Raw genomic sequence first — 110,091 nt, 5'->3', positions numbered from 1 at the left:
GCGGCGCCGTTGGGCGTCTGATGCGAAAAGGACCGGGCGACAATCGTCGTCCGGTCCTTTTGCCTTAGCTCGCTATTATTACCAGCGGCCGTCGCCGACGCCTACGCCGACGCTGACGCCGGGAGCGCGAATACCGACGCCGGCGCGCGGCCCGTCATCCCAGTCGCGACGATACGTCCGCCGCTCATGGTAGCCATCACGCGGCATGGAATTGTAGGAATCGCGCACGATCACGCGCGCGCCGCCGCGGGTGCGATAGCAGCGGCCGGCGTCGTCGCAGACAAGCCGAACCTGCTGGACGAGATCCGGATTGGTGTACTCGCTGCTCGTGTAGATATCGGATGCCTTCGCACCCGACGCGGCTGCCAAAGCGCCGACGCCTGCCAAAAGCGCAATCGTAAATGTCTTCATTCTGTCCTCCACCGCAACTGCCCTATGGGACGACAAGAAGGGGAGGCGGTGATTGTTCCCGGCTGGTTTGCAGGTTTTTCCCGAAGCCCGCTCTTTGCCGCGGCTCCTAAATCGGCTCGTAGGTCTCGGTCCCGCAGATGTCGTCGGCTTCCGCGCGCCGGCGGTCGACCACCTTTCCTCCTGATATCGTCACGATGTAGGTCTGGGCGCCGAGCGAAGTGCCGGTCGCGGAGGTGAGCTCGGCGCGGACGCAGGCGGTCCAGCCCGGTCCGCGCGCCTCCCGGTGGGGCATGGCGACGTGCACGGCGCGTGGATAGGAGGTGGTGAGGAAGACGACATCGATCTGCTCGCGCACCACGCGCTTGACGTCGGGGGCGGCTTCGGGCGGTGGCTGCTCGGTTTCCTTCATCCGCATGAATTCCGGCACCGGCGCGCGGCTGTCGGCAAAGCCGCAGGCACCGAGTGCGAGCGCGCCGGCGAGCAGCGTCGCATGAGCAATGATCCGCAACATCCGTGAAGGTTCCCTGCGGCCGAACAGATAGGCAGGAAAGCGATCCGGCGAAGTCCCCGGCAATCAAGTTTTGCTGAAGTGCTGGAGCTCGCGGCATTTCATATTCCGGAATTGCAGGCTAAGTTTGTACCCCAGACGAGGGGGATTGCACCGATGAGGATTTTGGTCATAGCGGCTGCGGTCATGGCGCTGGCGATTGCTTCGGCGCAGGCGCAGGGCCGGCGGTCCCCCAATGACGCAGGCAAACCGGCTGACAACAAGCCCAAGGTCGACGAGAAAGCCTACAAGGCCGCGCTCGAGCGCATTCCCGAGCCCAAGGACAAGTACGATCCGTGGGGCGGGGCGCGTCCGAGCGAACCCGCCAAGAAGCCGAAATAGAGCGAGGCGAGCTTTGCGGACCGGCCTGCGAGTTCCGATCGGGGTCGTTGCGCTGCTGTTGATCGCCGTGCGACCAAGCGCGGCCTGGGAAAGTTGGGGCGGCGATGCAGGCGGCTCGCGCTTCTCGCCGCTGCAACAGATCACGCCCGACAATGTCGGCAATCTGGTTCGGGCCTTCGAATTCCGCACCGGCGATCTCGCGGTGCGCGCGCCGGAGGTGATGCGGCGAACCAAATTCCAGGCAACGCCGCTGTTCGTCGAGGACAGCCTGATCTTCTGCTCGCCGTTCAACGAGGTCATTGCGCTCGATCCCGGCACGGGCGCGCAGAAATGGCGTTACGATCCGAAGATCGCGACCAATCAGCGTCCCGCCAATCGCTACGTCTGCCGCGGCGTCACCCGCTGGACCGACGATGAGGCGCCCGCGGATGCCGCCTGTCGCTCGCGCATCTTTATGGGCACCAACGACGTTCGCCTGATCGCGCTCGATGCGAAGACGGGACTTCCCTGTGCCGGCTTCGGCAATGGCGGCGAGGTGAAGCTCGATATCGGCATTGCCCTGGAATGGCCCGGGGAATTCCAGATCACCTCGCCGCCGGCCGTCGGCCGGGGTGTCGTCGTGGTCGGCTCCGCGATCTCCGACAACCGCCGCGTCGATGCGCCGAGCGGCGTGGTACGTGCGTTCGATGCGCGCACCGGCCGGGCGCGCTGGAGCTTCGAGCCGCTCAAGCGTGACGGCATCGAAGCCGGGCACGCCAATGTCTGGGCGCCGATGTCGGTCGACGCGGCGCGCGGCCTGGTGTTCCTGCCGACGTCCTCGCCGTCGCCGGATTTCTGGGGCGGCAAGCGGCCGGGCAACAACGAGCATGCCAATTCGGTGGTCGCATTGCGCCTCGAGACCGGCGAGCTCGCATGGGCATTCCAGACCGTGCATCACGACGTCTGGGATTACGATCTGGCGGCGCAGCCGACGCTTGCGCGCCTCGATGCGGGTGACGGCCAGCGCGACGTCGTGATCCAGCCGACCAAGCAGGGTTTTGTCTTCGTGCTCGACCGCGAGACCGGCAAGCCGGTCTGGCCGGTGGAAGAACGCGCGGTGCCGCAGGGCGGCGCGGAAGGGGAGGCGTTGTCGCCGACGCAGCCGTTTCCGACGCATGTGCCGGCGCTGATCTCACAGACGATCTCGACCGACGACGCGCTCTCGCTGCTGCCGGCACTGCGCCGCTCGTCCTGCGAGCGCCAGTTCGCGGAGGCGCGCAACGACGGTCTGTTCACGCCGCCTTCCGTGCAGGGCACGCTGGAGTTTCCCTTCACCGGCGGCGGGGTGAACTGGGGCAGCGCGGCCTTCGATCCGGTCCGGCAGATTCTCTACGCCAACACCGGGCGCGCCGTTCACCTCATCAGGCTGATCCCGCGCGCGGAGGCCGCCGGATTCAGTCCGCCGCCCGGGCATGATTTCGGCCAGCAGCGCGGCGCGCCGTTTGCGATGTCGCGCGCGGTGATGATGTCGCCGCTCGGTCTGCTCTGCAACAAGCCGCCCTGGGGCGAGATGGTCGCGGTCGATCTGAAGGCCGGCAAGATCCTCTGGCGTTCGACGGTCGGCACCACTGAAGACCTGGCGCCGCTCGGTGCGCCGCTGCCCTGGGGCACGCCTCTCGTCAACGGGCTCGCGGTCACGGCGGGCGGCCTCGTCTTTACCGGCGCGATGGATGCTTATTTGCGTGCCTTCGATGCGCGAAGCGGCAAGGAGCTGTGGCAGGGGCGGCTGCCGGTGCCCGGCGTCGCCAATCCCATGACCTATTTGTGGAAGGGCGAGCAATATGTCGCGATCGGCGCCGGCGGCCACTCCGAAGCCGGCACCTCGATCGGCGACAGCGTGGTCGCGTTCCGCCTGGCGCGGCCAGGCGAGGCGCCGACATTGTGGTCGCGCACCATCGATCGTCCCGGTGGACGATTCTTCGCGGCATCAGCGACCATCGGAATCGCGATCGTTGCGCTCGTGATCGCAGGCCTGCGCTGGCGTCGCCGTCGTCGTATCACGCAATCATAATGGCGTTGTGGATGCGATGCGAACGTTCGTTCACATCGCGCGCGCTATTGGACGAAGGCGAGGCCGATACGCTTGTCACTGCGCCAAATTGTACGACAATTCCGGACGAAATCGTCGCGCGTGATCGATAGCGTGATCGATTGCGGCAATGTGACGGGGGTGTCGAGGTCGATCGCCACGCCGCCCGCCGACATGTTTCGCACGGTGCAGGGAATGCCGCTGTTTTCAAAGGTGATCGTTCCACCCTTGAAAACCCGGTGACGCTGCGCTGCTCGCTTCTCGATCATCCGCTTCGGTCCTTCATGATGATCGTGAAATAGTGCATAGAAATTACGTTGAACTAAACTCAATACTGGCGCTACTTGCACGGCGCTTCAGACTTCGTTTACGACGTCGGCGCGGAGAATTCCTCCGCCGACTTTACCCACACGCTCTTCTTTTATGGCGCTGCGCGCCGATGGAGATATTGATGAAGACCACGCTTTCGATTCTGCTCGCCGCCGCGTTCTCGCTGTCGTCGATGCCCGCCCACGCCGTCAAGTGGGACCTCTCGACCATGAGCTGCAAGCAGTTCCTCGAGAGCGGCGAAGACAACATCCAGGTCGTGCTGACCTGGATGGACGGCTGGTACAAGGGCGACGAGGACAACGCGATCATCGACACCGACGTGTTCATCGAGAACGCCAAGAAGTTCGGTGCCTATTGCGGAAAGAACCCGACCGCCAGCATCGTCACCGCGGCCGACGAAGTGCTGGGCAAGTAATGAAGCGTGCGGACCGAAGCGCGGATGCAATCGCGCTTCGGTCTTTGCCGCGGTGCGCTTTGCGCTCACGCGGCTCGTCTTTGAAATGCTGCTCAGCCCGGCAACATTGCGAACGCGCTCGATACCATCGCGACCGGCTTGTTGTCGGCGGCCGAGAGCAGCGTGACGCGGCCAAAGCTCATGGTGCGCCCGAGCCGTACGACGCGGGCGTCAGCAATCACGTCCGATGAGGACACTGCGCGCATGAAATGCGTGGTCTGGTCGACCGTGGTCATGGGGCGGTAGCCGCGATTGGCCGCCAGGATCGCGATCACCATCGCGGTGTCGGCGAGCGCCATCAGGGCCTGGCCGCAGACAATGCCGCCATTCCGGCACAACCGCTCCGAAAACGGCATGCGCAGCAGTGCGCCCGGCTGCCAGTCCGGCGCATCCGCCGGCTGCGCGTGCTCGAGGCGCTCGACGGTGAGGTCGAGATCCTGGACCCAGGGGGCAAAAACCTCGGCGAGGATGCGTCTGGCGTCGGGGAGGCCGAATTCGGCGTCTGGCTGCATTTGCATTGCTGTCGCGTTCTCCTGCATTGCCGGATGTTTCGAGCATTGTGCGCATCGGCGCGGCAAAGTCACCCGGTCTGGCGCCGGGCCGGTCGGCTTGAAAATGCCTGACTTGGCCCGATATGATGCCTTGCTTGGGTGTGGGTGGATGATATTGCGTCGGTGTGTCCTCGTCTTTGGTATGGCAGCGCTCGGCCTCGCGCTGAGCGGGTGCACCAAGTGTGGTCCGATCTGGGACGACTGGCTGCATGCGCCGAAATCGTGCAGATCGGACCGGCTCTAGCGGGCCTCGACAGGCCTCTGCGGCCGCGACTGGGATGGCGAGGTGCGGACGATTCGCGCCTCATGGATGATCAAGGAGTGGATGATGAAGCTTTTCCGTTTGGCCGCGGTGCTGGTCGTGCTGGCCGGACCGACCTACGCGCAAATGCCGCAGCTCAATTTGCTGCAGGACGGTCCGAGCAAGACTCCCGAGGAGAAGGCCGCGGAAGCCGAGCGTGAAAAGGCCTACAAGGAAACGCTGAAGAAGATTCCGGACACCAAGGCGTCCAACGATCCCTGGGGCGGCATGCGCGCCGATCCGCCGAAGCAGCCGGCGGCGCCGAAGGCCTCGGCCGCCACCAGCGCGCCGAAGAAGACCAAAAGCGGGACGGCCGCCAACTGACCGAACTCCGTTCGGGAGGCGGCAATGGCGCTTCTCGGATGGGACTCCTCTTCGTCAGGCCCAGGCCCTACATTGTGCTGAGCGTAGCGCGTAGAGGAGGGCAGGACATGGCCGACCGTCCGCGGGATCTCGCCGAGCGGATGGCGCGCCGGCGCAACATCGCCGGCAAGCCGGGCCAGACGGTCCGCGACGGCTATCTGCGCGAGACCTTCACGCTGCCGCGCGCGGCGGCGCGGGAAAGGGCGCAGGCTTTCTTCGCCCGCTACCCCAAGGCCGGCTACATGAGTGCGGTAGAGACTTGGCGCGAGTTGCCCGGCGGCGACATCGAATTCACCATGCGGCGGCTGCCCAGCGCGGACTGATCTCGATACCTGCTAGTCGAGGGTTTCGGCAACGATGCGAATCCGGAACACGGGCTCCTTGGCCTCGTCCAGCAGCTCCATGTGCCATTCGGAATTTTCCTGGAGCTTGCGGGCAATGCCGGCGGTCATGTCGGCGCAGACATTGGTCATCTCTTTCCAGGCCGAATTGCGATCGGCAAACTCCGTCGCCTGGTCCGCGCAGCCCGAGTAACTTCCATTCCGGATTCGAAAGAAATACAGCGGCATGGCTGGCACCGATGGCACGCGTGATGGCCTCGCCTCGGGCCATGAACGCGCGCAGTGCAATCCCAAACCACCGTCAGATCAATTCCGGGCGGCTACGGATGATGTTCCACCGCAGCTCCCAGCCGTGGCGCTGCCGGTGCACAAGGCGCCATCCGACGCCGACCGTCATCCGCCCGCTTCAGGCTGTCCGGCCGCTCGCTTCAGCTCCCGGTCGATCCGCAGCTGCACGCGCCGGATCGCCAACAGATCGATCTTCGTCTCGGTCTTGCCGGACTTGACCTGCTCGCCAATGCGGAACTGCCACTGCCAGATTCCAGGAATCGCCGTCTTGGCGACGGTGAACTCGATGCCCCTGTGATTCATGGTGACCTCCCCACGATTCACTTCCATGACTGCAAACATGTTGGGCGTCACAATATTCCGGACACAAGCAAATTTTGGCGGTAAGCCCCGGATAGTTCGGGGATATCTCGAAAGCGCGCGGACGCCGAAACAAGCGAAGCCTCGTCCGAAACACGCCGCACTGCCTGAAGGTGCCGGATTACGGAACGCTCCGTGGTTCTCCGACCATGAACAGAGTTCCTGGCCTGCACCCGGCTGCATGGGGGCGCCGATCGAACAGGCCGCAGGGCCGCGCCGGGGATGACCGATTCCCTGCAAGCGCGGCATGTGCCTTGCTTGGCCTGATCACGGCAACCAGCAACATGGGCCCGTCATGCTCGGCATTCCCCGCCGCTACAGTCATTTCATCTTCGGCATCATCCAGTCCGGACTGACCTCGCTGGTCGCGTCGGGGATTGCGAGCCTGCCCGCAGGCGATGCGATGGGCTTCGTCGGGCACTGGATGGTTTCGTGGCTGATGGCATGGGCCGCGATGCTGCCGATCGTGCTGCTGGCGGCGCCCGCGATCCGCGCCTTCTCGCTGCTCCTGACGCGGGAGGAGAGGGAGCCGCGAACCGCCCGGCAGGCGTGAAAAAGCCCCGCCCGACGAGAGCCAGGCGGGGCCGAGAGTTATTGGAGGCTGAGGTGCTGGGCTGCAACACCATAGCAGCATCACCCTAGCCGGCCCCGCTTACGGCAGCCTGACAGGCGGCAGATTTCCGGGCCCTCCGCCGAGGCCGCAGACTGGCCCCGCACCCGTCCCAATTTCGTCATCGGCCCGCACGACTGCGGACACACCCGTCGGCAAGATTCCACGCCGTTCGGCGCCGCCATGGGGGAAACGTGGCACGCCAGGGGTGGCATCATGGATAACGTAGAGCGGTCATTCGCCGCCGCGACAGCGGCTGGCTTCGTCGTGCTGGTGATCGGCCTCGTGCTGCTGGCGCTGCTTTAGGTGGCGCGGGGGCGGCCAGCCGTGCCCTGCGATGATGGGGCGCGGAGCATGCCGCATTGTCAAAACTAAAAAACTGAAAAACAACCCCATGCACAGTAGGCGGCATGGAAATTTCGTTGTTGTCTCAGTGTCTTAATCGTGGTGCTGAAGTGCCGCTAAAGCAACTCTGGCAAGCGCTAGAGCGTTTTCGAGCGAAGCGGACACCGGTTCGCGTGAAGGAAACGCGTCAAAACGAGAATCTGGAGCTTCGGTTCTGATTCAATCAAACCGAAAATGCTCTAGTGGATCTTGATGTCGTTCAGGGGAAGCTGGAGCTCGGCGGCGCGCTCTTCGCGGTCCTTCTTGCGGAACTCGTTTTCCTGGCGCTCGAACTTCATCATCTCCCGATGCGCCGCCTCCAGCAGGGGATTGCGCCTGGTCGTATCGCGGTGCGTGTTTTCCGTCATGATCGAGTCCCCGGAGTTGCGGTCTCATCCTGGAGAAGGCCCAGCACCGCGAAAAGGTTCGGTGCCGCAGGATTACGGAATTCTGACGGCGGCCGGGCCATGCGTCTTTGATGCGCGTCAGCTTCGGTCGGGAAACGACGTTGCCGCAGCCTTGCTATTTCGGCGGTTGCAGTCCGGGGGATTTGGCCCAGTCTTGCAGGTGATTGGCGACGTCGGCCTGGCGGGCCTTCTTGAGCAGGGCATCCCGCTCGGGCCCGGGCGGAAGCTTCGAAGCCTGTTGCTGGACCTGCTTCACCCATGCGGAAAGCCGGTCTTGAAGGGTCAGCTGCTGCTTGTAACGTCGCCGCTTGAACATGGCATGCTCCTTTCCGTGCGAGGAAGGCCGGAGCGCAATCGGCGTTCTCATCACCGATAGTCGCCACGCTTCGGGCGGTGATGGCTCATTTGGGACAATCGACGGATCGGTGTCTGTGCACTTGTGCGCACAACAGGAACCGGTCAGCCGCGGACAGTCCATCAACGGAGGCAGGCGCCTCAAAAGGGATGATCATTCACACGCCGGCGCATCTGGTGACAGAATTGGCGAGTCGATTCCGGAGCTTGGCGCCCCGTAGGAATCCGGTCGCACGGGACACCGCCGGGATCCTGGATCCGAGCTCATCCTGGCCGCCGCCACACGCGTCTGAATGAAAGAGGCCGCCGGCTGGCGCGGCCTCAATTCATCTTGCGACGGAGCTTCCTGAGGAGTTCGCGCTGGTCCTCGATGCATGCTCGCGCAAATTCGGTCGGCGCGTGAATCTGTCCTAAGTAGGACACTCATTTCGGGAAATCAGGACACTAGGTTCCGGTAAAGGAACACCGTGTTATTCCGGATTCCTCAACCTTGTGGATAGAGTCAGGATTGCTCTTGCCGGGGCTGCTATTTCATTCCGAATAAATTTTCCGGCAAGGGGTCGCGCGAATGCGACCCTTTCTTGATTCCACATTCGCGGAGGGGAATTAGGACACTCGGCGCTTAGGTGCCAACCAACGATCCCACCGATGACGGGCATGGAGCCGGATGGGCGGGGCGGCTGGAAAGTGAAGGGGCAATGAAAGAGGCCGCCCACTGAGGCGGCCTTTGTGGAGGTTTGCCTTTCCCGTCGCGACAGTTGCGATATGGAACGGCCCTCGACGCCGGCACCGTGTAGGCGCGCCATTCGGCATAAGTAAAACCATACTTCTTCATGCAAGCCAGAGAGCTTGCGGCGTATTATTCGGCGGCTCGGCGTTGGCGACAGAGCACGAGGCCGCCCAAGCGGCTACTGCGCCGCGGTCGTAACGGTGGAACCCGGATCGCCAAGCTTGGACCACTGCGATTTTCAAACCAGGCGACTGAGGTCGGAAACAGGCCAGCACCAGAATTCCGGGTACAGGCCGAAATAGGCCACTCGATTTCCAAACTGAGCCACCAAACGAGGACGCCACCAAGCTAATAATGCTCAGTGGCGCTACGCTGGAACTGGAAATTGCAATCCTCCAGTGGAGATTGGTCAGGGCGAGGCTGGATTAGGTTCAGGGGCCACACAGGATTTCAAGGCAGGCCAGTCACTCCGCGATCGACTTGCCGGGTGACTGGTGCCGGATCGGCCTATTGATTGCTAACGCCCCCGGAGCTTGGCAGCGAAGAGCCCGTGAGAGGCAGATCTGCAAGAGGCCGCCCACAGACGCGGCCCTTATCGTAGGTTAGGGCGACAGCTAGGAAATTTGGCGATGTTCTGGCAGTTGTGAGAATCGCAATGATCAGCAGCCAGCGCCGCGCCCGCGAAGAGGCGAGAGAAGCCTTGGACAAGACTAGGCGGAAAACGGAGCTACTTAGGTCCGTTGTCGATCAGACGCGGGAGCATATCAACGCAAGTCGTCGGCTTCTTGCGCAGGCGCCACCTCAAATTCGGCCACTCCCGAAATAGCCTTTACTGTTTGCTCACCTCGGAGCTCGCAGACCCGGTGATGAAAGCCACTGGTCGACCTGTATGGCTGTTTCAGTCTGGCGCGCTTTCCGGATCATGGCATCCCGAAGGGGGCCGTGGGGAAGCTTGTGCGCCTCGTCTTTCAGTCGGTTGGCCTCGAGTACAAGCCGATCAACTAGCGAAAGCTCAGGCCGGTGGGATTTGGTGCGCGTCATGATGCTCTCCGTGTAGGAGGCGGGAGCGCGATACTCTCAGTCACCGATAGATGCCGATGGTGGGGCGGTGATGGAACCACAGTACGCGCTATGCCTGCAGCAAGCGAGGAATTCCGCTATGCAAAACAGGCCACTCACAAACAGGCCAGCGTTTGAATCCGTAAAAGAACATATTGCGAACATAGAACAGATAGGGTACATTGCCTCTATCGACGAGCCGCCTCGCCAATCGTTTGTCCCTCTAGCGAATCCTCGCCATAAGGAGCACGACCCAATGTCCACCACTGCCCTGCGTATCGTCGAAGGATCTTCCATGGACAAGAGTAAAGCTCTGGCCGCCGCGCTCTCCCAGATCGAGCGTCAGTTCGGCAAGGGTTCGGTGATGAGGCTCGGCAAGAACGACCGCTCGATGGACGTCGAGGCGGTCTCTTCCGGGTCCCTCGGGCTCGACATCGCGCTCGGCATCGGCGGCCTGCCCAAGGGGCGCGTCGTGGAAATCTACGGGCCGGAATCCTCGGGCAAGACCACGCTGGCGCTGCATACGGTGGCCGAAGCGCAGAAAAAGGGCGGCATCTGCGCCTTCATCGACGCCGAGCATGCGCTCGACCCGGTCTATGCACGCAAGCTGGGCGTCAACATCGACGAGCTCCTGATCTCGCAGCCCGATACCGGCGAGCAGGCGCTGGAGATTTGCGACACGCTGGTGCGGTCGGGGGCGGTCGATGTTCTGGTGGTCGATTCGGTCGCGGCCCTGGTGCCGAAGGCCGAGCTCGAGGGCGAGATGGGCGATGCGCTGCCGGGCCTTCAAGCGCGGTTGATGAGCCAGGCGCTGCGCAAGCTGACGGCCTCGATCAACAAGTCCAACACCATGGTGATCTTCATCAATCAGATCCGCATGAAGATCGGTGTGATGTACGGCTCGCCGGAAACCACCACCGGCGGCAACGCGCTGAAGTTCTACGCCTCGGTCCGCCTCGACATCCGCCGCATCGGCGCGATCAAGGAGCGCGACGAAGTGGTCGGCAACACCACCCGCGTCAAGGTGGTGAAGAACAAGCTGGCGCCGCCCTTCAAGCAGGTCGAGTTCGACATCATGTACGGCGAGGGCGTCTCCAAGATGGGCGAGATCCTCGACCTCGGCGTCAAGGCCGGCATCGTCGAGAAATCAGGCGCATGGTTCTCCTATGACAGCCAGCGCCTCGGCCAGGGCCGCGAGAACTCGAAAGCGTTCCTGAAGGCCAATCCCGACATCACCGCCAAGATCGAGACCTCGATCCGCCAGAACTCCGGCCTGATCGCCGAGCAGATTCTCGCCGGCACGCCGGAGCGCGACGCCGACGGCGAGGAGCCGGCGGAGGAGTAAGTTCTAAATCGTAGAGTTTTTCGCGAGGAGCGGGCGCTGAGGACGTTGAGTTGCCGACGTCGTCGGCGCCCGTTTCGTTTTTGTGATACAAGATATATCCGGATCAGTTGGTGAGACTGGGATCGCCGTGAGTTGGAATCAATCCGAGGTCATTGCTGCTCGCCAAATCATTATTGGGACGGCGAAAGGAATACTTTCCGGAAGCGTGTCTCCGGTGGAAGGTGCCAGGGCAATTGCGAGGAGCAGCTTCAAGGCCCGCCTTGAAGACGATCCCGATATTTTGCCTTTTGTCGGAATTGCCTCGGAGACCGAATCCTTGCCGCTGGGACGCGAAAGAGCGCACTGGCAGGCGCAGGCGCTAGCTGATCTCCAGGGCAAGATCGATAAATCCCAAGCCTGGGCACTCACGGTCGCGAGTACCCATTGCCAGAGCCTTGTGACCCGGTCGGGATGCCTGATGCGTTGGCCTGACGGCTAGATTGTAGGATGGGTAGAGCGCAGCGAAATCCGCCGCTTTTCTGTCGCCGGAAGGGAACGCAGTGATGGGTTTCGCTGCGCTCTACCCATCCTACGTCGCGTCCTACTCCGCGGCTTCCGCGTAATCGCTCACCGGCGGGCAGGAGCACACCAAATTGCGGTCGCCGTAGACGTTGTCGACGCGGCCGACCGGGCTCCAGTATTTGTCGGTGCGCGAGCTGCCGGCGGGGAAGCAGCCTTCGGCGCGGGTGTAGGCCCGCTTCCAATCATCGTCCGCGATGTCGTGCACCGTATGCGGGGCGTGGCGCAGCGGTGACGCTTCGATCTTGAAGCGGCCGGCCTCGACCTCGGCGATCTCCTTGCGGATCGCGACCATGGCGTCGCAGAAGCGATCAAGCTCGGCCTTCGATTCCGATTCGGTCGGTTCGATCATCAGCGTGCCCGGCACCGGGAAGCTCATGGTCGGCGCGTGGAAGCCGTAGTCGATCAGGCGCTTGGCGATGTCGTCGACGGTGACGCCGGACGTGGGCTTCAGCGGCCGGGGATCGACGATGCACTCATGGGCGACGCGGCCCTTCTCGTTCTTGTAGAGCACCGGGAAGTGCGGATCGAGGCGTGCTGCGATGTAGTTGGCGTTGAGGATCGCGATCTCCGTGGCGCGCTTCAGGCCTTCGCCGCCCATCATCAGGATATAGATGTAGGAGATGGTCAGGATCGATGCCGAGCCGAACGGGGCGGCCGAGACCGGGCCGACCGGTGCGTCAGCCTTTGTCGCGGGATGACCGGGCAGGAACGGCGCCAGATGTGCCTTGACGCCGATCGGGCCCATGCCGGGGCCGCCGCCGCCATGCGGGATGCAGAAGGTCTTGTGCAGATTGAGATGGCTGACATCGGCGCCGTAATCGCCGGGCCTGCTCAGGCCGACTTGCGCATTGAGGTTGGCGCCGTCCAGATACACCTGGCCGCCATGGCCGTGCACGATGTCGCAGATCTCGCGGATGTGCTCCTCGAACACGCCGTGGGTCGAGGGATAGGTGATCATGACCGCGGCGAGGTCGTTGGAATGCTTCTCGGCCTTGGCGCGGAGATCATTGACGTCGACGTCGCCGTTCTTCTCGCAGGCGACCACCACCACGTCCATGCCGACCATCGCGGCCGAGGCCGGGTTGGTGCCGTGGGCGGAGGAGGGGATCAGGCAGATCTTGCGGTGCGTCTCGCCGCGCGCGGCATGGTAGCCGCGGATGGCCAAAAGCCCGGCATATTCGCCCTGCGCGCCCGAATTCGGCTGCAGCGAGATCGCGTCATAGCCGGTGATGTCGCACAGCCATTTTTCCAGCCGCGCGAACAGCGCGTGATAGCCGGCCGCCTGCTCGCGCGGGACGAACGGATGCAGCGTCGCAAACTCCGGCCAGGTCAGCGGCATCATCTCGGTGGTCGCGTTCAGCTTCATGGTGCACGAGCCGAGCGGAATCATCGCGCGGTCGAGCGCGAGGTCGCGGTCGCTGAGCTTGCGCATGTAGCGCAGCATCTCGGTCTCCGAGCGATGCGCGTGGAACACGGGATGGCTCAGGAACGCGGTGGTGCGCTTCAAATCGTCCGGCAGCGCCTCGCGCGTCTCCGCGTCGACCTCGGCGTAAGCAAGCGTGCCGCCGAAGGCACGCCAGACTGCTTCGACCGTCGCTGACGTCGTGGTCTCGTCGAGCGCGATGCGCAGATTCGTCACGCCCACACCGAGATTGATCTTCTCAGCTGCTGCGCGGGCGACGATCTCGGCGCGCTTGGCGCCTGCATCGACGCTGATTGTGTCGAAGAAGTTCTCGCTATCAAGCGCAAAGCCGAGCTTGCGCAGGCCGCTCGCCAGCACGGCGGCGCGGCGATGCACATTGCGCGCGATCTGCGTCAGGCCTTCGGGGCCGTGATAGACAGCGTACATCGAGGCGATCACGGCGAGCAGCACCTGCGCGGTGCAGATGTTCGACGTCGCCTTCTCGCGGCGGATGTGCTGCTCGCGGGTCTGCAGCGCGAGCCGGTAGGCAGGCGCACCGCGCGAGTCCACAGACAGGCCAACGATGCGGCCGGGCAGCGAGCGCTTCAGCGCATCGCGCACCGCCATATAGGCCGCGTGCGGTCCGCCATAACCCATCGGCACGCCAAAACGCTGCGCCGAGCCGATCGCAATGTCGGCGCCGAGCTCGCCGGGCGAGGCGAGCAGCGTCAGGGCCAGCAGGTCGGCCGCGACGATCGCGAGCGCGCCCTTGGCCTTAAGTGTCGCGATCGCGGGCCGGAGGTCGCGCACCGCGCCGGAAGAACCGGGATATTGCAGCAGCGCGCCGAGCACGTCGGCCTTGTCGAGATCGGTGAGGGGATCGCCGACGATCAGGGTCCAGCCGAGCGGCTCGGCGCGGGTGCGCATCACGGCCAGCGTCTGCGGATGCACGTCCTTGTCGACGAAGAAGGCTTGCGCCTTGACCTGCGAGTGCCGCTCGGCGAGCGCCATCGCTTCCGCTGCGGCGGTGGCCTCGTCGAGCAGCGAGGCGTTGGCGACGTCGAGCCCGGTGAGGTCGCAGATCATGGTCTGGAAGTTGAGCAGTGCCTCCAGCCGGCCCTGGCTGATCTCGGGCTGATAGGGCGTGTAGGCCGTGTACCAGGCCGGGTTCTCCAGGATGTTGCGCTGGATCACCGCGGGCAGGATCGTGCCGGAATAGCCTTGGCCGATCAGCGAGGTGAAGACCTGATTCTGCGCAGCGAGTTCGGCCATATGCGCGATCGCCTCGGTCTCGCTCAAGGGCTTGCCGAGATCGAGCGGGGTGGCCTGCCGGATCGAGGCCGGCAGCGTCTCCGCCATCAGGGTGTCGACGCTTTTCGCGCCGACGGTTTCGAGCATGGCGGTGACGTCGCGCGCCGACGGGCCGATATGGCGGCGAACGAAACTGGCGGCGGTGTCGCCGTTGGTCTTGCGGTGCGCGGTCATCGCTTGCTCCATCGTCCTTAAGCCGTATGCGTCTTGTACGCGGCTTCATCCATGAGGCCGCCGAGCTCGCTCCTGTCGGCCATCTTGATCTTGAAGAACCAGGCCTTGCCTTGCGCGTCCGAGTTCACCAGCGCCGGCTCGGCCACGAGCTCGGCATTGGTTTCGAGCACTTCGCCGGTTACAGGCGCGTAGACGTCGGAGGCGGCCTTGACCGATTCGACGACGGCGGCGGCTTCCGCCTTCTTCAGGGTGCGGCCGACCTTGGGCAATTCGACGAACACGACGTCGCCGAGCTGCGACTGCGCGTAGTCGGTGATCCCGACGGTGGCGACGTCACCGTCGATAGCGAGCCATTCATGGTCGGAGGTGTACAGCGTGGTGGTCATTGTCGATCCTCAGCGTTTGTAGGTGTTCTTGACGAAAGGCATGGCCGCGACCTGCACGGCCAAGCGCTGGCCGCGCACTTCGGCGAACAGGTTTGTGCCGAGCGCGCTTTGGCTCGTGGGCACATAACCCATCGCGACCGGCGCATTCAGGCTCGGGCCGAAACCGCCCGAGGTGACTTGTCCGATCGGCTCGCCGCCCGCGCCGTCGGCGAACAGCAGCGCGCCCTCGCGGACCGGCGCGCGTCCCTGGGCGAGCAGGCCGACACGGCGGCGGGCCGCGCCGTGATCGAAATGAGCGAGGATTTTTTCGGCACCGGGAAAGCCGCCGGCGCGCGCGCCGCCGCTGCGGCGGGACTTCTGCACCGACCATTCCAGCGCGGCCTCGACCGGCGTGGTCGCGGTGTCGATGTCGTGGCCGTAGAGGCAGAGCCCAGCCTCCAGCCGCAGGCTGTCACGGGCGCCCAGGCCGATCGGCAGCACGTCCGGATTGTCCAGCAGCGTTTTGGCGAGACGCTCGGCATCGGCCGCCGGAACCGAGATTTCAAAACCGTCCTCGCCGGTATAGCCGGAGCGCGAGACGAAGCAGTCGATGCCGGCAACCTTGCGCGGGCCGGAATCCATGAACTTCATGGCGGGCGCCTCTGCACACAATTTCGCCAGCGCGGCCTCGGCCTTCGGCCCCTGTAGCGCGATCAGCGCGCGATCTGCGAGCGGCTCGATGACGCAGTCGCTGGAGAGATTCGCGCGCAGATGGGCCTCGTCCGCTTCCTTGCAAGCGGCGTTGACGACCAGAAAGAGGTGATCGCCGAAATTGGCGACCATGAGATCGTCGAGAATTCCGCCGTCTTCATTGGTGAACTGGGCGTAGCGCTGCCGCCCCGGCGCGATCGCGACGATATCCTGCGGCACCAGCCGTTCCAGCGCGCGGGCGGCGTCCTCGACCCTGCCGGATTTCGGCCGGAGCGCGATCTGGCCCATATGGGAGACGTCGAACAGGCCGGCGGAGGCCCGGGTATGGAGGTGCTCCTTCAGCACGCCCGCGGGGTACTGCACGGGCATGTCATAGCCCGCGAACGGCACCATCTTGCCGCCCAGGGAGACATGAAGCCCATGAAGGGGCGTACGTTTCAAGGAATCTTGGTCGTCGCGCGCTAGCATCACAGGGGCCCTCGGCGGTTCCCCCGGGAGGATTCCCTGAGGACACCAGTCGAAGCCCCATCTGTCGCTGTGCCTGAGAGTATTATCCCGTCGGCGGGAGCCATCCGGGCAAACCTTCCTTAAAAGGTATTTGCCCGTCGGCGCCTCTTTCCAGATGCTGTCAAAGCCACGCGGTCCTTTTGCCTGAGAGTTTCCGGGGCGGTTGCTCCTTCGGCGCCGGCTGCCTAAAGCCGGTCTCTCCCGACGTGGCCGTACGATACAGATGGGTAAAGACCACAGCGGGGCCAAGCCTGTCAACGCGTCCGCGCGTCCTATCCAACGGGATTGAGCGCCTGCGGCAACCCTCTGATCTCCTTGCACAGTTTCTGGACAGCGCAGCTGGCCTTGTCTAAAAGCGCTTTGGCCCGCAGATATCAGCCTCAACGTTACGGTTTGGATGGCGAGAAGCGGGTCCAGGCACACCCGATTGGATGAACATGAGCGGCGTCAACGAGATCAGGTCGACCTTTCTGAACTTCTTTGCCGAGAACGGCCACGAGATCGTGTCGTCCTCGCCATTGGTGCCGCGCAACGACCCGACATTGATGTTCACCAATGCCGGCATGGTGCAGTTCAAGAACGTCTTCACCGGCGTCGAGAAGCGGCCCTATCAGCGCGCCACCACGTCGCAGAAATGCGTTCGCGCCGGCGGCAAGCACAACGACCTCGACAATGTCGGCTACACCGCGCGCCATCTCACCTTCTTCGAGATGCTCGGCAACTTCTCGTTCGGCGACTATTTCAAGGAGCGCGCGATCGAGCTGGCCTGGAAGCTGATCACCAAGGAATACGGGCTGAAGAAGGACAAGCTGCTCGTCACCGTCTATCACACCGACGACGAGGCGGCCGGCCTCTGGAAGAAGATCGCCGGCTTCTCCGAGGATCGCATCATCCGCATCCCGACCTCGGACAATTTCTGGGCGATGGGCGACACCGGTCCGTGCGGCCCGTGCTCGGAGATCTTCATCGACCGCGGCGATCACATCTGGGGCGGCCCGCCAGGCTCAACGGAAGAGGACGGCGACCGCTTTCTCGAATTCTGGAATCTCGTGTTCATGCAATACGAGCAGGTGACGAAGGAGGAGCGCGTGGATCTGCCGCGTCCCTCGATCGACACCGGCATGGGGCTGGAGCGCATGGCCAGCATCATGCAGGGCGTCGACAGCGTGTTCGAGACCGATCTGTTCCGTCATTTGATCGACGCGACATCGTCGGCGCTAGGCCACGGGCCGAACGAGCAGACCGTCGCCTCGTTCCGCGTCATCGCCGACCATCTGCGTTCCTCGGCCTTCCTGGTCGCGGACGGCGTGCTGCCCTCGAACGAGGGCCGCGGTTACGTGCTGCGCCGGATCATGCGCCGAGCGATGCGCCATGCGCAGCTGCTGGGTGCGAAGGAGCCGCTGATGCATCGCCTGGTCTGGGCGCTGGTGCGCGAGATGGGCCAGGCCTATCCCGATTTGATGCGCGCGGAAAACTTGATCGAGGAAACGCTGCGGCTGGAAGAGACCCGCTTCCGCAAGACGCTGACCCGCGGCCTTGCCATCCTCGACGAGAAGAGCGCGTCCTTGAAGAAGGGCGACATGTTCGACGGCGACGTCGCCTTCACGCTTTACGACACCTATGGTTTTCCGTTGGACCTGACGCAGGACGCGCTGAAGTCGCGCGGCATCAGCGTCGACCAGGCCTCGTTCACCGACGCGATGGAGCGCCAGAAGGCCAAGGCGCGCGAGTCCTGGAAGGGCTCGGGCGAAGCCGCCTCTGAAGCGATCTGGTTTCCGCTGCGCGAAAAGCTGGGCGCGACCGAATTCCTGGGCTACGAGACCGAGAGCGCCGAAGGCGTGGTGACCGCGCTGGTGAAGGACGGCAAGGAAGCCACGAGCCTCAAGGCCGGCGAGACCGGCGCGATCGTGCTGAACCAGACGCCGTTCTACGCGGAATCGGGCGGCCAGGTCGGAGACACAGGCGTGCTCACGGGCGAGGGCGGCATCAAGTTCCGCGTCACCGACACGCAGAAGAAGCTCGGCGATTTCTTCGTTCACGTTGGCAAGGTCGAGAGCGGCGAGCTGAAGCTCGGCACAGCGCTCCAGCTCGAGGTCGATCATTCCAGGCGCTTCTCGATCCGCGCGCATCACTCGGCAACGCATCTCATCCACGAGGCGCTGCGCCAGGTGCTCGGCGACCACATCGCCCAGCGCGGCTCGATGGTCGCGCCGGACCGCCTGCGTTTCGACTTCGTGCATCCGAAGCCGATCACGGCGGCGGAGCTGGCCCGCGTCGAGGACATCGCCAACGACGTGGTGCTTGAGAATGACGAGGTCACGACGCGCGTGATGGGCGTTGACGAGGCCCGCGAAGCCGGGGCGCGCGCGCTGTTCGGCGAGAAATATGGCGACGAGGTTCGCGTCGTCTCGATGGGCAGGACCGCGCGCGAGCGCGGCACCAACGCGCTCGGCTGGTCGGTCGAGCTCTGCGGCGGCACGCATGTCAAGCGCACCGGCGATATCGGCCTGATCACGCTCACCGGCGAGAGCGCGGTTGCTTCGGGCGTGCGCCGCATCGAGGCGCTGACCGGCAATTACGCGCGCAGGCACGCCAACGAGACCATGGCGCTGGCCAAGACCGCGGCGAACGAGCTGCGCACCTCGATCGACGACGTCCCCGCGCGCATCACCGCGCTGATGGACGAGCGCAAGAAGCTCGAACGCGAGCTCTCCGACGCCCGCAAGAAGCTGGCGATGGGCGGCGGTGCGTCCGCCGGCAGCAATGGTGCAGCCGCGGCCGTGCGTGAGGTCGGCGACGTCAAGCTGATGGCGCGCGCGGTCGAGGGCATCGAGATGAAGGATCTCAAGAGCCTCGCCGACGACGGCAAGAAGCAGATCGGCTCCGGCGTCGTCGCGATCGTCGGCGTCACCGAGGACGGCAAGGCCGGCGTGGTGGTCGGCGTCACCGCCGACCTCACCGCGCGCTTCAACGCCGTGAACCTGGTCAAGATCGCTTCCGAAGCGCTCGGCGGCAAGGGCGGCGGCGGCCGGCCCGACATGGCGCAGGCCGGCGGCCCCGATGGAGCCAAGGCAACCGAGGCGCTGGCGGCGATCGAAAAAGCGATGGCAGGCGCGTAAATCGCCATGCGCCCCGTTCCGCGAGGACGTGGCTTGCGCGATCCCAATGTGAGGGATCGCCTCTATGAATTGCTGGAGCACGATCCGCTGGCCTATTCGGCCGGGTCGCGCTTCATCCAGATCATCATCGGCGTCATCGTGCTCAATGTGGCCGCGATGGTCCTCGCCTCGGTGCCGGAGCTGGACGCGCAGTTCGGCACGCTGTTCGCAGCCATCACCACCCTGTCCGTGATCGTGTTCGCGCTGGAATATCTGGCGCGGCTGTGGACCGTGGCGGGCCACACCCAGCGCAAAGGCTCCGCGCTGTCCGACCGGCTCTGCTACGTCTTTTCGACGCTCGGCATCATCGACCTCATGGCGTTCCTGCCCGCGTCCATCGTGCTCGCCACCGGCCGGCACACGACGCTGGCGGCCCTCGGCGTGTTGCCGTTCTTCAAGCTGATCCGGTACTCGCCGGCGATGCGCTCGCTGCTCGCCGCTGTCCATGCCGAGCGGCGGGCGCTGATCGGCTGCATCGTCATTTTGATCGGCGCGGTCTTGACCTTCGCCTCGCTGCTCTACGCCATCGAGCGCGACGTGCAGCCGGACAAGCTCGGCACCATCCCGCAGGCGATGTGGTGGGCGATCGTGACGCTCGGCACCGTCGGCTATGGCGACGTGGTCCCGGTGACGGCGCTCGGCAAGCTGGTCTCCACTTTCGCCATCATCAGCGGCTTTGCCATGATCGCGCTGCCGGTCGCGATCATCTCCACCGCCTTTGCCGAGGAGGTGAAGCGGCGCGACTTCGTCGTCACCTGGGGCATGCTGGCGCGGGTGCCGCTGTTCTCGCATCTGTCGGCCGCCGAGATCGCCGACATCATGCGCCTCTTGCGCGCGCGCACCATCGAGCAGGGAGAGATATTGGTCCGCCGCGGCGATGCGGCCTCGTCGATGTATTTCATCACCGCCGGCGAGGTCGAGATCGCGCTGCCGAGCCAGCACGTGCGGCTCACCGACGGCACCTTCTTCGGCGAGATCGCGCTGCTGCACAAAACAAAACGCAGCGGCACGGTGACGGCGACGCGCAAGACGCGCCTGCTGGTGCTCGACGCCCAGGATTTTCACGCGCTGATCGAACGCATGCCGACGCTGGCCGACCACGTCCACACCACTGCCAAGGCGCGGCTCGCCGATACCGGCGACCTCGCGCTGGCGGAGCTGGCTCAGGCCAAGCAGGAAGAGGGCCCGGGGTAGCCGTCACGTTCCGTCGAGGAAGGGCGCGACAACCTCGCGCGTCTCCTTGCTGGGCACGACGGGCACGATCTCGAACGTCATGCCGTTGCCCTGGCAGTTCAACACCCATTCCTGCAGCAGGCGAGCGTCGTCGCATTCCATCAGTTGGAAGCAGCGGTCGAAATTCGGCTCGATCCAGCTGCCGAGATATTTCAGGCCTTCCGGAAACTTGACGCCCTCGTCGCGCACGCGCCGGTAGACCGGAATTGGGTCGCGGTCCCTGAAGCGTTCGATCACCATGAAGAGCATCGGTCTCAGCCTTTCTTCAGGAAAACATACTCGGCCGAGTAGGGCGCGCTTCTGAACTCGCCGGCCTTGTCGCAAGAACCGTCGAGCTTGCCGCCATGGGTGTTGATGCGCTGGACCGTGGTAACAGGCGTGAGGGTGCCGCTGCCGCGGCGGGCGGTGACCTCCAGCTTCAGCCAGGGGATATCGGCGGCCGTCGTACCCGGTGCGTTGCCGATCACCTTGCCGACCACGGCGCTGCTGTCGGCGAGCTCCCAGTTCGGGCCGGCATAATGCCGGCCGATCGTGTTGCCCTCGGACAGCAGCGTCGCGATCGGCTCGCGGAAGGCCCAGGCGAGCTTGCCGTCGCTACCGGCCTTGCATTCGTAGACCTGCGCGCCTTCGGCGTGGACGCTGAGCACGACGCTCTCGCCCGGTGCGGCGATGGCGTCGGGAAGCGGCTCTGCAGCCCCGGCCGGCCCGATCAGGGCCGCGAGCAGCATTGTGGGGCCGGCAAGCTTGATGAACATGGTGGCATCTCCGGGCAAGGTCCCAAAAAGAAACGGGCCGCGCTGTTGCGCGGCCCGTGATGATGTCTGGCCCAGTCGGGCGAAATTGCGGTCGGCTCAGCCCGCCAGCTCCTTGGTCAGGTTCTCGGCGACCTTGTCGAGGAAGCCGGTGGTCGAGAGCCAGCGCTGGTCGGCGCCGACCAAGAGCGCGAGATCCTTGGTCATGTAGCCGGCCTCGACGGTGTCGACGCAGACCTTCTCCAGCGTGTTGGCGAACTTGGCGAGCTCGGCATTGTTGTCGAGCTTGGCGCGGTGCGACAGGCCACGGGTCCAGGCGAAGATCGAGGCGATCGAGTTGGTCGAGGTCTCCTTGCCCTTCTGGTGCTCGCGATAATGTCGGGTCACCGTGCCGTGGGCGGCTTCGGCCTCGACGGTCTTGCCGTCGGGGGTGAGCAGCACCGAGGTCATCAGGCCGAGCGAGCCGTAGCCCTGCGCGACCGTGTCGGACTGCACGTCGCCGTCGTAGTTCTTGCAGGCCCAGACGTAGCCGCCCGACCATTTCAGCGCCGAGGCCACCATGTCGTCGATCAGGCGGTGCTCGTAGGTCAGGCCCTTGGCCTCGAATTCCTTCTTGAACTCGCGGTCGTAGATGTCCTGGAAGATGTCCTTGAAGCGGCCGTCATAGACCTTCAGAATCGTGTTCTTGGTCGAGAGGTAGACCGGGTAGTTGCGCAGCAGGCCGTAGTTCAGCGAGGCGCGGGCGAAGTCGATGATGGAGTCGTCGAGATTGTACATCTCCATGGCGACGCCGGCGCCGGGGGCCTTGAACACTTCCTTCTCGATCACGGTGCCGTCCTCGCCGACGAACTTCATCGACAGCGTGCCCTTGCCCGGGAACTTGAAGTCGGTGGCGCGGTACTGGTCGCCATAGGCGTGGCGGCCGATGATGATCGGCTTGGTCCAGCCGGGAACCAGGCGCGGCACGTTCTTGCAGATGATCGGCTCGCGGAAGATCACGCCGCCCAGGATGTTACGGATGGTGCCGTTCGGCGACTTCCACATCTGCTTGAGGTTGAACTCCTTCACCCGGGCCTCATCCGGGGTGATGGTGGCGCATTTGACGCCGACGCCGACCTTCTTGATCGCCTCGGCGGCGTCGATGGTGACCTGATCGTTGGTGTGGTCGCGGTACTCCATTCCCAGGTCGAAATACATCAGCTCGACATCCAGGAACGGGGTGATCAGCTTGTCCTTGATGTACTGCCAGATAATCCGGGTCATCTCGTCGCCATCGAGTTCGACGACGGGATTGGATACCTTGATTTTTGCCATGATCGGGGAAGCCTCTTGGGAACGGCGCTTTCAGCGCGCCACGGGAATATCCGCCGCCTCATAGCACCCAGACGCGGCGGGCGAAAGCCAAGGGATTATGCACTTTTAGCCGATCCAGCCCCCACAGACGGGGGGCGGGGAGGGCCCCGCAGGCCGGAGCGGGCCCGAGGCTTCGGCAGAGATTCAAAAGTCGATTCCAACCCGTTATTTCCCTTGAGAATTTCGTCAGGACAGGCAAACGACAGGCGGACGGGCAGCCGGTCCGGCGACCGGCTTGAATCAATTCCTGAGGCGGCCTTGCCAAGGCCCTGAGAGACAGCGTGAAAGCGAAACGAGATGTCGGGGACTGACAAGAGCAAGGCGGGTTTGTCCCTCGACGGTCCCATCGTGATCCTGGTCGAGCCGCAGCTGGGCGAAAACATCGGCATGGCCGCGCGCGCCATGGGCAATTTTGCGCTTGGCGCCTTGCGCATCGTCAACCCCAGGGACGGCTGGCCCAACATCGCCGCTCAGCGCGCCGCGGCCGGCGCCGATCACATCCTGGAAAAGGTCCAGTTGTTTGGGACGGTCGAAGACGCCGTCGCCGACCTCGACCTGCTGTTCGCCACCACCGCGCGCCCCCACGACCAGGCCAAGCCCGTGGTCGGGCCGGAAGCGGCGGCCGGCGAGATCGCGGGTCACGTCGCGGCCGGTGGCAAGGCCGGCATCCTGTTCGGCCGCGAGCGCTGGGGACTGACCAACGAGGAGGTCGGCCTCTCCAACCGCATCATCACCTTCCCGGTCAATCCGGGTTTCGCCTCGCTCAACCTCGCCCAGGCCGTGCTGCTGGTCGGCTATGAATGGTTCAAGCGGGCGACCTCAGGCGAGCTGCCGCACGCCATGCCGGAGCGGTCCGAGCGCGCCTCGCAGCACCAGATGCAGGCCTTCTTCGACAACCTCATCCGCGAACTCGACAAGGTGGAATTCCTGCGCCCGGCCGAGAAGCGCGACACCATGCTGGTCAACCTGCGCAACATCTTCACCAGGATGGAGCCGACCAAGCAGGACATGCACACCCTGCACGGGGTGATCATGGCGATCGCGGAGGGACGCAAGGGCCCGGCCAAGGGCGGTGTGCTCGACGGCGAGCAGGCCACGCGCCTGCGCGCGCTGCTCGCCGAGCATGGCAGTGGAACGCCCGACAGCGGCTCGACCGTCCGTGGTCTGGCCCGCTTGCTCCGCCGCAACCCGACCGACGCCGAGCGCCTGCTCTGGCAGGCCCTGACCCGCGACCGCCGCTTCGCCGGCGGGTTCAAGCGCCAGACCCCGGTGGGGCGCCATATCCCGGACTTCGTCTCCTTCCCGCACCGGATCGCGATCGAGCTGGTCAACCCGGGCGAGGGCGAGGCAATCGCGGCAGATCGTGCGGGCCGGCGGACGTGGCTGGAGGCGCGGGATTATCGCGTGCTGGAGATCCGGGCGGCGGATGTCGAGCGCGATCTGGAGGCGGAGCTGGTGCGGCTGCAGGGGATGATCGAGCAGGGCGCATGACCCTGGCCAATCAGCGCCGGGTCAGCGCTGAAAGACAACCTTTCCGCCGACCAGGGTCAGGTCCGCCTTGATGTCCTTGATCTGCTCCTCCGGCACGGCGGTGTAGTCGGCGGAGAGCACCACGATGTCCGCAAGCTTTCCGGGCTCAATGGTCCCTTTGCGCGCTTCATCGAAGGTGTAGCGCGAGGCCGCGCTGCTGTAGAGTCGCAGGGCCTGCTCGCGGGTGATGGCTTCCGTCGCGCCGTAGACCTTTCCGGCGGGGTCCTTCCTGGTCACCATGATGTACATGTTGAGGAAGGGGTTGATCGGGTTGACGGGAAAATCCGTCCCGGCGCCGAGGCTGTCGAGCCCCATTTTTTCGATCAGCGTCCTGGTCGGCACGGCGCGGTCCGCGATCGCTTTCCCGAGAAAACGTTCGACGGTCGCTGCCTTGTCCCACATGAAAACGTTCTGGAAATCGATGCGGACGCCCAGCCTTTGCGCACGTTCCATCTGCTCTGGCCGGATCAGGCTGGCGTGAATGAGGACGAAGCGACGGTCGCGGATCGATTTTTCCTTATCCACTGCCTCGAACGCATCGAGCACCTGGTCGATACCGAGGTCGCCCACGACATGAACACCGACCCGCCAGTCATATCGGTTGCAGATGGAGATGAGTTGCTTCAACCGCTCGGGTGTCTGTTGCGTGGTGCCATGGTAATTGTCATGTGAATCCGGATACACCTCGCGCATGAGCGCTGTCTTCAACGTCATGCCGCCGTCGTAGAAGATCTTGATGCCGGCGAATTTGAGCCAATCGTCGCCAAAACCCGAAGAGGCTCCGTTGCCCGACATGATCGCTTCCCATGCCGTCAGATCGGCCGGGGGCTCAGGTCGGAACATCACGCCGGTGCGCAAGGTGGCTTTGCCGGATGCGACAAGCTTCTGCAGCGTCCGAATATCGCGCGGCTCTGTCGCGCCTTCGATCGCACTGGTGATGCCGAAGCTGTTCAGCACGCCTTCGGCGATGGTGAATTGCCGCATCTCGTCGTCTTCGGTCCAGGGCGGCACCGCCTTCTCGACCCGATCGATCGCTGTTTCCACGAGCAGGCCGGTCAACTCGCCGGCCGCATCGCGCTCGAACTTTCCACCACTCGGATCCTCGGTGGTCTTGTCGACCCCGACCCGCTGCAGTGCCATGGTGTTCGCCATCGAAAAGTGCCCGACGGTTCGAAGATAGACCGGGTTGTTCGGCGCAACGCTATCGATCTCCTGCCGCGTCAGATAGCGCTTCTCGGCCAGTTGCGACGGCGGATGCCACCCGCCACCTATGATCCACTCGCCCGGCTTCGTCTTGGCAGCGAATGACTTGATGGCCTCGAGCGCTTCAGCGACGGTCTTGGCGCGGCCCATGATGACGACGTAGTCGCCCAGACCAGCGGCCTTGAAGTGAGCATGCGTATCGATCAACCCGGGAATGACGGTCTTGCCGGACACGTCGAGCACGCGGGTCCGGTCGCCGGCAAGTGACCTGATCGAAGCGCTGGTCCCCGTTGCGATGATCTTGCCATCTGCGACGGCCACGGCCTCCGTGACCGTCGATCGGTCATCCAGCGTCAGAACCTTTCCGTTGAGGATCACCAGGTCGGGCGTGTTGAACTCCCGTTGCTGGGCGTCGGCGGATGAGACGCCAGAGATCCAAATGACCGTGGCAACGATTGCAAATGCCGCAAACTCGCGAACCATCGCGTCCCCCTGGCGCTTTTGTTGACCAACATTTGCGAGCGTATCGATGATCAACCGCGGGTTCAACGCCGCTCGACGGCTTGAGGCTCCACATAGTGGGCAAAGCGGGGTGTGCTCGCGGCAAGGTCGCCTCGAGACGCGATCATCACCGCCCGGCTTCTTACGACGCTCTGCACGCCAGCTCGGGGCGAGCAGACACATCGAGGATCGATCGCGGCTCAGGCGGCGACGCTGGTCGCGTTCGCAGGCCGCCTGCCACTGTGCTGAAGCCGGCGCAGCGCCGTCAGGCCGATATCGAGCCCGGCGAGGCAGCAGCGTGACTTGCCGTCGGATTTTGCTTCGTAAAGGGCCCTATCCGCGACCACGAGCAATTCGTCGACCTGGGAGCCGTGATCGGGCGCCAATGCGATGCCGACGCTCGCACCGATGGTGACAGGGGTCTCGCCATCGATCTGATAGGGGGCTGCGATCTCGTCGACGATGCGTTGTCCCATCGCCAGCGCCTGATCGGCCGTGACGCCATCGACCAGCGCGACGAATTCGTCACCGCCCATTCGCGCGATCGCCGCGCCTTCGGGCACCGCCTTGCGCAGCCGCTCGGCGACTACCTTGAGCACCTGATCGCCGGCTGCATGTCCGAACGTGTCGTTGATCGGCTTGAACGCGTCGAGGTCGGAGAAGAACAGGGCAAAGGAGCGGTTCTTGCGAATGGATTGCGCGAGCTTCGCCTCGAGGCCGTCGACAAATCCGGCGCGATTCAGCAGCCCCGTGAGCGCGTCATGGTGCGCGCGGCGGCTGTTCTCGCGCTCGGCCTGCATGGTGGTGATCAGCATCCTGTTGAGCCTGAAGGCCGCGCCGGTCATGGCCGCGAGATACATCGGGATCTGGTAGATCATGATGTAGAGCACCGGCTCGCCAAGAAGGGCGATGTAAAGGACGAGGGGGCCGAGACTGATCAGGATCATGAGCCCGGCAAATCGCGGCGCACCGAAATTGCGGAAGCAGATGCCGCCGATCATCGCCGCCGTGGACATGCAAGCAAGCATCGCCACGAGCCAGTCGCCGCTCGCGATGCTCGCCATTGCGCCGAGGCCGAGGCTCAGGCTCCAGGCCATCGAGAACAGGAGATGAAGATCGGTCGGGGTCGGCCGGTGCAGCCGGATCGCGCGATGTGCTGCGAGCAGGATCGCGAGGCGCGCCAGGCAAATCAGGAGTTCAAGCACGAACCAGGCGATGAGCGGCGCCGTCTGCTGTCGATAGGCGATGATGGCCGCGATCGCGACCGAATTGATGGCGCCGCCGGCAAAGATCGGGACCGCACCGAAGAGTTGGGCGATGAGGGCTGCACGGATGTCGGCCGGCACGTCGGGGCCGACGTCCGTCAACCACTGCATCACGCGCCAGCGTGGCAAGCTGTATCGTCCAGCGTCGGACCGCATCCCAAAGCATCCCCTTGTCCTGCGGATGATAAGGCGCGGGTGGTCCTAAAGCCGTGTTTACAGGGTTCCCTGATCGCAAGCCGTGCTTGATGGAAGGTAAATTAAGGCAGTTTGCCTGACCGCCGGACCGAATGCCCGGCGGTCGAAGGTGGTGAAGCGTACCACCTCTTGATCTCGTGTTCACGACACGAGGTCTACCGAGGGCCGTTCGCGCTCCGATCGATCATCTTGCGGCGGGTCTCTCCAAGACGTGGCTGTAGTGCGGTCTTGCGGTAGGGCAAAGGCGCGTAAGGCCGCGCCCACCTGCGGGATCGAGCTTGTATCACCCCCGTCCGAGCTGCACCTCGCGCTCCACCGCGATCCATGTCGTCCTCGCCACAGCGAGCAGCTTCCCGGCTTCGTCGTGGAGCGCGGCCTCGGCCATGCGCTTGCGGCCGTCACGGCCGGTGGGCCAGGCGGTGACGATGCAGGGCACGCCGGGACCGGGACGGGCTTCGATGCGGGCTGCCATCCGTCCGAGCAGGAGCGGGGTCTTCTCGAAGCTGGCGCTCTGCTGATCGTAATTGCAGGCAAAGCCGGTGGGGCAATCGAGCGCGGACCAGAGGAATTCTGGTGCGATGAGGCCATCCTCGGCGGCGAGATTCGGATCGGGTACCCAACTCGCGGCGAGAACGGGTGTCTGCGCAGGACGGCCGAGTGGGCCGGCGAAGATGCGCAGGCCGTCGCCTTTCGTCCTTGCGGGACCGCAGACGAAACAGTGTGGCAGCGGATGCTCGTGCGGCCTGGACAGTGCGAGCAATTCGGCTGCGCGTGCCTCCGGCAGGGTGGCTGTCTCGACCTGCGCAAGCTCGACGCTCGCGGTGCGTCCTGTGGCGACGGCCTTGCCGCCATCGCGAAGCTCCCATGTGCCGTCGTCCGTCGCGACCGCAGCGAGTGGCGTGTCCAGGGGCGGCGGCGCACGCAGTGTCACCTCCGCAGCCCCGGGGACGTGCCGGGCCAGCCGGCCGCAGACATAGCCGCCGTTGCCGGAATTCGGAGGGCCGCAATAGCGCTTGTCGATGATGATCTGAGCCATGGCGCACTCTACCTGATCCTGAGCACAATTCGCCCCTGAACCGTCCGGTTGGCCACGGCGCGCATGGCCTCAGCGACCTCCTCCAAAGGGAGGATGCGATCGATATGCGGGCGGATTTGTCCGTCGGCGAGCCATTGCATCAGCGCGTCGTTCATGCGTGCGCCCTCGTGCGGGAATTTCTCCGCCCAGGCGCCCGCAAAGACGCCGACGATGGAGAAGTTCTTCAGCAGCGGCAGGTTCATCGGGATGGACGGAATCTCGCCGCCGGTGAAGCCGATCGGCATCAGCCGCCCGCCCCATTTCATCAGCCGGGCCATCTGCTCGAAGATCGCGCCGCCGACATTGTCGAAGCCGACATCGATGCCGTTTCCCGACGTGATCGACTTGATCCGGTCTCGCAAATCCTCGCTGCGGTAGTTGATGACCGCGCTGGCGCCATAGCCGCGGACCAAGGCCGCCTTGTCGTCGGAGCCGACGCCGGCAACGACGCGCAGGCCGAGATGGCGGCCGAGGTCGACGGCGGCAAGTCCAACGCCGCCGGCAGCGCCGGTGACGAACAACGTTTCGCCGCGCACGGCTCGCGCCCGCTCGACCAGCGCATAATAGGCCGTACCGTAATTGTGCAGGATGGTTGCCGCCGCTTCGAATGTTACGCCGTCAGGCAGGCGCACGGTTTTCGATTCCTTCGCAATCATTCGTTCGGCGTAGCCGCCGGTCCAGCTGCTGCAGGCCACGCGGTCGCCGGGCGCGAACCTTGTCACGTCGCCGCCGACCGCCACGACGGTTCCGGATGCTTCCGTGCCGGGCACGAACGGCGTCTGCGGCCGCATCTGGTAGAGGCCCGAGACCATCAACTGGTCCATGAAACTCACGGACGCCGCGTGGACGTCGATGAGGATCTCGTCGCCGGCCGGCTTGGGCACGTCGATCTCACCGAGGCTGAGATCGCCAGGTCCGGTGAACGAATGACACAGAACCGCTTTCATGGTGGCGCTCCAACGGGATTATATTTGGCGAGTTCTCTCAGCGGTGTCGCATATCCGGCGACGATCTTGACGAGATCAGCCTGCCGCGCAGCGCCGGTCTTGTCGAACAGACGGCGGAGATGCGTCTTGACCGTCGATCCGGCAATGCCGAGCGCCGCGGCGACTTCAGGAATGCCGCCGAGCTCGACGAGGGCGAGCAACACGCGTAACTCGGCCGGCGTCAATCTGAATGCCTTGCTGATCACCTCCGCGCGGGACAGGATCGGCAGGGCCGTCTTGCGCACGAACAGCGCTGCCGCCGCTCGACGGTTTGCGCCGGAGTTTCGGCGCGTGCCTGCGGGCAGCGGCAGGGCATCGGCGACGTAACGTTGGCCATCCCTCCCGGTCATCGGCACGGCGGTCGCGCCGGCGGCCGGACTCCGGTCGGCTTGTCCCGCAGCCGCGAAGGCGCATTGCAAAGTCAGGTTGGCGGGCAGATCACTGACGAGGAGACGCCCGCGGACCTCATGCAGGATGTCCCCGGCGTCGATGAGGGCGCGGCCTGCGATATTGGCGTGAATGAGATGGGCGTCCGCCTCGACCAGATACATCCCGGCATGGAGCCCGTCGAAGGCATCGGCAAACATGGCAGCATCGGCAGACATTTGGGGACGGGAGGACACCCTCGACAACACCGCGCTCATCGGGGCGCTCCGATGCTCCGGGCGGCATCACGGTCCCTCGTCCGAGTCCGCGCGAAGAGGCGCGGCAACAGCATAGGAACGCGGCGGCGATACTGCCGATAGGTCTCGCCGAATTCCGCGATCAGATCCCGCTCTTCGAACTGCAACGCGGCCAGGATATAGGCGGTGTTCGCGAGCGCGAACAGCAGATGGCCGGCGGTCATCTCGGGCGTGGCCCAGAATGCCAGGAGGAAGCCCAGCATGATCGGATGCCGCACGATCTTGTAGAGCAGCGGCGCCTTGAAGGATGGTCCCTGCGGCTCGGTCCCGCGCAACGCCGCGAGGGCCTGGCGCAGGCCGAACAGGTCGAAATGATCGATCATGTGGGTCGAGGCGAATGCGATCAGCCAGCCGAGCCAATGGATGCCAGTCAGCAACCACGCCACGATTCCGGCGGTCTGCCAAATCGGTGCCGGGATCGGACGCCACTGCCAGAACAGCAGGAGGAGAATGAGGCTGGAGAGCAGCACGTAGGTGCTGCGCTCGCAGGCCACGGGAAGAACCTTGGTCCACCAGCGTTTGAAAGCCGGACGCGCCATGACGCTGTGCTGGATGGCAAACAGGCTCATCAGCAGCAGGTTGACGACGATGGCTTCGGTCAAATTCGAGGGGTTGCCGACGTCGAAGGGCAGATCGATTGACTTGGGTACGACATAATTGCCGACGAAACCGAGTGCATAGAGGAAGGACACCGTGAATACGGCATAGCTCACGATTGCGTAGAGCAGGATTGCGAGGCGCGAGAACATGGTTTTTCCTATTGTGCCTGATCGGGCGGTGCCGCATGCAGAGCTCGAGGCGGTCGCCGGCGAGCGGGTTCGATCTGGGCCGATGGCTACCGCGGCGCCGTCCCCTGTGCGTCCCCCGGGGACGCCCCGGAGGGAGAGAGGATTTCCGTGACTGCCTTTTCGCTGGAGACATTCGGGTTCCCGGAGGTCCATGCCGACGGCCGTCCGATCAAGTTGAACCTGCGCAAGGGTCTTGCGCTGCTCGTCTATCTCGCGGAGGCCAAGGCTGCGGTCGCGCGCGAAATCATCGCCACGCTACTCTGGCCCGAGACCGATCGGGAGACGGGCCTTGCACGGTTGCGGCGGCTGCTTCATCGCGTCGAACTCGCGCTCGGCCAGCCGGTGTTCGAGACCGACCGCACCAGCGTGCGCTGGTCTCCGGCGGTCGTGCTGAAGGTCGATGCGCATTTATTCGAGAGTGCCTGCGACCGCGGCGACTTCGACGAAGCCTGCGCGGTTTATCGCGGCGACTTCCTGGCGGGTTTTGCTCTCGACGATGGCCCTGTATTCGACGATTGGGCGTTCTTTCGCCGCGAGGCGCTGAGGGGCCGGCTGATGCACGCGCTGGAGCGTCTGGTGCAGGACAGGAATGCCGCCGGCGACCATTTTGCTGCGGCAGCGCATGCGGGACGCCTGGCTGAACTCGATCCCCTCAGCGAGGTCTATGGCCGGCATCTGATCCGCAGCCTTTTGCTGGCAGGCGAGCGCAGCGCGGCGGAGCGTCATCATGTGGCCCTGACACAGCGGCTGCGGGACGAGCTCGGGGTTGCGCTGGAAGCCGAGACCGAGGCGCTCATGAGTCCCGCCGCGGCGCCGCAGGACGTTCCGCCGACGCGCTATGTGAAGGGCTCCGGCGTGCATCTGGCCTATCAGACCTACGGAAGTGGTCCGCTCGATATCCTGGTGATGCCCGGCTTCGTGTCGCATGTCGAGCGCGCCTGGGAAAGCCCTGCGAGCCGGACGTTCCTGGCGTCGTTGATGAAGCTTGGACGGCTGATCGTTTTCGATCGCCGCGGGATCGGACTGTCCGACCGGGTCGGATCGGCACCGGGCATCGACGTCACCGCCGAGGATATCGGCACCGTGCTGCGGGCGGTGGATTCGCGCCGTGTCGTGCTGTTCGGCGCCTCCGAATGCGGGCCGGCCTGCATCAAGTTTGCGGTCGACGAACCGCGCCGCGTCGCCGGGCTCATCCTGTTCGGCGCATTGGCCAAGGGCTGCTGGTCGCAGGATTATCCGCATGCCCTGCGGGCCAGCCAGTACGATGCCTGGAGCAAGCAACTCATCGCACAATGGGGTGGGCCGGTCGGGATCGAGACCTTTGCGCCGAGTCTGGCGGGTGATCCCCATGCGCGCGCCTGGTGGGCCGGGCTATTGCGTGCGGCCTCCAGTCCCGGCGGTATCTCGGCCGTGCTCGAAGCCTTTCGCGATGCCGACGTGCGAGAGCTGCTGCCCCGGGTCGCCGTGCCGACGCTGGTGCTGCACCGGCGCGGCGACCAGGCGGTGCGGATCGCGGCCGGCCGCGACATCGCGAGCCGGATCAGCGGTGCGGAGTTCGTCGAGCTCGACGGCAACGATCATTGGTTCTTCGCGGGCGATCAGCGACCGGTGCGCGAGGCGATCAGGCGGTTTACCGACGCGTTGCCGCGGGAGGAAAAGGCGGGGCGGTAACCAGATTTTGTAGGGTGGGCAAAACGAAGCGTGCCCACCGTCTTCGAGCGATCAGGATCAGAAGTGGTGGGCACGTCGCTACGCGCCTTTTTCCCACCCTACGAAACTTACACCGCCTCCAGCTGATCCGCCGCGCGCTTCTTTTTTGCCTTGGATTGGCCGAGCAGGGGGCCGGCCGTCAGCGCCGCCGTATCTGCCACGCCGGGATCACGCGAGATCATCGCGGCGACGATCGCGCCGTCGATCAGGAGGCCTAGCTGATGCGCGAGCACCGCAGGTTCGCTCGAGCCGAGCTCGCCGGCGAGCTTCTCGATGTGGCCGAGCACGATCTTCTTGTGCTTCAGCGCGATGTTGCGGAACTGCTTGGCGTCCTTGTCGTGCTCGCCGACCGCGTTGATGAAGGGGCAGCCGTAGAAGCGTTCTTCCGCAAACCAGCTCTTCAGGGCCGGGAAGATGCGCGTGAGCTTCGCCTGCGCATCGCCGCCGCCGTCTTCCATGGCGGCGATGAACCATTCGCGCCACTGCTTGCCTTCGCTCTCCAGCACCGCGTTGACGAGATTGGTCTTGGAGCCGAACAGCTTGTACAGCGTGGTTTTCGCGGTGCCGGCCTCCTCGATGATCGCATCGATGCCGGTGGCGTTGATTCCGTTCTTGCAAAACAGATGCGATGCGGCGCTGAGCAGGCGGCCGCGCGCGGATTCGTCGTCGCCGGCGCCTGAATGCGGCGCATTCCTCTTCGACGACATCTTGTTGAGTGAGGGCTTGTTCGGTGAAGGCTTGGCCATGACTGCAACTTAATCGCAGCCGCGCGGTATCATCAAGCCGCATCTGCTCCGCGCTAAAAAGATTCGCATCGGCGGTCTCATCTGCATCGCCTTTGAGCAGAGCTCGGCTGATCAATCCGCAGGCAGCCATCGCTAAGCGGCTCCAATGCCTCGCATTTCGCTTTCAGTCTGCTCTGGCACGCTCCATGCAAGGAAACAGACCGTTCGGTATCCTGCCGTTTTCCACTTCTGCCAGGGAGAAGATGATGACTGCCGTCGTTCAAAAGACTGTGCTGACGGGGTGCCTAGCGCCCATCGACAAGAATGGCCTCGAGCAACTGATCGCGAGCGGCAAGGCCAATCCGAAGGTCGTCAAGACCTTGAAATGCAAGACGGTCGCGGAGGGGAAATTCCGCCACGCCAACTACATCCGTAATCTGCCGCCCTATATCGTCGACGAGCCGCCGGGTCTGCTGGGCGACGACACCGCGCCCAATCCGTCGGAAGCCTCGCTCGCCGCGCTCGGCTCATGCCTTGCCGTCGGCCTGCATGCCAACGCCGTGCATCGCGGCTGGATCGTCAACAAGCTCGAGCTCGAGCTCGAGGGTGACCTCAACATCACCGCGGTCTGGGGCACCGGCGATACCTCGGACAAGCCGGTCGGCTTCACTGACGTGCGCGTCAAGGTCGACATGGAATGCGAGGGTATCTCGCAGGACGAGATCAACGCGCTGGTCGCCCACGTGAAGCAATGGTCGCCGGTCGCCAACACCTTCACGCGCCCGGTCAATCTCGAGGTCGGCATCTAGCTGACAGCAACCAGGACAAGGTGCGGGAGACGATCATGGGTTCACTGGCTTTATCGCGGGCCGAGGTTTTGGATCAGCCCGCACCGTCCATTGCAGGGGAGGTAGCGCGGATCGCGCGCGAAGATCTGGCGCCGCTTGCCGCCGGCATCGATGATGGCTCGGTCTATCCGGCCGAGGTGCTGCGCAAGCTCGGCGCGGTCGGCGCGTGGGGCAGTCACGTGCCGCACGAAGGTGCCGCCGATCTGCGCTGCGCGATCGAGGCGATGGCCGCGATCGGCGAGGTCTGCGGCGCCACGGCCTTCATGGCCTGGTGCCAGAACACGCTGGTCTGGTACGCGGCGAATTCCACCAATGTAGCGCTCGCCAAGCGTTTCGGCGATGGCCTCTCGACCGGCCGGGTGCTCGGCGGTACCGGGCTTTCCAACCCGATGAAGAGCTTTTTCGGCATCGAGAAACTGAAGCTGAAAGGCAGGAAGGTCGAGGGCGGTTATATCGTGCGCGGCGCGTTGCCGTGGGTCTCCAATCTCGGCCCCGATCATTATTTCGGCACCATCTTCGAGCGCGAGGATGATCAGGGCATCGCAAGTGGCGAGCCCGGCACTGTCATGTTCCTGGCCGACTGCTCGGACCCTGCGATCACGCTGACGCCGTGCAAGCCGTTCATGGCGATGGACGGCACCGGAACCTATGGCGTGCAGTTTCGCGACGTCTTCGTGCCGGATGAGCTGATCCTGGCCGATCCCGCCGGCCCCTTCGTCAAGAAGATCCGCGCGGGCTTCATCCTGCTGCAGGCCGGCATGGCGCTTGGTCTCATCAAGGACTGCATCAACATCATGGACGAGGTGGATAACTCGCTCGGCCATATCAACCGCTACCTGCCGCAACAGCCGGTGCACTTCCGCGATCTCGCGGCCGAGCTCGAGGCCGAGACCATGGCGCTGGCGCGCGATCCCTACAACGAGGAGGAAACCTACTGGCGCAAGGTGATTGCGCTGCGGCTTCGCGCCGGCGAAGCCAGCGTCGCGGCGGCGCATGCGGCGATGCTGCATTGTGGCGCGCGCGGCTATCTCAAGGGCCACCGCGCGCAGCGGCGCCTGCGCGAGGCCTATTTCGTCGCGATCGTCACGCCGGCCACCAAGCAGCTGCGCAAGATGCTCGCCGATTGCTGAGCTTCACGAGTCCACCCCCAGAAGACCACTTAACCTCAACGGAGAGGCTGCCAATGACGGACGTTCTGATCTCTGCCAGCGAACTTGCCGATCTCTTGAAGAGCGAACCGTGTGTCGTGATCGACACCCGTAATCCCGACGCCTATGGCGCCGGGCACCTGCCGGGCGCCGTGAACGTGCACGAGATCTTCACGTTTCTTGCGACCTCGACGCCGGAAGGCATGAGCGAGCTGAAGACCAAATTCGCCGACGCCTTTGGCGCTGCCGGTCTCTCCGGCAAGGAGACGGCGGTGATCTACGAGCAGTCGATGAATTCCGGCTTCGGCCAGTCCTGCCGCGGCTACTACCTCCTCACCATGCTCGGCTATCCCAAGATCAAGGTGCTGCATGGCGGCTTCGATGCCTGGTCGGCCGCGGGCTTCCCGGTGACGAAGGACGTTCCGACGCCGGTGAAGGCCTCGTTCGCGATCGTGCCGGAAGCCGGCGACATCCTGATCGACGCGAAGACCATGCTCGCCGCCGTCGGAAAGCCCGGCGTCGCCATCCTCGACGTGCGCGATGTCGACGAATGGATCGGCGACAGCTCGTCGCCCTACGGCAAGGATTTCTGCCCGCGCAAGGGCCGCATCCCCGGCGCGGTGTGGCTGGAATGGTACCGCATGATGAAGCCGACCGCGGAAGGGCCCCGGTTCAAGTCCAAGGACGAGATCCTGGCCGAATGCGCCACCGTCGGCATCTCGCCGTCGACGACGGTCTATCTCTACTGCTTCAAGGGCGCGCGGGCCTCGAACACCTTCCTGGCGCTGAAGAATGCCGGCGTGAAGGACGTGCGGATGTATTTCGGCTCCTGGAACGAATGGTCGCGTGATCCTTCGCTGCCGATCGAGCAGGGGTTGCCGGTGGCTGCCCAGGTAACAGGCAAGGCGGCATAGAACCTGCATGTTTCCAATGGCCCGGCTGCGCAAGCCATAGCCGGGCCACGATGGAATTTTGACCTGACGCGGCGGACAACGGCGTCCGCCGTACGGTGTGACAAAGGGGCGCAGCAGCATGTCCACGTTCGACGATCCGTTTGATGCCGACCGCAATCTCGGGGCGGGCTGCGTTTGCGGCCAGCACCGTTCGGCTCGCGAGCACGAGCAGGCGGCGCTGCGTTGCGAGCCGGTCGAGAGCGAGGAGAAACGATACGAGGGCGTGGTTGCGTCTGCCGTGATGCGCGCGATGTTTCCGCAGGACGTGGCGCGGCGGGCGTTTCTGAAGTCGGTCGGGGCGTCCACCGCGCTGGCCGCGCTGTCGCAGTTCTTTCCGCTCCAGACCGCGACCGAGGTGTTCGCGCAGGCCGGCACGCCCGAGAAAAAGGACCTCAAGGTCGGCTTCATTCCGATCACCTGCGCCACGCCCATCATCATGGCGGCGCCGCTGGGCTTCTATTCCAAGCACGGTCTCAACGTCGACGTGGTCAAGACCGCGGGCTGGGCCGTGGTTCGCGACAAGACCATCAACAAGGAATACGACGCCGCGCACATGCTGGCACCGATGCCGCTGGCGATCTCGCTCGGCCTGGGCTCGAACCCGATTCCGTTCGCGGTGCCGGCGATCGAGAACATCAACGGGCAGGGCATCACGCTTGCGATGAAGCACAAGGACAAGCGGAATCCGAAAGACTGGAAGGGGATGAAATTCGCGATCCCCTTCGACTATTCCATGCACAATTATTTGCTGCGTTATTATCTCGCCGAGCATGGCCTCGACCCCGATACCGACGTGCAGCTGCGCTCGGTGCCGCCGCCGGAGATGGTCGCGAATTTGCGCGCCGACAACATCGACGGCTTCCTCGCGCCCGACAACATCTGCCAGCGCGCGATCTACGACGGCGTGGGCTTCATGCATCTGTTGTCGAAGGAGATCTGGGACGGTCATCCCTGCTGCAGCTTCGCCGCCAGCCGCGAGTTCATCACGAGCGCGCCGAACAGCTTTGCGGCGCTGACCCGCGCCATCGTCGATGCCACTGCCTATGCGTCGAAGGCGGAGAACCGCAAGCAGATCGCCGAAGCCATCGCGCCGGCCAATTACATCAATGCGCCCGTCACGGTGCTGGAGCAGGTCTTGACCGGCACGTATGCCGATGGCCTCGGCGGCGTGAAGACCGACGCCAAGCGCGTCGATTTCGATCCGTTCCCCTGGCAGTCCTTCGCGGTGTGGATGCTGACGCAGATGAAGCGGTGGGGACAGATCAAGGGCGACGTCGACTACAAGGCGGTCGCCGAACAGGTGTATCTGGCGACCGACACCAAGAAGCTGATGACCGAGATGGGACTTTCGCCGCCGGCGAGCGCGTACAAGTCATTCTCGGTGATGGGCAAGAATTTCGATCCGGCCAAGCCTGAGGATTATGTGGCGAGCTTCAAGATCAGGAAGGCGTCGTAATGACGAGTTCTCTCGTGTCCCGGACGCGATGCAGCACGCAGTGGTGCATCGCAGAGCCGGGACCCAGTTGTGCCGCATGGGTCCCGGTTCTGCGTCGCATCGCTTCGCGCTGCGCCGCGCCCGGGACACGACACCGGGGATATGCTCGATGACATCCTCCCTCCGTCTCCGTGCCGGCCTCGTCTCCATCGTGCTGCTCGCCGCGCTCCTTGGCGTCTGGCATCTGGCCACGCGCTCGACCGGCGCCACGACGACGATGAGCCCCGAATACGCCAAGCTGATGGGCCTGACGGCGACGCAGGGCAAATCGGCGATGCCCGGGCCGCTCGACGTCGGCGCCAAGCTCTGGGAGCATTTGAGAAGGCCGTTCTACGACAACGGGCCGAACGACAAGGGGCTCGGCATCCAGCTCGGCTATTCGATCGCGCGAGTCGGGCTCGGCTATCTGCTGGCAGTGCTTGTCGCCATCCCGCTCGGCTTCATGATCGGCATGTCGCCGCTGCTCAGCAAGGCGCTGGATCCCTTCATCCAGGTGCTGAAGCCGATCTCGCCGCTGGCCTGGATGCCGCTCGCGCTCTACACCATCAAGGATTCCTCGATCTCGGCGATCTTCGTCATCTTCATCTGCTCGATCTGGCCGATGCTGCTCAACACCGTGTTCGGCGTCGCCAGCGTGCGCAAGGAATGGATCAACGTCGCGCGCACGCTCGAGGTCGGCACCGTCAGGCGCGCCTTCACCGTAATCCTCCCCGCGGCGGCGCCGACGATCCTGACCGGCATGCGCATCTCCATCGGTATCGCCTGGCTCGTGATCGTCGCCGCCGAGATGCTCGTCGGCGGCACCGGCATCGGCTATTTCGTCTGGAATGAGTGGAATAACCTCTCGATCACCAACGTCATCATTGCGATCCTGCTGATCGGGGTCGTCGGCATGCTGCTCGACCAGATACTGGCGCGCTTCACGCGCATGGTCACGTTTCCGGAGTAGGGGCATGACCGACAAATTCATCTCCATCGAAGCCATCGCAAAGCGCTATCCGGGCGCTAGCGGCGCCACGACCACCATCTTCGAGAACCTGTGGCTCTCGATGGCGCGCGGCGAGTTCGCCTGCGTGATCGGGCATTCCGGCTGCGGCAAGACCACTGTGCTCAACATCCTCGCCGGCCTCGATGCGCCGAGCGAGGGCGCCGTCATCGTCGACGGTCAGGCGATTTCGGGCACCAGCCTCGACCGTGCCGTCATCTTCCAGAGCCACGCGCTGCTGCCCTGGCGCACCGTGCTCGGCAACGTCGCCTATGCCGTGAGCTCGAAATGGCGCAGCTGGGACCGCGCCAAGGTGAAGGCGCATGCGCAGACCTTCATCGATCTGGTCGGTCTCTCCGGTTCCGAGCACAAACGGCCGTCAGAGCTGTCCGGCGGCATGAAGCAGCGTGTCGGCATCGCGCGAGCCTTGTCGATCACGCCGAAGATCATGCTGATGGACGAGCCGTTCTCGGCGCTCGACGCGCTTACCCGCGGCACGCTCCAGGACGAGGTACGGCGCATCTGCCTCGAGACCGGCCAGACCGCCTTCATGATCACGCATGACGTGGATGAAGCGATTTACCTTGCCGACAAGATCTTCCTGATGACCAATGGGCCCGGCGCCGTGCTGGCGGAGGTTGTCGAGAACCCGCTGCCGAGGGATCGCGGCCGCACCGATTTGCACCGCCATCCGCTTTATTACGCGCTGCGCAACCACATCATCGATTTCCTGGTGATGCGCAGCAAGACCTTCACGACCGAAAAGACCGATCACGATCCGCGCAACGTGCCGCTGGTGCAGATCGGCAAGCCAGGGCTCACGATCGCGGCTGGCAGCGATGAGCCACGGCAAACGTGGATGCCCGGGACAAATCCCGGATTAAGTGCCTGACCAAGGAGACCCCAACATGAAACGCGAAGACCTCACCGAAAAGCTGCTCGACATCAAGCGCGAGAAGGGATGGAGCTGGAAGTATATCTGCGAGAAGATCGGCGGCTATTCGGAGGTGCTGATAACAGGCGCCATCCTCGGTCAGATGAAATTGACGAAGCCGCAGGCCGCCAATGCGGGCGAGCTGTTCGGCCTGTCGAAGTCCGAAGTTGCCATGCTCAACGAGACACCGATGCGCGGCATGCCGATGCCGCCGACCGATCCCCTGATCTATCGCTTCTACGAACTGGTGATGGTGAATGGTCCGGCCTGGAAGGCCTTGATCGAGGAGGAGTACGGCGACGGCATCATGTCGGCGATCGATTTCGACATGGTGATGGAGCGCCTGCCCAATCCCAAGGGCGACCGCGTCAAGTTCACCATGAGCGGCAAATTCCTGCCGTACAAATATTACGGCGCCAGCGGCAACGTGCCGGAATACGGCTTCAAGGAGGAGTGAACGAGGCGAGTGGCGATCGCGAGTAGCGAATGGGGACGCCCATTCGCGATTCGCCACTCTCTATTCGCTCAAGTCACTTGCCCGCCTTCACCTCGGCGGCCGCGACCGCGAGCAGTTCGCTCATCTTGGCGCGAATCGCCTGCTCGGTGACGGCGACGTTCTTGGCGGTGAAATCGGCCGTGATCTTGCGCAGGACGTCGGCATCGCCGGCCTCCTCGAAATCGCTAGCGACCACTTCCTTGGCGTAGGCGGTGGCGGCGTCACCTGACATGCCCAGCTTTTCGGCCGCCCACAGCCCGAGCAGCCGGTTGCGGCGGGCCTCCGCCTTGAATTTCTGCTCCTCGTCGAGGGCGAACTTCTTCTCAAAACCTTCCTGGCGCTTGTCGAACTGGCTCATACCTTGTTCCAAATCCCCTGCTGAATGGCGCGGGAGCCTTCCGTTGCGGCGACCCGACTGCATGCCTACATAGATAGCACGAATCGGCAAAACAACGGGCCGTTAAGCCGCAGGCAAGATGGTATAAGTTGATGCCGGACGGCCGGATCGATTGTGCTCGGTCAGCCAATCGGATAGGTTGCCGGAAGGCTTGGTTCCCGTTCTGTTTCCAAGGGTCATAGACGGGCTCCCAGCCGTTCACGGCAGCTCCGCTGTGGGTCGTAATCCTGGTAACCGGAGCACACCAAATACATGGATTTCAACAAAACACGGTACATCCCCATGAGCCGTCGGCGTCGCATTTATGAAGGCAAGGCAAAGGTTCTGTATGAAGGCCCGGAGCCCGGTACCCTGATCCAGCACTTCAAGGACGACGCGACCGCGTTCAATGCGAAAAAGCATCAGGTGATCGAGGGCAAGGGTGTCCTCAACAACCGGATCTCGGAGTACCTGTTTCAGCACCTCAACGATATCGGGGTGCCGACCCATTTCATCCGCCGACTCAACATGCGCGAGCAGTTGATTCGCGAGGTCGAGATCGTGCCGCTGGAAGTGGTGGTGCGGAACGTCGCCGCCGGCTCGCTGTCGCAGCGCCTCGGCATCGAGGAGGGCACCCAGCTACCCCGTTCGATCATCGAGTTCTATTACAAGAACGACCAGCTCAACGACCCCATGGTGTCGGAAGAACACATCACGGCCTTCGGCTGGGCGACGCCCCAGGAGATCGACGACATCATGGCGCTCGCCATCCGTGTCAACGACTTCCTCACCGGCCTCTTCCTCGGCATCGGCATCCGCCTCGTCGATTTCAAGATGGAGTGCGGCCGCCTGTTCGAGAACGAGATGATGCGCATCATCGTCGCCGACGAGATCTCGCCGGATAGCTGCCGTCTGTGGGACATCAAGTCGAACGAGAAGCTCGACAAGGACCGTTTCCGCAGGGACCTCGGCGGGCTCCTGGAGGCCTATACCGAAGTCGCCAAGCGCCTCGGCATCCTCATGGAGAACGAGCGTCCGCAGGGTTCCGGCCCGGTGCTGGTGAAGAGCTAGAAGGGGATTTGGACGTGAAGGCACGTGTCACCGTTACCTTGAAGACGGGCATCCTCGATCCGCAAGGAAAGGCCATCGAAGGCGCGCTGAAGTCGCTCGGCGTCGACGGCGTCGCCAGCGTCCGCCAGGGCAAGGTGTTCGACATCGAGCTTGCCGGCGCGGACAAGGCCAAGGCGGAGGCGGCGTTGAAGGACGCCGCCGACAAGCTGCTGGCGAACACCGTGATCGAGAACTATCGGGTCGAGCTGATCGGGTGAACGGGATGGCTCACAGCCAGCCGACGCTGCGAAAACGCCAGTACAGCGCGGTGCACGCCGTCAGCATCACGCCGAGCAGCATGTAATAGCCGTAGTCCCATTCCAGCTCCGGCATGTGCTTGAAATTCATGCCGTAGATGCCGGCCAGTGCGGTCGGGATCGCGATGATCGCAAGCCACGAGGCGAGCTTCTTGGACACCGCCGTCTCCTGCGCCTGACCGACCAGCAGGCTGGCCTCGAAGGCGAAGGCCAGCACCTCGCGCATGGAATCGATGCGCTCCTGGATGTTGCGGACGTGGTCGGTAACGTCGCGGAACAGTGGCTGCATGGCCTGCCGGACCATCGACAGTTCGTCATGCTCCAGCCGGCGGCAGACCTCCACCAGCGGCCCGATCGCGTTGCGCAGCCGCAGCAGGTCGCGGCGCAGCATGTAGAGCCGCTCGATCTGCGTCTTGCTGATCGGCTTGGACAGCACGTCGTCCTCGATGCCCTCCACCTCGTCGTGAATGCTCTCGAGGACGGGCGAGTAATTGTCGACGATGAAATCGAGGATCGCATAGAGGATGTAATCCTCGCCGCGGGCGAGGGCCCGCGGGCAGCTTTCGCAGCGTTCGCGCACGGGCGTGTAGGACGTCGAGGCGCCGTGGCGCACCGAGACCAGATAACCTTCGCCGACGAAGATGTGGGTCTCGCCGAAGACGATGCGGCCCTCGACCAGCTGCGCCGTCCGCGCCACGATGAACAGGGCTTCGCCATATTGCTCGATCTTGGGTCGCTGATGGGCGTGGTTGGCGTCCTCGATCGCGAGTTCGTGCAGGTCGAATTGCTTCTGCACCGCGCCGAGCAGCGCCATGTCGGGCTCGTGCAGGCCGATCCAGACCACGTGGCCGGGCTTCGCCCGCCAGCTCGAGGCCTCGCTGATGGCAATATTGGCGATACGGCGGCCATCGACATAGGCGCCAGCGGCGACGACGCCCTCGGTGGACACCGGCTCGGAGGGGGATGTGGGGAGCGACGGGACGTTCATGGCTTCAATCCCGGGCAAGTTCGTCGGGCAAAAGTGCCTCGGCTATGGCCTGTGTACAAGGCCGTCCGGCGAGGCTAGCACTGGTAAAATCCCCGTCAAATAGCTATGTCTCCTTGCGAATTGGCCCTTTGGCCAGCCCGATTCCCGTCACCGTCGGAACCTCTGCCATGAAAGCCGCCATCCTCGTCTTTCCCGGAATCAACCGCGAGCGCGACATGGCGCGTGCGCTGAGGCTGATCTCCGGGAGCGAGCCGGCGATGGTCTGGCACGCCGAGACGGCGCTGCCTGCTGGGACCGATCTCGTGGTGGTACCGGGCGGCTTCTCCTACGGCGACTATTTGCGCTGCGGCGCCATCGCGGCACGCGCGCCGGTGATGGACGCGGTGCGCGACTACGCGTCCAAGGGCGGCCTCGTGCTCGGCGTCTGCAACGGTTTTCAGATCCTCTGCGAGTCCGGCCTCTTGCCCGGCGTCCTGATGCGCAATGCACGGCTGAAGTTCATCTGCCACGACGTGCATCTGCGCGTCGAGCGCTCCGACACGCCGTTCACCCGCGGCTACAATGCCGGCCAGGTGATCCGGGTGCCGGTCGCCCATGGCGAGGGAAATTACGAGGCGGATGAAGAGACCATCAAGCGGCTCGAAGGCGAGGGGCGGGTGCTTTATCGCTATTGCTCCGCCGACGGCGTGGTGGATGAAGCGCACAACATCAACGGCGCAGCGCATTCGATCGCCGGCATCGTCAACGACGGAGGCAACGTGCTCGGCATGATGCCGCATCCGGAAAACCATGTCGAAGACATCATGGGTTGCACCGACGGCCGCGGCCTGTTCGCGGGCCTAGTCCAGCATCTGGAAAAGGCCGCGTGATCTCGTTCGTGCTGAGGCGGCCATAGGGCGCGCTCGCGGCTCTGTCACTCGCGACGGTCGTCAAGTAGTTGCCGTCTTGCGCTAGCGCAGCTTCAGCCGCTCCGCCGGCACTGTCATTGCAGCAACACCCGCCATCACGAGGAGCAGGCCGAGCGTCAGGTTCGACGGCACGCTCTCGCCGAGCAGCAGCACGGAGAGGCCGACGCCGATCGGGATGCGCAGATAGCCTTGCGCGTTGGTGGTCAGCGTACCGAGGCGGCCGAGGCAGACGTAGAACAGCATCAGGCCTAGCGCGCTGGAGACGATGCCCATGACGATGGTGGCGACGACGGCCTCCGGCGTCGGCTGCAGCGTCCAGGGCTGGTCGATGATCAGCGAGGGCGGCAGCAGGACGAGGCCGCCGAAAAGCAAGGAGCCGGCCGCCACCACCATCGGGTCGTATTCGGAGAGGCGAAGGCCGAAGATGGTCGCGCAGGCAAAGGAGATGGTCGCGAGCAGGATCGCGATCTCCGCCACGATCTCGCTACTGAGGCCGCGTAGCGCGTCGAGGCCGACGATGACGACGGTCCCGGCAAGGCCGAGGATCGCGCCAGCCAGCTTCAACAGTGTTGCCGGCTCGTGCCGGGTGATCAACGACGTGATCAGGAAGGCGAAGATCGGCGTGGTTGAGGCTAGCACGACGGTGTTCGACGCCGGCACGTATTGCTGCGACCAGGTGATGATCAGGAACGGAAAGGTCGAGTTGATCAGCTGCTGGGTGGCGAACAGCTTCCAGGCCTTCGCGTCGGTCGGGACCTTAATGCCGCGCATCCACAGGATCGCGAACAGGAAGGCGGCCGCGATCAGCGAGCGCGCCGAGATGAAGGTGACGGGCGGGATGGTGGGAAGCGCGAGCTTGGCCAGCGGATAGGTCGAGCTCCAGCAGCAGGCGAGCGCGAGCAGCAGCGCATAGTCGCGCCAGTTGCGTGCGCCGGTGGCGGCCATGGACGGCAGCGGCGTTGCTGCGGCCGCCGTCGCGCGACGCGCCTCCGATGTGCTCTGCGGCACCTTGTTCCTGCTCCCCGGCGCGATAGCGCTTGCCCGGAAGTCTGGGCGAGGGCAGGCGAAAAGGGAAGCCGCCGAGCTATGCGTTTGGCTGAGGGAGCGCCTTCCGCTTCATCCGCTTGATCGTGCCGGAAAAGGTCAGCAACACCCGCGGCCCGGACATCATCTTGCCGCGCAGGAAGATGAGCGAGCCGCCGGCGCGGGTGACCTCGCCGGTGCACTCGATCAACTCCCCCTCGCGTGCCGCGTCGAGGAATTCGCAGGCGAAATTGGTCGTCACCGCCCGGCTGTCCAGGACGTGGGTGGCGATCGCAAACAGGGAGTAGTCGGCAAAGGCCATGTAGCAGCCGCCATGGACGTTCCCGGAGCCATTGAGGTGCTTTTTCTCGACCCGGAAGGCGCTGCGGACGTTGCCGTCTGCCTCGATGAGGTGCCAGAAGGGGCCGACATGGGCTTCAAAACTGTCGCGAATCCAGGTCCGCCAGCCGACGAATTCGCCCTCGGTGGCGATGTGGAGGTCCGGGCGGCGGGGCGGGGGCGTTTTGGTCAATTCGTGCAAGGAAATGGGCCTTCAATTGCGGGTCTTGAGCCCTTAAATCCGATCCGTCGGCGCCGTGCAATTCCTGTTCCCGCCGCCCCCGCCTGCAAAACGTGGGACAGCGGGAAAATGCGCCATAAAGGGCTTTTCGCGAGCCCCGGATGTTCCTAAGAACGGCCCAGCCGCCGCCGAAAGCCTGGAATCCATGAAGAACGAACCCAAGATCACCCCCGAACTGGTTGCCGCCCACGGACTCAAGCCCGACGAATACGAGCGCATCCTGAAGCTGATCGGGCGGGAGCCGACCTTCACCGAGCTCGGCATCTTCTCGGCGATGTGGAACGAGCACTGCTCGTACAAGTCGTCACGCATCCATCTCAAGGGCCTGCCGACCAAGGCACCATGGGTGATCCAGGGCCCCGGCGAGAATGCCGGCGTGATCGACATCGGCGACGGCCAAGCCGTGGTCTTCAAGATGGAGAGCCACAACCACCCGAGCTACATCGAGCCCTATCAGGGCGCGACCACCGGCGTCGGCGGTATCCTGCGCGACGTCTTCACCATGGGCGCGCGCCCGATCGCCTGCCTCAATGCGCTCAGCTTCGGTGCGCCCGAGCATGCCAGGACCCGGCATCTCGTCTCCGGCGTCGTCGCCGGCGTCGGCGGCTACGGCAATTCCTTCGGCGTGCCGACGGTCGGCGGCCAGGTGCGTTTCCACACCCGCTATGACGGCAATATCCTCGTCAACGCCATGGCTGTCGGCCTCGCGGATACCGACAAGATCTTCTATGCAGCCGCCTCCGGCGTAAACATGCCGATCGTCTATTTGGGCTCCAAGACCGGCCGCGACGGCATCCACGGCGCCTCGATGGCCTCGGCAGAGTTCGACGACAAGTCCGAGGAGAAGCGCCCGACCGTGCAGGTCGGCGATCCCTTCGCCGAGAAGCTGCTGCTGGAAGCCTGCCTCGAGATCATGGAGAAGGGCTGCGTCATCGCGATCCAGGACATGGGCGCGGCGGGGCTGACCTGCTCGGCGGTCGAGATGGGCGCCAAGGGCGATCTCGGCGTCGATCTCGATCTCGACGCGGTGCCCACCCGCGAGACCGGCATGAGCGCCTACGAGATGATGCTCTCGGAAAGCCAGGAGCGCATGCTCATGGTGCTCAAGCCCGAGAAGGAAAAGGAAGCCGAAGCGATCTTCAGGAAGTGGGGGCTCGACTTCGCGGTGGTCGGCTACACCACGCCGAGCAAGCGCTTCGTGGTCAAGCATGGCGGTGACGTCATGGCCGATCTGCCGATCAAGGAGCTCGGCGACGAGGCGCCGCTGTACGATCGTCCGCACGTGCCCTCCGCCGCGTTGCCGGTCGTGCATGCGCGCGACGTGCCGGCGCCGATGGGCGTAGGTAGCGCGCTGGAGAAGCTGATCGGCACGCCCGACATGTGCAGCAAGCGCTGGGTCTGGGAGCAGTACGACCACGTCATCCTCGGCAACACCATGCAGCGTCCCGGCGGCGATGCCGCCGTGGTGCGCGTCGAGGACGGGCCAAAGGGCCTGGCGCTGACCGTCGACGTCACGCCGCGCTATTGCGAGGCCGATCCCTATCAGGGCGGCATGCAGGCGGTGGCAGAAGCCTGGCGCAACATCACCGCGGTCGGCGGCAAGCCGCTCGCGATCACCGACAACCTCAATTTCGGCAATCCTGAGCGGCCCGAGATCATGGGCCAGTTCGTCGGCTGCCTGAAGGGCATCTCGGAAGCCTGCCGCACGCTCGACTTCCCGGTCGTCTCCGGCAACGTCTCGCTCTACAACGAGACCAACGGCCGCGCGATCCTCCCGACGCCCTCGATCGGCGGCGTCGGCCTGCTCGACGATTTCACCAAGTCTGCATCGCTGGCCTTCAAGGCCGAGGGCGAGGCAATCCTCCTGGTCGGCGACACCCACGGCTGGCTCGGTCAGTCCGTTTACTTGCGCGACATCTGCGGTCGCGAGGAGGGCGCGCCGCCGCCGGTCGATCTCGCCGCCGAGAAGCGCAACGGCGATTGCGTGCGCGGCATGATCCATGCGGGCACCGCGACCGCCGTGCACGACCTCTCCGACGGCGGCCTGCTGATCGCGCTGGCCGAGATGGCGATGGCGAGCGGCATTGGCGCCAAGCTGCTTGCGGCCCCCGCCGCGCTGGTCTCGCAGGCCTATTGGTTCGGCGAGGACCAGGCGCGCTATCTCGTCACCGTGCCGGAAACCGAAGCCGGCCGCGTGCTCGCCAAGATGCGCGGCTGCGAGGTGCCCTGCGTGCGGATCGGCACCACCGGCGGCGATGCCATCACCATCGCGGGCGAAGCGCCTGTCACGATCGACGCGCTGCGGACGTCGCACGAGCGCTGGCTGCCGGACTATATGGGCGGCAAGGCGGCCTGAGCCGCCGCACACTCAGAGCCGTAGCCCGGATGAGCGCAGCGACATCCGGGTCTTTGCTGTCACTGTTTCCCGGATATCGCTGCGCTCATCCGGGCTACGGGTGCCCAGCCTCACAACACGTGCGACGCGCCCGGAATTTTCCGCAATACCGCCGTCAGTCCCCAGCTCAGGATCACCGTGAGCACGAAGCCGATTGCGGCCTTCACGATCGCCGGCAGCTCGTAGTCGTACAGCGCGTACTGGATCCACAGTGCGATCGGATAGTGCACCAGGAAGATGCCGTAGGCATCAGCCTGCATGCGGTCGAGCAGGGTCGGCCCCGGCGCCTTCGAATGCAGGAAGAAGGCGAGGATCGCGAGCAGGATCGAGGCCGAGAACAGCACCAGGAACGTGCCGTAAAACACATGGTACCAGTGCGGCAGGTGATCGGGATTGCCGAGGATTTCGCGCTTGATGTAGATCATGCCCCACATCAGGCAGTAGGGGATCAGCGTGACGATCACCCATAGCCAGCGCTGCTTCGGCAACTGACCGTCGGCGCTGAGGATGCCGCGATCGAAGTTCGCCGAACCGACGCTGGCGCCGATGAAGAAGTAGCTGAAATAGAGCAGGATGCGGCTCGCCTGCACTGAGAACGGTCCGAACTCGAACCATTTGTTGGTCCCGAAATAGAGCAGCGCCGGCAGATAGACGATGCCGCTGACGGCGACGAGCATCAGCCAGAACACGGCGGGCTGCTCGAACCCGCGCAGCGAAACGCGGTTGCCGGGATCGACCAGGTGCGCCGAGATCCGGTAGAGCAGGCTCGCGGTCAGGTCGAAGGCGAGCAGCACCCAGACGAACCAGATCGGGCCGCTCGGCCACGGGCCCGCCGTGACAGTCTTCCACCAGAAGGCAGCGAAGGTCAGCTCGGGCTCGGCCCGCAGCGCGATCGCGTAATAGGCAAGCGGGATCACGGTCAAGGCCGCGATCGCGAACGGCAGCCCAAGCCGCAGCAGGCGGTCGCGCAAAAAGACCGACGGCGCCTTGCGCGCGATGCCGGGCCAGGTGAACAGTCCCGACAGGAAGAAGAACATCGCCATGAAGAAGCTGTCGGTCGCGAGCACGATCATGTCGAAGCCGGCGAAGGAGGCCGGATCGGTGTGACCGAAATGCGTGTAGGGGATCACTGCATGATGCAGCAGCACCACCAGCGTCAGGAAGGTGCGGGCGCGATCGAGCGAGAAGTTGCGCGCCTTGCTCCTGGGCGCAGCCTGCGCGTCTGCGCCGATCGTCGCTGAATGTGACCTCGTGATCATGGCGGCCCCGGTCGCGCTTCTTTCCCGGTCCGACTGTGCCGCCGGGAACCCGATTCAGCAAGTCTCGTTTGAGGTGAGCCGCTCGTAGGAACCAGTTCCGCTCACCGAAGTTAGCGTTCCCGAAATGGGCGTGGGCCGCAGGCGTGCGGCAAGATTTTCGGAGCTGGCGATGACGATCCTGAAATGGGCGCTGATCTTCCTACTGGTCTCGATCGTGGCCGGCGTGCTCGGCTTCACCGGCATTTCGGCCGCCTCCGCCGATATCGCCCGCTTCCTGTTCTACGTCTTCGTCGTAATCTTCCTGGTGCTGCTGATACTGGGGTTGACGATCTTCAGGGCGTAGCCGGCTGCATCAGATGGCCGGGACACGAGGCCCGGCCATGACGGAATGACCTGTGTCGGTCTCTACCCCACTTCCTCGATCTTCACCTTGTCCGGATAGAAGGCGAGATGGCCGGAAATCTCGGTCATCGCGGGGAACGGCGTCTCGTAGGTCCAGATCGCGTTGTCCAACGTCTTGCCGTCGGCCTTGACGCTGTAATAGCTGGCGTCGCCCTTGTAGGGGCAATGGGTGGTGCGCTCGGAGCGCTCCAGCAGGGCCATGTTGGCATCCTCACGCGGCACATACTGCACCGCCGGGTATTTGGCCTCCTTCAAGGTCAGTGCCTTGCTGGTCTCGGCGATCACGACGTCGCCCGCGGTTACGCGGACGCGCCGGGGATTTTGGGTGATGGTGATGGGGTGGTCGGGCCCTGGAATCTTCATGATCTCACGCCTTTTCTATCGATCTGCCGCGCGCGGCACTTTGTCGTGCCTTTATCCTGATGGGATCAGGGATATAGTGCCTGAAGGCGTGACGTAGAAGGCCGTTCACGCTAAGTTTCGCCATGCCGGAAAGTTTGGCTTTGCAGATTCGACCCCGGCAAGCGATTCGATGCCGAGACAGGAGCTAGACCCTAATGCCCATGGACGCCCACGATATCGAGGCGATGATCAAGGCAGCGATCCCCGATGCCGAGGTGACCATCCGTGACCTCGCCGGCGATGGCGACCATTATGCCGCGACCGTGATCTCGGAATCCTTCCGCGGCAAGTCACGCGTCCAGCAGCACCAGATCGTCTATCAATCCCTACGCGGCCAGATGGGCGGTGTGCTGCACGCGCTGGCGCTGCAAACTGGCGTTCCGGGCGCCTGACCTGATCGCGCGACGGGAGGCGACAATGGCTGCGGACAATTCTCGCGGCGCGATGTTTCGCGTCATCGTGCCGAACCAGCACAGCCGTGTCACCAATGTCGAGCTGTTCTTCGACCTCGTCTTCGTCTTCGCCGTCACGCAGGTGTCGCACACGCTGCTGCACCATTTCACGCCGCTCGGCGCGGTGCACGTCACGGTGCTGTTTCTCGCGGTATGGTGGGTGTGGGTCTACACCGCCTGGGTCACCAACTGGCTCAATCCGGAACTGACGCCGGTCCGCGTCATGCTCTTCCTGATGATGCTCGGCGGTCTGGTGCTGTCGACAACGATCCCGACCGCCTTCGAAGGGCGGGGCCTGTGGTTCGCGATCGCCTACGCCGCGATGCAAATCGGGCGCACCGCCTTCTGGCTGTTCGCAACGCCGCGGCATAGGACAGCGGTCCGCCACAACGCGATCCGCATTCTGACCTGGCTCTCGATCTCCGCGGTGTTGTGGATCGCTGGCGGCCTGTCCGAAGGTGAGACGCGGCTATGGCTGTGGATTGCGGCAGTCACCTGGGAGTACGTCTCGCCGGCGGCGCGCTTCTGGGTTCCCAAGCTCGGTTTCTCGTCGGTCGAGGCCTGGGCCGTCGAAGGCGGCCACATGGCCGAGCGCTGCGCCCTCTTCGTCATCATCGCGCTCGGCGAAGCCGTCGTGGTCAACGGCGCGACCTTTGCCGAGCTGGAGTGGACCGCGGACAACATCCTGGCCTTCGTCTCGGCGTTAACCGGCGCCATCGCGATGTGGTGGATCTATTTCCACAAGGGCGCCGAGGCCGGCGCCGAGCGCATCTCGAAGTCCGCCGAATCCGGCCGGCTGGCGCGGCTTGCCTACACCTATCTGCACATGCCGATCATCGCCGGCATCATCCTGACCGCGGTATCGGACGAGCTGGTGCTGAAGCATCCGACCGGCCATTCCGACATGCGCACCATCGTCAGCACGATCGGCGGACCGCTGGTGTTTTTGGTCGGCACAATCCTGTTCAAGCACGCGATCCGCGGCTTCCTCCAGCTCTCGCACGGCATCGGCATCATCCTGCTTCTGGTGCTGTGGTGGTTCGCGTCGGAGCTCTCGCCGCTCTGGCTGTCGGTCGCGACGACGGTGATCATGATCGTGGTGGCGGTGTGGGAGTCGGTGTCGCTGGGGGCGGAGGTCGTGGAGGAATGAGCGCATCGTGCGGCGTCTGGTCATCTTCGGTGCTGCAATCGCCGCGGTCCTGATCATTGAGGAAGCCACGAAGGGTTGGATGCTTGGCCGAAGGCCGGCAGCCTGCCAAACCATCGGCGGGAAGCCCGCGATCGGACGATGCGTCACGCCCTTGTGCTACTGGCAGGGCGATTGCGGGCAATGGGCGAACCCGACGCAGTGGCTCGATCGCATCAAGCCAGGTGACCCGATCTCGAAGGTGTTTTTTTGGCTGGGTGATCCACTGAAGCGCGACGGTGAATCTTTTTCCTGGTCGTGTGGCAAGCCGCACTCCGACAGTTTTCGCGTCATCATCCGGGATGAGCGGCTGGTGGCTGTGGAGGCCTGCAAGCCTGATTGAGGCCAGCCCAATCGCGAGCGTACGGCGTGTGAGCGCGTTTACTCCGCCACCTCCAGCGCGTGCACCGAGAACATCCTGGCCGCATCCGTCCAGCTCTCGCGCACCCGCCATCCGGCGCCGCGTGCCAGCGCCGCAAAACGCTCCAGGCTGTATTTGTAGCTGTTCTCGGTGTGGATGCTTTCGCCGGCGCGGAACGAGAAGCTGGTGCCGAGCAGGCGCACGGTCTGGCTCCTCTTGCTGATCAGGTGCATCTCGATCCGGTGCCGCTCGCGATTGTAGATCGCGCGATGGGTGAAGGCGGAGAGGTCGAAATTGCCGCCGAGCTCGCGGTTGATCCGGACGAGAACATTGAGGTTGAAGCGGGCGGTAACGCCGGCCGCATCGTTGTAGGCATCGAACAGCACGCGCTCGTCCTTCTCGAGGTCGGCGCCGATGATCATCTGCGCGCCCCGGCCCAGGATCTCGCGCGCGCTCTTCAGGAAGGCTTGGGCTTCATGCGGCTCGAAATTGCCGATGGTCGAGCCCGGGAAGAAGCCGACCTTGGGCATCGATGCGACCTGCTTGGGCAGCTCGAACGGCGTGGTGAAGTCGGCCGCGACCGGATAGATGCCGAGCGACGGGAAATCGCGCTTCAGGCCGTTCGCCTGCGCCTTGAGGAAGTCACCGGATATGTCGACGGGGACATAGGCCGCAAACCTGCAATGGTTCAGCAGCAGGCGAACCTTCGTGGTCGCGCCCGCGCCGAATTCGACCAGCGCGGCATGCTCCGGAATGATCTTCGCGATCTCGCTGCCACGATCCTTCAGGATCGAGAGCTCGGTGCGCGTCGGATAATATTCCGGCAGCTTCGTGATCGCCTCGAACAGTTCCGATCCGGTCGCGTCGTAGAAATACTTCGGCGACAGTTTTTTCGGCTGCTGCGAGAGGTCCTCGATCGCCTCGCGGGCGAAAGCGGTGGTCTGCTCGTCGGGAAGATGGGCTTCGGCCAAAGCGCTGGCGTGCACATTCATGATACTCTCCTGAACGCGCTGTCCGGCGCGCATTTGTCGTCGGAAATGTTAGTCGTAATCGGCGAGCCGGAGTCCGGTGAACTGCCAGCGGTGGTGCGGATAGAAGAAGTTGCGATAAGTGATACGGCCGTGGCCATCCGGAGTTGCAAGCGAGGAGCCGCGCAGCACCAGCTGGTTGACCATGAACTTGCCGTTGTACTCGCCGAGCGCGCCTTCGACGGCGCGGTAGCCGGGATAGGGGGCGTAGGAGCTGCGGGTCCACTGCCAGACGATGCCGAAGGCGTCGTTGAGCTGGCCGGCGCGGGCCGCGACCTCCCACTCCATCTCGGTCGGCAGATGCTTGCCGGCCCAGCGCGCGAAAGCGTCCGCCTCGTAATAGCTGATATGGCAGACCGGCGCGGTGGGATCGACCGGCTTCACGCCGGCCAGCGTCATCACGTGCCACTGGCCATCGATCTCGCGCCAATGCCCCGGGGCCTGCCAGTCTTCCTTGCTGGCGGCGGCAAAGCCGTCCATCAGCCACAGCGTTGCTTTCGCGTAGCCGTCGTCGCGCATGAAGGCGAGCCATTCGGCATTGGTGACGAGATTGCGCGCGAGCTTGACCGGGCCGACGAGGGCGCGATGCGCCGGCTTCTCATTGTCGAAATGAAAGCTGTCGTCGACATGGCCGACGGTGTGGATGCCCTCGTTCAGCGTCAGCCAGTCATCGCCGCTGCGCGTCGCGGTCGGGAAGCGCCAGTCCGGGTCATAGGCCGGATAGATCGGGTTCTGCGCGAAGGCGTGCAGGATGTCCGTGTACATCAATTCCTGATGCTGCTGCTCGTGGTTCAGCCCGACCTCGACCAGCGGCGCGATCGCGCGGAGCTCGTCCGCGCGGGCCTCGCGGAAGAATTTGACGACGGCCGCATCGACATAGTTGCGATAGGCGCCGACTTCGTTTGCACTGGGACGGGTGATATCCCCGCGATGATTGCGGGCGTGACGCGGGCCGGCGCTGACGTAATAGGAATTGAACAGGAACGCGAAATCAGGGTGGAAGGGCCGGTGGCCAGCCGCGTGCTCGCCGAGCAGGAATTGCTCCCAAAACCAGGTGGTATGGGCCCGGTGCCATTTCGTCGGGCTCGCATCGGGCATGGACTGGATCTGCTGATCTTCCGGCGACAGCGACGCGGCCCGGCGTTCGGTCTCGTTGCGGACGGCGAGAAAAGCGTCTTCCAGCCGCCGGGCGAGGTTGCCGGCGGTGGACAGTGACGAAAGCGAGGGGGCGGCCGTAGCGGAGGCTTGTTTCGTCACGTTTTTCTCCAGACAGAACAAGAGAACGTTGTTGGCGTTGCCCGGTTCCAAAACCTGGGTTCGTCCTAGATAGGGGCTCCGCTACGGTATGAAAGTCCTCCCTGGCGATGATATTGATGTCATCAGCCTATGGACCCCGCCGGGGGGCAAACCGGCCAGCGGGGGCATGTCGCCGCCATTTTACTTTGGATGCACAACGGTTTGGGCTACATATATGGGCAGGTATCGGGTTAGATCGGCTGAGCCGGCCCGAAGCGATCGGAGAGGGCTCGGCCCCAGAAGGACACGGAAATGAGCATCGAGGAATTCATCGCAAACGAAGTGAAGTCGAACGACGTGGTTCTGTTCATGAAGGGCACGCCGCAATTTCCGCAGTGCGGTTTCTCCGGCCAGGTCGTCCAGATCCTCGACCATGTCGGGGTCGGCTATAAGGGCCTCAACGTTCTCGAATCCGCCGAACTGCGCGACGGCATCAAGACCTTCTCCAATTGGCCGACGATCCCCCAGCTTTATGTGAAGGGCGAGTTCGTGGGCGGCTGCGACATCGTCCGCGAGATGTTCCAGGCTGGCGAATTGCAGCAGCTCCTCACCGAGAAGGGCGTCGTCGTCGCGGCCTGATACGCGACCGTGCTGACGCGCCGGATTGGCGGCGCCGAGCTCGAGGTCATCGTCGCCGACATCACCACGCTGAGCGTTGACGCCATCGTCAACGCCGCGAACACGTCGCTCCTTGGCGGGGGCGGTGTGGACGGTGCAATTCATCGGGCCGCCGGGCCCGATCTGGTCGCCGAATGCCGCATGCTCCACGGCTGCAAGACGGGCCATGCCAAGATCACCAAAGGCTACCGGCTTAGGGCTGCCCATGTGATCCACACCGTCGGGCCGGTCTGGAATGGCGGTACCCTCGGCGAGGACGATCTGCTCGCCTCCTGTTATCGCCGTTCGATGGGGCTGTGCGGGAAGCACAGACTGACCTCGGTGGCATTCCCCGCGATTTCGACCGGCATTTTCCGCTTTCCCGCCGACCGCGCCGCCGACATTGCGGTGCGCACGACGGTCGAAGGGCTCTCGGCAGCGCCGTCGGTGACCCGTGTCGTGTTCTGCTGTTTCGCCGAGCCGAACGCCAAACTCCATGCCGAGGCACTTGCGCGACACCCCGGCCCTTGTGCCTGATGATACGGCCGGTACACTCCGCCGGACGATGTTCCGGGGAGGGGATATGATTTCAAAGTCTGGACTGCGTGCGCTGGTCTGCGGCGCGCTGGTGTCGCTCGGCGCGATGTCGCTGGCGAAAGCCGAGGGCACCTACGAGATTCCGGCCGGCGCACATTTCAATCAGGACAAGCTCGGCAGGATCAGCGAATTCTTCAAGAACGAGGTCGCGACCGGCAAGATCGCCGGTGCGACTGTCCTGATCAAGCAGCACGGCAAGCCGGTCTACCACGAAGCCTTCGGCGTGCAGGACGTGGTCAGCAAGGCACCGATCACCGACAAGACCATCTTCCGCCTGTTCTCGATGAGCAAGGCGCTCACGTCGGTGGTCGCGGTGCGGTTGATCGAGGACGGCAAGATCAAGTTGGATGATCCCGTCTCGAAGTACATCCCCTCCTTCGGCAACGTGAAGGTCGGCGTCGAGAAAAAGGCGGAGGACGGCACCAAGTCGCTCGAACTGGTGCCGCCGAACAGGCCGATGACGGTGCACGATCTGATGACACACACATCGGGCATCACCTATGGTTTCTATGGCGACAGCCTGGTCCGCAAGGCGTATCGCGAGGCCAACATCTATGCCGGTGATTTCGACCTCGCCGAGTTCGCCGAGCGCATCGCGAAACTGCCGCTGCACAACCAGCCGGGCGCGCTTTGGCAATACGGCCATTCCACCGACGTGCTGGCACGCGTGATGGAGATCGCGGCCGGCAAGCCGCTGATCGACATCATGCGGGAGAAGCTGCTCGACCCGCTCGGCATGGTCGATACCGGCTTCTTCGTCACGGCTCCCGAGAAGCAGAAGCTGCTGGCGCAGCCGGTGCCGAACGACAGCGATTTCCGGGTCGGCCGGATCAACGATCCGACGGTGGCCAAGAAGATCCAGTTCGCCAGCGGCGGCATGGTGACGACCATGGCCGACTATGAGCGGTTCGCGCAGATGCTGCTCAATGGCGGCAGTCTCGACGGCAAGACGATTCTCAAGCCCGAGACATTCAAGCTGATGACGACCGATCAGATCGGCCCGGGCTCAGGCGTCGATCGCGACTATTTCTATTTCCCCGGCGACGGTTTCGGCTTCGGTCTCGGGCTCGCCGTCCGCACCGATCCCGGCAACGCCAAGCCGCCGCCGCCCGGTGATCTCGGCGAATTGAAGTGGGACGGCGCCTCCGGCTGCTATTTCGTGATCGATCCCAAGCAGGACATGTTCTTCGTGCTGCTGGAGCAGACCCCGAGCGAGCGCCAGCGCGTGCAGCGGACATTGAAGCAGCTGGTCTATGAAGCCATGGAAAAGTGACATGTTCGGGCGCCGCGCGTTCATCGCGGCGCTCGTGCTTCTGGTCGGAATGGTCGGTGGGAAGGCCGGCTCTGAGGGACGCGCCGTCGGCACTTTCTCGCCCGAAGGGCTGGCGAAAGTTTCCGATTACATCCGGAACGAGGTCGCCACCGGCAAGATCCCCGGCGCCATCCTGCTGCTCCAGCAGCACGGCAAGCCGGTCTATTACGAGAATTTCGGTGTCCGCGACGTCGCGACAGAGATATCGATGAGCGCGGACACGATCTTCCGCCTTTATTCGATGTCGAAGCCGATCACCTCCGTCATGGCGATGATGCTGGTCGAGGAGGGCAAGCTTTCGCTCGACGATCCCGTGGCAAAATACATTCCCGCATTCGCCAGCATGAAGGTCGGCGTCGAGAAGAAGGCCGAGGACGACAAGGTCAGCCTGGAGCTGGAGCCGCTGGAGCGTCCGGTCACGATCAAGGATTTGATGCGCCATACCGCAGGGCTGCCGTACGGCTATTACGGCGGGGAGTTGGTGAACAAGCTTTATGCCGACGCAGGTCTCTTCAACAACGGAAATTCGACCAACGCCGAGTTCGTCGCAAAGATCACCGCGCTGCCGCTCGCCGAACAACCCGGCACGAAGTGGGATTATGGCCACGCTACCGATGTGCTGGGCCGTGTCGTCGAGGTGATCTCGGGGAAGACGCTGCTGCAGTTCGAGAAGGAGCGGCTGCTCGATCCGCTCGGCATGACCGAAACGGCGTTCTTCGTCGCTGATCCCGCCAAATTCCCGCGTGTCGCCGAGCCGATGCCAGCGGACCGCAACATCAATCCGACGACGCAGATTCGCGACATCAAGCGGCCGGTGACATGGGAATCAGGCGGCGGCGGTATGGTCGGCACGATTAGCGACTATGCCCGCTTTGCGCAGATGCTGCTGAACGGCGGCACCTATGAGGGGCGGCGTTATCTCCAGCCCGAGACCATCGCGCTGATGGCGTCGGACCACATCGGCCCTGAGACGAAGATCGCGCGCGACCAGAATTATTATCCGGGCGGGAACTCCGGCTTCGGCCTCGGCTTCGCCGTCCGAACCTCGGTGCCGTCAGGCACATCGTGGCCGCTCGGCGAATATCGCTGGGACGGCGTCGGCGGCACCTTCTTCTTCATCGATCCCGAGGACGATCTGTTCGGGATCTTCATGGTGCAGACGCCCTCGCAGCGCGGCCGGATCCAGCTGGCGCTGAAGACGCTGATCTATCAGGCGATGGGGCGGTAGGTCCTTCGCGGACTGCGTAGCCCGGATGAGCGCAGCGACATCCGGGGTCGCTGCGCGTGAAGTCCCGGGCGTCGCTGCGCTCACCCGGGCTACGAGACTTCACGCCCCGCGCACGATCTCGCGCACGTACCCGATCGTCTCCTCGACCTGGGCCGCATCGACGTCGAGATGAGTGCAGGCGCGGATGCGGCCATCCATCATCGCCAGCGTCACGCCGCGCTGGCGCAGCGCCGCAACCATCTTGTCGCCGGCAACGCCCGCGCCGTCGGGCTTGAAGAACACCAGATTGGTCTCGGGCTCCTGCACCTCGATTCCTGCGATCTGCGACAGCCCACGGGCAAGCGCGCGCGCATTGGCGTGATCGTCGGCGAGGCGGTCGACGTGATGGTCGAGCGCGTAGATGCAGGCGGCGGCGCAAATGCCGGCCTGCCGCATCGAGCCGCCGAGGCGCTGCTTCCATTGCCACACCGCGTCGATGAAGACGCGCGAGCCTGCGAGCACGCCGCCGATCGGTGCGCCCAGTCCTTTCGAGAAGTCGATCCAGGCTGAATCCCAGCCGGCGGTCATGTCGCGCGGGGAGATGCCGCTGGCGACGGTCGCGTTGAGCAGGCGCGCGCCGTCCATGTGGGTGACGAGGTCGTGTTGTTTCGCGATCGCGACGATCTCGTCGAGCGCGGCCTTCTTCCAGATCGTGCCGCCGCCGATATTGGCGGTCTGCTCGACGCTGACGACGGTCTGCGGCGGCTGGTAGCGGGTGCGCGGATGCAGGGCTTTCCGGAACGTCTCCGGCGTGAACTGGCCGTCGGGGCCTTTGAGCTGCGTCACCTGGAAGCCGCCGATCGCGGCATGCGCGCCGCCTTCGCGCGCGATGATGTGCGCGGTCTCATGGGCGAGAATCTCGTCGCCGGGCCGGCAATGCACCAGCGTCGCGGTGACGTTGCACATCGTGCCCGACGGCATGTAGACCGCTGCTTCCTTGCCAAGCAACTCGGCGACTCGCTCGCACAGTGCGTTCACCGTCGGATCGTCGCCGACCTGCTCGTCACCGACCTCCGCACGTGCCATCGCCTCGCGCATCGCAGCCGTCGGCTTGGTCTGCGTGTCCGAGAGCAGATTGATGCGCACCGGCGGCGCCTTGGGATCGATCGGGGGAGGGGTGTAGAGCATGCGACGGCTCCTAAAGCATTGCGGCCACTGAAGTGTGGCTCTTAAGCAAAAAGGCCCCGGCGAACCGGGGCCTTTCGATATTCAGATCTTAGCGCGAATAGAATTCGACGACCAGATGCGGCTCCATCTGCACCGGGAACGGCACGTCGGAGAGGCCGGGGATGCGCACGTACTTCGCGGTCATCTTGCCGTGGTCGACTTCGAGATAGTCGGGGGTGTCGCGCTCGGGGAGCTGGCTGGCTTCGAGCACATGGGCGAGCTGCTTGGAGGCTTCCTTGACCTCGATCACGTCGCCGACCTTGAGCTGGTAGCTCGAGATGTTGACCTTGCGGCCGTTCACCTTGATGTGGCCGTGGTTGATGAACTGGCGGGCGGCGAAGATCGTCGAGACGAACTTGGCGCGGTACACCACCGCGTCGAGACGACGCTCCAGCAGGCCGATCAGGTTCTCGCCGGTGTCACCCTTGAGGCGGCTCGCCTCGACATAGATGCCGTGGAACTGACGTTCGGAAATGTTGGCGTAGTAGCCCTTCAGCTTCTGCTTGGCGCGCAGCTGCACGCCGAAGTCCGAGAGCTTGCCCTTGCGGCGCTGGCCGTGCTGGCCGGGGCCGTACTCGCGGCGATTCACGGGGCTCTTCGGGCGGCCCCAGATGTTCTGGCCCATACGGCGATCGAGTTTGTACTTCGCCTCACTGCGCTTAGTCATCGCGTCCTCTTCAGGTACATGGTTTGAGGAAACGCGCCCTCCTGGGTGACGGGCTAGCCCGGCACTGACAGGTCCCATCCCCAAAGCTTAAGGGAGTGGACCACGGGTCGCGAAACGCTTCGCGGGCCGAAATCGGCCCGCGAGCAGGCGGCTTTTAGGGGAGTTTGGGCCGTTCTGTCAATGCGAATGGGCCCGGAATCATGTCCCGACCGCTCTTATCGGCTTCGAGCCCGCCGCGCGCAATTCGGCAGCGATTTCAGTGTTCAGGACTTGTTCCAGCCGGGTCAGGACCCGGGCGATCGGCGCTGCATCGGTAACGCGGTGGTCCCAGCGGATCACGACATGGATGGTCTGACCGGGCTCGACCAGGCCGTAGCTGACGATGAAGGGACCGGGCGTAATGGGATGGAGCTCGCCGCCGCCATAGGCGGCCACCGAGCTCACCGCAAAGCTGCCGAACCAGTTGCCACGCTGGCGGCCGAAATTCAGGCCAATCGCCCAGGACAGCCGCCGCAGCGGCAGCGGCAGGCGGGTTGCCCGCATGATCTTGCGGAACATCGGGACGTCAGCGATCGGCGCCGTCTTGCCGTGCCGGATCTCGGCGTCGACCGCGGCCAGCGCCATGGCCTCGGGGGCCGCGATTCGCTGCGGCATCACGCATTCCTCGCCGTCCTCGACCCGGGCGATCGCCACCGACGCCACGCTGTGGGGCAATTCGTAGAACGTCGGCCAAGGCCATTTGGCGTAGACCGTGCGCAGGATCGGCTCGTCTTTGGCAACCAGGGCGAAGGCCTTGACGAAGGTCGCAGCCCAGCCCGCTGGTGCGGCGGCGCTGGCGCGTGCCTCGAGCAGGGGGCGGATATTCAGCGAACGGGAGAGCGAGACGAACGGCACGTCCATCGACGCGCGCATGAGGTCGCAAATCAGGCGGCGCGGCAGCGAAATGGGCTTGGGCGTCCCGCGCATCGGTCTTCGGTTCCTAGAGATGAAAAAATGTGCAGCGAGCGGGTTCCCGCTCGCCGTTCCCTTAGCACGAACCAACCCGCCAGGGGTTGAGCGGTTCGACCGTTCAGGGAGCCGGCGACGCCAGTGGCTTGGTCTTGTCGACCACGTAAACTCCCAGCACTTTCATGGCCTTATCGCCATGGGCCTTGGCGTCGTGCACGACGCCAGCCGGGATCTGGTAGGAATCGCCGGCTTTCAGGGTTTTCTCCGGCTGACCGTCGATCAGGAGATTGAGCTCGCCTTCGAGCACGTAGCCGGTCTCGATTCCCGGATGGGTATGGCGCCCGGCCGAGCCTCCCGCCGGGACTTCCGCGACGGCGGTGATGGTGTTGTAGCCGTCCGGAAATTCGACCTTCTGGAGCGGCGTGCGCTTTATTCCGGGCTGCTGGGCGAAGGCGGCAAAGGCGAGGCCGGTGAAGGCAAGAGCGAGCAAAGTCCTTTTGAGCATTGTTTCCTCCCTGGTGCCGACCCTAGCAGGGCGGCAGTTCCCGGCAAGGTGGCATCGGCCTGCTCAGCGCCTGATGCCCTCGAACGCGGCCATGATGCCGCGCTGGAACAGCGACCAGTCGAAGCCGAGCGCGATGGCGCGGTAGCCGCGATCGACCAGGGCGTTGGCCTGGTCGGCGGTACGGGCCACGCCGCCGATCGGCACGCCGCTTCTGAGGATGCCGGCCTCGGCGCGGGCGACCAATTCGAGCAATTCCGGATCGTCCATCTGGCCGCGCTTGTTGATGGACGTCGCAAGATCGCCGGGCCCGATCGCCGCGACGTCAATGCCGGGCGTCGCCATGATCTCGTCGATGCGGTTGACGGCATCGACATGCTCGATGGTGATCATGCAGATCATCTCGTCGTCGGCGCTCGCCATGTAGTCCGGCATCGACTGACCCCAGCGGAACGGGGCGTGGAACGGTCCCCAGAGCCGGTCGCCGCGCGGCGGGTAGCGCACGCTGCGGACCGCCTTCTCGGCATCGGCGCGGTTGGTGATCATCGGAAAGTTGATGCCGAAGGCACCGATGTCCATCGGCGCTTTCGCAAGCCACGGCTCGTTTGCCGCGATCCGCACCAGGGGCGTGCACGGCGTGCCCGTGGTCGCGGCGATCATCGCGTGCGCTTCAGTGAGGCCGATCGGTCCATGCTCGAGATCGACGATGATCCAGTCGAGGGAGCGCGCCATGATCTGCACCGTCTGCACGCTCGGGATGGTCGCGATCGCGCCGAAGGCGGGGCGGCCTTCGCGCCACAATTGGCGGAGGCGGTTGAGTGGCGGGGTCTGGACCGACATGGAAAGGCCTGCGGTGAGGTGGCGACGGCAAAACCTAGCAGCGCGACGCCGTGGCGCAAAGTCAGGCCAGCGCGCGGCCGCCGAAGAACGGCGTCAGCGTGGCCGAGAGGCCGTGCGCGCGGTTCGAGGTGAAGATCATCTCGGCGCCGGACTGTGCGATGCCATCGGTCGGCGGGCCGAGCAGATCCGAGACGCGGCGGGCGATCGCCGGCGCCGGGTCGATCCAGTCGACCGGCCAGGGCGCCAGCCGCTTCAGCCGGTCGAGCAGCAGCGGATAATGTGTGCAGGCGAGCACCACCGTATCGGTACGCGAGGTCGCGTCTTCGCCGACGAAGCAGGGGGTGAGTTCGGCCAGGATGTCGCCGTCGCTGACGGAAGCACCGCTGAGCTCAGCTTCAGCCAGCGACGCGAGCTCGGGCGAGCCGACCAGCGTCACTTCGCATCCTTGCGCGAAATCGCGGATCAGGGCCTTGGTGTATTCGCGCTTCACCGTGCCCTTGGTGCCGAGCACGGAGACGCGGCGGGTCCTCGATTGCGCGCAGGCCGGCTTGATCGCCGGCACGGTGCCGACGAAGGGCACCGAATAAGCGGCTCGCAAGTGAGACAGCACCAAGGTAGACGCGGTGTTGCAGGCGATGACGACGATATCAGGGTCATGCGTGCCGATCAGTTCACCCATCAACGGCACGACGCGGGCGATGATCTCGTCCTCGCTGTGATGACCGTAGGGGAAGAAAGCGTCGTCGGCGACGTAGGCAAAATGGGCGTCCGGACGCGCGGCCACAACTTCGCGGAGCACCGTGAGCCCGCCAAGGCCGGAATCGAACACCAGGATCGTCGGAGAATTGGTCACGTCATTACCCTAGCCCGTCATGGTTACCATTCGGTTTTTAGGGCGATTTTGCGGCGGGACTGCTGAGGGGGAAGGCTGGACACGCTGCGGTCGGGAAAAACCCGGTCGCGTGGACCCCGGCTCTGCAGCGCACCGTCGAAGAAACGCTGCGCTGCCGCCCGGGCACAAGACCCAAATCCACCCCTGGCAATGGCGGGCCATATGCGTCATCACGAGGTGCCCAGCTTACCGCTGCAGGAGGCCTCATGCTCACCGTCCATCATCTCGGCAAGTCTCAGTCCGAGCGCATTGTCTGGTTGTGCGAGGAACTGGGGCTTCCCTACGAGCTGAAGCGCTACGCGCGCGATCCCGTCACCATGCTGGCGCCACCCGAGTACAAGGCGCTGCACCCGAGCGGGGCGGCGCCCGTCGTGACCGACGGCGATCTCGTGCTCGCGGAGTCCGGCGCCATCGTCGACTACATCATTGCAAAGTACGGCAACGGCCGCCTGGTGCTAGGCCCCAATGACCCCGGCTTCCCGCAGTTCCTGTACTGGCTTCACTTCGCCAATGGCACGTTGCAACCCGGCATGGGGCGGATGATGATTCTGAATCGGTTGGATCTTGCAAAGGACAACCCGACCCTGCTTGCCATGAAGGGACGGCTCGATCGCTCCTACGATCTGCTCGATGCGCGCCTTCGCGACGCCGAATATCTGGCGGGCAAGGCCTTCACCACCGCCGACATCATGATGGGATTTTCGCTGACGACGATGCGCTACTTCCAGCCCTACGAGCTCGCGCGCTGCCCGAACGTGGTCAAATATCTCGGCCGCGTCAGTGCCCGCCCGGCCTACCGGCGCGCGATGCAGAAGGGCGATCCCGGCATGGCGCTGCTGCTGGACTGAGCGGCGGCGATCACGCGATCCTGTTCGTCGTGGCCGCCCGCTCCGTCGCCAGCTGCTTCTGCAGGCGATCGATGTTCTGCAGCAGGCGCTGGCTGGTCAGCACCAGGAAGTAGTAGCCGAACTGCGGATCCTGGAAGTAGATCTCGAGCAGCCGGTCATACGTGATGGTCAGGACCTGGCCGTCTTCGATGCATTCGATCGTTCCGGTGCGCCGGTTGTCCGGCGTCAGGAAGCCGAGTTCTCCCATCAGCGCGCCGGGCCCGATCTCGACGTTGATCTCCTTGACCAGGAACTTGCCGGTGACCGTGAGCAACATCTCCTTGGCGGGATCGCCGAGCTTGAAGAGCGTGTCGCCGCGCCGATATTTGCGTTCGGTCATGAACGGCTTGAGCCATTCGATCGACATGTCGCCTTCGGCCGCATGGCGCGCCTTCTTGACCAGCTTGAGCATCTGCCGCAGGCGCAGGGCGTTGATCGGAAGCAGGAGCAGATACAGCAGGAACGTCGCGACGTTGGCGGAGAGCGCGCCGAAAACGGCGAAGAACCCGCAGCCGATCATGTTTGCGACGCGCAGGGGCACCATCGTCCGCATCAGGAGGGTGGCGACGAAGAAGCCGGCGCCGACCGCGGCGAACAGATTGGCCAGCGTGATATTGTGGACAAAGATCTCCAGCATCCGATTGAAGATCGCGTCGTAGGTGACGTTGTTCGGATCGAGGCCCATCTGGACCAGGATCTTCGCGATCCTGAGATTGTCGGTCGCCGCATCGAGAATGCGGTCGAGGATCGACGAAATGTCTGCGCTGCCGGACGGCATGGTACTATCCCCGCGTAAGGCCTTCAGTCCTGGTCGGTATGCTCGACACCTATAGCCGAAATCGAATGACGACCGCTTGAATGAAGCCTTCGGCCGTCATGCCGCAAGAGGCAAATTTTAGCCTGATCGGGCGTTTCGGCAATTGCTCGTTGGTGGTGCGTCTGGCTGCAGCGCTATTGTGATTCGGGGCTCGGGGCCGCGGAGGGGGCTGGATGCCCCAGGGGGAGCGCGGGCCGATTGCCGCTTTACGGCTTGGCGGCGGGTTGCACGACCTGCTGCTCGACGAGGCCAAGGCGGCCGGGCAGCGAGCCGGCGCGCAGCATCATGGCGACGCTGCTCGCTTCCTCGAGGGTGAAATTGCCGGAAATTTGACCGGAACCGCCGGTGATGGGCTCGCGGATCACGGGCGCGGAGATCACCTTGTCGTCGAGCACGATGGCGAAGGGCTTTCCGACGTTCTCTGCGGTGATGTGGGCGAAGCGCCGCGTGCCGCGGCCGTTGAAGCGGAACGAGGCGATGGGCTCCTTCGTGCCGCTCGCAAATCCCGGGCCTGCATAGCTGATGTCGTCGCCCTCAAGCGCGCGGTCCTTGGCGACGAGATAAGGAAGCTTGTCCTTGAAGCCGAGCAGGACTTCCGTGCCCGTGGGGGGCGTGCCGGATTGCGCTTGGGCGGGCGGCATCGAGAGATCGACCAGGCGGAAGCTGACCTTGACCTTCCTGGCGAAGATAGCGGTGATGCCCTCGGGCTGCATCGCGCCCGGCAGGAAGATACGGATGCGGTCCGTTCCCTCAGGCTGGACGCTGGCGAGCGTGACGCCGGCGTCCTTGAGACGCTGCTCGATCATGGCGATGGCATCTTCGACGAGATCGCGCAGCCGCGCGGCGGACGCGGCGTCGGTCGGCGCGAGCCTGACCAGTCCGTCACCGCCCTGGGTCACGGCGAGCGTATGTGACGGCAATCCCTCCGCGGCTGACGCGAGCTTGCGCTCGAGCCGTTCGCGGCCCTTGGCGTCCGCGATCTTCAATTCGACGCCGCCATCGCGGATCGCAAGCCCGGAGAAGGCGATCTTGTCCTCGCGCAAGATCTTGTAGACATCGTCGCGCAGGTCCGCGACGACGGTCTCGCGCAGGCCGTCGCTGTCAACCTTGTAGACGATGCGCGAGCCACCCAGCTTCTCCATCTTGTCGGCGACGAAAGCCGCGATCCTGGCGCGCATCTTGTCGAGCTGACCATCGCCGGCGAGCGCGGCAGAGGGCAAGGCCATCGCGACTGCCATAATCAACGATGTCATCGCGATCGCAGCGAATAGTCGGGGGGAGCAGTCCCGCAGGGGCGTGGTCATGATCACCTCAAGTCTTGCGGCAGGACGCTGACAGACGAATCCAATACTTGTTCTTGGTCCCCGGTCTTGGCGCGGAGGTTCAAGGGCCGCTCAGGCGAGTTTGATCGCCGCGGTCGTTAGGTCATGGACGAACGCCAAATCATCCATCATTCTGTCCGCGCCTGGCCGGCCATCGGCCGAGGCCTCGCCGAACCAGAAATGTCAAAAGACAGGGGCGGGGACACGCATCTGAGGGAGGACGGAATTTTATGGTGGGCATCCACGCGCTCGATCGGCTTATCGGCAAAGACTATCCGGATCTTTTGACAGACGAGGAGGTCCGTGCGTTCGAGCAAGTCCCCTATGCAGACCGCATCGCCGCCGAGAGCACGTTTGACGCGATCAAGCTCGGTGCGGCGCGCAATCCCGACGGGGCGGCGATCCAGTTTCTGCAAAACGCCGATCCCGCCGACACGCCGGTGGTGGTCACGTACCGCGATTTCATTGCGCGCGTCACGCAGGCTGCCAACATGTTTCACGCGCTTGGCGCGGAGAAGGGCGACGTCATCAGCTTCATGCTGCCGCTGGTGCCCGATGCCTTCGTGACGCTGTTCGGCGCGGAGGCCGCCGGCATTGCCAATCCCGTCAATCCGCTGTTGGAGCCGCACCAGATCGCGGAGATCCTGGAAGCTGCGAACACCAAGATCCTGGTGGCTCTCGGGCCGATGCCGGGCACCGACATCTGGCAGAAGGTCGAGCAGATCCGCCCGCAACTCAGGCACCTCAAGGCGATCGTGCAAGTGTTCGGCGGCGGCGATCCCGCGAATGGCGTCTTGGCCTTCAACGACCTGATCAAGCAGCAGCCGTCGGACCGGCTTGTCTGCGGGCGCAAGATTTCGGGCGGTGACGTCGCCGCCTATTTCCACACCGGCGGCACCACCGGCACGCCGAAACTGGTGCGACACACGCATACCAATCAGGTCTATCAGGCCTGGGCGCTCAACCTGCTGCTGAAGGCGAAGCCGGGCGGCAATTTGCTGTTCGGCATGCCGCTGTTTCACGTCGGCGGATCGCTGACGCAAGTGCTGCTGACCCTGTCGGCGGGCGGCTCGCTGGTTGTGCTGTCGCCGAGTGGCTGGCGCAACCCGAATGCGGTGAAGAACATCTGGAAATTGGTGGAGCGGTTCAAGCCCGAGGCGCTGTCGAGCGTGCCGACGGTGCTCGCCGCCACGCTCGCGGTGCCGCCCGGCGATGCCGACATCTCCAGCCTCAAATATGCCGCCGGCGGCGGCTCGGCGATCCCCGTCGCGGTGGGCTCGGCGATCCAGGACAAGCTGAAGCTGCCGGTGGTCGAGGTCTACGGCATGACCGAGACGTCGAGCGTGCACACGCTGGCCTATCCGTCGCGGCCGATCCGGCTCGGCTCGGTCGGCCTTCCCATGCCCTATGCGCGCGTGCGCATCGTGCAGCTCGATGCCGATGGCCGCCTGATCCGCGACTGCAAGCCTGATGAGATCGGCGTTGTCATCATGGCGGGGCCTGGCGTGTTCGGCGGTTATCTCAACGACGAGCACAACAAGGGCGCCTTCGTCGACGACGTCTGGGTCAATTCCGGCGATCTCGGCCGGCTTGACGCCGACGGCTATCTCTGGATCACCGGTCGCGCCAAGGATCTCGTGATCCGTGGCGGCCACAACATCGATCCCGCGCCGATCGAGGAGATCATGTTCCGGCATCCCGCGGTCGGCTTCGCCGCCGTCGTCGGCCAGCCTGACGCTTATGCCGGCGAGTTGCCGGTAGGATACGTGCAGCTCAAGCCGGGCGCCAAGGTCCAGCCGGGTGAGTTGGAGACGTGGGTGCGCGAGCGCACCCCGGAGCGCGCCGCGGTGCCTGTGCAGGTCATCCCGATCGATCCGATGCCGGTGACCGGGGTCGGCAAGGTGTTCAAGCCGCAGCTGCGCTGGGACGCGGCCGAGCGCGTGTTTGCCAAGGTTCTGTCGCCGCTGGTCGCGCGCGGCATCGATTGCAAGGTCAAGGTGGGCGCTCATGGCAGTCACGGATCGATCGCGACCGTGACGCTTGCCGGCCTGCCGATGGACCAGCGCGAGCGCGTTGCCGGCGAGGTGCATGCGCTGCTCGCGCCGTTCGTGATGCGGCATGAGGTCGTGCAGGCGTAACGTCGCGCAGCCTCCAAAGCTGACGGACGAAGCTCCCTTCGTCGCCCGCAGATCCGAATGCAGAAGGCGCGGGGGCGTTCGGATCGCCACCTGCGCCTCTGAAGGGCGCTTGATGCAGGTTAAGAACACCGATCAAGCGGCCGGTTCAAACATTTACTGCAACCAAAGCTTGCGGCCGCAGTTCGGCGTCTTGTGTCCCGATCTTAAGTCCGTCTTAGACGCGGAGGTGTTCGCATCAGGGCCGGAAGGGGGGATCTCTGATGCAGTCATTGGGTTGTTCGCAGAGAATCGGCGGGTTGGCGAGTATCGTGCTGCTGCTCGCGGCGGCGATCGTCCTGCAGATCGGAACGGCGGCCCCGGCCGCGTATGTCGTGCTGTTGTCCTCCGGACTTCTCTGGATCGTGGCGCTGGCGGACCGTCCCGATGCAGCGACTGTTCTCAACCGCGCAATCGAGAGCGTGCCGGCGGGTCTTTGCGTGTTCGGGCCGAACTTGCAGGTCATCGCCAGCAACGAGCAATTCGCCCGCATGTATGGCTTGGCGCGTGTCGACGTGAAAACGGGCACGCCACTGCGTCAAATCAATGAAATCAGGAAGGTCGGGCTGGGCGTCTCGGAAGCGGGCGTTGATATGATCGGCGAGCCCGGCGCCGCGGAGACGTCGCAGTCGGTCCACGAGCTCGGCGACGGCCGGTTCATTTCGGTTTCACGGCATCCGATGGCCAGCGGCGGCCTGGTCGAGGTGCACCGGGATATCACCAGCGAACGCCTGGCCGAGATCCACGCCAATGAAACGCTGCAGGAGCTGATCGAGAAGCAATATGCCATCGACCAGGCCGTGATCGTCGCGATCACGGACGTGAAGGGCGTCATCAACTACGTCAACGACAATTTCTGCACGATCAGCGGCTATTCACGCCAGGAGCTCATCGGACAAAATCATCGTCTCCTGAAATCGGATGCCCATCCCAGGGAGCTTTTCCGTGACATGTACCGCCGCTTGGCGAGCGGGCATGTCTGGCGCGGCGAGCTGTGCAATCGCGCCAAGTCGGGAGGGCTGTATTGGGTGGATACCGTGATCACGCCGCAACTTGGCCCCCACGGCAGGCCCGTCGCCTACATGGCCATTCGGATCGACATCACGGCGAGAAAGGAAGCCGAAGCGCAACTCTCGTTCACGGCCACTCACGATTCCCTGACGGGCCTTCTGAACCGGTGCGCGCTGTTCGATCAGGCGAGAATCGGGTGGGGGGCCGACGCGCAATCGAGCCGGTTGAGCGTTCACTTGATCGATCTCGACGGATTCAAACGCGTCAATGATACGTTTGGACACGATACCGGCGACAACCTGCTCAGGGCGGTCGCCTCGCGCTTACGATTGCTTGCGTCGGAGCAGGATCTTGTCGCACGATTGGGCGGCGATGAGTTCGCCATGATCCGGCGAGCAGGCGACGACGTACGCGAGACCGCAGTTGATCTCGGTCGCCAAATCGTCGAGGCCATTGCCGAGCCCTTTGAGATCGAGGGGCACCAGCTCGATATCAGTGCGAGCGTCGGAATTGTGCTCTGTCCGGAGCAAGGCTCGAACCCCGCGGATCTGCTGAAAAAGGCGGATCTGGCGCTGTATGAGGTCAAGGCGGCGGGCCGCGATGGTCACCGCCTCTATCAGCCGGCGATGCTCGAGGCGGTCAAGGGAGAGAAAGCCCTGGAAGCGGATCTGCGCCGCGCGATCACTGCGCGAGAGTTCGAGCTGCACTACCAACCCATTCTCAATGTCGATACCCGTACGATCCATACGGCCGAAGCACTGGTGCGGTGGCGTCATCCCGTCGACGGTCTCATTGCACCGGATCGGTTTATTGCCCTGGCCGAGCGCACGGGTCTCATCCAGCCCCTCAGCGAATGGATAATTCAACAGGCGTGCCTCGATGCGGTGTCCTGGCCGCCCGGCGTCCAGCTCGCAGTCAATGTGTCCGCTACCCAGTTCAAGCGCGGCAATCTGTTCGATGTCGTGATGCAGGCACTGCTTCGATCGGGTTTGAATCCGCGGCGGTTGCAGATCGAAGTCACCGAAACTGTCTTGCTGGAACAGCAATCCGAGCAACTCCAGACATTTCGGCGATTGAAAGCCATCGGTGCCACGCTCGTGCTGGATGATTTTGGCACGGGATTTTCGTCGGCGAGCTATTTGACGAACTTTCCGTTCGACAAGATCAAGATAGACAAGTCTTTCATACAGGGCCTGCACAGGCGGGAATGTGCGGCGGTGATCGCATCGGCGGTTGCGCTGGCCAAGGGGCTGGGCATCAGCGTGACCGCGGAGGGAATAGAAACAGAGACGCAGTTCGAGGACGTTCGGTCGATGGGAATTGATTTTGCGCAAGGGTATCTGTTCGGTCGCCCCGTCCCCTACGACCGGTTCATGTGCCCGCCAATGATCCAGGACGATCTGAGCCGCGTTCGCCGACCGGCAACGGTTGGAGAGAATTGAGCTGCCGCACGCTCAATTCAGCGTGCCCAATCGCTGTAGCTCGCGCAGATCGAACACCTCGAGCACGCCGTTCGACAGATCCGCGACGCGGCGTTCCCGAAAGGTACTGAGGACGCGGCTGACATGGACCGGTGTGAGTCCGACGGCATCGGCGATGTGCTGCTGGCGGAGCGGCACCCTGTAGCGCTCGTCGCGGATCACGTTGCGGTCGGTAATCCGTTTCATGAGTTGCAGGAACAGATGGGCTATGCGCTCCTCCGCCGAGAACTGGCCAAGTGCGGCAATTGTCTCGTCGGCAGCCTTGGCTTCGCCCGCGCAGCACTCCGCCGCGGCCCAGAGGATACGCAGGTTCTTCGCGACACGCGCGTGGAGTTCTGCCCGCTTCATTGTACTGACTTGGATTGCTGTCAGAGCCTTGACCGAAAAGTGCAGGCGTTCATGAAGGAGCGAGCCGGCCAGGACATCGCCGGGCAGCAAGAAGCCCAGTATTTGCCGCCGGCCATTGGGCATCTGAAGGAATCGAAATCCCCAACCGGCGCAGAATACGTAGACGTCAGGCGAGGTTTGGTTCACGGTCAACAACTGTCGTCCTGCCGGGACCACAAGATGATGCTGCCAATCGTATGTTTCGATCGATCCCGCTGGCGCAGTACTTTCGAAAACTGCAGCACAGAATCCCGAGGAGTTGCTCTTCGGGCAAGTTGCACAAGGCGATATGTTCTTCATGTTTGGCTGAAGTCGCCGCTGCGCAACCGCATCGGTGCGGATTCTCCGGATGTTATCGGATCGATATGATCCGTAACATTTTCATATAGTCAACAGCTCCTTTTGTCACAAATTTCGGATGGTGGAAATTCAGAAACTGTCCGGAAGACAGGATGGAGAACATCGATCGATTGATCTCGGGGATGGTCCCATGTTCACAGCAAAACTCCATTCTTGTTGATGTGCATTATTAATCTGCATCAAATCTCGTCCACGCGCATTGAATTGCACTCAGTCAAACTTAACCGCGAGAGATGATAATCGCCGGCATTGAGCTTGCCGCGTGATTGTTCGTTTGCAGCGTTTTGCCTCCGAGAGATTGCAAAGGGTGTTATCCATGACATTCGCGCCGACAGCAAATGATGAGAGCCGGGATCGGGACGGACGCATGCGCTTCATGCGCATCGATGCGGACACCGGCGAGCTCTTGCGTGGATTCTGGACGTCGGTCGAGGACGCGCTGCCGGATATCCTCGACGGCTTCTATCGCCATGTATCGAGCGAGCCGCGGCTTGCCGCCTTGATCGGCGGCGACATGCCGCGGCTGAAGAAGGCCCAGAGTTCACACTGGGCACGCCTGTTCAACGGCCGCTTCGATCACGACTACATGCATGGTGTGCGCATGATCGGGCTGATACACAACAAGATCGGCCTGGAGCCACGTTGGTACATCGGTGGCTACAATTTCGTGCTCTGCCAGCTGGTGGCCTTGGCTGTCAAAAAATATCGATGGGCGCCGACGCGCATGGCCAACGTGCTTGCCGCCCTCAACACCGCAGTGATGTTGGACATGGACATTGCCATCTCCGCGTATCAAGAGGCGATGCTGGCGGAGAGGCAGAAGCAGCAGGAGCGGACCGCCGCGGCTATTCGGAGTTTCGACGGCCGGATGAAGATCGTGCTGGAAAGACTCGGAAGCTCGGCGGCTGGTCTGCAGGGCGTGGCCAATATGCTCGCCGCGAGTGCGGAACAGTCGATCCGGCAATCGACTGTGGTGGCTGGCGCCTCGGAAGAAGCGTCGACCAATGTGCAGGCGGTAGCAGCCTCGACCGAAGAGCTCGCTTCCTCGATCAAGGAGATCGGCCGCCAGGTCTCCGAATCGACGAGAATGACCGGCGTGGCAGTCGATCAGGCCGCTCGTTCGGGTGCCGCGATCGAAGGTCTTGCCAGGGCAGCGCAGAGGATCGGGGACGTCGTCGAGCTGATCAACACGATCGCGGCTCAGACCAATCTGCTTGCGCTGAATGCGACGATCGAGGCGGCGCGTGCCGGTGAGGCCGGCCGGGGCTTCGCGGTGGTGGCGTCCGAGGTCAAGGCGTTGGCGGAGCAGACGGCGAAGGCGACCGGCGAGATCGGCCAGCAGATACTCTCGATTCAGGAAGCGACCAGGGATTCTGTCGGAGTCATTCAGCAGATCGGCGCGACTATTGCCGCGATCGACGAGATTGCGACCGCAATTGCGGCCGCGGTCGAACAACAGGGCGTGGCAACTGCCGAGATCGCGCGCAACGTACAGGAGGCAGCGCACGGGACGCATGACGTGTCGAGCAACATCGGCGGGGTGAACCACGCCGCGGGCGAGACCGGCGTCACCGCATCCGAGCTGTTGACCGCCTCCAAAGACCTCTCGGGCCAGACTGATGCGCTCCGGTCCGAAGTCGAAGACTTCTTTGCGGCAATTCGGGCGGCCTGAAGGTTAGCTTCGTCGCCGGACGGCACGTCGCCGTAGTTCAACAAGCGAAGCGGGAGGCGTAGGGTTACGCTGTCGTCAACCCGCCCTGCCAATCAACCTAGTTCGCCGGCATCCGCGTCTCGACGAGTCGCGCCCAGAACGAGGCGCCGTGGCCCAAAATGTTGTCGTTGAAGACATAGGCCGGGTGGTGGCACTCGTTGCCGTCGCCCATGCCGACCAGCACCATCGCGCCGGGGCGCGCCTCCAGCATGAAGGAGAAATCCTCGGCGCCCATCATCGGGATGAACTTGTCGTTGACGCGATCGGCGCCGACGATGTCGCGTGCGACGTCGGCGGCAAGCCCGGCTTCGCGCGCATGGTTCATCGTCACCGGATACATCCGCGTGTACTTCGTCTCGGCAGAGCCGCCATAGGCGCGAGCAACGCTCTCGGCGACCTCGCCGATGCGGCGCTCGACGAGATCGCGCACTTCAGGGTCGAGCGTGCGCACGGTGCCGCCGAGCTCGGCGATTTCGGGGATGATGTTGAAGGCCGTGCCGGAGTGGAATTGCGTGATCGAGATGACCGCCGACTTCAACGGGTCGACGTTGCGTGCGACGATCGACTGCAGCGCGTTGACGATCTGCGAGCCGATCAGCACGCTGTCGACCGATTTGTGCGGGCCGGCGCCGGCGTGGCCGCCCTTGCCGTGAACCGTGATCTGGATGTTGTCGGAGGAGGCGAGCATCGCGCCGGGCGTGGTTGCGAAGTGTCCTTCCGGCAGGCCCGGCATGTTGTGCATGCCGTAGACCTCCTGGATGTTCCAGCGCGTCATCAGCCCGTCCTCGACCATGGCCTTGCCGCCACCGCCGCCTTCTTCGGCGGGCTGGAAGATCACGATCGCCGTGCCGTCGAAATTGCGCGTCTCGGCAAGATATTTGGCAGCGCCCAGCAGCATCGCGGTGTGGCCGTCATGGCCGCAGGCGTGCATCTTGCCGGGGACTTTCGACGCATAGGCCACGCCCGAGGTTTCCATGATCGGCAGCGCGTCCATGTCGGCGCGGAGCCCAATGGTCTTGCCGGAGGCGGACTTGCGGCCGCGGATCACGCCGACCACGCCGGTGCGGCCGATGCCCGTCACCACCTCGTCGCAGCCGAACTCGCGCAGCTTGTCGGCGACGATGCCGGCGGTGCGGTGGACCTCGTAGAGCAGCTCCGGGTTCTCGTGGAAGTCATGGCGCCAGGCGGCCATTTCGTCGGAGAGGGCGGCAACGCGGTTGACGATGGGCATGGGGAATCCGTTTTGGTTTGAGGTAGCCCGGATGAGCGAAGCGACATCCGGGATCTCTGTGAGAGGGGCCCCCGGGTATCGCTGCGCTCACCCGGGCTACGGAGCGCGCTCAGCTCTCGCCGAATACGCGCTTGAAGATCGTGTCGACGTGCTTGAGGTGGTAGCCGAGGTCGAACTGCTCCTCGATCTCGGCGTCGGTCAGATATTTCTTCACCTCGGCGTCCTTCTTCAGCAGAACAAGGAAATCGCCCTCGCCGCGCCAGACCGGCATCGCGTTGCGCTGCACCAGCTTGTAGGCGTCCTCGCGGCTCGCGCCCTTCTGCGTCAGCGCCAAGAGCACGCGCTGCGAATGCACGAGGCCGCCGAGGCGGTCGAGGTTCTTCTGCATGTTGGCGGGGTAGACCAGCAGCTTGTCGATCAGGCCGGCGAGGCGCACCAGCGCGAAGTCGAGCGTCACGGTGGCATCCGGGCCCATCATGCGCTCGGCCGAGGAGTGCGAGATGTCGCGTTCGTGCCAGAGCACGACGTTCTCCAGCGCCGGCGTCACATAGGCACGCACCATGCGGGAGAGGCCGGTGAGGTTTTCGGACAGCACCGGATTGCGCTTGTGGGGCATCGCCGAGGAGCCCTTTTGTCCTTCCGAGAAGAACTCTTCGGCTTCCAGCACCTCGGTGCGCTGCATGTGGCGGATCTCGACCGCGATGCGCTCCACCGAGGAGGCGATCACGCCAAGCGTCGAGAAATACATCGCGTGGCGGTCGCGCGGGATCACCTGGGTCGAGATCGGCTCGGGGACGAGGCCCATGGCTTTCGCAACGTGCTCTTCGACGCGCGGATCGATCTGCGCGAAGGTGCCGACGGCGCCCGAGATGGCGCAGGTCGCCACTTCCTTGCGCGCCGCGATCAGGCGTTCCCTGGCGCGCGAGAACTCGGCATAGGCATAAGCGAGCTTGAGGCCGAAGGTCACCGGCTCGGCATGGATGCCGTGGCTGCGGCCGATGGTCGGCGTCATCTTGTGCTCGAAGGCGCGCTTCTTGAGTGCGGCCAGCACCTTGTCGAGGTCGGCGAGCAGCAGGTCGGCGGCACGGGTGAGCTGGACGTTGAGACAGGTGTCGAGCACGTCGGAGGAGGTCATGCCCTGGTGCACGAAGCGCGCCTCGGGGCCGACGATCTCGGCGAGGTGGGTGAGGAAGGCGATGACGTCGTGCTTGGTCTCGCGCTCGATCTCGTCGATGCGGGCGACGTCGAAGGTGGCGTTCCTGGCCTTGGCCCAGACCGTCTTGGCGGCCTCCTTGGGGATGGTCCCGAGCTCGGCCAGCGCGTCGGCCGCATGCGCCTCGATCTCGAACCATATCTTGAACCGGGTCTGCGGTTCCCAGATCGAGGCCATTTCCGGGCGGGTATAGCGGGGGATCATCTGACGGCTCCAGGAAGGTGGGCGGGCGGCCCTGAGGGGCGCGACCTGCCAAAATGCTTTTTACGCTGTGATTTAACAGAGCAGGCAGGGCGAAACAAACGGTCTCGGTGCCGGCAGAGGGGGATCGCCGAGCTATCCACCGGACCGGTTAGCAGCGGTGACGACCTCAACCGCAAATATTAACTGTCAATCACGGATCATTGACTGACAGATATTGAAATCTGTCAGCGGGACGTGTATATCCGTCATCGGACGCTCCGATTGGGCGTCCCGCGACAAGCCCCGGAAAGCCCGACATCCGAGCCAAGCTCGGATTGAAGGGCGGATTGAAGAACGGGAAGCGCGGACGAATGGAGACTTACGACAATGACGACCGAAATCATCAATCTCACCGGCACAATTGGGCATTGGCTCAATTTACTGGTGGCGCGCCAGATTGCGGCGCAGGCTGCAAAACTGCCTCATTGAGGCGAGAGCTTTCCGAACGGCCGGCAATGGGCGCTTCGGAAGCCGCTCCATCGCCGGATAACTGAACCCTGAACGGGAACATGGTGCTGGCATGAATGAAGCCGTTGTCTTGACGCCGGAGCGGATCCTCGAAGTCACCGAGGACGTGCTGAGGCGCTTTGGACTTGCCAAGGCCACCGTGGTCGACGTTGCCCGTGCGCTCGATGTGAGCCACGGCAGCGTCTATCGCCATTTTCCGAGCAAGGCCTCGCTGCGTGAGGCCGTCGCCAAGCGCTGGCTGGACCGTATCGATGCGCCGTTGCGCCAGATCGCCGAGGAGCAGGGGCCGGCGCCGGCAAGATTGGATCGCTGGCTGCGCACGCTGTTCGCCGCCAAGCGGTCGCGCGTGCTCGACGACCCCGAAATGTTCGACACCTATCTGACGCTGGCGCGCGAGGCCTGTGCGGCCGTCAAATGCCACAAGGACACCATGATCGACCAGATCTCGGCGATCCTGACTGACGGGGTGACGCAGGGCGTATTCGCCATTGGCGACGTCAAGACCACCGCGCGCGCGATCTTCGATGCCACTGTCCGCTTCCATCATCCGGCGCATGCCGATGAGTGGAAGGATGCCGATCTCTCCGCACGCGTCGATGCGACGCTCGCGCTGCTGCTGCGTGGTCTGAAGGCAGCCTGAGGCCGCAGGACCCATTCAATCCGCCGAGTTGCCGATCAACTTCCGATCAACTTCTCGCCTTGTGAAGCGTGGCGCCGTCGCGAAGCGATGGCGAGGAAGCAGCATGTCTTCGCGCGTGGAAGGCAGGATCGGACGATGGCACGACCGGCGGACTGTTCGGATAGGCATTGACCGCGATTTCGACGGTGTCCTTTGACCGCTTGCGAAGACGGTAGAAGGTTAGCTCCTGATCGAGCATTGGACAGCGGAAGTGGACGACGGCTGTGTCCGGCAGGCGGCAAAGTTCGTCGATGAGTTCGCCGACTGTGATGATCGGGGGATGGTCGGCTGCCTTGTGATGACCCTTACTCATGACCTCGTGACTCCTTCACTGCGGTACTAACCGGAGCCGGATGGAGTCCGTTCCAATTTCGTTCGGCAGATTGAGAAGCTTCAGGGGACCATGGCGATGCGGCAGCGCTGCTGCTAGATCCTCGTCAGCCCACACGTCGCCGCGAGCCGCACAAGCTGAGCGTCCGTGCGCGCGCCGGTCTTGGTCTTGATCAGATAGTGGTAGTTCTGCACTGTTTTCACACTGAGATTGAGATGCGTCGCGATCTGCTCGGTGGTGGCGCCGCCGGCGAACTGGCGCAGGATCTCGATCTCGCGTTCGCCCAGCTGATCCAGCACCGAGCCCGCCGACAGGCTGTCCTCGGCCAGGATGTGCGCGATGTCGTCGCTCATGGCCCGCTCGCCGCGCGCGACGGCGCGGATGGCATTCACGACCGCGGATGGTTCGCTGCTCTTGGTGACGAAGCCAGAGGCGCCGGCGCCGAAGGCGGCTTTCACCAGCACCGCTTCGTTGTGCATGGTGAAGACGAGGATGCGCGCCCGCGGATTGCGGGAACGGATGTTGCGGATCGCCTCCAGCCCGCTTGCTCCGGGCATCGAAATATCCAACACGACGACATCCGGATCGTGCGCCTTGAAGGCAACATAGGCATCCGCGGCACTATCGGCTTCCGCCACGACATGCAGATCGCCCTGGCTTTCCAGCACGCGCCGATAGCCTTGCCGGACGATCGGGTGGTCGTCCACCAGCAGCACGGAGATGCCTGTTGCCGCGACCTCGCTCATGCCGCCCTCACGCGGCGAGCGGGATGGTGGCGGCGACACTGAGGCCTCTGCGGGCCGGCAGAATCGAGAGCGATCCGCCGGCCGCCGTGACGCGCTCGCGGATGCCGGTCAGGCCGAAGCCGGCCGATTGCGCGACGCGCTCAGCATCGCCGCCGCCGTCGTCCTCGACGCGGATCAGCAGCGCGTCGTCCTCGCCGGCCCGGCGTTCGATACGCAAGATGATCTCGCGCGCCGCACCGTGACGCAGCGCGTTGGTCAGGCATTCCTGGGCGACGCGATAAGCGGTCGTGGCGGCCGCGCCGCTGATGTCTGTGAGGTCACCCCGGAGATCGAGCTGGATCGTCGGCCGCGCCGCGCTCTGCGAGCGCCAGCTGTCGACGAGATTGACGAGGCTTGCCTCGAGCCCGAGCTCATCAGGCAGGGGATTGCGCAGGCGTTTCAGCGCATCGCGCAGCGAGGCCATCAGATGATGGGTGGCCTGCGAGATCATGCGCGCATCCTGTGCGATGCCGCTCTCGGTTTTTCCCTTTGTGCTCGCCGTCTCGATCGTATTGGCAAAGGCGAGGATGGCGGAGAGATTCTGCCCGAATTCGTCGTGCAGCTCGCGGGCGAGGGCGCGGCGCTCGTCGTCGCGGATTTCGATCAGGCGCCGCGTCAGCGCAGCGCGCTGCTCGGTGGCTTCCTCCAGCCGGCCGCCGAGTTCGTCGACGGCGCGGCCGATCATTGCCAGTTCCATCGAGCGGAAGCGCGGCAGCCCGGTGCGATACTGCCCGCGCGCCATGCGCTGCAGGGCGGTCACGATCGTGCGCGCCGGGGCCAGCGCATGGGCGATCGCCAGCGAAGCCAGCAGCGCGATCGCGGCCGCCATCAACAGCGCGACGTCGATCACGTTGAGGATGTACTCCCAGGCGAGCGAGATGGCGGCCGCGGCATCCGGCGTCGCGACCACCGTTCCGGCCGAGGCGGCGCGGGGGCTGACCGGCCGCACCACCTCGGCATGGCTGCCGAGGAAGATCGGCACGATCGCGGCGAACCAGCTCGGCGGGGTTTTGCCCAGCCCCTCGCTCTGACCGCAGAGCGGCTTTTCAAATGCGATGGCGGGCTGGAACTCGACGCAGACTCCCGGCGAGATCAGCTTCATCGTCTCCAGGGTGCGCCATTCCGGAACCGGCAAAAGCTGCTCGCGCGCTCTGCTGCTGCGCAACAAAAGCTCGTGCCAATACAGCGCCTGAAGCGCCTGCGCGACCCGCTGCGCCGAGGCCGCAGTCGAGCGGTCGACGCTGCGATAGGCGTCGAAAGTGGCCCATATGGTTGCCGCTCCGAGACACAGGGCCACGATAAGCAGCAGACGGGCGACAAGCTGAAGCACGAGGCGCATGCGATCACCCTCGACGTTTGATAAGCTCAGCCTAACAACGCCGCCGCGCCTTGCCAATTGCGGGGTGTGGCCGGATCGCAGCTCGGGCAAATTTCCCAAGCCGGATTGGGCATGGGTCTTTGGACCTGATACGACGGTTCTGATCTAATCGAGTGGGAAACGTTACTGGCGAGGAGCGGCGCAGCATGAGCTCGATCACGATTGGACCGATCGCGTCTGCTACGACCGACCCATCCGAGCGCAGCGCGCTCCTGTTCTGGATGATCTTCACGGGGCTCTCGATCTTCGCCGTCGTGCTGCTGTGGCGGTTCGGCCTGATCCATCTGATGCTGACCTCGGACCGGACCTACATTTCCAGCGTCATCGCGGTGCTCTATGTCCTGACTTGCGGCCATTGTTTTCTGCGCACGCGCGCGATCGCGCGTGAAGGCGCAGCGGCGCGGCGCTGCCGTGAGGCGCTCGCGGCGCCTGACGGCGGCAAGGTGCTCGATGCGAACGCGGCGGTGCTGCCACAGGGGCTGGTGCGCGACCACATCCAGAGCCTGGTAACGAAGGCGGCCGCGCAGGACTTTCGCCCGGTGGACCAGACGCTGCTGCTGCGGACGCTCGCGGACCGGCTGCGCGGCTCCAACGGGTTCGGCGCCTTCGTCTCGGATACGCTGATGAAGCTCGGCCTGCTCGGCACCATCGTCGGCTTCATCATCATGCTGGCGCCAATCGCGGGGCTGGATGCTGCCGACAAGGTCGCGATGCGCTCTTCGATGGGGCTGATGAGCGACGGCATGGCGGTGGCGATGTACACGACGCTCGCCGGCCTCGTCGGCTCGATCCTGGTCCGTATTCAGTACTACATGCTGGACGCCGCGACCCAGCGGGTGTTCTCGGATGCGGTCGTGTTGACCGAGACCTATGTGACGCCGGTGCTGGAGCGAAAGGGTTCGGACAAGAGTTCTGACAAGGGCTCCGGAACGCCGCCATGATGGACGATTTCGGTCTCTATCCGCGCGAGGAGCCGTTCGATCCGCTGGGCGTGATGCTGTTCAAGGCGCTCCAGGTGATCGCGTTCCTGTTTTTCCTCGCGCTGCTCGCGGTCTCCCCGGATGCCAAGGAGGGGAAGATCGACTCCAAGGCGGAGTTCATGATCACGCTGGACTGGCCGGATAGCCACCCCGACGATCTCGACCTGTTCGTGCAGGATCCCGCCGGCAACATCGCCTGGTATCGCCATCGCGAGGCAGGCTTCCTGACCCTCGATCGCGACGACCGTGGCGGGGCCAACGATTTCATCATGGTCGCCGGCAAGAAGATCGCCTCGCCGATCCGCGAGGAGATCGTCACGGTGCGCGGCATCGTCCCGGGCGAATATACGGTAAACGTCTCGCATTTCGTCGCCACGACCGGCGAACCCGTCACCGCCAATGTGAAGGTGCAGAAGCTCAATCCGACCGCGCAGGTGGTCTTCGACAACAAGTTCACGCTCGACCACACCGGCGACGAGAAGACGGCGGTGCGGTTCCGGCTCGATGCCGAGGGCAAGGTCATCGACGTGAGCCAGCGACCGAAATCGCTGCTGGAGACCTTCCGCAACGTGCGAGCCAACGGGGCCGGTGTCGATCCCAACACCGGGGTGAGGATTCCCGCAGCGAGGACGCTCCGTGAGTGATTTGAAAACGGTCATCCTCACGCTGTCGCTCGCCTATGCCGTGATCGGCGCGCTGCTGCTGGTGGTGCTGGTCTACGCGCGCCTGCACTGGTCGCTGAAGGCCGTCGCGGTGGTCGTGACCAGTGCCTTCTACGTCGTCAGCTTCAACGAAATGCGCGGGCTGCTCGGCTGGGCCAGCTCCGACCGGCTGCCGGCGACGTTCAAGCTGCTGAAGGCCCGTATCGTCGAGCCGCATTCGCTTCAGGGCGATCCCGGCTCGATCTATCTGTGGGTCGAGCAACTGGACGAGGACAATCGCCCGAGCGGTATCCCACGGGCGTTCCGCGTGCCCTATAACGACGCCCTTGCCGACAAGACCCATGCGGCAGAGAACGAGATCGCTCTTGGACATCCGCAAGGCGGCCGTGCCGCGGATTTCGGTGGCGGCGACGGCAGCCTCATCGACATGGTCCGGGAATATGTGACGCCCAAGACGATCATGGAAACGACCGGCGGTGATTCCTCGACCGGCGAATTCATCGCCCCGCCGGCCGGCGCGCAAGGCGTGAGCTTTACGCCGCTGCCGCCGCCCCGAATGCCGCCCAAGGACGAGCAATAAGCTCGTCACCATCGCCGCCAAGATCATCACCGCAGGATCATCGCCGAAAGGCTGCGCTGGTAAACGGCGCGTCGCTGGCGCATGGTTTTGACTTCCCTCAATTTGGCCTTACCGGCCTTCAATAAGAATTGGAGGGTGGAGGTTGCGTGCTGCTAGCTGTCTTTTCGGATATCCACGGCAACAGGCAGGCCTTCGAGGCCTGTCTGAAGGTTGCCCGTGCGAGGGGCGCGGAGCGGTTCGTCCTGCTCGGCGATTTCGTCGGCTATGGCGCCGATCCGGAATGGGTGGTGGATACCGCGATGGATCTCGTCGCCCAGGGGGCGATCGCCGTCCGCGGCAATCACGACCAGGCGGTCAATTCCTCGACGGAGACCATGAACGCCGAGGCGCAAATCGCAATCGAATGGACCCGCGGCCGGCTTGATACCGCGCAGCGGCGATTCCTGACCGAACTGCCGATGCTGGTGGAGGATAGCGATCGTCTCTTCGTGCATTCGGAAGCGTCCAGCCCCCAACGCTGGCACTATGTCCGCTCGACGGTGGACGCCGCCAAGAGCCTGATTGCGACGCCCGCCCATGTCACGTTCTGCGGCCATATCCATCGTCCCGCGCTCTATTCGATGTCGGTGACGGCGAAGATGACGAGCTTCGTGCCGAAGACCGACGTTCCGGTGCAGCTTCTGCGCGGCCGGCAATGGCTCGCCGTGCTAGGCTCGGTCGGCCAGCCCCGCGACGGCGATCCGTCGGCGGCATTCGTATTGTTCGACACCGAATCGTGCCAGATCACCTACTGCCGCGCGCCCTACGACATCGGGACCGCAGCGGAGAGGATTCGCGACAACGGCCTGCCGCACCGGCTCGCCGATCGGCTCTCGGAGGGGCGCTAGAGGCCGATGCCGAAGCCCCTGGTCAAATCCGGTGCGGTGATCGATGGTTACACCATCGGTGAATGCGTTCATGCGGGCGGCATGGCGACGCTGTGGACGGTCACTCATCCCGGCATCGATGTGCCCCTGCTGATGAAGATCCCGCGGGTGTCGGAGGGCGAGGACCCTGCCGCGATCGTCTCCTTCGAGATGGAGATGATGATCCTGCCGCGGCTGGCGGGTCCGCACGTCCCGGCCTGTTTCGGCACCGGCGATTTCGCGCACCAGGCTTATGTCGTGATCGAGCGCATCGGCGGCACCACGCTCTACAAGCGGCTGCCCGACTTGCCGCTGCCTTACGACGAAGCGCGGCAGCTCGTCGCGAGGATCGCAACCGCGCTTGCCGACCTGCACCGGCAGAACGTGATCCATCACGACATCAAGCCGAGCAGCATCATGTTCCGTGATAGCGGCGAGGCGGTGCTGATCGACTACGGCCTGTCGCATCACAACCACTTGCCGGATCTCCTGCAGGAGGAGTTCCGCCTGCCTTACGGCACAGCGCCCTACATGGCACCCGAGCGGCTGTCAGGGGTGCGCGACGATCCGCGCAGCGACCTGTTTTCGCTCGGCGTGCTGCTCTATTTCTTCACCACCGGCGAGCGGCCGTTCGGCGAGGGCGAGACGTTGCGCGCGATGCGGCGCCGGCTGTGGCGCGATCCGCATCCGCCGCGAAGCTTGCGCGCGGACTATCCGCCATGGCTCCAGGAGGTGGTATTGCGGTGCCTCGAGATCGAGCCGGTGCGGCGCTATCCGACGGCGTCCCAGCTCGCCTTCGATCTCACGCATCCGGATCAGATCAGGCTCACGACGCGCTCGGAACGGATGAAACGCGACCCCCTCAGCATCGCTTGGCGGCGCCGCTTCAACCAGGGCGTCATGGCGCCACGCGCGAAATCGGATGTCGCCGCCCAGATCGCATCGAGCCCGATCCTCGCCGTGGCGCTCGATACGATGGAAGGCGCACCGGAACTGAACGAGGCGCTGCGCGTCACCACCGAGCGCATCCTCGCTACCTTGCCGTCGGCGCGGCTTGCCTGCCTCAACGTGCTGAAGCTCAACCGCATCGCGATCGATCGGACGCTGGACGAGCAGGGCTCCAACAAGCATATCGACCGGCTGGTGGCGCTCCGGCATTGGGCCACGCCGCTGAAGCTGGACGAGAGCCGGCTGTCGGCTCATGTGCTGGAGGCGGTCGATCCCGCTGCCGCGATCCTGGAGTTCGCCGAGGTCAACCAGGTCGACCACGTCATCATCGGCGCGCGGCAGGGCTCGTTCAGGCGCACGCTGCTCGGCAGCGTCTCGGCTAAGGTAGCTTCGGAAGCGGCCTGCACCGTTACCGTGGTACGGCCGCAGCGGATGGCTGGGGACGTCGGCGAGGCCGAAGCTGGCGGAGCGCCGGGATAACTCGCATGGCGACCTGAAGCTGGATCAGGCGGCTTGAGCGGTGTGGGCGACGCGCTTGCGGCGGATAGGCCACGAGAATTGCGGGCCGGGCTCGCCGTGATCCGCGCTGCCGCCAAAATACTGGATGATCTCGCGGCAAGGCTCGCAATTAAACAGGTTACGCGAGGCGGATGCCTTGGTCATTTCTTTCAGGCAGTTCGGGCAGTGCGGTTTCATGCGGCGGTCCTGAAAAGAAGTCTCAGTGTCGGCGTTGCGAGGGAAAGCAATGATCGAGGTCCGTCGTGTCGAGCCCTGCATCGTCGTCCAGCGTGCGATCGGTGCGCTCGAAGCGGCCGAAGAAATAATCGAGGCTCGGATGCGGGCGGCGCGGGATTCGGCATCTGCGCTTCGGCTGGCGCTTCACGAGGGCGATTTGCATGACGCTCAACCCCGACGAGGATGAAGGCGGACGATGTGGGCGGAAGCCGCGGCCTTCACCGGTCGCGCGACGTAGAGGCGGCGAGCCGCAACCGCCGCGTTGAACCCGACCCATAATGCCACGCCAGTCCAAATCAGGGTCGTCGTCATGATGTCCTCCCGTCAAAAGCAGGCAGGAATCACTTTGCGGTGATTTGCGAGAATCAGTGAAGTCCGGATGAGTACGGATCAAGGTTGCAATCTTAGGCATTGCGCGCTGCAGCATCCGTAATAGCCGCGGAAAATTGCGATCGTTCGCGTGCGCGCTTGGTCCTGATCAGATCGCTTCGCCGCGCGCCCCCAGCGCCGCGTTGCGGATCGCGGCGATGTTGGTCTTGTAGGCTTCCTGCGTGCCGCCCCGGAATACGGATGTGCCGGCAACGAAGGCGTTGGCGCCCGCCGCCGCGAGCGCGCCCGCAACGTCGGGGCCGACCCCGCCATCAACCTCGATGTCGATCGGGCGTCCCGCTGTCATCGCGCGGATGTCGCGGATCTTGCCGATCGCGGAGGGGATGAAGGCCTGGCCGCCGAAGCCGGGGTTGACCGACATCACCAGCACGAGGTCGACCAGATCGAGGACATATTCGAGCGTGCTGATCGGCGTGCCGGGATTGAGCGAGACGCCGGCCTTCTTGCCGAGTGCGCGGATCGCCTGGAGCGAGCGGTGCAGATGCGGACCGGCCTCCGCATGCACGGTGATGTGGTCGCATCCGGCTTTCGCAAAGGCCTCGAGATAGGGGTCGCAGGGCGAGATCATCAGGTGCGCGTCGAACACTTTCTTCGTGTGCGGGCGCATCGCCTTGATGACGTCGGGGCCGTAGGAAATGTTGGGAACGAAGTGACCGTCCATCACATCGAGATGGATCCAGTCCGCGCCGGCGGCGTCGACGCTGCGCACCTCCTCACCGAGCCTGGAGAAGTCCGAGGCCAGAATCGAGGGCGCAATTGCCAGGGGGCGGGGGACGAAGGCTTGGGTCATGACGCGGTTTCCCGTGGCGGCCGAAAGGAGATTGAGCCTCGCCTAACATGGGCCCCCCCGGCGGGCAATGCAGGACAGGCGTGCTTCCTGTGGGCGGAAATTTCTGCCGCCACCGGCACGAATTGCCGGTGTTTCGAGGCTGGGCGATGCGCACGAGGCGTGGATTTCATTGAACTTTTTGCGCTGGCACGCCGATTGCTGACGCTACCTGCAGAACATTGGCTGCGGCATGCCGCATCGGTTGGAGTTGTGCAATGTTGTTCGCCCTTGGTGCCGTATCGAGCGCGCTCGACGCGATCCAGTCGCTGACCAGCTCGAAGTCGTCCTCGCCGACGCAGAAGGCGGGATCCTCGCAGGGCGCGACCAATCCGTTCGCGATCGATAGCAGCAACAGGGGCACGACCAGCGGCGCGACCTCATCGGTGAGCGCCGGCAAATCTCCGCAGATCTCGCCGGAGACGATGAACGCGCTGTTCGCGGCGCAGAGCCAGTCGGCGGGTAACACCAGCGGCGCGACGAGTTCGACCTCCTCAAGCTCGACCTCTTCGACGTCGAAGAGCCGGGATGCAGCACTCAAGGATCTGTTCTCGCAAATCGATGCGAATGGCGACGGCAGCATCACCAAGTCCGAGTTTGAGGACGCGCTCGGCGCAGGCGGGACCAACCTCGCAAAGGCCGACGACGTATTCTCCAAGCTGGATTCGAATACGGACGGCAGCGTGAACCTGGATGAGATGTCGAAGGCGCTGAAGAGCGGCCACGGGCACCATAATGCGCAAGGTGCCGGCGGCGCGGTCGATGGATCGGATTCCTCGTCGAAGCCCAGCGGCGGATCGACCTCGACCACGACGACCGCCGCCGACGGCTCGACCACGACGACCGTCTCCTATGCCGACGGCTTCAAGATGTCGACGACCGTGCCGGGCGCTTCCAGCCCCCGCAACTCGGCTTACGATCTGTTCGCGCAGTTGATGCAGCAGCAAGGCGGGCAGGGGCAGGGTTCTTCGGCGGCTGCCGGTTCGTCGATGTCGATGAGCGTTTGAGCGGCATCCGAGATCAGCTGGCATGCTCTTCCGTGATGTCACGATACACATACCGGTCACGGACTTCGCGGTTGAAGTACGTTCCCTTTGAACGCGCTTCCCGGAACGCGGCGGCGACCTCGGCCGGAACATCCTCGTAGACATAGAGGCGTCCGCTGACGAAAGTCACCTTCAGCTCGCGCGTTTCGGGCGCATAGCGGAAGAACCTGATCACGGAAGACGGCATGGCGGTACATCTTGAGCCGCTAGGGTAACGCCGTATCAGCCGTTTCGTTTCTAGCCGAATCTGTCCTTCCACGCTGGCAGCGCGCCGGGGAAGGGCAGCGCCGTCGCATTGTACACGCCGATTGCGATCGCCCGCGCGACAACGTTGGCGGCGACCATGCCGAGTTCGGTGAGGCCAACCAGCGGTTCGATCGGCTTCTCGCAGGTGGCCGCGGCATACAGCACGTCGCCGTCGAGTGGTGCATGCACCGGATAGATTGCGCGGGCAAATCCGGTGTGCGCGATCATCGCCAGCCGCTTGGCCTGGGGCTTGGTCAGCACCGCGTCGGTGACGACGGCGCCAATGGTGGTGTTTTCGCGCGCGTTCGCGGCAGGGCCGCCCTTGATGCGCATGCGGAGCATGTCGTCGGTGAATTCGTTCGGCAGGCCGCGTCCGCCGAACTCGCCGTTCACCTCGAACGGCGCCGCCCAGAACCAGGGTCCGTTGCCGACGGTGACACTTCCCACCGCGTTGACGGCGACGATCGCGGCGACCTTGACGCCATCAGGCGTCACCGCCGAGGCCGAGCCGAGCCCGCCCTTGAACGTGGCGGTGGTGGCACCAAGGCCGGCGCCGGCGCTGCCGATCGCGAAGTCGGTGCCGGCGGCGGCCGCCGCGGCGTAGCCGAGGTCGCGATAGGGCGAGAACCGTCCCCAGGCCTTGTCGCCCCCATTGAGCAGGTCGAACAGGATCGCGCCCGGCACGATCGGGATCAATGCTCCCCGAACCCGGTGGCCGCGGCCCTGCTCGGCGAGCCAGGCCTGCACCCCGCCGCCGGTATCGAGGCCGAACGCGGAACCGCCTGACAGTGTGATCGCGTCGACGCGCTCGACGGTGTTAGCGAGATCGAGCAGTGCGTCTTCGCGCGTGCCGGGTCCGCCGCCGCGGACATCGATCGCCGCGACTGCGGGCTGGTCGAAGATGATCGCGGTCGTGCCGGAGGCCACTTTCGCATCTTCGGCATGGCCGACGCGGACGCCGGCAATATCGGTGAGCAGATTTTTCAAGGCGGCCTCATCGTCGAGTGCAGTTGGTGATCTCTGCGATAGCGCAGGGAGGACGCAGGCTCAACTGGCGAGCGCGGTCCTGAGCATCTTGGCAAGCTCGGACTTGCGGTAGGGCTTTGCCAGCAGCAGTACGCCGGAATCGAGCCGGCCGTGGTGGACGATCGCGTTTTCGGTGTAGCCCGAGGTGAACAGCGTCTTCAGGTCGGGGCGGCGGCGGGCGGCTTCATCGGCAAGCTGGCGGCCGTTCATGTTGCCCGGCATGATGATGTCGGTGAAGAGCAGGTCGATGGTCTTGTCGCTGTCGATGATGGTCAGGGCCTCGGCGCCGTTGGCAGCCTCGAGCGCGGTATAGCCGAGGCTCTTGACCTGGGTCACCACATATTGCCGCACAAGCGCATCGTCCTCGACGATCAGGATCTTCTCGTCGCCGCCGGTGATGGGCACGTTCTGCAGAGCCTCGATATCGGTCTCCTGCACGCCGCTCGAGCGCGGCAGGTAGATCTTGACGCTCGTGCCGTGGCCTTCCTCGCTGTAGATCTTGATGTGGCCGCCGGACTGCTTGACGAATCCGAACACCATGCTGAGCCCGAGTCCGGTGCCCTTGCCGACCTCCTTGGTGGTGAAGAACGGGTCGAAGACCCGGTCGATCAGCTCCGGTGGGATTCCGGAGCCGGTGTCGCTGACCGCGATCATCACGTAACTGCCGGCGACCATGTCGGCATTCATGCTGGCATAGCCGTCGTCGAGGAAGACGTTGCGGGTCTCCAGCACCAGGGTGCCGCCCTCGGGCATGGCGTCACGCGCGTTCAGCGCGAGATTGAGGATCGCAGTCGAAAGCTGGCCGGGGTCGACCAGCGCCGGCCAGGCATCCGCGGTGAGCTGCGGCATGATGGTGATCTGCTCGCCAAGGGTGGGGTGCAACAGCTTGGCGGCTTCGAGGGCCAGCGCATTGACGTCGATCTCGCGGGGCTGGAGCGGCTGCTTGCGGGCGAAGGCAAGCAGGTGTTTGGTCAGCTGCGCGCCGCGCTCGGCGGCGTCGTCGATCAGCTTGGTGATCGCAGCCAGCTCGGGCCTATCGGCGACCGCGTCCGACAAGATGCCGATCGTGCCGGTGATGACGGTCAGCACGTTGTTGAAGTCGTGAGCGACGCCCCCGGTCAACTGACCGATGGAATCCATTTTCTGGACCTGCCGGAACTGGGCTTCGGCGGCCTGCTTCTCCGTGAGATCCCGGCCGATGAAGAAGTGACGTTTCACCGGCTCGGACCAGGTGCCCATCCAGTTCAGGGCGACCTCGTGACCGTCGTAGTGATAGTAGCGCGCCTCGAAGCTGCGCTTGACTGCGCCGCGCCGCGCCGCGCGCATCTCCTCCCGGGTTCTATCGAGGTCGTCGGGGTGAATGAACTCGGTCGCGCTGTGCCCGATCATCTCTTCCGGGCTGTATCCGAGAATATCCTTCACGCTCGGGCTGACCTGGATGAAATTGCCGAAACCGTCGGTGACCAGGATCAGGTCCTGCGAGGTCTCGAAGATGCGCTGGCGCTCCTCGATCTCGCGGCGAAGCTTTTCCCTGGATTGCTTCTCCTCGGTGATGTCGTGGGCGATCTTGGAGGCGCCGACGATCTCGCCGCTCTCCGCCCGAAGTGGCGAGACGTTGAGGACGACGTCGAGCGCGCGACCATCCTTTCTGAGACGGACCGTCTCGTGCTGGGCAATCGACTCGTTGCTGCTGATACGATTGAGAATGCTCCTGACTTCCGGCTTGCGGTCCTCCGGCACGATGATGTCGATCGACTTGCCGACGGCCTCTGCGGCGGAATAGCCGAACAGGTGCTCGGCGGCGCGATTCCAGCCGGTGATGACGCCGTTGAGCGACTGGGTGATGATGGCGTCGTTCGAGGATTCGACGACGGCGCCATACAGGGCGAGGCGCTTGCCGTAGAAGTCGCGATCTGACGCCGATTGCTCGCGCAGCCTGCCGACGAGACCCACCGTCCGGGCCTGAAGACGAACGTTCTCGATCAACAGCACCGCGAGCACGAAGCTCGACGCGCAGAGGCCATAGAGACGGCCGGCGTAGAAACCGAGATCGAACCGCGCGACGTTGACGATTGCGGACAACGCGATGTCGAACAACCATGCGCACATCACGACCATGAGCCAGACGTCGATCACCGAATGCGGACGCCGGAACCACAGGGAAACGATCGCGGCGAAGCTCAGCGACCACACAAAGGACACGACACCGATCATGGTCGGTGTGTAACGGCCGTCGCGAAGCAGCACCGGCAACAGATCGTGCTGGGCAGTGACGATCCAGGTGAAGGCACCCATGGTCGCGACGACGCCGAGCACGATGGTGTAGATCGCGTTGCTTGTCGCGCCACGGATTCTGGGGCCGCCATCCTCTTCCTTGAGCCAGGCATAGCCCAGCACGAGCAGCGGGAAGGCGCCGTGCCAGATCATGTAGAGCCAGACTGTGGTCTGGGCGCCGGCGCCAAACAGCCCGGTCGGTGCGAACAGGCCGGGGAAGGTGAGGGCATGAATCAGCGCTGCCGCAGCGGTGAACAGGTAGCCGCTCGACAGCCACAGCAGGGCGCGGGTCCGCAATACCGAAAACTGCGACAGCAGCAGCACGGCCGTGACGGTGTCGCACACCGCCAATGCTGATTGATAGCTCGCGACGAAGGCCGGAACGGGCGGTAACTTTATACCCGCGAACGGAACTGCCAATGCGAACAGGATCGAGGAGATGCCGACGATCCATAATGCCGCGGTCCGGTCGGTCGATGTGGCCGGCAGCGTTGAAAGAAACGCGCTTCGGTCGATCGCAGGCGCGTTCATCTCATGCAGACCCGTCTTGAGCATCACCGCAATCCAAGATTTGGCAGTCCCTTGACCCCTACGGTAGCCCGGTCCGGGCGCGTGTCGTGAACTGTTGCCGCGACGACTCAACCGAAGGTTACAGCTTACTTAATTTTTGTGAGAACGCGGAATGGGGAACGGGTAAGATGCGCTTTACTGGGCGGTGTCATAATGCTCTCCCGCCGCGGCGGGTTCCAGGTTTGAATCACACGATTTGATCGATCCGTAGGGGTTATTCCCATGCCTCGTATTCTCATCATCGACGACCAGAAGGACGTGCGCGCGATGGTCGCGATCGTGCTTCGGGTCAATCATTACGAGGTTGCCGAGGCCGACAGCGGTGCGACCGGGCTGAAAACCTTCGCGGAAGGCTCCTTTGACGCGGCGATCGTCGATATCTTCCTTGGCGACATCAGCGGTGTCGACGTCATCGCGACCCTGCGCGAGCGCGCCCCGGGGCTTCCCGTCATTGCGGTGTCCGGAATGACGGCGCTGGATTTCATGGAGCAGTCGCCCCACCTCGCCAGCGTGGTCTGCCTGCAGAAACCGTTTCGGCCGAACGATCTGCTGCAGGCGCTTCGGAAAGCCCAGGCCGCAGCTGGCGGCGAGCTGCCTGCGGCCATCTGACCCGCCGCGAAAAGAAACGCCCCGGACAAGCCGGGGCGCGGTGATGATCGTATGCGGGCTCGAGGCCCGAAGCGGGCTTAAGTGCCGTTGCCCTTGATCTCGGCGTAGCTGCCCTTGGCGTCCCACTTGTAGACGACGTAGTCGAGCTGCTTGATGTCGCCCTTGGCGTCGTACTCGATCGGGCCGATCACGGTGTCCCACTTGCCGGCCTTCATCGCTTCCATCACCTTCTTGGCGTCGGTGGTGCCGGCCTTCTTGGCCGCCTGCGACCACACCTGCATCGCCGCATAGGTGTAGAGCGTGTAGCCTTCGGGGTCGATGTTCTTGGCCTTGAAGGCGTCGACGATCTTCTTGGCGGTCGGCTTGTTGCGCGGGTCGGGGCCGAAGGTGAACAGCGTGCCTTCGCCCGCCGGGCCGGTGATGGAGGCGTACTCCTTGTCGGCGAGCGCGTCGCCGGCCATCAGGATCGTCTTGAGACCCTGGTCACGCATCTGACGCAGGATCAGGCCACTCTCCTGATGATAGCCGCCGACATAGACGAGGTCGATGTTGTCGCGCTTCAGGCGCGAGACGATCGCGTTGAAGTCCTTGTCGCCCTTGTTGTAGGACTCGTACATCTTCTCGGTGACGCCGGCCTTGTTGAGCGCCTTCTTGGTCTCATCCGCCAGACCCTTGCCATAGGTGGTCTTGTCGTTGAGGATCGCGATGTTCTTGCCCTTGAAGTTCTTGGCGATGTACTGCGCCGCGATCAGGCCTTGCTGATCGTCACGGCCGCAGACGCGCGCCACGTTCCAGAGCTTGCGCTCGGTGAACAGCGGGTTGGTCGAGGCCGGCGTGATCTGCAGCACGTTGCCGTCGGCATAGGCTTCCGAAGCCGGGATCGACGAAGACGAGCAATAGTGCCCGGCCACGAACGGGATCTTCGCGCCGGCGATCTTTTCGGCGATCGAGCGCGCCTGTTTCGGGTCGCAGGCATCGTCCTCGACCGACAGCGCGAGCTTCTTGCCGTTGACGCCGCCGGCGGCATTGATATCGGCCACGGCCATTTCGGCGCCGTTCTTCATCTGGCGGCCGAAGGCGGACTCGCCGCCGGTCATCGGGCCTGCGACTGCGACGGTGACATCCTGCGCGAATGCCGCACCCGACAGCGCGAGCGATGCGCCGAATGCCAGACCGATGAGCTTCAGTGATTTCATGAGATACCTCGCGGGTGGTCGCCTGTGGAAGTTGCCGGGCGTGCCCGGTCCAAACCAACGCCATTCTCGAATGAATCTACTGAGAAGTCACCGGCAAAATACGGGCATCGAGAGAGATATCTCGCCACATTCGGCCGGACGCAGGTCGGACTTGCCGGCCCGGTCAGCCGTGCCGGCCGCCTTCCAGGTAGGCGGCGCGAATCTCGGGGCGCTGCAACAACTCGGCGCCGGTACCGGCCAGCGTGATCAGGCCATTGACCATGACATAGCCGCGATGAGCGAGCTTGAGGGCGTGGTTGGCGTTCTGCTCGACGATCAGGACGGTCAGGCCGTCCTGCCGGTTCAGCGTGCGGATCGCATCGAAGATCTGGCGCGCGATCAGCGGCGCCAGGCCAAGCGAGGGCTCGTCGAGCAGGAGCAGGCGGGGACGGCTCATCAAGGCGCGGCCGATCGCCAGCATCTGCTGCTCGCCGCCGGACAGGGTTCCGCCGCGCTGGGCGTAACGTTCCTTCAGCCGCGGAAACAGCGTGAAGACGCGTTGCAGCGTCGCCTCGCGTTCGGCCTCGGTGCATTCGGTGGCATCCGCCCCCATCTGGAGGTTCTCCGCCACGCTCATGCGCGGGAAGACGCGGCGGCCCTCCGGCGATTGCGCGATGCGCAAATGCGCGATCTCATGGGTGGGGACGTCGGTGATGTCGCGGCCTTCATACAGGATCTGCCCCGCACGGGCGCGCGGCTTGCCGAAGATCGTCATCATCAGCGTCGACTTGCCGGCGCCGTTGGCGCCGATCAGCGCCACGATCTCGCCGGAGTTGATCTCGACGTCGACGCCCTTCAGCGCCTCGATCTTGCCGTAGGCGGCGCGCAGGCCCCGGATCGCGAGCAGAGGGGACGGTGCCGCGGTCATGAGCCGCCCTCCATCACGGCTGCCGCCTCTTCCTCGTCGGCGCCGAGATAGGCGGCGATCACCTTGGGATCGTCGCGGACCTCGCGCGGCGTGCCTTCGGCGATCTTGACGCCATGGTCCATCACCACGATGTGGTCGGAGATCTCCATCACCACCGACATGTCATGCTCGATCAGGAGGATCGAGGTGCCGAGCTCGTCGCGGATCGAGAGCAGGAGCTCGCTCAAGGCCGCGCTCTCGCGCGCATTGAGGCCGGCGGCGGGCTCGTCCAGGCATAGCAGTGCGGGCTCCGTGCACATTGCGCGCGCGATCTCGAGTCGGCGCTGGTCGCCATAGGCGAAATTTCCGGCGGCATCGTCGGCGCGGTCGAGCAGATTGACCCGCTTGAGCCAGTCCGTGGCGAGATCGATCGCACGCTTTTCGGCGTCGCGATATCCGGAGGCGCCGATCAGGCCGAGGAAGGTGAAGCCGGAGGCGCGCATCAAGGCGTTGTGCTGCGCCACCATCAGGTTTTCCAGCGCGGTCATTCCGGGAAACAGCCGGATGTTCTGGAAGGTGCGGGCCACCTTGGCCTGCTTGGCGATGCGGAAATCGTTCAGCCGCTCCAGCGCGATCGTCTTGCCGCCGTCATGGGTGAGGCGAATGGAGCCGCCGCTCGGTTTGTAGAATCCGGTGATGCAGTTGAAGACGGTGGTCTTGCCGGCGCCGTTCGGCCCGATCAGCGCGGTGATCTTCTTCCGCTCGGCGGCGAAGGAAAGGTCCTGCACGGCAACGATGCCGCCGAAGCGCATGGCGAGCCGGTCGACGTTGAGAATCTTGTCGCCGATCATCCGTGCCCTTCCTTGACGAGGTCGGAGGAGATCGCTTTCGCCTTGGTCAGATACACGGTGGGCGCGCGATGGCCGATCAGGCCGCGCGGGCGCCAGATCATGATCAGCACCATGGCCATGCCGAACACCAGCATGCGATAGCCTTCCAGGCTCCGGAACAATTCGAAGCCGCCGATCATGGCGAGCGCGGAGAGCGCGACGCCGAGCTGCGAGCCCATGCCGCCGAGGACGACGATGGCGAGCACCAGCGCCGATTCCTGAAAGGTGAAGGATTCCGGGCTGATGAAGCCTTGCCGGGTGGCGAAGAACGCGCCGGCAAAGCCGCCGAACATCGCACCCGTCGCAAACGCCGTGAGCTTGGTTGTCGTGGTGTTGATGCCGAGCGCGCGGCAGGCGACCTCGTCCTCGCGCAGAGCTTCCCAGGCTCGCCCGATCGGCAGCCGGCGCAGCCGGATCGTTGCCCAGTTGGTGAGCAGCGCCAGCGCCAGGATCAGATAGAACAGGAAGACGATGCGGTGCGTCGGCGAATATTCGATGCCGAGCCTGGCGGCGAGCCCGTCATCGCTGTTGTCGAGCGGGATGCCGAAGAAGGAGGGGCGGGGAATGCCGGAGACGCCGTTGGGCCCGCCGGTGAGATCCTGCCAGTTGATGATGACGAGGCGGATGATCTCGCCGAAGGCGAGCGTCACGATGGCGAGATAGTCGCCGCGCAGGCGCAGCACGGGAAAGCCGAGCAGAACGCCCCAGAACGCCGCGAGGATGCCGGCGAGCGGCAGGCAGATCCAGAACGACCAGCCGAAATTGGTGGCAAGCAGTCCGTAGGAATAGGCGCCGACCGCATAGAAGGCGACGTAGCCGAGATCGAGCAGGCCGGCGAGCCCGACCACGACGTTCAATCCCCACCCCAGCATGACATAGGTGAGCACCAGGATCGCGAGGTCGAGGATGTAGCGCTGGTTATAGAAGATGACAGGCACCAGCAGCGTGAAGATCAGCAGCGCCGGCGCGAGGTAGCGGCCGATGAACGATATGCCGCTCTGCACCGCCGGCGGCACCAGCTTCTCGGCGCCGGTCGGGCCGATCCATTGCCTGAGCAGCTCGATCACGATCGAGCCGCCAAACACGGCGGCGACGATAGACGCGAGGTCGCCGAAGCGGGTCCAATAGGTGAGCTGGCCGGAGGAGCCTGCCTCGGTGCGGATGCCGATCATCAGCGAGAACAGCACCAGCGCGATCAGCGCGTTGACGAAGGCTGTCTTCAGGAGAGCGGGGATGCTCGTTGCAGGTTTGGCCGGGTTGGTCGTGGGAGCTGTCACGCGTGCGACCGTTAGACTTTTTCGACTTCGGGACGGCCGAGCAGGCCGGTCGGCATGAAGATCAGCACCACGATCAGGATCGAGAACGCGGCGACGTCCTTGTACTCGACCGAGAAATAGGCCGACCACAACGTCTCGATCAGGCCGATCGCGAGGCCGCCGAGCATGGCGCCCGGCAGCGAGCCGATGCCGCCGAGCACGGCAGCGGTGAACGCCTTGATGCCGGCGACGAAGCCCATGAAGAAATCGACGAGGCCGTAATAGAGCAGGTACATCAGGCCCGCGACCGCGGCGAGCGCCGCCCCAATCACGAAGGTCATCGAGATGGTGCGGTCGACGTCGACGCCGAGCAGCGCCGCCATGGTCTGGTCCTGCTCGCAGGCGCGCATGTCGCGTCCGAGCCGGGTGCGCGACACCAGCCAGGTGAAGATCGCCAAGAGCACGATGGTGGTGATGACCACGATGATCTGGATGTTGGAGAGCTGGATCACGAAGCCGTCCGCGCTCTCGTGCAAAGTATAGCCGCCGGTGATGACGGGCGGGATCGGCTTGACCCGCGCGCCCTGCGCCACCTGCGAATAGTTTGTCAGCACGAAGGACATGCCGATCGCCGACAGCATCGGGGCGAGGCGGAAGGAGTGGCGAAGCGGTCGGTAGGCGATGCGCTCGATGGTCCAGCCATAGAGCGCGGTGATCGCCATCGAGACCAGCAGCACGATCAGCAGGATCACCGGGACCGCGGTCAGGCCGGTCGAGATCAGCAGCAGAAAGGTGATCAGGGCGATGAAGCCGCCGATCATGAAGACGTCGCCATGGGCGAAGTTGATCATGCCGACGATGCCGTAGACCATCGTGTAGCCGATGGCGATCAGGCCGTAGATGGAGCCTAGGACGAGACCGTTGATGAGCTGTTGGGCGAAATAATCCATGGGCTGCCGTACCAAACCTGACGCGGGCTCAAAGGGAGCTCTTTGAAGAGTTCTCGGGCCCCGGCAGCCCTTGAGCATTCATCCGGTTTTGTAACAGGAGGGAACTGGCGGCTGCAACTAGCCAAGCCTCGGCATGAGGGCTTGTACAGAACTCATTTGGCTACGGACGTCATATCGGGGTTCCGGCAGGTGCGAGGAACCGGGTTCCGCATAGCAACCAAAATCGATGCGCGCGGTTGTCGCCCCTCTGACGTCCAACAAGGGAGTTTCCCGACATGACGAACCAGCAGAACCAGAATCCGGGCCAGCAAGGCCAGAAACCCGATCAGCAGCAGGGCGGCGGCCAGAAACCCGGCCAGCAGCAGCAGGATCCGCAGCGCCAGGGCGACAAGCCTGGCCAGCAGCAGGGTGGCCAGCACAGCCAGGACAAGAAGTAGATTTGGGAGCCCAAGAGCTTTAGGAGCCGAGGAGCTTTACCAAGAGTTTTAGGAGCCCAAGAGCGAAGGGCAGTGATGAAGGCCCCGCCCGAAAGGCGGGGCCTTTTCGCTGGCTGCGCGGTCCACAGGCCGGTTAAGGTAAACAAAGGGTTTAAATTGCCGCCACAGTCTGATGCGAGTTAGCTCCCGGCAAAGCCTTCCCAGCGAAGGCGCGTGATCGACGAAGCGGGAAGCGGCATGTTCAGGAATTGGCGGATCGGCTCGGTCAACGGCGCGCTGCTGGCGGCCTATTTCATTCCGGCCTGGACCCTTGTCGCCTTCAACATCATCGTCGCGCCGGTGCACGGCCTCTACGAGCGGCCGAGCGTCGCCGTTGCGCTGTATTTGAGCGACCATCTCCAGATGGCGGGCATGGAAACGGTCCGCGCCGCGTGGCTGCTTGCGCTGGGCCGGCTGACCGTGGTGGCGTTCTTTGCGATCTATCTCGCTCTGCTCTGCGTCCCCCGGACCCGCAAGTCCGGCGGCAGCGACGAGGCACTCGGCATTGCCCTGGCGATCGGCAGCCTGATCTCGTTTGCCAGCATGGTGATGGCTTCGAAGGTCGGCGAGATGGCCGCGCTCCGGCTGCACGCCACCGAGCTGTTGCTGCTGCTCGGTGCTGCCATTGTGATCCTGATCGAGCGGCCCGAGGCGGCTCCGCAGACCGTCGAGACGCCTGGCGAGATTCCTGCGTCGCTAGGACTGGAGCAGGCCGAGCTCCTGCACAATCGCTGAGGCTTCCTTGACGGCGTGGTTCGCCGCCGGCACGCCGCAATAGATCGCCTGCTGCAGCAGGATCTCCTTGATGTCGTCGGGCGTGAAGCCGCCCTCCGCGAGCGCCGCGCGCACGTGCAGGCGGAATTCGTCCCATTGCCCGAGCGCGACCATGGTGCCGATCACCAGCACCCGCCGCGTCCGCTCGTCGAAATGCGGCCGGGTCCAGATCTCGCCCCAGGCATAGCGCGTGATCATGTCCTGGAAGTCGGTGTTGAAGGCATTGCGGTTCGCGATCGACTTGTCGACCCAGGCGTTGCCCAACACTTTTCTGCGTACGTTCATGCCGGCATCGCGGCGCTTTTGGTCGTCCATTCGTCCTCCTCTCCGTCGTTGCGAGGAGCGTAGCGACGAAGCAATCCAGAATGTCTCCGCGGAGAGATCTCTGGATTGCTTCGCTACGCTCGCAATGACGGCTGCTATCGCTGCGTCAGGAAGCCCACCACCGCATCTGTGAACGCGTGCGGCTGCTCGACGTTGGAAATATGCGCGGCGTCGATGATGGTCATGCTGGCGCCCGGAATCCTCGAGCGGATCAACTCGCCCGCCGAGATCGGCGTCGCCATGTCGTGACGGCCGGCGATCACCAGCGTCGGACTCTTGATCTTGGGAAGCAACTCGCGCTGGTCGAGCGTCGACAGCGCCTCGCAGCAGGCGAGGTAGCCTTCGACGGGGGAGGCGAGCAGCATCGATTTCATCCTCGCGGTGATGTCGGGCTCGCGGTCACGGAAATCCTGCGTCAGCCATCCCGCGATCACGGCATCGGCGACCGCAGCGATGCCGCCCTTCTTCACGGCGTCGATGCGCTCCAGCCATTTGGTCGGTTCGGCATAGTAACAGGAGGTATTGGCGAGGATGAGCTTGCCGAAGCGCTCCGGCGCGTTGGCGCCCAGCCATTGCCCGACCATGCCGCCCATCGACAGGCCGCACCAATGCACCTTCTCGATGTTGAGGTCGTCGAGGATCGCCAGCACGTCGCGGCCGAAGCGCTCCATCGTGTAGGGGCCGGGCGGAACGTTCGACTTGCCGTGGCCGCGGCGGTCGTAGCGGATGACGCGGAACACCTGCGTCAGCGCCTTCATCTGCGGCTCCCACATCTGAAGCGTGCAGCCGAGCGAATTGGAGAGCATCAGCGTCGGCCCGCCGTCGCGGCCCTCGACGGAGACGTTGAGCAGGCATCCGTCGGCATCGATCATGGGCATGCGGCGTCTCCGTATCTATTCGCGCTCAAGGCTGTCGAGCAGCCGGTCGATCAGGGCCTGGGAAGCCCCTTGATAGGCCATCGGCTCGAACAATGCCGCAATTTTTTCTGGCGAAAGATGCGCCGTGACCTGCGAATCGGCCGACAACACCTCGCGCAGATGTTTCTTCTCGGCAACCGCGCGCTTGCTGGCGGCCTCGATGAGATGATGTGCGTCGCTCTTGCCGATCTTGGCGGCCAGCGCGAAGGTGACCGCCTCCGCCATGATCAGCCCGTGCGTCGCATCGAGATTGCTGCGCATGCGCGCGGCGTCGACGTCCAGGCCCTCTGCGATGTCGACGATGGCGGCCAGCGCCCCCGAGGTAACCAGCATCAATTGCGGCAGCGTCGGCCATTCCGCATGCCAGGGGCCTGCGCTGCGCTCGTGGTCCTGCACCTGGGCCGCAAATATCGTCGCGGCAAGCTGCGGAGCCATCGTGGCAGCGCCCAGCGCGCTTGCGGCGGCGACCGGGTTGCGCTTGTGCGGCATGGTCGAGGAGCCGCCGCGGCCTTCGCCTGCCGGCTCGAACGCTTCGCCGACGTCGGTCTGCATCATCAGCGAGACGTCGCGCGCGATCTTGCCGCAGCTGCCGGCGAGGATCGCGAGGCATGAGGCGGCCTCCGCGATCCGGTCGCGATGGGTATGCCATGGCGCTTCCGGCAGCGGCAGGTTCAGCTCCTGCGCCAGCCGTTCGGCTACTGCCAGCCCCTTGTCGCCGAGGGCCGCGAGCGTGCCGGCAGCGCCGCCGAATTGCAAGGCGAGGCCCTCGCGGCGAATCCGCCGCAGGCGGCAGCGCGAGCGGGCGAGGCTTGCGGCATATTCGGCAGCTTTCAGGCCGAAGGGCATCGGCAATGCGTGCTGGAGCCAGGTCCGAGCCACCATCGCAGTGTGGCGATGGGCTCGTGCCAGTGCGGCAAAGCCCTTGATGGCACGGCTGAGGTCGGTGTCCAGAGCGTCGAGACCGGCGCGAAGCGTGAGCATGGTGGCGGTGTCGATGACGTCCTGGCTGGTTGCGCCCCAATGCACGTAGCGCGCGGCCTCGGTGTCGGCCTTGCCGACATTGGCGGTCAGCATCTTGACCAGGGGAATCGCCAGATTGCCCGATCGCGTCGCGGCCTCGGCCAGTGCCGCCATGTCAAAGGAATCGGCCTTGCAGGCGGCCTCGATGGACCCGACGGCAGAGGCCGGAATGACGTCCGTGGCGGCCTCCGCGCGTGCCAGGGCTGCCTCGAAATCGAGCATGTTCTGCAGGGTCGAGCGGTCATCGCAGACCGCGCGCATGACGGCGCTCGACAGCATCGGCGCGAGCAGGGGGGAGAGGGAAGTGCTCATATTGCGCGCGACCTAATCACCATGGCCCGGCCCTGCCAATCCCCAACCGGGCGCACGCGTCTTTTTGCAGTTGCGAATATGCATTGCACTTGACCGGCCGCCACCCTTTCCTTTGCCGCGTCCCTGCGTTACTTGATCAGCATTATAAGTTACGCGATCCGGGAGGCACCCTCATGGCCATGACGATGAACGGCGAAGTCCAGCTTGCGGCGCCGCGCGAGGCCGTGTGGGCCAAGCTCAACGATCCCGAGGTGCTGAAGGCCTGCATCCCCGGCTGCGAGGAGCTCGAGAGGACCGAGGACGGCGGGTTTCGCGCTACGGCGAAAATGAAGGTCGGCCCGGTCTCGGCGCGCTTCAAGGGCAAGGTCACGCTTTCCGATCTCGATCCGCCGAACGGCTATCGGATATCGGGGGAGGGCGAAGGCGGGGTCGCCGGCTTCGCCAAGGGTGGCGCGGTGGTCAAGCTGGCGGAGAAGGACGGCGGCACGCTGCTGTCCTACGAGGTCGAGGCGCAGATCGGCGGCAAGTTGGCGCAGCTCGGCCAGCGTCTCATCAACGGCGCCGCCAAAAAGCTCGCCGACGAATTTTTCGCGAACTTCGCCAAGGCGGTACAGGGCTGAAGGTCAGCGCCTTCGGCATGGCGCCTTGCGCCTCGGGTGATGTTGCCCCGGGGCATAATGGCCCATATGATGGGTTGGAATAATTATAAGAACCGCTTCGACGGGACCCGTCGGGGCGCTGATAGAGAGTGCTTATGGCAAAAATCTCCCTCATCGTGAACGGCAATCCAGTCACGGCCAACGTCGATCCCCGCACCCTCCTGGTGCAGTTCCTGCGTGAGAATTTGCGCCTGACCGGCACCCATGTCGGCTGTGATACTTCGCAGTGCGGCGCCTGCGTCGTTCATGTCGACGGCAAGGCCGTGAAGTCCTGCACCACGCTGGCGGTGATGGCAGACGGTCATGAGGTCAAGACGATCGAGGGGCTGGCCGCCGACGGCGCGCCGTTGCATCCGATGCAGGAGGCCTTCCGCGAGCACCATGGCCTGCAGTGCGGCTTCTGCACGCCGGGCATGATCATGACTGCGATCGACATTGTCCATCGCAAGGGCAACGAGCTCGACGACCATACGATCCGGGAAGAATTAGAAGGCAATCTCTGCCGCTGCACCGGCTACCAGAACATCGTCGCCTCGATCTCCGCCGGCGCCAAGGCGATGGCGAAATCAGATCTCGCCTAAAGCGCGCAACGATCCCGCGATCAGGACATTCAGATGTACGAATTCAAATATCATCGCCCCGGGACCGTGCGGCAGGCCGCCAACCTCCTGGTGAAGAACGAAGACGCCAAGATCATCGCCGGCGGCCACACGCTGATTCCCGTGATGAAGCAGCGCCTCGCGAGCCCCCCGCATCTGGTCGACCTCTCCCATATCGAGGGGCTCAACGCGATCGAGATGAAGGGCCGGTCGCTGGTGATCGGCGCCACCGCCAAGCATGCCGAGGTCGCAGGCTCCGCGATCGTGGGTGAAGCCATTCCGGCGCTTGCGAATCTCGCCAGCCAGATCGGGGACCCGGCCGTGCGTCACAAGGGTACGATCGGCGGCTCGCTCGCCAACAACGACCCGACCGCGGACTATCCGGCTGCCGTGCTGGCGCTGGGCGCGACCATCGTCACCAACAAGCGCCGCCTCAAGGCCGAAGAGTATTTCCAGGGCCTGTTCACGACGGCGCTCGAAGCCGACGAGATCATCACCAAGGTGATGTTCCCGCTGCCGAAGAAGGCCGCCTACATCAAGTTCCGCAACCAGGCCTCGCGCTATGCGCTGGTCGGCGTGTTCGTGGCGCGGCGTCCGTCGGACGTGCGGGTTGCCGTCACCGGCGCCGGCTCCGAAGGCGTGTTCCGCGTCACCGCGTTCGAGGAAGCGCTGAAGAAGCGCTTCGCCGCGAAGGCGCTCGACGGCATCGAGGTGCCGGCCGAGGGCCTCAACAGCGATATTCACGGCAGCGCCGAATACCGCGCGCATCTCATCGGCGTGCTGACGCGGCGCGCCGTCGATGCTGCCAACGCCAAGGAGTGAGGTGATCTCACGCCTCGGCCCAAACTTGTCCCCGGTGAGGGCATAGCGAGACTGGCTTTTTCATGACTTCAGCGGCCAATACTTCCGGGGCCTTGCCGGCATCGGTCGACGCGATGCTCGAACTCCTGACCTCGCGCGGCTACCTCGCGGAGCGGTCGCTGGCGACGGTGACGTATCTCTCGCTGCGCATGGGCCGGCCGCTGTTCCTGGAAGGCGAGGCCGGCGTCGGCAAGACCGAGATCGCCAAGGTCTTGTCCGCTGCGCTGGGGCGGAAGCTGATCCGCCTGCAATGCTACGAGGGTCTCGACGTCTCGTCCGCGGTCTACGAGTGGAATAGCGCCGCGCAGATGATCGCGATCCGGATGGCGGAGGCCGCCGGCGACACCGATCGCGATCAACTCTCGAGCGACATCTTCGCCGACCGCTACATGATCAAGCGGCCTCTGCTCCAGGCGCTCGAGCCCGACGTCGCGGGACCGCCGGTGCTGCTGATCGACGAGCTCGACCGTGCCGACGAGGCGTTCGAGGCGTATCTGCTCGAAATCCTCAGCGACTTCCAGGTCACGATCCCCGAATTCGGTACCGTCAAGGCGCCACATCCGCCGATCGTCATCATCACCTCCAACCGCACCCGCGAGATTCACGACGCGCTGAAGCGGCGCTGTCTTTATCACTGGGTCGATTATCCCGCCGCGGAGCGCGAGCTCGCGATCGTCAAGTCGCGCGTGCCCGGCATCTCCGCCAAACTGTCGCAGCAGGTCGTTCGCTTTGTCCAGGCTTTGCGTAACCAGGACTTCTACAAGTCGCCGGGCGTCGCCGAGACCATCGACTGGGCCACAGCGCTGTCCGAACTCGATGCCCGCTCGCTGACCCCGCAAGTGGTCGGCGACACGCTAGGCGCGTTGCTCAAGTACCAGGACGACATCACCCGCATGCAGGGCGACACCTTGCAGAAGGTGCTGAAGGAAGCGACGAGCGATTAGCCGGTCATTCCGGGGCGCGCGTCAGCGCGAGCTATGGTGCGCAATTGCGCACCTGAGAATCCATCGGGCTTCAGAGACGGTGGACGAATGGATTCCGGGTTCGCGCTTCGCGTGCCCCGGAATGACGACCGAGAGTGTTGAACCATGGCCATCAACCACCTTGCCCCGAGCAGACCGAGCAATTCGCCGACAACATCGTCGGCTTCGCCCGCGCGCTCCGCTCTGCCGGCATGCCGGTCGGTCCCGGCGCCGTCATCGATGCCATGAGTGCGCTGCAGGTGATCGACATCGGCAACCGCGCCGACGTCTTCACCACGCTGGAGGCGATCTTCGTCAAGCGTCATGAGCATGCGCTGATCTTCAAGCAGGCCTTCAACCTGTTCTTCCGTGCCTCGGAAGAATGGAAGCACATGCTGGATTCGGTGCCGCTGCCGGACGAGGCCAAGAAGAAGCCGCAGGCCGGCTCCCGCCGCGTGCAGGAGGCGATGTCACAGCCGCGCATGACCGAGACGCCGCAGCATCAGGAGCAGGATCTGCGCCTGTCGGTGTCCGACAGGGAAATCCTCCAGAAGAAGGATTTTGCACAGATGAGCGCCGCGGAGATCGCCGAGGCGCTGCGTGCCGTCGAGCGGATGCGGCTGCCGCAGGCCGAACTCCTGACGCGCCGCCACCGGCCTGATGCTCGCGGGCTGCGCCTCGACCTGCGCCGCACGCTGCGCGCCTCCCTGCGCACCGGCGGAGACATCGTCGACATCCACCGCCTCGGCCGGATCGAGAAGCCGGCGCCGATCGTGGCGCTGCTCGATATTTCGGGCTCGATGAGCGAGTACACCCGCCTGTTCCTGCATTTCCTCCATGCCGTCGGCGATGCGCGCAAGCGCGTCTCTGTGTTCCTGTTCGGCACCCGCCTGACCAATGTCACGCGCGCGCTGCGCCAGCGCGATCCTGACGAGGCGTTGGCGAACTGCTCGGCCTCGGTCGAGGACTGGGCCGGCGGCACCCGGATCTCGGCCTCGCTGCACAACTTCAACAAATTGTGGGCACGGCGCGTGCTGAGCCAGGGCGCCATCGTGCTGCTGATATCGGACGGGCTGGAGCGGGAGGCGGACTCCAAGCTTGCCTTCGAGATGGACCGGCTGCACCGGTCATGCCGGCGGCTGATCTGGCTCAACCCGCTGCTGCGGTTCGGCGGCTTCGAGGCCAAGGCCCAGGGCATCAAAATGATGCTCCCGCACGTTGACGAATTCCGCCCGGTACATAATTTGAGTTCGATCCAGGAGCTGATTACGACGCTCTCGCGGCCGCTGCCGCCGCATCATCGCAACCTGATCCGTTCCGCAGCTTGAGAGGTAGGCCATGCTCGATCGCGACGAGGACATTCTGAAGGCGGCGGAGGACTGGCAGAAGGCTGGCCGTGGCGTCGCGCTCGCCACCGTGGTGGAGACCTGGGGCTCGGCGCCGCGCCCGGCGGGCTCCAGCCTCGTCATCAACGACGAGGGCACGTTCCTGGGCTCGGTCTCCGGCGGCTGCGTCGAGGGCGCCGTGGTCACCGAGGCCATGGACGTGATCCAGAGCGGCAAGCCGAGGATGCTGGAGTTCGGCGTCGCCGACGAGACCGCCTGGAATGTCGGGCTGTCCTGCGGCGGCACCATCCGCGTCTTCGTCGAGAAAGTGGGTTAGCCGTGAAGCTCGCAATCCTGCACGAACTGAACGCCGAGCGGGCCGCGCGCCGGCCGGTGATTCTGGTGACCGACACCGAGAGCGGCGAGCAGCGCCTGGTGAAATCAGCTGATTTCGCCAAGGATCCGCTGCGCGCGGAACTGGACAAGCAGCTCCGCATGGGCAAGAGCGCCAGTGTCGAGGCCGGCGGCAAGAAGCTGTTCCTCAACGTCTATGCGCCGACCGCGAAGCTCGTTATCGTCGGCGCGGTCCATATCAGCCAGGCCTTGGCGCCGCTGGCGCGCTCGCTCGGCTACGACGTCACCGTGGTCGATCCGCGCACGGCGTTTGCAAGCCCCGAGCGCTTTCCCGACATTCCGCTCGTTGCCGAATGGCCCGACACCGCGCTGCCGCCGCTCAATGTCGATGCCTACACCGCCTTCGTCGCGGTGACGCACGATCCCAAGATCGACGATCCGGCACTGCTGCACGCCTTCGAGCGCGGCTGCTTCTATATCGGCGCGCTCGGCTCGCGGAAGACGCACGCCAAGCGCGGCGACCGGCTGCGGGCGCAGGGCGCCAAGGAAAGCGACATCGCGCGCATTCACGCGCCCATTGGTCTCGCGATCGGCGCCGTCTCCCCGTCCGAGATCGCGGTGTCGATCATGGCGGAGATCACCGCGGTGCTCCGCCTGCCACCTAAGGAAAAAGAAGAGGCGGCATGAAATTCGGCCCCGCGAGTCCCAAGGATGCAATCGGCGGCGTAACCGTCCACACGCTGCGCCAGGGACCGCTGGTGCTGAAGAAGGGGACGACGATCGGCGCCGCCGATGTTGAGGCGCTGGAGCGCGCCGGCATCAAGGACATCGTCGTGGTGCGCATGGAGGCGGGCGACGTCTCCGAGGACGTTGCGGCCGCCAGCATCGCGCTGGCCGTCGGCGGCGAGGGCATCCATGTCGAGCGCGCCTTCACCGGCCGCGCCAATCTGTTTGCCGCACAGCCGGGCGTGCTGGTGATCGACCGCGCCGCGGTCGACCGCATCAACAATATCGACGAGGCCATCACCTTTGCGACGCTCACCGCGTACAAACCGGTGGTCGAGGGTGAGATGGTCGGCACCGTCAAGATCATCCCGTTCGGCGTCGAGGGCAGTTTGCGCGATGCCGCGGTGAAGGCGGCCGGCACGGATGTGCTGAAAATCGCGCCCTACGTGATCAAGCGCGTCGGCGTGGTCTCGACGCTGCTGCCGGGCCTCTCGTCCAAAGTGATCGACAAGACGCTGCGCGTCACCGCCGAGCGGCTCGCGCCGGCCGGTGCCAGCATCATCGCCGAGCGGCGCGTGCCGCACGAGGAGCAGGCGCTGTCGGCCGCGATCAAGGAATTGCTCGGCCTCGGTGCCGAGCTCGTCATCGTGTTCGGCGCGTCCGCAATCGCCGATCGTCGTGACGTGATCCCCGCGGCCGTCACGGGGATCGGCGGCGAGATTGAGCATTTCGGCATGCCGGTCGATCCCGGTAATCTCCTGCTGATCGCGCGCGCGGGCGGCGCGCCGGTGCTGGGCGCACCGGGCTGCGCGCGCTCGCCGGTCGAGAACGGTTTTGACTGGGTCTTGATGCGGCTCCTCGCCGGCATCGAGGTGACGCGGTCCGAGCTGATGGGCATGGGCGTCGGCGGCCTGCTGATGGAGATCGTGACGCGTCCGCAGCCGCGCGCGACGCCCGAGATCGAGGGCAATAGCCGCGTCGCCGCCATCGTGCTGGCGGCGGGACGCTCGACCCGGATGGGCGGACCGAACAAGCTGCTCGCCGAACTCGACGGCAAGAAGCTGGTGCGGATCGCGACCGAGCAGGCGCTGGCGTCGAAAGCATCCGAGGTGATCGTGGTCACGGGCCATCAGACAGAGCTGATCGAGCAGGCGTTGCAAGGCCTGAAGGTGCGGTTTGTCAAGAATCCGGATTTCGCCGGCGGGATCGCCAGCTCGGTCAAGGCCGGCATCGCTGCCGTCCCCGAAACTTGCGACGGCGCCGTGGTGTGCCTGGGCGACATGCCGCTGATCGATGCCGGCCTGATCGACCGTCTCATCGACGGCTTTGCGCCGGATCGCGGCAATCTCATCGTCGTGCCCGTGAGTGAAGGCCGCCGCGGCAATCCCGTGCTGTGGTCGCGCCGCTTCTTCAAGGAATTAATGACGCTCGACGGCGACGTCGGCGCGCGCCATCTGATCGCCAAGCACGCCGAGGCCGTGGCCGAAGTGCCGGTCGATGGCGAGAGCGCCTTCCTCGACATCGACACGCCGCAGGCGCTGGAGGCGGCCCGAGGCGGATAGTGACCTCTTGTAGGGTGGGGTAGCGAAGCGTAACCCACCACGCTTCAGCGATCGCGGAACGAAGTTGGTGGATGACGGTTCGCTAATCCACTTTACGACATCTTACTATCCTCCGATTTCAACCGCCCGTTCACCATCTGGAAATAACCGCCGCCTAGAGTTCCTCCACCTGCCTTGGGGGGAGGGGATTTTCCATGTCTTCGAACGCCGTCGCGCGCCGTTGCGCGATGTTTTGCTTTGTCTTGTCAGTTGCCGTCACGGGTGCCCGCTACATCACCGAAGCTCATGCCGCCGGCGCGATTGCAGTCGGCAAGTGCGGCGCTTATGGCCAGGCTTTTGATTACGGCCATGAGCACGAAGCGCGTGCCGCGGCGCAGAAGCAGTGCAAGGGCGATTGCACGACCGTGACGATGAAGCGCGCCTGCGCCGCGATGTCGGTCGATCTCGCCAACCCCTGCGGCGCGTATGGCTATGCGGTCAAGCCGAAGATCTCTGCCTCGCTCAACGCCGCCACGCGCGAATGCTACAAATACGGCGGCAAGGAATGCGTGATCCGCGCCTGGGCTTGCGACGCCAAGGGTTGATTTTTCGAGCGCTGATTCTTCTTGCCGTCATTCCAGGGCGATGCGTAGCATCGAATCCGGAATGGCAATTGAGGAACCACATGCAATTCGATACCAAGATCGCGGTCGTGATCCGTACCGATCTTCAAGCCTGGCAAAAGCTCAACGTCGCGTCCTTCCTCACCAGCGGCATCGCCGCGGCTTTTCCCGAATGCATCGGCGAAGCCTATGAAGACGCATCAGCCACGAAATATCATGCGCTGATCGGACAGCCGATCCTGATCTACGGCGCCGACGGTCCGGCGTTGTCGCGCGCGCTGGACCGCGCGCTGGCGCGCAACGTCAAGCCGGCGGTCTATACCGAGGACATGTTCAGCACCACGCACGATGCGGCCAATCGCGAGGCGGTGAGGGCGGTGGCGCGCAACGATCTCAATCTCGTCGGCATCGCCATGCGCGCCGAGCGCAAGGTGATCGACAAGATTGTCGACGGCCTGAAGTTCCATAGCTGACACGCCGGCATCCGCACGTCGTCATCATGGTGTCATGATGGGGCCGGCTTGCGCAAACTTTGTGCGGTTTGACACCAATCAAGGGTGAGCTGTCAGGCCTCGCTAGTCTGCTCCGCATATTGCAATGGAGCAGACAGATGCCCACCATGAAAGCCGCAATCGTCAAGCAATTCGGCAAGCCACTGGTGATCGAGGACGTGCCGGTGCCGCAGCCTGGTCCGGGCGAGATTCTGGTCAAGGTGAAGGCCTGCGGCGTCTGTCACACCGATCTGCATGCAGCCTCCGGCGACTGGCCGGTGAAGCCGGTACCGCCCTTCATTCCCGGCCACGAGGCAGCCGGCATCGTCGCCGCGCTCGGGCCCGGTGTAAGGAATTTGAAAGTCGGAGAGGCCGTCGGAGTCGCCTGGCTGCACGACGCCTGCATGTCTTGCGAATATTGCGAGACCGGCTGGGAGACGCTCTGCGAGCACCAGCACAATACCGGCTACAGCGTGAACGGCGGCTTCGCCGAATATGTCATCGCCTCGGCCGCCTTCGCCGCGAAGCTGCCGGCGACGGTCGACTTTGCCGCCATTGCGCCGATCCTGTGCGCCGGCGTCACCACCTACAAGGGCTTGAAGGAGACTGAGGCCAGGCCCGGCGAGTGGGTCGTGATCTCAGGCATCGGCGGGCTTGGCCATGTCGCGATCCAGTACGCCAAGGCGATGGGGCTCAAGGTCGCGGCCGTCGACATCGCCGAGGACAAGCTGGAGCTGGCGCGCGAGACCGGCGCCGATCTCGCGGTCAACGCGCTCGAAGCCGGCGCCGTCGACAAGGTTCTTGCGGCAACCGGTGGCGGGGCCCACGGCGTGCTGGTGACGGCGGTCTCGACCGCGGCGTTCGCGCAGGCGCTGAAGATGGTTCGCCGCAAGGGCACCGTCAGCCTCGTCGGCCTGCCGCCGGGCGAATTCCCGACGCCGATCTTCGACGTCGTGCTCAAGCGCATCACGGTGCGCGGCTCCATCGTCGGCACGCGGCGCGACCTCGACGAAGCCGTCGCATTCGCCACCGACGGCAAGGTCAAGGCCGAGGTGACGAAGGTGCCGCTCGCGCAGATCAACGACGTCTTCGACCGGATGAAGGCCGGCAAGATCGATGGTCGTATGGTGCTTGATTTCGGCTAGCGCCTCATCCAGGCGGCATGCCTTCGAACTTGACCAGGCCGGGATCGAGGTGATCCCAGCCGTGACCGCGCGCGGCGTAGGTGACAGCCTGCGGCCTGTAGCGGGCGGGCTCGTCGAGGCTTGCGGCGCGGATGGTGAAGATGTCGGGCATCGCCGCAAAGGTCAGGTAGACCGCGACACCGCACAGCGGGCAGAAGCCGCGCGTCTTCACATTGCCGCTGTCGCCGACCATGTCCCAATGCCCAGCCTCGCCAGTGATCGTGACGCCGGCCCGTGCGAACGTCGCGTACGAGCCGTGGCCACTGCCGCTTTCCCGCTGACAGTCTCGGCACTGACAATGATTACTGAAGAAGGGCTCACCGGCAATCGAATAGCGGATTGCGCCGCAGGCGCAGCCGCCGGTATAGGGCTTTTCCATCGCAATG

The 110,091-nt window shown here is 64.4% G+C and carries 113 protein-coding genes, 1 pseudogene and 1 riboswitch; of the genes and pseudogenes, 56 read left to right on the top strand and 58 right to left on the bottom strand.

The window, feature by feature from the left end; translation table 11 throughout:
- Positions 1-78: 78 nt before the first annotated feature.
- Together CIT39_RS23090 and CIT39_RS23085 are read right to left on the bottom strand one after the other, a co-directional pair.
- Positions 79-411 (bottom strand): hypothetical protein, encoded by a 333-nt coding sequence (locus CIT39_RS23090; protein ID WP_094972290.1) that lies wholly within the window; start codon positions 409-411, stop codon positions 79-81.
- 106 nt (positions 412-517) lie between these two features.
- Complete coding sequence (locus tag CIT39_RS23085) at positions 518-922, bottom strand: hypothetical protein (protein ID WP_094972289.1); 405 nt, start codon at positions 920-922, stop codon at positions 518-520.
- A 153-nt stretch (positions 923-1,075) separates the two neighbouring features.
- Between CIT39_RS23085 and CIT39_RS23080 the strand changes: the two genes are divergently transcribed.
- Both CIT39_RS23080 and CIT39_RS23075 read left to right on the top strand, forming a co-directional pair.
- On the top strand, positions 1,076-1,300 hold the full coding sequence (locus tag CIT39_RS23080) for a hypothetical protein (protein WP_094972288.1): 225 nt from the start codon (positions 1,076-1,078) through the stop codon (positions 1,298-1,300).
- Between the two features lie 13 nt (positions 1,301-1,313).
- Complete coding sequence (locus CIT39_RS23075) at positions 1,314-3,350, top strand: pyrroloquinoline quinone-dependent dehydrogenase (RefSeq protein ID WP_244607437.1); 2,037 nt, start codon at positions 1,314-1,316, stop codon at positions 3,348-3,350.
- A gap of 44 nt (positions 3,351-3,394) precedes the next feature.
- Here CIT39_RS23075 and CIT39_RS23070 read toward each other — a convergent pair whose 3' ends face one another.
- Positions 3,395-3,718, bottom strand: a complete 324-nt coding sequence (locus tag CIT39_RS23070; protein ID WP_094972287.1) for a PilZ domain-containing protein — start codon at positions 3,716-3,718, stop codon at positions 3,395-3,397.
- A 101-nt stretch (positions 3,719-3,819) separates the two neighbouring features.
- Between CIT39_RS23070 and CIT39_RS23065 the strand changes: the two genes are divergently transcribed.
- On the top strand, positions 3,820-4,113 hold the full coding sequence (locus CIT39_RS23065; protein ID WP_026201704.1) for an HdeA family protein: 294 nt from the start codon (positions 3,820-3,822) through the stop codon (positions 4,111-4,113).
- A gap of 92 nt (positions 4,114-4,205) precedes the next feature.
- Here the strand turns inward: CIT39_RS23065 and CIT39_RS23060 are convergent, their stop codons facing one another.
- A complete protein-coding gene (locus CIT39_RS23060) occupies positions 4,206-4,670 on the bottom strand; it encodes a PaaI family thioesterase (RefSeq protein WP_094972532.1) in 465 nt (154 codons plus the stop codon).
- A 361-nt stretch (positions 4,671-5,031) separates the two neighbouring features.
- Here CIT39_RS23060 and CIT39_RS23055 point away from each other — a divergent pair, with 361 nt between their 5' ends.
- Both CIT39_RS23055 and CIT39_RS23050 read left to right on the top strand, forming a co-directional pair.
- On the top strand, positions 5,032-5,328 hold the full coding sequence (locus tag CIT39_RS23055) for a hypothetical protein (protein ID WP_094972531.1): 297 nt from the start codon (positions 5,032-5,034) through the stop codon (positions 5,326-5,328).
- A 107-nt stretch (positions 5,329-5,435) separates the two neighbouring features.
- Positions 5,436-5,690: a hypothetical protein gene (locus tag CIT39_RS23050; RefSeq protein WP_094972285.1), complete on the top strand. Its 255-nt coding sequence runs from the start codon at positions 5,436-5,438 to the stop codon at positions 5,688-5,690.
- Positions 5,691-5,702: 12 nt separating this feature from the next.
- On the opposite strand, the gene CIT39_RS23045 is transcribed toward CIT39_RS23050, so the two are convergent.
- Both CIT39_RS23045 and CIT39_RS23040 read right to left on the bottom strand, forming a co-directional pair.
- A complete protein-coding gene (locus tag CIT39_RS23045) occupies positions 5,703-5,936 on the bottom strand; it encodes a DUF6894 family protein (RefSeq protein ID WP_094972284.1) in 234 nt (77 codons plus the stop codon).
- Between the two features lie 165 nt (positions 5,937-6,101).
- A complete protein-coding gene (locus CIT39_RS23040) occupies positions 6,102-6,299 on the bottom strand; it encodes a hypothetical protein (RefSeq protein ID WP_094972530.1) in 198 nt (65 codons plus the stop codon).
- 352 nt (positions 6,300-6,651) lie between these two features.
- On the opposite strand from CIT39_RS23040, the gene CIT39_RS23035 reads away from it, so the two are divergent.
- On the top strand, positions 6,652-6,909 hold the full coding sequence (locus CIT39_RS23035) for a DUF2798 domain-containing protein (protein WP_162308632.1): 258 nt from the start codon (positions 6,652-6,654) through the stop codon (positions 6,907-6,909).
- Positions 6,910-7,550: 641 nt separating this feature from the next.
- Here the strand turns inward: CIT39_RS23035 and CIT39_RS23030 are convergent.
- A complete protein-coding gene (locus CIT39_RS23030; RefSeq protein ID WP_094972282.1) occupies positions 7,551-7,718 on the bottom strand; it encodes a hypothetical protein in 168 nt (55 codons plus the stop codon).
- A gap of 154 nt (positions 7,719-7,872) precedes the next feature.
- A complete protein-coding gene (locus CIT39_RS23025; RefSeq protein ID WP_094972281.1) occupies positions 7,873-8,073 on the bottom strand; it encodes a hypothetical protein in 201 nt (66 codons plus the stop codon).
- Positions 8,074-10,156: 2,083 nt separating this feature from the next.
- Here CIT39_RS23025 and recA point away from each other — a divergent pair.
- Both recA and CIT39_RS23015 read left to right on the top strand, forming a co-directional pair.
- Positions 10,157-11,245: a recombinase RecA gene (gene recA, locus CIT39_RS23020; protein WP_094972279.1), complete on the top strand. Its 1,089-nt coding sequence runs from the start codon at positions 10,157-10,159 to the stop codon at positions 11,243-11,245.
- Between the two features lie 127 nt (positions 11,246-11,372).
- Entirely contained in the window at positions 11,373-11,723 is a 351-nt protein-coding gene (locus tag CIT39_RS23015) for a hypothetical protein (protein WP_140480419.1), read from the top strand.
- A 102-nt stretch (positions 11,724-11,825) separates the two neighbouring features.
- Here the strand turns inward: CIT39_RS23015 and gcvP are convergent, their stop codons facing one another.
- Genes gcvP through gcvT form a run of 3 tightly spaced genes read right to left on the bottom strand, consistent with a single transcriptional unit; the run spans position 11,826 to position 16,237 of the window.
- Complete coding sequence (gene gcvP / locus CIT39_RS23010) at positions 11,826-14,693, bottom strand: aminomethyl-transferring glycine dehydrogenase (protein ID WP_094972529.1); 2,868 nt, start codon at positions 14,691-14,693, stop codon at positions 11,826-11,828.
- Between the two features lie 17 nt (positions 14,694-14,710).
- A complete protein-coding gene (gcvH, locus tag CIT39_RS23005) occupies positions 14,711-15,079 on the bottom strand; it encodes a glycine cleavage system protein GcvH (protein ID WP_094972278.1) in 369 nt (122 codons plus the stop codon).
- 9 nt (positions 15,080-15,088) lie between these two features.
- Positions 15,089-16,237, bottom strand: coding sequence for a glycine cleavage system aminomethyltransferase GcvT (gcvT, locus tag CIT39_RS23000; RefSeq protein WP_094972277.1), 1,149 nt, complete (start codon positions 16,235-16,237; stop codon positions 15,089-15,091).
- A 162-nt stretch (positions 16,238-16,399) separates the two neighbouring features.
- Positions 16,400-16,490, bottom strand: a riboswitch (glycine riboswitch).
- A gap of 223 nt (positions 16,491-16,713) precedes the next feature.
- Between gcvT and alaS the strand changes: the two genes are divergently transcribed.
- Both alaS and CIT39_RS22990 read left to right on the top strand, forming a co-directional pair.
- The gene (gene alaS, locus CIT39_RS22995) at positions 16,714-19,395 is read left to right on the top strand and encodes an alanine--tRNA ligase (protein ID WP_162308631.1); all 2,682 of its coding nucleotides are present in this window, start codon (positions 16,714-16,716) and stop codon (positions 19,393-19,395) included.
- Between the two features lie 6 nt (positions 19,396-19,401).
- On the top strand, positions 19,402-20,628 hold the full coding sequence (locus CIT39_RS22990; RefSeq protein ID WP_094972275.1) for a cyclic nucleotide-gated ion channel: 1,227 nt from the start codon (positions 19,402-19,404) through the stop codon (positions 20,626-20,628).
- 3 nt (positions 20,629-20,631) lie between these two features.
- Here the strand turns inward: CIT39_RS22990 and CIT39_RS22985 are convergent, their stop codons facing one another.
- The 3 genes from CIT39_RS22985 to CIT39_RS22975 form a co-directional block, all read right to left on the bottom strand.
- On the bottom strand, positions 20,632-20,916 hold the full coding sequence (locus CIT39_RS22985; protein WP_094972274.1) for a DUF3303 domain-containing protein: 285 nt from the start codon (positions 20,914-20,916) through the stop codon (positions 20,632-20,634).
- A 5-nt stretch (positions 20,917-20,921) separates the two neighbouring features.
- Positions 20,922-21,422 carry a DUF3455 domain-containing protein gene (locus CIT39_RS22980; RefSeq protein WP_094972273.1) on the bottom strand — a complete coding sequence of 167 codons (501 nt, stop codon included), beginning with the start codon at positions 21,420-21,422 and terminating at the stop codon, positions 20,922-20,924.
- A gap of 96 nt (positions 21,423-21,518) precedes the next feature.
- Complete coding sequence (locus tag CIT39_RS22975; protein ID WP_094972272.1) at positions 21,519-22,733, bottom strand: NADP-dependent isocitrate dehydrogenase; 1,215 nt, start codon at positions 22,731-22,733, stop codon at positions 21,519-21,521.
- A gap of 336 nt (positions 22,734-23,069) precedes the next feature.
- Between CIT39_RS22975 and CIT39_RS22970 the strand changes: the two genes are divergently transcribed.
- The gene (locus tag CIT39_RS22970) at positions 23,070-24,263 is read left to right on the top strand and encodes a TrmJ/YjtD family RNA methyltransferase (protein ID WP_094972271.1); all 1,194 of its coding nucleotides are present in this window, start codon (positions 23,070-23,072) and stop codon (positions 24,261-24,263) included.
- A 21-nt stretch (positions 24,264-24,284) separates the two neighbouring features.
- Here the strand turns inward: CIT39_RS22970 and CIT39_RS22965 are convergent, their stop codons facing one another.
- From CIT39_RS22965 to mddA, 6 genes are all read right to left on the bottom strand, one after another.
- On the bottom strand, positions 24,285-25,988 hold the full coding sequence (locus CIT39_RS22965) for an amidohydrolase (protein ID WP_094972528.1): 1,704 nt from the start codon (positions 25,986-25,988) through the stop codon (positions 24,285-24,287).
- Positions 25,989-26,206: 218 nt separating this feature from the next.
- Entirely contained in the window at positions 26,207-27,427 is a 1,221-nt protein-coding gene (locus CIT39_RS22960; RefSeq protein ID WP_162308630.1) for a diguanylate cyclase domain-containing protein, read from the bottom strand.
- A gap of 322 nt (positions 27,428-27,749) precedes the next feature.
- Positions 27,750-28,502, bottom strand: coding sequence for a hotdog family protein (locus CIT39_RS22955; RefSeq protein WP_094972269.1), 753 nt, complete (start codon positions 28,500-28,502; stop codon positions 27,750-27,752).
- 8 nt (positions 28,503-28,510) lie between these two features.
- A complete protein-coding gene (locus CIT39_RS22950; RefSeq protein WP_094972268.1) occupies positions 28,511-29,488 on the bottom strand; it encodes an NADPH:quinone oxidoreductase family protein in 978 nt (325 codons plus the stop codon).
- Positions 29,485-30,114, bottom strand: coding sequence for a helix-turn-helix transcriptional regulator (locus CIT39_RS22945; RefSeq protein WP_244607436.1), 630 nt, complete (start codon positions 30,112-30,114; stop codon positions 29,485-29,487). The genes CIT39_RS22950 and CIT39_RS22945 overlap by 4 nt, the downstream gene beginning before the upstream one ends.
- A gap of 53 nt (positions 30,115-30,167) precedes the next feature.
- Positions 30,168-30,959: a methanethiol S-methyltransferase gene (gene mddA, locus CIT39_RS22940; RefSeq protein WP_094972266.1), complete on the bottom strand. Its 792-nt coding sequence runs from the start codon at positions 30,957-30,959 to the stop codon at positions 30,168-30,170.
- A 147-nt stretch (positions 30,960-31,106) separates the two neighbouring features.
- On the opposite strand from mddA, the gene CIT39_RS22935 reads away from it, so the two are divergent.
- Positions 31,107-32,669 (top strand): bifunctional AfsR/SARP family transcriptional regulator/alpha/beta hydrolase, encoded by a 1,563-nt coding sequence (locus tag CIT39_RS22935; protein WP_094972265.1) that lies wholly within the window; start codon positions 31,107-31,109, stop codon positions 32,667-32,669.
- Between the two features lie 107 nt (positions 32,670-32,776).
- Here the strand turns inward: CIT39_RS22935 and CIT39_RS22930 are convergent, their stop codons facing one another.
- Complete coding sequence (locus CIT39_RS22930; protein WP_094972264.1) at positions 32,777-33,454, bottom strand: TetR/AcrR family transcriptional regulator; 678 nt, start codon at positions 33,452-33,454, stop codon at positions 32,777-32,779.
- A 245-nt stretch (positions 33,455-33,699) separates the two neighbouring features.
- On the opposite strand from CIT39_RS22930, the gene CIT39_RS22925 reads away from it, so the two are divergent.
- The 7 genes from CIT39_RS22925 (at position 33,700) to cynS (ending at position 40,253) form a co-directional block, all read left to right on the top strand.
- Positions 33,700-34,242 (top strand): OsmC family protein, encoded by a 543-nt coding sequence (locus CIT39_RS22925; RefSeq protein ID WP_094972527.1) that lies wholly within the window; start codon positions 33,700-33,702, stop codon positions 34,240-34,242.
- Positions 34,243-34,277: 35 nt separating this feature from the next.
- Entirely contained in the window at positions 34,278-35,411 is a 1,134-nt protein-coding gene (locus tag CIT39_RS22920; RefSeq protein WP_162308629.1) for an acyl-CoA dehydrogenase family protein, read from the top strand.
- 53 nt (positions 35,412-35,464) lie between these two features.
- Positions 35,465-36,343, top strand: a complete 879-nt coding sequence (locus CIT39_RS22915) for a sulfurtransferase (protein WP_094972262.1) — start codon at positions 35,465-35,467, stop codon at positions 36,341-36,343.
- Positions 36,344-36,461: 118 nt separating this feature from the next.
- On the top strand, positions 36,462-37,838 hold the full coding sequence (locus tag CIT39_RS22910; protein WP_094972261.1) for a CmpA/NrtA family ABC transporter substrate-binding protein: 1,377 nt from the start codon (positions 36,462-36,464) through the stop codon (positions 37,836-37,838).
- A 148-nt stretch (positions 37,839-37,986) separates the two neighbouring features.
- On the top strand, positions 37,987-38,826 hold the full coding sequence (ntrB, locus tag CIT39_RS22905) for a nitrate ABC transporter permease (protein WP_094972260.1): 840 nt from the start codon (positions 37,987-37,989) through the stop codon (positions 38,824-38,826).
- Positions 38,827-38,830: 4 nt separating this feature from the next.
- Positions 38,831-39,754: an ABC transporter ATP-binding protein gene (locus tag CIT39_RS22900; RefSeq protein ID WP_094972259.1), complete on the top strand. Its 924-nt coding sequence runs from the start codon at positions 38,831-38,833 to the stop codon at positions 39,752-39,754.
- A 16-nt stretch (positions 39,755-39,770) separates the two neighbouring features.
- A complete protein-coding gene (cynS, locus tag CIT39_RS22895; protein ID WP_094972258.1) occupies positions 39,771-40,253 on the top strand; it encodes a cyanase in 483 nt (160 codons plus the stop codon).
- Between the two features lie 73 nt (positions 40,254-40,326).
- Here the strand turns inward: cynS and CIT39_RS22890 are convergent, their stop codons facing one another.
- The gene (locus CIT39_RS22890; protein WP_094972257.1) at positions 40,327-40,650 is read right to left on the bottom strand and encodes a DUF1476 domain-containing protein; all 324 of its coding nucleotides are present in this window, start codon (positions 40,648-40,650) and stop codon (positions 40,327-40,329) included.
- A 321-nt stretch (positions 40,651-40,971) separates the two neighbouring features.
- Between CIT39_RS22890 and purC the strand changes: the two genes are divergently transcribed.
- Both purC and purS read left to right on the top strand, forming a co-directional pair.
- On the top strand, positions 40,972-41,739 hold the full coding sequence (purC, locus tag CIT39_RS22885) for a phosphoribosylaminoimidazolesuccinocarboxamide synthase (protein WP_173015815.1): 768 nt from the start codon (positions 40,972-40,974) through the stop codon (positions 41,737-41,739).
- Positions 41,740-41,753: 14 nt separating this feature from the next.
- Positions 41,754-41,996: a phosphoribosylformylglycinamidine synthase subunit PurS gene (gene purS, locus CIT39_RS22880; protein ID WP_007602264.1), complete on the top strand. Its 243-nt coding sequence runs from the start codon at positions 41,754-41,756 to the stop codon at positions 41,994-41,996.
- Positions 41,997-42,006: 10 nt separating this feature from the next.
- On the opposite strand, the gene CIT39_RS22875 is transcribed toward purS, so the two are convergent.
- Positions 42,007-43,023 carry a magnesium and cobalt transport protein CorA gene (locus tag CIT39_RS22875; RefSeq protein ID WP_094972256.1) on the bottom strand — a complete coding sequence of 339 codons (1,017 nt, stop codon included), beginning with the start codon at positions 43,021-43,023 and terminating at the stop codon, positions 42,007-42,009.
- Positions 43,024-43,190: 167 nt separating this feature from the next.
- On the opposite strand from CIT39_RS22875, the gene purQ reads away from it, so the two are divergent.
- Complete coding sequence (purQ, locus tag CIT39_RS22870; protein ID WP_094972255.1) at positions 43,191-43,892, top strand: phosphoribosylformylglycinamidine synthase subunit PurQ; 702 nt, start codon at positions 43,191-43,193, stop codon at positions 43,890-43,892.
- A gap of 81 nt (positions 43,893-43,973) precedes the next feature.
- On the opposite strand, the gene CIT39_RS22865 is transcribed toward purQ, so the two are convergent.
- Both CIT39_RS22865 and CIT39_RS22860 read right to left on the bottom strand, forming a co-directional pair.
- Positions 43,974-44,939, bottom strand: coding sequence for a DMT family transporter (locus tag CIT39_RS22865; RefSeq protein ID WP_094972254.1), 966 nt, complete (start codon positions 44,937-44,939; stop codon positions 43,974-43,976).
- Positions 44,940-45,015: 76 nt separating this feature from the next.
- On the bottom strand, positions 45,016-45,495 hold the full coding sequence (locus CIT39_RS22860) for a PaaI family thioesterase (RefSeq protein WP_162308628.1): 480 nt from the start codon (positions 45,493-45,495) through the stop codon (positions 45,016-45,018).
- A 184-nt stretch (positions 45,496-45,679) separates the two neighbouring features.
- On the opposite strand from CIT39_RS22860, the gene purL reads away from it, so the two are divergent.
- Positions 45,680-47,890 carry a phosphoribosylformylglycinamidine synthase subunit PurL gene (gene purL / locus CIT39_RS22855; protein ID WP_094972253.1) on the top strand — a complete coding sequence of 737 codons (2,211 nt, stop codon included), beginning with the start codon at positions 45,680-45,682 and terminating at the stop codon, positions 47,888-47,890.
- Between the two features lie 110 nt (positions 47,891-48,000).
- Here purL and CIT39_RS22850 read toward each other — a convergent pair whose 3' ends face one another.
- On the bottom strand, positions 48,001-49,188 hold the full coding sequence (locus tag CIT39_RS22850; protein ID WP_094972252.1) for an acyltransferase family protein: 1,188 nt from the start codon (positions 49,186-49,188) through the stop codon (positions 48,001-48,003).
- A gap of 169 nt (positions 49,189-49,357) precedes the next feature.
- Here CIT39_RS22850 and CIT39_RS22845 point away from each other — a divergent pair, with 169 nt between their 5' ends.
- The gene (locus CIT39_RS22845) at positions 49,358-49,531 is read left to right on the top strand and encodes a DUF1328 domain-containing protein (protein WP_007612121.1); all 174 of its coding nucleotides are present in this window, start codon (positions 49,358-49,360) and stop codon (positions 49,529-49,531) included.
- A 62-nt stretch (positions 49,532-49,593) separates the two neighbouring features.
- On the opposite strand, the gene CIT39_RS22840 is transcribed toward CIT39_RS22845, so the two are convergent.
- The gene (locus tag CIT39_RS22840; RefSeq protein ID WP_094972251.1) at positions 49,594-49,953 is read right to left on the bottom strand and encodes a DUF427 domain-containing protein; all 360 of its coding nucleotides are present in this window, start codon (positions 49,951-49,953) and stop codon (positions 49,594-49,596) included.
- Positions 49,954-50,147: 194 nt separating this feature from the next.
- On the opposite strand from CIT39_RS22840, the gene CIT39_RS22835 reads away from it, so the two are divergent.
- The 3 genes from CIT39_RS22835 to CIT39_RS22825 are packed head-to-tail and all read left to right on the top strand — an operon-like array spanning position 50,148 to position 51,973.
- A complete protein-coding gene (locus CIT39_RS22835; protein WP_018316584.1) occupies positions 50,148-50,384 on the top strand; it encodes a BolA family protein in 237 nt (78 codons plus the stop codon).
- A 25-nt stretch (positions 50,385-50,409) separates the two neighbouring features.
- The gene (locus tag CIT39_RS22830) at positions 50,410-51,594 is read left to right on the top strand and encodes a low temperature requirement protein A (protein WP_094972250.1); all 1,185 of its coding nucleotides are present in this window, start codon (positions 50,410-50,412) and stop codon (positions 51,592-51,594) included.
- Between the two features lie 7 nt (positions 51,595-51,601).
- Positions 51,602-51,973: a hypothetical protein gene (locus CIT39_RS22825; protein WP_094972249.1), complete on the top strand. Its 372-nt coding sequence runs from the start codon at positions 51,602-51,604 to the stop codon at positions 51,971-51,973.
- Between the two features lie 38 nt (positions 51,974-52,011).
- Here the strand turns inward: CIT39_RS22825 and egtD are convergent, their stop codons facing one another.
- Both egtD and egtB read right to left on the bottom strand, forming a co-directional pair.
- Positions 52,012-52,983, bottom strand: coding sequence for an L-histidine N(alpha)-methyltransferase (gene egtD, locus CIT39_RS22820; RefSeq protein ID WP_162308627.1), 972 nt, complete (start codon positions 52,981-52,983; stop codon positions 52,012-52,014).
- Between the two features lie 48 nt (positions 52,984-53,031).
- Complete coding sequence (gene egtB / locus CIT39_RS22815; RefSeq protein ID WP_162308626.1) at positions 53,032-54,327, bottom strand: ergothioneine biosynthesis protein EgtB; 1,296 nt, start codon at positions 54,325-54,327, stop codon at positions 53,032-53,034.
- Positions 54,328-54,567: 240 nt separating this feature from the next.
- Between egtB and grxD the strand changes: the two genes are divergently transcribed.
- Genes grxD through CIT39_RS22795 form a run of 4 tightly spaced genes read left to right on the top strand, consistent with a single transcriptional unit; the run spans position 54,568 to position 58,049 of the window.
- Complete coding sequence (grxD, locus tag CIT39_RS22810) at positions 54,568-54,894, top strand: Grx4 family monothiol glutaredoxin (protein WP_094972247.1); 327 nt, start codon at positions 54,568-54,570, stop codon at positions 54,892-54,894.
- Between the two features lie 9 nt (positions 54,895-54,903).
- Positions 54,904-55,449 (top strand): O-acetyl-ADP-ribose deacetylase, encoded by a 546-nt coding sequence (locus tag CIT39_RS22805; RefSeq protein WP_094972246.1) that lies wholly within the window; start codon positions 54,904-54,906, stop codon positions 55,447-55,449.
- 46 nt (positions 55,450-55,495) lie between these two features.
- Entirely contained in the window at positions 55,496-56,782 is a 1,287-nt protein-coding gene (locus tag CIT39_RS22800; protein ID WP_162308625.1) for a serine hydrolase domain-containing protein, read from the top strand.
- Position 56,783: 1 nt separating this feature from the next.
- Complete coding sequence (locus CIT39_RS22795; RefSeq protein ID WP_162308624.1) at positions 56,784-58,049, top strand: serine hydrolase domain-containing protein; 1,266 nt, start codon at positions 56,784-56,786, stop codon at positions 58,047-58,049.
- Positions 58,050-58,148: 99 nt separating this feature from the next.
- Here CIT39_RS22795 and CIT39_RS22790 read toward each other — a convergent pair whose 3' ends face one another.
- The 6 genes from CIT39_RS22790 to murI all read right to left on the bottom strand — a co-directional run bounded on the left by CIT39_RS22790 (position 58,149) and on the right by murI (position 63,065).
- Positions 58,149-59,216 carry a threonine aldolase family protein gene (locus tag CIT39_RS22790; protein ID WP_094972243.1) on the bottom strand — a complete coding sequence of 356 codons (1,068 nt, stop codon included), beginning with the start codon at positions 59,214-59,216 and terminating at the stop codon, positions 58,149-58,151.
- A gap of 88 nt (positions 59,217-59,304) precedes the next feature.
- Positions 59,305-59,922 (bottom strand): 30S ribosomal protein S4, encoded by a 618-nt coding sequence (gene rpsD, locus CIT39_RS22785; RefSeq protein ID WP_018316575.1) that lies wholly within the window; start codon positions 59,920-59,922, stop codon positions 59,305-59,307.
- Between the two features lie 198 nt (positions 59,923-60,120).
- Positions 60,121-60,888 (bottom strand): acyltransferase, encoded by a 768-nt coding sequence (locus CIT39_RS22780; RefSeq protein ID WP_094972242.1) that lies wholly within the window; start codon positions 60,886-60,888, stop codon positions 60,121-60,123.
- Positions 60,889-60,991: 103 nt separating this feature from the next.
- The gene (locus tag CIT39_RS22775; protein WP_094972241.1) at positions 60,992-61,375 is read right to left on the bottom strand and encodes a cupin domain-containing protein; all 384 of its coding nucleotides are present in this window, start codon (positions 61,373-61,375) and stop codon (positions 60,992-60,994) included.
- 63 nt (positions 61,376-61,438) lie between these two features.
- A complete protein-coding gene (locus tag CIT39_RS22770; protein ID WP_094972240.1) occupies positions 61,439-62,212 on the bottom strand; it encodes an HpcH/HpaI aldolase family protein in 774 nt (257 codons plus the stop codon).
- Positions 62,213-62,273: 61 nt separating this feature from the next.
- Complete coding sequence (murI, locus tag CIT39_RS22765; protein WP_094972239.1) at positions 62,274-63,065, bottom strand: glutamate racemase; 792 nt, start codon at positions 63,063-63,065, stop codon at positions 62,274-62,276.
- 245 nt (positions 63,066-63,310) lie between these two features.
- Between murI and CIT39_RS22760 the strand changes: the two genes are divergently transcribed.
- A complete protein-coding gene (locus CIT39_RS22760) occupies positions 63,311-63,952 on the top strand; it encodes a glutathione S-transferase family protein (RefSeq protein ID WP_094972238.1) in 642 nt (213 codons plus the stop codon).
- Positions 63,953-63,962: 10 nt separating this feature from the next.
- On the opposite strand, the gene CIT39_RS22755 is transcribed toward CIT39_RS22760, so the two are convergent.
- Together CIT39_RS22755 and CIT39_RS22750 are read right to left on the bottom strand one after the other, a co-directional pair.
- On the bottom strand, positions 63,963-64,769 hold the full coding sequence (locus CIT39_RS22755; RefSeq protein ID WP_094972237.1) for a Crp/Fnr family transcriptional regulator: 807 nt from the start codon (positions 64,767-64,769) through the stop codon (positions 63,963-63,965).
- A gap of 245 nt (positions 64,770-65,014) precedes the next feature.
- On the bottom strand, positions 65,015-66,112 hold the full coding sequence (locus CIT39_RS22750; RefSeq protein WP_094972524.1) for a SecDF P1 head subdomain-containing protein: 1,098 nt from the start codon (positions 66,110-66,112) through the stop codon (positions 65,015-65,017).
- A 248-nt stretch (positions 66,113-66,360) separates the two neighbouring features.
- Between CIT39_RS22750 and CIT39_RS22745 the strand changes: the two genes are divergently transcribed.
- Positions 66,361-68,268: an acyl-CoA synthetase gene (locus CIT39_RS22745; protein ID WP_094972236.1), complete on the top strand. Its 1,908-nt coding sequence runs from the start codon at positions 66,361-66,363 to the stop codon at positions 68,266-68,268.
- A gap of 308 nt (positions 68,269-68,576) precedes the next feature.
- Entirely contained in the window at positions 68,577-70,757 is a 2,181-nt protein-coding gene (locus CIT39_RS22740) for a putative bifunctional diguanylate cyclase/phosphodiesterase (protein ID WP_162308623.1), read from the top strand.
- A 12-nt stretch (positions 70,758-70,769) separates the two neighbouring features.
- On the opposite strand, the gene CIT39_RS22735 is transcribed toward CIT39_RS22740, so the two are convergent.
- Positions 70,770-71,330, bottom strand: a complete 561-nt coding sequence (locus CIT39_RS22735) for a Crp/Fnr family transcriptional regulator (protein ID WP_244607631.1) — start codon at positions 71,328-71,330, stop codon at positions 70,770-70,772.
- 475 nt (positions 71,331-71,805) lie between these two features.
- Here CIT39_RS22735 and CIT39_RS22730 point away from each other — a divergent pair, with 475 nt between their 5' ends.
- Complete coding sequence (locus CIT39_RS22730) at positions 71,806-73,215, top strand: protoglobin domain-containing protein (RefSeq protein ID WP_202975539.1); 1,410 nt, start codon at positions 71,806-71,808, stop codon at positions 73,213-73,215.
- A 97-nt stretch (positions 73,216-73,312) separates the two neighbouring features.
- On the opposite strand, the gene CIT39_RS22725 is transcribed toward CIT39_RS22730, so the two are convergent.
- Positions 73,313-74,485: a M20 aminoacylase family protein gene (locus tag CIT39_RS22725; RefSeq protein ID WP_094972233.1), complete on the bottom strand. Its 1,173-nt coding sequence runs from the start codon at positions 74,483-74,485 to the stop codon at positions 73,313-73,315.
- 109 nt (positions 74,486-74,594) lie between these two features.
- Positions 74,595-75,902 carry an adenylosuccinate lyase gene (gene purB, locus CIT39_RS22720; protein WP_094972232.1) on the bottom strand — a complete coding sequence of 436 codons (1,308 nt, stop codon included), beginning with the start codon at positions 75,900-75,902 and terminating at the stop codon, positions 74,595-74,597.
- Between the two features lie 559 nt (positions 75,903-76,461).
- On the opposite strand from purB, the gene CIT39_RS22715 reads away from it, so the two are divergent.
- Positions 76,462-77,049 carry a TetR/AcrR family transcriptional regulator gene (locus tag CIT39_RS22715; protein ID WP_162308622.1) on the top strand — a complete coding sequence of 196 codons (588 nt, stop codon included), beginning with the start codon at positions 76,462-76,464 and terminating at the stop codon, positions 77,047-77,049.
- Positions 77,050-77,095: 46 nt separating this feature from the next.
- Here CIT39_RS22715 and CIT39_RS22710 read toward each other — a convergent pair whose 3' ends face one another.
- The 3 genes from CIT39_RS22710 to CIT39_RS22700 form a co-directional block, all read right to left on the bottom strand.
- Positions 77,096-77,401 carry a hypothetical protein gene (locus CIT39_RS22710; protein ID WP_094972230.1) on the bottom strand — a complete coding sequence of 102 codons (306 nt, stop codon included), beginning with the start codon at positions 77,399-77,401 and terminating at the stop codon, positions 77,096-77,098.
- Positions 77,402-77,514: 113 nt separating this feature from the next.
- Positions 77,515-78,165, bottom strand: coding sequence for a response regulator (locus tag CIT39_RS22705; RefSeq protein ID WP_094972229.1), 651 nt, complete (start codon positions 78,163-78,165; stop codon positions 77,515-77,517).
- A 7-nt stretch (positions 78,166-78,172) separates the two neighbouring features.
- The gene (locus tag CIT39_RS22700; RefSeq protein WP_094972228.1) at positions 78,173-79,543 is read right to left on the bottom strand and encodes a sensor histidine kinase; all 1,371 of its coding nucleotides are present in this window, start codon (positions 79,541-79,543) and stop codon (positions 78,173-78,175) included.
- Positions 79,544-79,728: 185 nt separating this feature from the next.
- On the opposite strand from CIT39_RS22700, the gene CIT39_RS22695 reads away from it, so the two are divergent.
- From CIT39_RS22695 to CIT39_RS22675, 5 genes are all read left to right on the top strand, one after another.
- The gene (locus CIT39_RS22695) at positions 79,729-80,523 is read left to right on the top strand and encodes a MotA/TolQ/ExbB proton channel family protein (RefSeq protein WP_094972227.1); all 795 of its coding nucleotides are present in this window, start codon (positions 79,729-79,731) and stop codon (positions 80,521-80,523) included.
- A complete protein-coding gene (locus CIT39_RS22690; protein WP_094972226.1) occupies positions 80,520-81,206 on the top strand; it encodes a hypothetical protein in 687 nt (228 codons plus the stop codon). The genes CIT39_RS22695 and CIT39_RS22690 overlap by 4 nt, the downstream gene beginning before the upstream one ends.
- The gene (locus CIT39_RS22685; RefSeq protein ID WP_094972225.1) at positions 81,199-81,804 is read left to right on the top strand and encodes a hypothetical protein; all 606 of its coding nucleotides are present in this window, start codon (positions 81,199-81,201) and stop codon (positions 81,802-81,804) included. The genes CIT39_RS22690 and CIT39_RS22685 overlap by 8 nt, the downstream gene beginning before the upstream one ends.
- Before the next feature lie 146 nt (positions 81,805-81,950).
- Positions 81,951-82,691: a metallophosphoesterase family protein gene (locus tag CIT39_RS22680; protein WP_094972224.1), complete on the top strand. Its 741-nt coding sequence runs from the start codon at positions 81,951-81,953 to the stop codon at positions 82,689-82,691.
- 6 nt (positions 82,692-82,697) lie between these two features.
- Positions 82,698-84,137: a serine/threonine protein kinase gene (locus CIT39_RS22675; protein ID WP_094972223.1), complete on the top strand. Its 1,440-nt coding sequence runs from the start codon at positions 82,698-82,700 to the stop codon at positions 84,135-84,137.
- 24 nt (positions 84,138-84,161) lie between these two features.
- Here CIT39_RS22675 and CIT39_RS22670 read toward each other — a convergent pair whose 3' ends face one another.
- From CIT39_RS22670 to rpe, 3 genes are all read right to left on the bottom strand, one after another.
- On the bottom strand, positions 84,162-84,353 hold the full coding sequence (locus CIT39_RS22670; protein WP_094972222.1) for a hypothetical protein: 192 nt from the start codon (positions 84,351-84,353) through the stop codon (positions 84,162-84,164).
- A 22-nt stretch (positions 84,354-84,375) separates the two neighbouring features.
- The gene (locus tag CIT39_RS22665; protein ID WP_244607435.1) at positions 84,376-84,804 is read right to left on the bottom strand and encodes a hypothetical protein; all 429 of its coding nucleotides are present in this window, start codon (positions 84,802-84,804) and stop codon (positions 84,376-84,378) included.
- 66 nt (positions 84,805-84,870) lie between these two features.
- Entirely contained in the window at positions 84,871-85,572 is a 702-nt protein-coding gene (gene rpe, locus CIT39_RS22660; RefSeq protein ID WP_094972220.1) for a ribulose-phosphate 3-epimerase, read from the bottom strand.
- A gap of 254 nt (positions 85,573-85,826) precedes the next feature.
- On the opposite strand from rpe, the gene CIT39_RS22655 reads away from it, so the two are divergent.
- Positions 85,827-86,615 (top strand): EF-hand domain-containing protein, encoded by a 789-nt coding sequence (locus CIT39_RS22655; protein ID WP_094972219.1) that lies wholly within the window; start codon positions 85,827-85,829, stop codon positions 86,613-86,615.
- 13 nt (positions 86,616-86,628) lie between these two features.
- On the opposite strand, the gene CIT39_RS22650 is transcribed toward CIT39_RS22655, so the two are convergent.
- From CIT39_RS22650 to CIT39_RS22640, 3 genes are read right to left on the bottom strand one after another with little or no spacing between them, the layout of a single operon-like run.
- Positions 86,629-86,841, bottom strand: coding sequence for a KTSC domain-containing protein (locus CIT39_RS22650; RefSeq protein WP_094972218.1), 213 nt, complete (start codon positions 86,839-86,841; stop codon positions 86,629-86,631).
- 50 nt (positions 86,842-86,891) lie between these two features.
- Positions 86,892-87,887, bottom strand: a complete 996-nt coding sequence (locus tag CIT39_RS22645; protein WP_094972217.1) for a P1 family peptidase — start codon at positions 87,885-87,887, stop codon at positions 86,892-86,894.
- Between the two features lie 60 nt (positions 87,888-87,947).
- The gene (locus CIT39_RS22640; RefSeq protein ID WP_094972216.1) at positions 87,948-90,755 is read right to left on the bottom strand and encodes a PAS domain S-box protein; all 2,808 of its coding nucleotides are present in this window, start codon (positions 90,753-90,755) and stop codon (positions 87,948-87,950) included.
- A 237-nt stretch (positions 90,756-90,992) separates the two neighbouring features.
- Here CIT39_RS22640 and CIT39_RS22635 point away from each other — a divergent pair, with 237 nt between their 5' ends.
- Positions 90,993-91,379 (top strand): response regulator, encoded by a 387-nt coding sequence (locus CIT39_RS22635; RefSeq protein ID WP_094972215.1) that lies wholly within the window; start codon positions 90,993-90,995, stop codon positions 91,377-91,379.
- 77 nt (positions 91,380-91,456) lie between these two features.
- On the opposite strand, the gene CIT39_RS22630 is transcribed toward CIT39_RS22635, so the two are convergent.
- From CIT39_RS22630 to CIT39_RS22610, 5 genes are all read right to left on the bottom strand, one after another.
- Positions 91,457-92,575, bottom strand: a complete 1,119-nt coding sequence (locus CIT39_RS22630; RefSeq protein ID WP_094972214.1) for a branched-chain amino acid ABC transporter substrate-binding protein — start codon at positions 92,573-92,575, stop codon at positions 91,457-91,459.
- A 163-nt stretch (positions 92,576-92,738) separates the two neighbouring features.
- Positions 92,739-93,482: an ABC transporter ATP-binding protein gene (locus tag CIT39_RS22625; RefSeq protein WP_094972213.1), complete on the bottom strand. Its 744-nt coding sequence runs from the start codon at positions 93,480-93,482 to the stop codon at positions 92,739-92,741.
- Positions 93,479-94,312 carry an ABC transporter ATP-binding protein gene (locus tag CIT39_RS22620; RefSeq protein ID WP_094972212.1) on the bottom strand — a complete coding sequence of 278 codons (834 nt, stop codon included), beginning with the start codon at positions 94,310-94,312 and terminating at the stop codon, positions 93,479-93,481. Before CIT39_RS22620 ends, CIT39_RS22625 begins: the two co-directional genes overlap by 4 nt.
- On the bottom strand, positions 94,309-95,628 hold the full coding sequence (livM, locus tag CIT39_RS22615) for a high-affinity branched-chain amino acid ABC transporter permease LivM (protein ID WP_094972211.1): 1,320 nt from the start codon (positions 95,626-95,628) through the stop codon (positions 94,309-94,311). Before livM ends, CIT39_RS22620 begins: the two co-directional genes overlap by 4 nt.
- 11 nt (positions 95,629-95,639) lie before the next feature.
- Positions 95,640-96,557, bottom strand: coding sequence for an ABC transporter permease subunit (locus tag CIT39_RS22610; protein ID WP_094972210.1), 918 nt, complete (start codon positions 96,555-96,557; stop codon positions 95,640-95,642).
- Between the two features lie 275 nt (positions 96,558-96,832).
- On the opposite strand from CIT39_RS22610, the gene CIT39_RS22605 reads away from it, so the two are divergent.
- Entirely contained in the window at positions 96,833-96,994 is a 162-nt protein-coding gene (locus CIT39_RS22605; RefSeq protein ID WP_162848668.1) for a hypothetical protein, read from the top strand.
- 237 nt (positions 96,995-97,231) lie between these two features.
- Positions 97,232-97,768: a hypothetical protein gene (locus CIT39_RS22600; RefSeq protein ID WP_094972522.1), complete on the top strand. Its 537-nt coding sequence runs from the start codon at positions 97,232-97,234 to the stop codon at positions 97,766-97,768.
- On the opposite strand, the gene CIT39_RS22595 is transcribed toward CIT39_RS22600, so the two are convergent.
- The 3 genes from CIT39_RS22595 to CIT39_RS22585 form a co-directional block, all read right to left on the bottom strand.
- Entirely contained in the window at positions 97,730-98,122 is a 393-nt protein-coding gene (locus tag CIT39_RS22595; protein WP_094972208.1) for a carboxymuconolactone decarboxylase family protein, read from the bottom strand. The two genes, CIT39_RS22600 and CIT39_RS22595, sit on opposite strands and share 39 nt — an antisense overlap.
- Positions 98,123-98,226: 104 nt before the next feature.
- Positions 98,227-99,009 carry a 3-oxoadipate enol-lactonase gene (gene pcaD, locus CIT39_RS22590; protein WP_094972207.1) on the bottom strand — a complete coding sequence of 261 codons (783 nt, stop codon included), beginning with the start codon at positions 99,007-99,009 and terminating at the stop codon, positions 98,227-98,229.
- A gap of 15 nt (positions 99,010-99,024) precedes the next feature.
- Positions 99,025-100,380 carry a 3-carboxy-cis,cis-muconate cycloisomerase gene (locus CIT39_RS22585; RefSeq protein ID WP_094972206.1) on the bottom strand — a complete coding sequence of 452 codons (1,356 nt, stop codon included), beginning with the start codon at positions 100,378-100,380 and terminating at the stop codon, positions 99,025-99,027.
- A gap of 173 nt (positions 100,381-100,553) precedes the next feature.
- Here CIT39_RS22585 and CIT39_RS22580 point away from each other — a divergent pair, with 173 nt between their 5' ends.
- The 11 genes and pseudogenes from CIT39_RS22580 to adhP all read left to right on the top strand — a co-directional run bounded on the left by CIT39_RS22580 (position 100,554) and on the right by adhP (position 109,666).
- Positions 100,554-101,000, top strand: coding sequence for an SRPBCC family protein (locus tag CIT39_RS22580; protein ID WP_094895595.1), 447 nt, complete (start codon positions 100,554-100,556; stop codon positions 100,998-101,000).
- Between the two features lie 134 nt (positions 101,001-101,134).
- Complete coding sequence (locus CIT39_RS22575; RefSeq protein ID WP_026201687.1) at positions 101,135-101,620, top strand: (2Fe-2S)-binding protein; 486 nt, start codon at positions 101,135-101,137, stop codon at positions 101,618-101,620.
- A 33-nt stretch (positions 101,621-101,653) separates the two neighbouring features.
- The gene (locus tag CIT39_RS22570; RefSeq protein WP_094972205.1) at positions 101,654-102,460 is read left to right on the top strand and encodes an FAD binding domain-containing protein; all 807 of its coding nucleotides are present in this window, start codon (positions 101,654-101,656) and stop codon (positions 102,458-102,460) included.
- Positions 102,461-102,522: 62 nt separating this feature from the next.
- A complete protein-coding gene (locus CIT39_RS22565; protein WP_094972204.1) occupies positions 102,523-103,443 on the top strand; it encodes an AAA family ATPase in 921 nt (306 codons plus the stop codon).
- Between the two features lie 144 nt (positions 103,444-103,587).
- Positions 103,588-104,789 (top strand): annotated as a pseudogene (locus CIT39_RS22560) (vWA domain-containing protein).
- 10 nt (positions 104,790-104,799) lie between these two features.
- Entirely contained in the window at positions 104,800-105,123 is a 324-nt protein-coding gene (locus tag CIT39_RS22555) for an XdhC family protein (RefSeq protein ID WP_007602422.1), read from the top strand.
- 2 nt (positions 105,124-105,125) lie between these two features.
- Positions 105,126-105,827 (top strand): XdhC family protein, encoded by a 702-nt coding sequence (locus CIT39_RS22550; RefSeq protein WP_094972202.1) that lies wholly within the window; start codon positions 105,126-105,128, stop codon positions 105,825-105,827.
- Positions 105,824-107,428 (top strand): NTP transferase domain-containing protein, encoded by a 1,605-nt coding sequence (locus CIT39_RS22545; protein ID WP_094972201.1) that lies wholly within the window; start codon positions 105,824-105,826, stop codon positions 107,426-107,428. Before CIT39_RS22550 ends, CIT39_RS22545 begins: the two co-directional genes overlap by 4 nt.
- Before the next feature lie 194 nt (positions 107,429-107,622).
- On the top strand, positions 107,623-108,012 hold the full coding sequence (locus CIT39_RS22540; protein ID WP_094972200.1) for a DUF4189 domain-containing protein: 390 nt from the start codon (positions 107,623-107,625) through the stop codon (positions 108,010-108,012).
- A gap of 80 nt (positions 108,013-108,092) precedes the next feature.
- Positions 108,093-108,503: a DUF2000 family protein gene (locus tag CIT39_RS22535; protein ID WP_162308621.1), complete on the top strand. Its 411-nt coding sequence runs from the start codon at positions 108,093-108,095 to the stop codon at positions 108,501-108,503.
- Positions 108,504-108,640: 137 nt separating this feature from the next.
- On the top strand, positions 108,641-109,666 hold the full coding sequence (gene adhP, locus CIT39_RS22530) for an alcohol dehydrogenase AdhP (protein ID WP_094972198.1): 1,026 nt from the start codon (positions 108,641-108,643) through the stop codon (positions 109,664-109,666).
- 4 nt (positions 109,667-109,670) lie between these two features.
- Here the strand turns inward: adhP and CIT39_RS22525 are convergent, their stop codons facing one another.
- Positions 109,671-110,084, bottom strand: coding sequence for a GFA family protein (locus CIT39_RS22525; RefSeq protein WP_094972197.1), 414 nt, complete (start codon positions 110,082-110,084; stop codon positions 109,671-109,673).
- Positions 110,085-110,091 lie beyond the last annotated feature (7 nt).

Source organism: Bradyrhizobium symbiodeficiens, assembly GCF_002266465.3.
Lineage (GTDB): Bacteria > Pseudomonadota > Alphaproteobacteria > Rhizobiales > Xanthobacteraceae > Bradyrhizobium > Bradyrhizobium symbiodeficiens.
The sequence above is the reverse complement of the archived record's forward strand: the minus strand, read 5'-3'. Positions and strand labels throughout refer to the sequence as shown.

What these genes read in the sequence shown, in the direction of transcription:
- CIT39_RS23090 (WP_094972290.1), bottom strand. Translation starts at nt 411, where the DNA reads ATGAAGACATTTACGATTGCGCTTTTGGCAGGCGTCGGCGCTTTGGCA.
- CIT39_RS23085 (WP_094972289.1), bottom strand. Translation starts at nt 922, where the DNA reads ATGTTGCGGATCATTGCTCATGCGACGCTGCTCGCCGGCGCGCTCGCA.
- CIT39_RS23080 (WP_094972288.1), top strand. Translation starts at nt 1,076, where the DNA reads ATGAGGATTTTGGTCATAGCGGCTGCGGTCATGGCGCTGGCGATTGCT.
- CIT39_RS23065 (WP_026201704.1), top strand. Translation starts at nt 3,820, where the DNA reads ATGAAGACCACGCTTTCGATTCTGCTCGCCGCCGCGTTCTCGCTGTCG.
- CIT39_RS23060 (WP_094972532.1), bottom strand. Translation starts at nt 4,670, where the DNA reads ATGCAAATGCAGCCAGACGCCGAATTCGGCCTCCCCGACGCCAGACGC.
- CIT39_RS23055 (WP_094972531.1), top strand. Translation starts at nt 5,032, where the DNA reads ATGAAGCTTTTCCGTTTGGCCGCGGTGCTGGTCGTGCTGGCCGGACCG.
- CIT39_RS23050 (WP_094972285.1), top strand. Translation starts at nt 5,436, where the DNA reads ATGGCCGACCGTCCGCGGGATCTCGCCGAGCGGATGGCGCGCCGGCGC.
- CIT39_RS23045 (WP_094972284.1), bottom strand. Translation starts at nt 5,936, where the DNA reads ATGCCGCTGTATTTCTTTCGAATCCGGAATGGAAGTTACTCGGGCTGC.
- CIT39_RS23040 (WP_094972530.1), bottom strand. Translation starts at nt 6,299, where the DNA reads ATGAATCACAGGGGCATCGAGTTCACCGTCGCCAAGACGGCGATTCCT.
- CIT39_RS23035 (WP_162308632.1), top strand. Translation starts at nt 6,652, where the DNA reads ATGCTCGGCATTCCCCGCCGCTACAGTCATTTCATCTTCGGCATCATC.
- CIT39_RS23030 (WP_094972282.1), bottom strand. Translation starts at nt 7,718, where the DNA reads ATGACGGAAAACACGCACCGCGATACGACCAGGCGCAATCCCCTGCTG.
- CIT39_RS23025 (WP_094972281.1), bottom strand. Translation starts at nt 8,073, where the DNA reads ATGTTCAAGCGGCGACGTTACAAGCAGCAGCTGACCCTTCAAGACCGG.
- recA (WP_094972279.1), top strand. Translation starts at nt 10,157, where the DNA reads ATGTCCACCACTGCCCTGCGTATCGTCGAAGGATCTTCCATGGACAAG.
- gcvP (WP_094972529.1), bottom strand. Translation starts at nt 14,693, where the DNA reads ATGACCGCGCACCGCAAGACCAACGGCGACACCGCCGCCAGTTTCGTT.
- gcvH (WP_094972278.1), bottom strand. Translation starts at nt 15,079, where the DNA reads ATGACCACCACGCTGTACACCTCCGACCATGAATGGCTCGCTATCGAC.
- gcvT (WP_094972277.1), bottom strand. Translation starts at nt 16,237, where the DNA reads ATGCTAGCGCGCGACGACCAAGATTCCTTGAAACGTACGCCCCTTCAT.
- alaS (WP_162308631.1), top strand. Translation starts at nt 16,714, where the DNA reads ATGAGCGGCGTCAACGAGATCAGGTCGACCTTTCTGAACTTCTTTGCC.
- CIT39_RS22990 (WP_094972275.1), top strand. Translation starts at nt 19,402, where the DNA reads ATGCGCCCCGTTCCGCGAGGACGTGGCTTGCGCGATCCCAATGTGAGG.
- CIT39_RS22985 (WP_094972274.1), bottom strand. Translation starts at nt 20,916, where the DNA reads ATGCTCTTCATGGTGATCGAACGCTTCAGGGACCGCGACCCAATTCCG.
- CIT39_RS22980 (WP_094972273.1), bottom strand. Translation starts at nt 21,422, where the DNA reads ATGTTCATCAAGCTTGCCGGCCCCACAATGCTGCTCGCGGCCCTGATC.
- CIT39_RS22975 (WP_094972272.1), bottom strand. Translation starts at nt 22,733, where the DNA reads ATGGCAAAAATCAAGGTATCCAATCCCGTCGTCGAACTCGATGGCGAC.
- CIT39_RS22970 (WP_094972271.1), top strand. Translation starts at nt 23,070, where the DNA reads ATGTCGGGGACTGACAAGAGCAAGGCGGGTTTGTCCCTCGACGGTCCC.
- CIT39_RS22965 (WP_094972528.1), bottom strand. Translation starts at nt 25,988, where the DNA reads ATGGTTCGCGAGTTTGCGGCATTTGCAATCGTTGCCACGGTCATTTGG.
- CIT39_RS22960 (WP_162308630.1), bottom strand. Translation starts at nt 27,427, where the DNA reads ATGCGGTCCGACGCTGGACGATACAGCTTGCCACGCTGGCGCGTGATG.
- CIT39_RS22955 (WP_094972269.1), bottom strand. Translation starts at nt 28,502, where the DNA reads ATGGCTCAGATCATCATCGACAAGCGCTATTGCGGCCCTCCGAATTCC.
- CIT39_RS22950 (WP_094972268.1), bottom strand. Translation starts at nt 29,488, where the DNA reads ATGAAAGCGGTTCTGTGTCATTCGTTCACCGGACCTGGCGATCTCAGC.
- CIT39_RS22945 (WP_244607436.1), bottom strand. Translation starts at nt 30,114, where the DNA reads ATGTTTGCCGATGCCTTCGACGGGCTCCATGCCGGGATGTATCTGGTC.
- mddA (WP_094972266.1), bottom strand. Translation starts at nt 30,959, where the DNA reads ATGTTCTCGCGCCTCGCAATCCTGCTCTACGCAATCGTGAGCTATGCC.
- CIT39_RS22930 (WP_094972264.1), bottom strand. Translation starts at nt 33,454, where the DNA reads ATGGCCAAGCCTTCACCGAACAAGCCCTCACTCAACAAGATGTCGTCG.
- CIT39_RS22925 (WP_094972527.1), top strand. Translation starts at nt 33,700, where the DNA reads ATGACTGCCGTCGTTCAAAAGACTGTGCTGACGGGGTGCCTAGCGCCC.
- CIT39_RS22920 (WP_162308629.1), top strand. Translation starts at nt 34,278, where the DNA reads ATGGGTTCACTGGCTTTATCGCGGGCCGAGGTTTTGGATCAGCCCGCA.
- CIT39_RS22915 (WP_094972262.1), top strand. Translation starts at nt 35,465, where the DNA reads ATGACGGACGTTCTGATCTCTGCCAGCGAACTTGCCGATCTCTTGAAG.
- CIT39_RS22910 (WP_094972261.1), top strand. Translation starts at nt 36,462, where the DNA reads ATGTCCACGTTCGACGATCCGTTTGATGCCGACCGCAATCTCGGGGCG.
- ntrB (WP_094972260.1), top strand. Translation starts at nt 37,987, where the DNA reads ATGACATCCTCCCTCCGTCTCCGTGCCGGCCTCGTCTCCATCGTGCTG.
- CIT39_RS22900 (WP_094972259.1), top strand. Translation starts at nt 38,831, where the DNA reads ATGACCGACAAATTCATCTCCATCGAAGCCATCGCAAAGCGCTATCCG.
- cynS (WP_094972258.1), top strand. Translation starts at nt 39,771, where the DNA reads ATGAAACGCGAAGACCTCACCGAAAAGCTGCTCGACATCAAGCGCGAG.
- CIT39_RS22890 (WP_094972257.1), bottom strand. Translation starts at nt 40,650, where the DNA reads ATGAGCCAGTTCGACAAGCGCCAGGAAGGTTTTGAGAAGAAGTTCGCC.
- purC (WP_173015815.1), top strand. Translation starts at nt 40,972, where the DNA reads ATGAGCCGTCGGCGTCGCATTTATGAAGGCAAGGCAAAGGTTCTGTAT.
- CIT39_RS22875 (WP_094972256.1), bottom strand. Translation starts at nt 43,023, where the DNA reads ATGAACGTCCCGTCGCTCCCCACATCCCCCTCCGAGCCGGTGTCCACC.
- purQ (WP_094972255.1), top strand. Translation starts at nt 43,191, where the DNA reads ATGAAAGCCGCCATCCTCGTCTTTCCCGGAATCAACCGCGAGCGCGAC.
- purL (WP_094972253.1), top strand. Translation starts at nt 45,680, where the DNA reads ATGAAGAACGAACCCAAGATCACCCCCGAACTGGTTGCCGCCCACGGA.
- CIT39_RS22850 (WP_094972252.1), bottom strand. Translation starts at nt 49,188, where the DNA reads ATGATCACGAGGTCACATTCAGCGACGATCGGCGCAGACGCGCAGGCT.
- CIT39_RS22845 (WP_007612121.1), top strand. Translation starts at nt 49,358, where the DNA reads ATGACGATCCTGAAATGGGCGCTGATCTTCCTACTGGTCTCGATCGTG.
- CIT39_RS22840 (WP_094972251.1), bottom strand. Translation starts at nt 49,953, where the DNA reads ATGAAGATTCCAGGGCCCGACCACCCCATCACCATCACCCAAAATCCC.
- CIT39_RS22835 (WP_018316584.1), top strand. Translation starts at nt 50,148, where the DNA reads ATGCCCATGGACGCCCACGATATCGAGGCGATGATCAAGGCAGCGATC.
- CIT39_RS22830 (WP_094972250.1), top strand. Translation starts at nt 50,410, where the DNA reads ATGGCTGCGGACAATTCTCGCGGCGCGATGTTTCGCGTCATCGTGCCG.
- egtD (WP_162308627.1), bottom strand. Translation starts at nt 52,983, where the DNA reads ATGAATGTGCACGCCAGCGCTTTGGCCGAAGCCCATCTTCCCGACGAG.
- grxD (WP_094972247.1), top strand. Translation starts at nt 54,568, where the DNA reads ATGAGCATCGAGGAATTCATCGCAAACGAAGTGAAGTCGAACGACGTG.
- CIT39_RS22800 (WP_162308625.1), top strand. Translation starts at nt 55,496, where the DNA reads ATGATTTCAAAGTCTGGACTGCGTGCGCTGGTCTGCGGCGCGCTGGTG.
- CIT39_RS22795 (WP_162308624.1), top strand. Translation starts at nt 56,784, where the DNA reads ATGTTCGGGCGCCGCGCGTTCATCGCGGCGCTCGTGCTTCTGGTCGGA.
- CIT39_RS22790 (WP_094972243.1), bottom strand. Translation starts at nt 59,216, where the DNA reads ATGCTCTACACCCCTCCCCCGATCGATCCCAAGGCGCCGCCGGTGCGC.
- rpsD (WP_018316575.1), bottom strand. Translation starts at nt 59,922, where the DNA reads ATGACTAAGCGCAGTGAGGCGAAGTACAAACTCGATCGCCGTATGGGC.
- CIT39_RS22780 (WP_094972242.1), bottom strand. Translation starts at nt 60,888, where the DNA reads ATGCGCGGGACGCCCAAGCCCATTTCGCTGCCGCGCCGCCTGATTTGC.
- CIT39_RS22775 (WP_094972241.1), bottom strand. Translation starts at nt 61,375, where the DNA reads ATGCTCAAAAGGACTTTGCTCGCTCTTGCCTTCACCGGCCTCGCCTTT.
- CIT39_RS22770 (WP_094972240.1), bottom strand. Translation starts at nt 62,212, where the DNA reads ATGTCGGTCCAGACCCCGCCACTCAACCGCCTCCGCCAATTGTGGCGC.
- CIT39_RS22760 (WP_094972238.1), top strand. Translation starts at nt 63,311, where the DNA reads ATGCTCACCGTCCATCATCTCGGCAAGTCTCAGTCCGAGCGCATTGTC.
- CIT39_RS22755 (WP_094972237.1), bottom strand. Translation starts at nt 64,769, where the DNA reads ATGCCGTCCGGCAGCGCAGACATTTCGTCGATCCTCGACCGCATTCTC.
- CIT39_RS22750 (WP_094972524.1), bottom strand. Translation starts at nt 66,112, where the DNA reads ATGACCACGCCCCTGCGGGACTGCTCCCCCCGACTATTCGCTGCGATC.
- CIT39_RS22745 (WP_094972236.1), top strand. Translation starts at nt 66,361, where the DNA reads ATGGTGGGCATCCACGCGCTCGATCGGCTTATCGGCAAAGACTATCCG.
- CIT39_RS22725 (WP_094972233.1), bottom strand. Translation starts at nt 74,485, where the DNA reads ATGCCCATCGTCAACCGCGTTGCCGCCCTCTCCGACGAAATGGCCGCC.
- purB (WP_094972232.1), bottom strand. Translation starts at nt 75,902, where the DNA reads ATGATCCCCCGCTATACCCGCCCGGAAATGGCCTCGATCTGGGAACCG.
- CIT39_RS22715 (WP_162308622.1), top strand. Translation starts at nt 76,462, where the DNA reads ATGAATGAAGCCGTTGTCTTGACGCCGGAGCGGATCCTCGAAGTCACC.
- CIT39_RS22710 (WP_094972230.1), bottom strand. Translation starts at nt 77,401, where the DNA reads ATGAGTAAGGGTCATCACAAGGCAGCCGACCATCCCCCGATCATCACA.
- CIT39_RS22705 (WP_094972229.1), bottom strand. Translation starts at nt 78,165, where the DNA reads ATGAGCGAGGTCGCGGCAACAGGCATCTCCGTGCTGCTGGTGGACGAC.
- CIT39_RS22700 (WP_094972228.1), bottom strand. Translation starts at nt 79,543, where the DNA reads ATGCGCCTCGTGCTTCAGCTTGTCGCCCGTCTGCTGCTTATCGTGGCC.
- CIT39_RS22695 (WP_094972227.1), top strand. Translation starts at nt 79,729, where the DNA reads ATGAGCTCGATCACGATTGGACCGATCGCGTCTGCTACGACCGACCCA.
- CIT39_RS22690 (WP_094972226.1), top strand. Translation starts at nt 80,520, where the DNA reads ATGATGGACGATTTCGGTCTCTATCCGCGCGAGGAGCCGTTCGATCCG.
- CIT39_RS22675 (WP_094972223.1), top strand. Translation starts at nt 82,698, where the DNA reads ATGCCGAAGCCCCTGGTCAAATCCGGTGCGGTGATCGATGGTTACACC.
- CIT39_RS22670 (WP_094972222.1), bottom strand. Translation starts at nt 84,353, where the DNA reads ATGAAACCGCACTGCCCGAACTGCCTGAAAGAAATGACCAAGGCATCC.
- CIT39_RS22665 (WP_244607435.1), bottom strand. Translation starts at nt 84,804, where the DNA reads ATGCCTAAGATTGCAACCTTGATCCGTACTCATCCGGACTTCACTGAT.
- rpe (WP_094972220.1), bottom strand. Translation starts at nt 85,572, where the DNA reads ATGACCCAAGCCTTCGTCCCCCGCCCCCTGGCAATTGCGCCCTCGATT.
- CIT39_RS22655 (WP_094972219.1), top strand. Translation starts at nt 85,827, where the DNA reads ATGTTGTTCGCCCTTGGTGCCGTATCGAGCGCGCTCGACGCGATCCAG.
- CIT39_RS22650 (WP_094972218.1), bottom strand. Translation starts at nt 86,841, where the DNA reads ATGCCGTCTTCCGTGATCAGGTTCTTCCGCTATGCGCCCGAAACGCGC.
- CIT39_RS22640 (WP_094972216.1), bottom strand. Translation starts at nt 90,755, where the DNA reads ATGCTCAAGACGGGTCTGCATGAGATGAACGCGCCTGCGATCGACCGA.
- CIT39_RS22635 (WP_094972215.1), top strand. Translation starts at nt 90,993, where the DNA reads ATGCCTCGTATTCTCATCATCGACGACCAGAAGGACGTGCGCGCGATG.
- CIT39_RS22630 (WP_094972214.1), bottom strand. Translation starts at nt 92,575, where the DNA reads ATGAAATCACTGAAGCTCATCGGTCTGGCATTCGGCGCATCGCTCGCG.
- CIT39_RS22625 (WP_094972213.1), bottom strand. Translation starts at nt 93,482, where the DNA reads ATGACCGCGGCACCGTCCCCTCTGCTCGCGATCCGGGGCCTGCGCGCC.
- CIT39_RS22620 (WP_094972212.1), bottom strand. Translation starts at nt 94,312, where the DNA reads ATGATCGGCGACAAGATTCTCAACGTCGACCGGCTCGCCATGCGCTTC.
- CIT39_RS22610 (WP_094972210.1), bottom strand. Translation starts at nt 96,557, where the DNA reads ATGGATTATTTCGCCCAACAGCTCATCAACGGTCTCGTCCTAGGCTCC.
- CIT39_RS22605 (WP_162848668.1), top strand. Translation starts at nt 96,833, where the DNA reads ATGACGAACCAGCAGAACCAGAATCCGGGCCAGCAAGGCCAGAAACCC.
- CIT39_RS22600 (WP_094972522.1), top strand. Translation starts at nt 97,232, where the DNA reads ATGTTCAGGAATTGGCGGATCGGCTCGGTCAACGGCGCGCTGCTGGCG.
- CIT39_RS22595 (WP_094972208.1), bottom strand. Translation starts at nt 98,122, where the DNA reads ATGGACGACCAAAAGCGCCGCGATGCCGGCATGAACGTACGCAGAAAA.
- pcaD (WP_094972207.1), bottom strand. Translation starts at nt 99,009, where the DNA reads ATGCCCATGATCGATGCCGACGGATGCCTGCTCAACGTCTCCGTCGAG.
- CIT39_RS22585 (WP_094972206.1), bottom strand. Translation starts at nt 100,380, where the DNA reads ATGAGCACTTCCCTCTCCCCCCTGCTCGCGCCGATGCTGTCGAGCGCC.
- CIT39_RS22580 (WP_094895595.1), top strand. Translation starts at nt 100,554, where the DNA reads ATGGCCATGACGATGAACGGCGAAGTCCAGCTTGCGGCGCCGCGCGAG.
- CIT39_RS22575 (WP_026201687.1), top strand. Translation starts at nt 101,135, where the DNA reads ATGGCAAAAATCTCCCTCATCGTGAACGGCAATCCAGTCACGGCCAAC.
- CIT39_RS22570 (WP_094972205.1), top strand. Translation starts at nt 101,654, where the DNA reads ATGTACGAATTCAAATATCATCGCCCCGGGACCGTGCGGCAGGCCGCC.
- CIT39_RS22565 (WP_094972204.1), top strand. Translation starts at nt 102,523, where the DNA reads ATGACTTCAGCGGCCAATACTTCCGGGGCCTTGCCGGCATCGGTCGAC.
- CIT39_RS22555 (WP_007602422.1), top strand. Translation starts at nt 104,800, where the DNA reads ATGCTCGATCGCGACGAGGACATTCTGAAGGCGGCGGAGGACTGGCAG.
- CIT39_RS22545 (WP_094972201.1), top strand. Translation starts at nt 105,824, where the DNA reads ATGAAATTCGGCCCCGCGAGTCCCAAGGATGCAATCGGCGGCGTAACC.
- CIT39_RS22540 (WP_094972200.1), top strand. Translation starts at nt 107,623, where the DNA reads ATGTCTTCGAACGCCGTCGCGCGCCGTTGCGCGATGTTTTGCTTTGTC.
- CIT39_RS22535 (WP_162308621.1), top strand. Translation starts at nt 108,093, where the DNA reads ATGCAATTCGATACCAAGATCGCGGTCGTGATCCGTACCGATCTTCAA.
- adhP (WP_094972198.1), top strand. Translation starts at nt 108,641, where the DNA reads ATGCCCACCATGAAAGCCGCAATCGTCAAGCAATTCGGCAAGCCACTG.
- CIT39_RS22525 (WP_094972197.1), bottom strand. Translation starts at nt 110,084, where the DNA reads ATGGAAAAGCCCTATACCGGCGGCTGCGCCTGCGGCGCAATCCGCTAT.